Consider the following 115,343-nt stretch of genomic DNA (forward strand, 5'->3'; position numbering starts at 1 on the left):
CGCCCGGCACGTACGGCGGCTCCGGCAGCGGAGGCCCGGGGGTGATCCCCCGCCGCAGCTGCGTCTCCACGAAGTTGATGCCGACATGGGCCGCTCCATGACGGCGGCTCGCCGCGACTCACCGGTCGGGTTCGGCGGCGGGGGTGAGGGTGGCGGTGCGGAGGGTCGTCAGGGTGAGGGCGAGGACCAGGGCGAGGACGGCGCTGACCGTCCCGTAGGCGACGATCGCCGGGCCCGGGGCCAGGTAGCGGCCGAGGGCTCCGGCGCCGAGCGAGCCGATGGCGGTCCCGCCGGTCTCCTGCGCCGCCCACAGGGAGTTGACGCGGCCCAGGTGCGAGTCGGGGGTGTGCGACTGGATGAGGCCGTACCGCAGGATCTCCTCGACGGACGCGGCGAACCCGTACCCGAACAGGATCGCGACGGCGAGCGCCGGATGGCGCGCCAGGCCGGTGCACGCCAGCAGGACGAACCCGGCGACCGACGCCGCGAGCAGCGCGAGGCCGGGCGCCCGGACGGAGCCCGCCCAGCCGCTGGTGACGGAGGCGAGGACCGCGCCGCACGCGGGCGCGGCGTACAGCAGCCCGACCGTGGACGGGCCGCCGCCGAGGCCGTGCTCGGCGAACGCCGGCATGAGCACCGGGATGCCGCCCGCGACCATGAACAGCAGGCCGAGCAGCATCAGCGACCCGACGACGCGGTGGGAGGCGACGAACCGCAGCCCGCCGCCGATCGACCTCAGCGGGTGGCCCTCGGCGTCGTCCTGCCCGTCCGCCCCGCCCGCCCCGTCCGGCCCGCCGGCGCGGGCGGGTTCGAGCGGCGGCAGCGACGTCAGCAGGCCGAGGGTGCCGAGGGTGCCGGCCGCGGCCGCCGCGTAGTTCCAGCCGACGCCGAACGCCGACACGACGAGGCCGCCGAGCGCGGGCGACAGCATCGACCCGAGCCGGACCGTCAGCGCGTTCAGCGCGCCCGCCGCGACGAGCCTGTCCGGGCCGGCGAGCGCGGGCGTCGCGGCGAGCAGCGCGGTGATCGCGACGCCGGTGGCGAGCCCGTCCCACGCGGCCAGGACGTACAGCGCGGCGGACGACGGGGACGGCAGGAACGCGTTCAGGGCGAGCAGCGCGAACGCGATCCCGGAGGCGGTGCGGGCGCGCAGCATCAGCCGCCGCCGGTCCCGCCGGTCGGCGAGCACGCCGCCCCACAGGAACCCGGCCAGCAGCGCGAGGCCCTCGGCGGCCGACACGGCGCCGACCTGCACGGTGGAGCCGGTCAGGTCGTAGACCTGCACGGGGACGGAGACGGCCAGCATGCCGATCCCGAAGACCGAGACGGTGCGGGCGATGAACACGTTGCGGAACGGCCGGCTGTCGCGCAGCGGGCCGACGTCCAGGGCGAGGCGCCGGGGCATCGTCGGGGGTTCTCCTCGGAAGGGGGAGTGAGTAAGGTAAGCCTATCCTTAGTTGATCGTGAGAGAAGGGCCCTCCCGGTGCAGCGCACGCTGATGAACGGAAAGATCCACCGAGCGACCGTGACCCAGGCCGACCTGCACTACGTGGGATCGCTGACGATCGACGCCGAGCTGATGGAGGCCGCCGGCATCGCCGAGGGGGAGCAGGTCCACCTCGTCGACATCGACAACGGCTCCCGCCTGGTCACCTACGCCATCACCGGCGAGGCGGGCAGCGGGGTCGTCGGCGTGAACGGCGCGGCGGCCCGCCTCGTCCAGCCCGGCGACCTCGTCATCGTCATCACCTACGCCGCCCTCGACGACGCCGAGGTGGCCGCCCATAAGCCGCGCGTCGTGCACGTCGACGCCGCGAACCGGATCGTGGCGCTCGGCTCCGACCCCGCCGCGCCCGTCCCCGGCGCTCCCGCCCAGCTCGCCGGGCGCTGAGCCATGCCGGACACCGCTCCGGCCGTCATGGACGGCTTCACCCCCTGGCCCGCCCACCTCGAACGGCGCTACAAGGCGGAGGGCTACTGGAAGGACCGCGTCCTCGGCGACGTCCTGCGCGGCGACCCGGACCGGACCGCGCTCGTCGCCGGCGGGGACCGCCTCACCTACGCCGTCCTCGACCGCCGCGCCAAGCGGACCGCCGCCGGATTCCTGCGGCTGGGCGTCCGCCGCGGCGACCGCGTCATCGTCCAGCTGCCCAACACCACCGGCTTCGTCGTGGCGTTCCTGGCGCTCGTGCGGATCGGCGCGGCACCCGTCCTCGCGCTGCCCGCGCACCGCGAGAGCGAGATCCGGTACCTGTGCGAGCTGGCCGAGTCCCGCGCCTACGTGTGCGGCGAGACGGACGGCGGCTTCGACTACCGCGCGATGGCCCGGACGCTGCCCGTCGAGCACGTCGTCGTGGACGGCGACGCCCAGGAGTTCACCGCCCTCGCCGACCTGGACGCCGAGCCCGCGGAGTACCCGCGCCCCGATCCCGCCGACGTCGGCGTCCTGCTGCTGTCGGGCGGCACGACGGGGCTGCCGAAGCTGATCCCCCGGACGCACCGCGACTACGTCTACAACCTGGAGGCCAGCGCCGAGCTGTGCGGCTTCACCCGCGACACGGTCTACCTCGTGGTGCTGCCCGCCGCGCACAACTTCGCGCTCGCGTGCCCCGGGCTGCTCGGCGCGTTCGCGACCGGCGGGACGGTGGTGCTGGCCCCGTCCGGGGCGCCGGACGACGCGTTCCCGCTCATCGAGCGCGAGCGGGTCACCGCCTGCGCGGCCGTCCCGCCGATCGCGCTGCTGTGGCTGGACGCGGCCGCCTGGTCCGAGGACGACCTGTCGTCCCTGGAGCTCCTGCAGGTCGGCGGCGCGAAGCTGGCCGCCGAGCGCGCGGCGGAGGTTCCGGGCGTGCTCGGCTGCCGCGTCCAGCAGGTGTTCGGGATGGCGGAGGGGCTGCTGAACTTCACCCGCCTCGACGACCCGCCCGACCTGGTGGAGCGGACGCAGGGCCGCCCGCTGTCCCCGGCCGACGAGATCCGGATCGTGGACGGCGACGGCGGGACGGTCGCGCCCGGCGAGGTCGGCGAGCTGCTCACCCGCGGCCCGTACACGCTGCGCGGCTACTACCGGGCGCCCGCCCACAACGCCCGCGCGTTCACGCCCGACGGCTACTACCGCACCGGCGACCTCGTCCGCGAGCTGCCGTCCGGGCACCTGGTCGTGGAGGGCCGCGAGAAGGACCAGATCAACCGGGGCGGCGACAAGGTGTCCGCCGAGGAGCTGGAGGACCACCTCCTCGCCCACCCGGCGGTCCACGACGCGGCCGTCGTCGGCGTCCCCGACCCGATGATGGGGGAGCGGACCTGCGCGTTCCTTGTCCTGCGCGACGCGGCGAAGGCCGCGCCGCCGACGCTGCGCGACGTCAAGGACTTCCTCCGCGACCGCGGCCTGGCCGCCTACAAGTGGCCCGACCGCCTGGAGACCGCCGACGCCTTCCCCCGCACCCCGGTCGGGAAGGTCAGCAAGAAGGCGCTGGCCGCCCGCCTGCGTGAGGGAACCGCGCGTTAGCGAAGAGGCGCGCCGTCCTCGCGGAGACCTCCGCGCGGGCGGCGCGCCGCATGCGGGGCCGGTCAGGCGAGAGGGACGACGTACGGGGAGATGCTCGACAGCTTCTCGCAGGTCTCCTCGTACTCGCGGTCGGGCGTCGAGCCGTTGACGATGCCGGCGCCGGCGCGCAGCCACGCCCGCCCGTCCTGGCTGTAGAGCGCGCGCAGGACGAGCGCCGAGTCGAGCGCGCCGGTGTGCGACACGGCGACGACCGCGCCCGCGTACAGGCCGCGGCGCTCCTCCAGCCCGCCGATCGCCTCGATCGCGTCGGCCTTCGGGATGCCGGAGGCCGTCACGCCGGGGAACAGCGCGTCCAGCGCGTCCCAGCAGGTGCGGCCGGGCGCGAGGACGCCGCCGACGCTGGAGCCGAGGTGCTGGACGCTGCCGCGCTCCTTCACCGTCATGAACCCGGTGACGTGGACGGAGTCCGGATCGCACACCCGGTACAGCTCCTCCTGCGACGTCCGGACCGACACGGCGTGCTCGAAGATCTCCTTCGGGTCGGTCTCCAGCTCCCGGCGGGTCCGCGCGTCGGCGTCGCCGCCGAACCCGAACGCGCGGGTGCCGGCGAGCGGCTGCGTCATGACGCGCCCGTCCTCGTCCACGCTCGCGAGGACCTCGGGGCTGAACCCAGTGGCCTGGAACCCGCCGAGGTCGAGCAGGAACGACCGCGCGGGGGTGTTCGCGGCCCGGCCGCGCGCGTAGGTGGCGGCGACGTCGACCGGGTACGGGACGTCCAGCCGCCGGGACACGATGACCTTCTGGTACCGGCCCGCGGCGATGTCGCCGACGGCGCGGGCGACGCGCGCGCGGTAGGCGTCGCCGCCCTGCCGCACGTCCACCGGCGACGGCTCCGCGGTGCGGGCCGGGACGTCCGCCGCCAGCAGGTCCGCGACGCGTTCGACCTCGCGGGGGTCGGTGCCGGCCACGCGGGCCTCGCCGTCCTCGACGGTGACCTCGACGCGCGGGACGACGAGATGCGCGAGGCGCCCGGACGGGCTCGCCGAGGCGAACTCGAAGGCGATCCACCCGTAGGCGTTCCAGGCCGGGAGCGGCGCGGCGGCGAACGCCTCGCGCAGCGCGGCGGCGGGCCGGCCGCCATAGGGCGCCGTCACCGGCTCCCGGTCGGGCCAGCGGGCGTGCACGGCGCCGGCGTCGAGGACGACCTCGCCGAGGACGCCGCCGGCGAACGTCCACCGGCCGGGCCGCTCGTAGACGACGTGGTCGGTGAAGAGGCCGGATCCGGCCAGCCGGGTCATCAGGTCGAGCGGTGCGCGGGCGGCCTCGACCACCCGTTCCGTGGGCTTCTCGTCAGTGCGCAGACCGGGGGACAAGGCAGTGGGCTCCCTTTGGGTGACGAAGTCCGACTGTGTCGTGATTCGAGTCGAACTTAGGTAAGGCTAACCTTGTGCGATTTTCATAGGCAAGGCTAACCTAACTTCCGCTGATCAAGCCGACGACGAAAGAGCTGAGGCGTGCAGGAGCGGACGACGACGACGGCGCAAGGCGCTCGACTGCGGCGCGAACTGATGCGGCGGATGATGGCGGAGGCCGGGCTCCCGGGGGACGGGCGCGGACCCGGCGCCGGACGCCCCGCCCCGCGCGCGGCCGGCGGCCCCGCCCCCCTGTCCTACGCGCAGCAGAGCATGTGGCTGCACCACCGCGCTTTCCCGGCGAGCCCCGCCTACAACGTGTGCCTGCTCGTGCGGATGTCCGGGCCGCTCGACACCGCCGCGCTCCGCGAGGCGCTGCGCGGCCTCATCCGGCGCCACGCCGTCCTGCGCACCGTGTACGCCGACGGGCCCGGCGAGACCGCCGTCCAGATCGTCACCGGCGACGACGCGCTCGACCTCGCCCCGCTCGACCGCGCCGACCCCGACGCGCGCGCCGCGGAACTCGCGGCGACGCCGTTCGACCTGCGCGCGGAACGGCCCGTCCGGCTGGAACTGCTGCGCACCGGCCCGGACGAGCACGCGCTGGTCCTGGTCGTCCACCACATCGCCTGGGACGGCATGACCTGGGGCTCGATCTCGCGCGACCTGTCGGCCCTGTACCGCGCGGCCGTGACCGGCGAGCCGGACGGCCTCCCCGCGCTGGACGTGCAGTACGCCGACTTCGCCGACTGGGAGCAGAAGCGGCCCCTCGCCGAGGACGACCTGGCGTACTGGCGCGCCCGGCTCGACCCGCCGCCCGCGCCGCTCGACCTGCCCGCCGACCGGCCGCGCACCGCCGCCGCGTCCGAGCGCGGCGGCCGGCGCGCCCGCCGCTTCGGCGACGACGTCACCGAGGGCCTCGCCCGGCTCGCCAAGGAGGAGAACGTCACCCCGTACACGGTGATGCTCGCCGCCTACTCCGCCCTGCTGCACCGCTACACCGGCTCCGCCGACGTGGCGGTCGGGTCGTCGGTGATGAACCGCGAGCACGCCGAGGTCGAGCGGCTCGCCGGCAACTTCGGCAACACCCTCGTCATGCGGACGGACCTGTCCGGCGCGCCGACGTTCCGCGAGGCGCTGCGCCGCACCGGGCGGACGGTGACCGACGCCTTCGCGCACCAGTCCCTGCCCTACGACGCGCTCGTCCGCGAGCTGCGGCCCGCGCGCGGCCGCGGCCGCTCCCCGTTCTTCGACACCATGCTGCTGTTCCTCGCCCAGGAGATCGGCGAGCTGGAGCTGCCGGGCCTCACCACGTCCTGGACGCACGTCCACAACGGCATGACGCACTTCGACCTGTCGCTGGAGGCGTTCGTCCGGCCGCGGGGCATGACGGTCGAGGCCACCTTCCGCCGCGAGCTGTTCGACGACGCGCGCATCGACGCCCTCCTCCGCCACTTGGAGACGCTGCTGCGCGACGCGATCGCCGACCCGGACCGCCCGGTCCGCGCGCTCGCGCTCATGGACGCCGAAGAGGCGGCCCGGCTGGAGGCGCCCAACGCCACCGACCGGGACGTCGCGGCGACCGGCGTCGCCGCGCTGTTCGCCGAGCAGGCGGCCCGGACGCCCGCCGCGCCCGCCGTCCAGACCGAGTCCGGGGACGTCCTCACCTACGCCGAGCTGGACCGGCGGTCGTCGGCGCTGGCCCGCGCGCTGCGCGCCCGCGGCGCCGGGCCGGACGCCGTCGTCGCGCTCGCGCTGCCGCGCACCGCGGACCTCGTGACGGCGGTCCTCGCCGTGCTGAAGTCGGGCGCCGCCTACCTGCCGCTCGACCCGGACCATCCGCGCGACCGCGTCGCCTACATGCTGGAGGACGCGGGCGCGCTCTGCGCCGTCGCGGCACCGGAGACGGCCGGCCTGCTCCCGGACGGCGCGGACGTCCTCATCGTTGAAAGCGCCCTCCTCGACGGCGCCCCTGACGCGGACGGTCCCGCCCCGGTCACCGCCGAGCCGGACCCCGACGACCTCGCCTACGTCATCTACACCTCCGGCTCGACGGGCCGCCCCAAGGGCGTCGCCGTCCCGCACCGCGCCCTGGCGAACCTCGTCGCGCGGATGCGGGCCGAGCACCCGCTCGGCCCCGGCGACCGGTGGGCCGCGGTGACGACGATCGCGTTCGACATCGCGACGCTGGAGGTCTGCCTCCCGCTGCTCGCCGGTGCGACGGTCGTCCTCGCGTCGCGGGAGACCGTCCGGGACCCGGCGGCACTGGCCCGCCTCCTCCGCCGCGACGTCACGCACCTGCAGGCCACCCCGTCGCTGCTCGGCTCCCTCGACCCGGCCGCGCTCGACGGGCTCCGGATCATCACCGGCGGCGAGGCGCTCCCCGCCGCGCTCGCGCGGGAGCTGACCGCGCGCGCCCGCGCCGCCGCCAACATGTACGGGCCGACCGAGACGGCCGTCTACGCGACGGCCGCCGACCTGCCGGAACCCGGCATCGGCCGCTCGCTGTGGAACACCCGGGCCCGCATCCTCGACGCGTCGCTGCGACCCGTCCCGGCGGGCGTTCCCGGGGAGCTGTACCTGTCGGGAGCTCAGCTCGCCCGCGGCTACGTCGGCCGCCCCGACCTGACGGCGGAGCGGTTCGTCGCCGACCCGTACGGCCCGCCCGGCACCCGCATGTACCGGACCGGCGACCTCGCCCGGTGGACGCGGGACGGCTCCGTCGAGTACCTCGGCCGCACCGACGACCAGGTGAAGATCCGCGGCTTCCGGATCGAGCCCGGCGAGGTGCAGGCCGTGCTCGCGGCGCTGCCCGGCGTCGCCCGCGCGGCCGTCGTCGTCCGCGAGGACCGGCCGGGCGACCCCCGCCTCGCCGGCTACTACGTCGCCGGCCCCGGCGCGCCCGCCGAGGACGGCCTGCGCGCCGCGCTCGCCGCCGAGCTGCCCGCCTACATGGTCCCGGGCGCGCTCGTCCGCCTCGACGCGCTGCCGATGACCGTCAACGGCAAGCTCGACCGCCGCGCGCTCCCCGCGCCCGGCGCGCTCGCGGACGGTCGGGAGCCGCGCGACGCCCGCGAGGCCGCGCTGTGCGCGCTGTTCGCCGAGCTGCTCGGGTACGAGCGGGTCGGCGTCGACGACGACTTCTTCGCGCTCGGCGGCCACTCGCTGCTCGCCGCGAAGCTCGCCGCCCGCGTCCGCACCGTCCTGGACGCGGAGTTCTCCATCGCCGACGTGTTCGAGGCGCCGACCGTCGCCGCCCTCGCCCCGCGCCTGGTGGCGCGGCACGGCGCCCGCGTCCGGGACGTGGAGCGGCCGCGGCCCGTCCCGGCGTCCGCGGCGCAGCGCGGCATGTGGCTGGAGGAGCGGCTGCGCGGACCGTCGGCGTCCTACGCCCTGCCGTTCGGCCTCCGGCTCACCGGCGCCCTCGACCCGGCCGCGCTGCGCGCCGCGTTCGCCGACGTCGTCGCCCGGCACGAGGCGCTGCGGACGCTGCTGGTCGAGGGCGACGACGGCCTGCCCGTCCAGCGGATCCTGGACCCCGGCACGCCGGTGGACCTCACCGTCGCGGACGCCCGCGCCGAGAGCCCGGAGCGCCGCGCGGCCACCGAGCGCGACGCGGCGTCGCACGTCTTCGACATCGGCGCCGACCTGCCCGTCCGCGGCACTCTCGTCCGCACCGGCGACGAGGAGTGGTCGCTGACCCTGCTGCTGCACCACGCGGCGGCCGACGAGTGGTCGTTCACGCCGCTGCTCGCGGACCTCGCCCGCGCCTACGAGGCCCGCCGCGCCGGGGAGGCGCCCGGCTGGGAACCGCTGCCCGTCCAGTACGCCGACTACGCCGCGTGGGAGCGCGAGACCTCCGCCGACCTCTCCGAAGGGCTCGACCACTGGGAGCGGACGCTCTCCGGGCTCCCGCAGGAGACCGTGCTGCCGTTCGACCGGCCGCGCCCGGCCGAGCCGAGCCACCGCGGCGGCCTCGTCCCGTTCCGGCTCCCGGCCGCCGGGGCGCGGCGGCTCGCCCGCGCGACCGGCACCAGCGTGTTCATGGTCCTGCACGCCGCCGTCGCCGCGCTGCTCCAGCGGTCCGGCGCGGGCGACGACATCGCGCTCGGCACGCCCATCGCCGCGCGCGCCGACGAGGACCTCGCCGGGCTGGTCGGCGTGTTCGTCAACCCGCTCGTGCTGCGCACCGACCTGTCCGGCGACCCCGCGTTCACCGAGCTGCTGGAGCGGGTCCGCGCCGCCGACCTCGCCGCGTTCTCGCACGCGGACGTCCCGTTCGAGCGCGTGGTCGAGCGCCTCGCGCCGGAGCGGTCGCTGGCGCGCAACCCGCTGTTCCAGGTGATGATCGTGCACCAGCGGCTGGACGACGTCCGGCTCGCGCTGCCGGGCGTGCGCGCCGAGCCGTTCCTGCCCGCGACCGGCGGCGTCAAGTTCGACCTCGACCTGTACTTCGCCGAAGGCCCCGCCCGCACGGGCGGGGACACGGGCGGGGCGGACGAGATCGAGGGGTTCGCCGCCTACGCCGAGGACCTCTTCGACGCCGCCACGGTCGAGGGCCTCCTGGACGACCTCGCCCGCCTCCTCGACCAGGTCACCGAGGATCCCGGCTGCCGCCTGTCCGCCCTCGGCGCGCCCGTCGCGCACCCGGACACGGCCCGCGACCTGCCGGTCCGGACGGTCGCGGAACTGGTCGAGGCGCAGGCCGCGCGGACCCCGGACGCCACCGCCCTGGTGTTCGGCGGCACCGCGACCACCTACGCCGAACTGGACCGCCGCGCCGAGGCCCTCGCCGACCGGCTCGCGGCGGCCGGCGCGGGACCCGAACGCGTCGTCGGCATCGCCCTGCCGCGCTCCGACGCGTTCGCGGTCGCGCTGCTGGCCGTCCTCAAGACCGGCGCGGCCTGCCTGCCGATCGACCTGGCCTACCCGCGGGCGAGGATCGACGCGATGCTGGACGCCGCCCGCCCGCTGCTCGTCCTCGGGCGCGACGAGCCGCCCCTCGACGCGCCGCCCCGGGAACGCCCCGACGTCCGGCCCGGCCACCTCGCCTACGTCGTCTTCACGTCGGGCTCGACCGGCGCGCCCAAGGCCGTCGCGGGCACGCAGGAGGCCCTCGCCAACCGGCTCGCGTGGGGCGCCGGCCTCACCGCCCCCGGCGTCCGCGTCGCCAAGAGCTCTCCCGCGTTCATCGACGGGACCACCGAGCTGCTCGGCGGCCTCGTCGCGGGCGACACGGTCGTGATCGCCGACGACGCCACCGCGGCCGACGCCGTCGCGCTCGGCGACTTCATCGAACGGCACGGCGTGCGGACGGTCACGCTGGTCCCGAGCCTGCTCGCCGCGCTGGTGGAGCGCGGCCTGCCGCCGTCCGTCACGACCTGGATCAGCAGCGGCGAGGCGCTGCCCGCCGCCCTCGCGGCGCGGGTCCCCGCCCGGCTCGTCGACCTCTACGGCTGCTCCGAGGCCGCCGGGGACAGCCTGATCGCGGAGGGCGGAGGACTCGCCCCGATCGCCAACACCCGCGCGTACGTCCTGGACGCCGCGCTCCGCGAGGTGCCCGCCGGCGAGCTGTACCTCGCGGGCGACGGCCTCGCGCGCGGCTACCTCGGCGACCCGGCCCGCACCGCCGAGCGGTTCGTCGCGAACCCGTTCGGCCCGCCCGGCTCCCGCCTCTACCGCACCGGCGACCGGGTCCGGCGCCGCCGCGACGGCGGCCTGGACTTCCTCGGCCGCGCCGACGACCAGATCTCGCTGCGCGGGTTCCGGATCGAGCCGGGCGAGGTCGAGGCGGCCCTGACCGCGCAGGACGGCGTCCGCCGCGCCGCCGTCGCCGTGCACGGGACGCGCCTGGTCGGCTACGTCACCGGCGACGCCGAGGCCGGCGCCGTGCTCGACGGGCTCCGCTCGCGCCTGCCCGCCCACCTCGTCCCGGCCGAGGTGGTGGTGCTGGACGAGCTGCCGGCCACCCCGAACGGCAAGACCGACCGGCGGGCGCTGCCCGAGCCGGGACGGCCCGCCGCCGGGCGCGCCCCCGCGACGGAGGCCGAGCGCGTCCTCGCGGGCCTCGCCGCCGCCGTCCTCGGCCGCGACGCGGTCGGCGCGGACGACGACTTCTTCCGCTCCGGCGGCGACAGCATCGGCGCGGCCCTGCTCGTCGCGCGCGCCCGCCGCGCCGGGCTGTCGTTCACCGTCCGCGACGTGTTCCGGCTCCGGACGGTCGAGGCGCTCGCGCGGGCCGCCGGCACTCCGGCGCCCGTGGCCGCCGCCCAGGACGAGAACGCCGGCGAGCTGCCGCTGTCGCCGCTCCAGGAGGGCCTGCTCTTCCACCTGATGATTGCGGGCGAGGGCCGCGACATCTACGTGCAGCAGGCCGTGGTGTCGCTGTCCGGCCCCGTCGACCCGGCACGGATGGCGGACGCGGCGCACGCCGTCCTGGAGAAGTTCCCCAACCTGCGGGCCGGGTTCCGTACCGAAGGCGACCGCGCCGTCCAGTTCGTGCCGGACGCATGGGAGACGCCCTGGACGCACGCCGAAGTCTCGGGTGAGGACGGCCTCGACGCGTTCGTCGACGCGCAGCGCGCCGAGCCGTTCGACCCGGCCGCGCCGCCGCTGATCCGGTTCGCGCTCGCGAGCCTCGGCGGGCACGACCACCGGCTCGTCCTGACGTCCGAGCTGATCCTGCTGGACGGCTGGTCCGGCGGCCTGCTCGTCACCTCGCTGCTGAACGCCTACACCGACGCCGCCGCCGAGGCCGCCCGGCCGGTCCCGCCGTTCCGCGCCTACCTGGACTGGATCGGCCGGCAGGACCGCGACGCCGCCGTGCACGCCTGGCGCCGCGCCCTCGACGGCTTCGACGAGCCGGCGCTCGTCCGTCCCGGCCTGGCCGGCCGCCCCGCCGACCCCGCCGCGGCGGGCGAGGTGCACCGGGCGCTGCCCGCCGGGCTCGCCGACCGGCTCCACGCGGTCGCGCGCGACCACGGCGTCACCCCCGGCACCCTCTTCGAGACGGCGTGGGGCCTGACGCTGATGGCGATGACCGGCCGCGACGACGTCGTGTTCGGCGCCTCCGTCTCCGGCCGCCACCCGGACGTGGACGGCGTGGAGTCCATGGTCGGCCTGCTGTTCAACACCGTCCCGATCCGCGTGCAGGCCGGCCCCTCCGACCCGGTGGCCGGGGTGCTCGGACGGGTCCAGGCGGCGCAGTCGGAGCTGTTCGACCACTCCTACGTCGCGCTCGCCGACGTGCAGCGCGCCACCGGCCTCGGGACGCTGTTCGACACCCTGTTCGTCTTCCAGAACTTCCCCGGCATGCCCACGGGCCGCGGGTTCGGGCCGGACGGGGCCCTGCGCGTCACCGGGCGCGAGGTCCGCGACGCCACCCACTACCCGCTGACCGTGGTCGTCGACCCGGGCGCCGCCCTCCGCGTCATGTACCGGGGCGACGCGTTCACCGAGTCGGAGGCCGAGCGCGTCACCGACCGGTACGTGCGGGTCCTCGCGCAGATCGCCGACGCGCCCGGAGCGCCGTGCCACCGGCTCGACCCGCTGCTTCCCGAGGAACGCGAACGCCTGCGGCGCGACCGGGACGAGGCGTGGCACCCCGTCCCCGAGCAGACCGTCGCCGAGCTCCTCGCCGAACGCGCCGCGGAGCGTCCCGGCGACACCGCGCTCGTCTCGCTGCCGGACGTCCGCCTCACCTACGGGGAGCTGAACGCCGAGGTCAACCGTCTCGCGCGGCTGCTCCTGGCGAACGGGGCCGGCCCGGAGCGCGTCGTCGCGCTGGCCCTGCCGCGCTCCGCCGAGATGGTCGTCGCGCTGTTCGCCGTGCTGCGCACCGGCGCCGCGTACCTGCCGCTCGAACTCGACCTCCCGGCGGACCGGCTCGACTACATGATCGCGGACGCGTCCCCGGCGGTGCTCGTCTCGCACCGCGACATCGCCGGCGGCCTCGCGTTCACCGGGACCGCCCTCGCCCTGGACGACCCCGGCACCGCGCGGGCGCTCGCCGCACTGCCCGGTACCGGCGTCGAACCCGGCGAGCTGCGCGGCTTCGCGCCCGGCACCCCCGGACGCCTCGACCACCCCGCCTACGTGATCTACACGTCGGGCTCGACGGGCCGCCCGAAGGGCGTCGTCACCCCGTACCGGGGCCTGACGAACATGCAGTTGAACCACCGCGCGAACATCTTCGACCCGGTGGTGCGGGCGGCGGGGCGGCGGCTGCGGATCGCGCACACGGTGTCGTTCTCCTTCGACATGTCGTGGGAGGAACTGCTGTGGCTCATCGAGGGCCACGAGGTCCACGTCTGCGACGAGGACCTGCGGCGCGACGCCGAGGCGCTCACCGCCTACCTGCGCGAGCACCGCGTCGACGTCATCAACGTGACCCCCACCTACGCCCAGCAGCTGCTGGACGAGGGGCTCCTCGACGGCGGGCACCGGCCGCCGCTCGTCCTGCTCGGCGGCGAGGCCGTCCCCGCGTCCGTCTGGGACCGGCTCGCCGAGGCGGACGGCGTCCTCGGCTACAACCTGTACGGCCCCACCGAGTACACGATCAACACGCTCGGCGGCGGCACCGGGGACAGCGCCACCCCCACGGTCGGCAAGCCGATCTGGAACACCCGCGCCCACGTCCTCGACGCGTGGCTGCGGCCCGTCCCGCCCGGCGCTCCCGGCGAGCTGTACATCGCGGGCGCCGGGCTGGCCCGCGGCTACCTCGGCCGCCCCGACCTGACCGCCGAGCGCTTCGTCGCCGACCCGTTCACCGGCGGCCGCATGTACCGGACGGGCGACCTCGTCCGCGTCCGCGAGGACGGGAACATCGACTTCCTCGGCCGCACCGACGACCAGGTGAAGATCCGCGGGTACCGCGTCGAGCTCGGCGAGATCGAGGCCGCGCTCGCCGCCGAGCCCGGTGTCGGGCAGGCCGCCGTCGTCGCCGCGGACTCCGGCGTCCCCGGCGTCCGGCGCATCATCGGGTACGTCGTCCCGGACGGGACCCGTGACGGCGCCGCCGACGAGCAGCTCGCCGAGTGGCGGCAGATCTACGACGCCGAGTACATCGAGGTCGGCACGGTCGTGCACCACGAGGCGTTCGCCGGCTGGGACAGCAGCTACGACGGCGTGCCGATCCCGCTCGCCGAGATGCGCGAATGGCGGGACACGACCGTCGACCGGATCCGCGCGCTGCGGCCCCGCCGGGTCCTGGAGATCGGCGTCGGAGCCGGCCTGCTGCTCACCCGGCTGGCCCCGGAATGCGAGGAGTACTGGGGGACGGACTTCTCCGAGCCCGTCATCGCCAAGCTGCGCGCCGACCTCGGCCCGGACTCGCCCGTCCGGCTGAGCCACCGCCCCGCCCACGACACCGGGGGCCTTCCCGAAGCGCACTTCGACACGATCGTGATCAACTCGGTCGTCCAGTACTTCCCCGGCGCCGGCTACCTCGAAGACGTCGTCGCCAAGGCGATGCGGCTGCTCGCCCCCGGCGGACGGCTCTTCGTCGGCGACGTCCGCGACCTGCGGACGATCCACGCCTTCCACGCCGCGATCCGGCTCGGACGCGGCGACACCGACCTCCGCGCCGTCGAGCGCGCCGTGCGGATGGAGAAGGAACTCCTCCTCGACCCGGCCTTCTTCACCGCCCTGGACGGCCCCGCGCGCGTGGACGTCCTCACCAAGCGGGGCGTCCACCACAACGAGCTGACCCGCCACCGCTACGACGCCGTCCTCTGGAAGCCCGGACCGGACGTCCCGCCGGTTCCCGAGACGCCCGCCGTGGACTGGGCCGCGCTGGACGGGCTCGACGGGCCTCCCGCCGTCCGCGCGCTGCTCGCGCTGCGCGACGGCGTGCCCGCCGACGCGGCGCGCACCGCCGCCGCCGAGTCCGCGTGGACCGGGGGACCGCTGCGCGTTACGGGCATCCCCGACGCAAGGCTGTCCGGCGAGATCGCGGCGCTGGAGGCACTGCGGGCCGGCGCGTCCCCGGACGAGGCGCGCGAGGCACTCGCCGCCGCGCCGGCGGGGATCGAACCGGAGGCACTGCGCGCGCTGTGCCCGGACGCGGTCCTGACGCCGTCCACGCGGGCCGGGTGCTACGACGCCGTCTTCGGCGGGGGAGCGGCGCACCTCCCGGCCGAGCCCGGCCGTCCGCCGTCGGCGTACGCGAACGATCCGGTGGCGGCCCGCGACCACGGCGTGCTGGGCGCCCGCGTCCGGGAGAGCCTGAAGCGGAGGCTGCCCGGCTACATGGTGCCGAGCGCCGTCGTGACGCTGGACGCGCTCCCGCTCACGGTGAACGGGAAGCTCGACCGCCGCGCCCTGCCCGACCCGGGCCGGGACGGTGCGCGCCGCGCCGGGGGCCGCCCGCCGCGCACGCCCGTCGAGCGGGTGCTGTGCACGCTGTTCGCCGAGGTGCTCGACGCGCCGGGCGCGGGAATCGACGACGACTTCTTCGACCTGGGCGGGCACTCGCTGCTCGCGACCCGGCTCGTCGGCCGTGCGCGCGCGGCGCTAGGAGCGCGGCTCGGTATCCGCGACCTGTTCGAGGCACCGACCGTGGCGGAGCTCGCCGAGCGGCTGCGCGGCGACGGCGACGAGGCGCCGCGCCCCGCCCTGGCGCCGCGGCAGCGCCCCGAGCGGGTCCCGCTGTCGCCGGCGCAGCGCCGCCTGTGGCTCCTCGACCAGCTGCTCCGCGAGGACGACGGGCCGCGCGACGCCTACCACCTGCCGCTCGCCGTCCGGCTCCGCGGCGACCTGGACCTGGCCGCCCTCGAAGCGGCGATCGGCGACGTCTCCGCGCGGCACGAGGCGCTGCGGACGGTCTTCCCCGAGCACGACGGCACGCCCTACCAGCGGATCCTCGACCCGGACGACGCCCGTCCCGTCCTGGAGGTCGCGGCGTGCGCGCCCGAGGAGGTCATCGCCCGGCCGTTCGACCTGGCGCGCGACGTCCCGCTGCGCGTCGCGGTGTTCCCGGAGGGGGAGCGGGAGCACCTGCTGCTCGCGGTCTTCCACCACATCGCCTTCGACGAGTGGTCGTTCGGGCCGTTCGCGCGGGACGTCGCCGAGGCGTACGCGGCGCGGCTGGAGGGGAGGCCGCCCGGCTGGGAGGCGCTGCCCGTCCAGTACGCCGACCACACGCTCTGGCAGGCCGAGCTGCTCGGCGACCCGCTCGATCCGGGCGGCGTCCACGCGCGGCAGCTCGCCCACTGGGTGCGGGCCCTCGCGGGCGCGTCGGAGGAGATCGCGCTGCCGGCCGACCGGCCGAGGCCCGGCACGGCGGGGCAGCGCGGCGGGACCCTCACCGCGGACCTGCCGCCCGGCCTGGCGGGGCGGCTGCGGGGCGTCGCGCGGGACGCGGGCGCCAGCGTGTTCATGGTGTGCCAGGCGGCCGTCGCGGCGCTGCTGCACCGGATGGGCGCGGGCGACGACGTCCCGCTCGGGAGCCCGGTCGCGGGCCGCACCGAGGAGGCCGCCGCGGACCTGGTCGGCTTCTTCGTCAACACGCTCGTGCTGCGCGCCGACGTGTCCGGCGAGCCGACGTTCGCCGAGCTGCTCGGCCGCGTCCGCGAGGCCGCGCTCGCCGGCCTCGCGAACCAGGACCTGCCGTTCGAGGCCGTCGTGGAGGCGCTGCGCCCGAGGCGCGTGCCGGGACGGAACCCGCTGTTCCAGGTGATGGTCGGCTACGAGAACCAGGACCCCGGCGAGGTGCGCTTCCCGGGCCTGGAGCAGCGGGAGGCGTCCTTCGGGCCGTCCGCCGCGAAGTTCGACCTGGACTTCGTCTTCCGGGAGCGCGGCGGCGACATCCGGCTGATCGTCGACTACTCCGCCGACCTGTTCGCCCGCGGCACGGTCGAGACGATGGCCGCGGGGCTGGTCGCGCTGCTGGAGACCGTCGCGGACGACCCCGGCACGCCCGTCGGTGCGCTGCCCGCCGTGCTCACCGCCCGCGCCGTCACGAAGGCGGACGCCTTGCCCGTACCCGCCGAGGTGCGGCGCGGTGACGATCGGGAGGCGGTTCTCTGCCGCATCTTCGCGGAGGAGCTCGGCGTGCCCGAGGTGGGACCCGACGACGACTTCTTCGACCTCGGCGGCCACTCGCTGCTGGCGATGCGGCTGGTGCGGCGGATCCGCCGCGAGCCCGGCTGCGCGGGCGCGCGGATCGCGGCGCTGATGGCGGCGCCGACCGTGGCGGGCCTGCTGGCCCGGCTGGACGGGGCCGGAGAGAGGGGTGAGGCGGGTCATACCCCGCAGAGCATTGATTAGTTAGGTAAGGCTAACCTAAGATCACTCCCCGACACCCCCGGATCACCTGGAAGGACACCGGCCCTCATGCGCACACTGACGCGGCGTCTGGCCGCCACCGGCGCGCTCGTCCTCGGTCTCGCCCTGACCGCGGCGTGCGGCGGCGACGACGAGCCCGCCACGGCCTCCTCCGGCGGCGCGGCCGGATCGTTCCCGGTCACGATCACCGGCAGGCTCGGCAGTGCCACCGTCAAGTCCGCGCCGAAGCGGATCGTCGCGCTCGGCGAGGTCGACCAGGACGCGCTCCTCGCCCTCGGCGTGCGGCCGGTCGGGATGGTCGAGCTCACCGGGATCCAGAAGGACGGCCTCGCCCCCTGGAGCGCGCCGAAGGTCACCGGCGAGAAGCCGGCGCTGCTCACGGCCGGCGACTCCGGCTTCGACCTGGAGAAGGTCGCCGCGCTGCGGCCCGACCTGATCCTCGCGGCCGGCGACTTCACCATCGACAAGGAGTACGGCAAGCTCTCCAAGCTCGCGCCGACCGTCGCCTACCAGACCGGGCCCGCCGAGGACTCCTGGCAGCAGATCACCCGGCAGGTCGCCAAGGCCGTCGGCCGCTCCGCCGACGGCGAGAAGGTCGTCGTCGCCGCCGAGGCGAAGATCGCTTCGGTGAAGACCTCCCACCCCGGGCTCCAAGGCAAGGGCTTCGCGCTGACCAGCGTGTTCCCCAACGGCAACATCGGCGTGATGAAGTCGAAGGACGACACCAGCGTCAAGCTGTTCGAGCAGTTCGGGATGGTGCTGCCCGACAAGCTGAGCAAGCTGCCCGGCGACGGGTTCGCCGCCGAGCTGAGCATGGAGAAGCTGCCCGACCTCGACACCGACGTCCTGCTGAGCTACTACAACGACGACCCGGCCACGCAGAAGAAGTTCGAGGGGAACAAGCTCTTCTCCGGCCTGCCCGTCGTCGAGCGCGGCTCCTACGTGCGCCTCGACCTCAAGGCGTTCTGGCCGCTGCGCACCCCGACGGTGCTGTCCGTCCCCTACGTCGTCGACCAGGTCGTCCCCCGGATCGCCAAGGCGGCGGCCGCGGCGAAGGCGGCCTAATGCCGGCGGCCCTGACCGCGGCGGAGACGCAGCCGCCCGTCCGCGACGTCATCGGCATCGGGTTCGGCCCGTCCAACCTCGCGCTCGCCGTCGCGCTGGAGGAGGCGCACCCGTCGGCGGACGCCGTGTTCTTCGAGAAGCAGCCAACGTTCGGCTGGCACCGCGGAATGCTCATCGACGGCGCGACGATGCAGGTCCACTTCCTCAAGGACCTGGTGACGCCGCGGAACCCGGCCAGCCCCTACTCGTTCCTGTCCTACCTGCACGCCAAGGGCCGCCTCGTCGACTTCGTCAACCACAAGACGATGTTCCCGACGCGGGTGGAGTTCCACGACTACCTCGAATGGACCGCCGCCGCGTTCGCCGGGCGCGTCCGGTACGGCGCGGAGGTCGTCGCGCTGCGCCCGCACGACGCCGGGACGCTCGAGGTCGTCGTCCGCCGCGACGACGAGCTGGAGACCCACCTCGCCCGCAACGTGGTGATCGGCGCCGGCCTCGACCCCGTGCTGCCCGCCGGGGTCCGGCCGGGGGAGCGGATCTGGCACACCGAGGACCTGCTGACCCGGCTGGACGAGCGCCCCGGCTGGCGGCCGCGCCGGCTCGTGGTCGTCGGCGCCGGGCAGAGCGCCGCCGAGGCCGTCGAGTACCTGCACCGCACCCACCCGCAGGCCGAGGTCTGCGCGGTCTTCGCCCGCTACGGGTACTCGCCCGCCGACGACAGCGCGTTCGCCAACCGCATCTTCGACCCCGCCGCCGTGGACCACTACTACGCGGCGCCGGACGAGGTGAAGGAGATGCTGTTCGGCTACTCCCGCAACACCAACTACTCCGTCGTGGACCTCGACCTCATCGACGAGCTGTACCGGCGCGCCTACGCCGAGAAGGTCGCCGGCACCGAGCGGCTGCGGATCCTCAACGTCTCCCGCGTCCTCGGCGTCCGCGAGGACGCGGGAGACGTGCGGGTGCGGGTCGCGTTCCTGCCCACCGGTGAGACGACGGACCTGGACGCCGACGCCGTCGTCTACGCCACCGGCTACCGCGAGCGCGACCCGTTCGACCTGCTCGGCGAGGCCGGGGCCGGGTGCCGGACCCGCCCGGACGGCCGCCCGGTCGTGGAGCGCGACTACCGCATCGCCACCGAGCCGGGCCGCGAGTGGGGCGTGTACCTGCAGGGGGCCACCGAGCACAGCCACGGCATCGCCTCGTCGCTGCTGTCGATGACGGCGGTGCGCACCGGAGAGATCGTCCAGTCCATCGCGCGGCGCTCCGCGCGCCTCACGAGCGTTCCGCAGGAGGCGTGATGACCAACCCGTTCGACGACCCGGACGGCACCTTCCTCGTCCTGGTCAACGCCGAGGGGCAGCACTCGCTCTGGCCGGAGTTCGCCGACGTCCCGTCCGGCTGGACGGCGGCGTTCGGGCCGGGCTCCCGGCCCGACTGCCTGGCCTACGTCACCGAGAACTGGACGGACCTGCGTCCGCGGAGCCTCACCGCGTGACGCGACGACCCGAGGGCGGGCCCGGGGGTGGGCCCGCCCTCGACCCGCCGGCGGCCGGCGGCCGGGCCCGCGCTCAGGCCGCCGGCTTCGGCAGCGACGGGCGGGCCGCGAAGAACTCGCCGATCAGCTTGCTGGCGTAGTCGGGCCATTCGTGGCCGCCCTGCTGCTTGGTGCAGAGCGCGACCTCGACGGGCCCCGGTCCGGTGCCGACGCAGCCCTCAGGGCCGTCCCGCACGGGCCATGAGAGGGCGGGCAGTTTGTCCACCCATCTCCAGAATTCCATCAGTAACCGCACGCCGATGAACGGGAAATGCACGTCGGCGTCCATGTTCCCGCCCCCGTCGTAGGGGACGGACGGATCCCACGTTCCATGGAAGGCCAGCACCGACACCGGCCGCTTCGGGGTGCAGCCGATGGCGAGCGCGCCCGACACCACGGCGATCCCGGCGACCCTGTCGGCCCGCTCGCACGCGTACCGGTAGGCCATCCCGCCGCCGTTGGAGAACCCGGTCATGAACACCCGGCGGGGGTCGGCGACGCCCTGCTTCACCAGGGTGTCGATGAGCTTGTCGAGGAAGCCGACGTCGTCGACGCCCGCCCAGCGGGCGAACCAGCAGCAGGCGCCCGCGTTCCAGGTGCCGAGCAGCCCGTCGGGGTAGGCGACGGCGTAGCCGTCCTGGTCGGCGATCTTGTCGAGGCCGCTCTGGTTCTCCACGTACGCGGCGTCGTTCAGCCCGCCGTGCAGCGCGACGATGAGCGGCAGCCGCGCGCCGGGCTTCGCGCCCGGCGGGAGGTGCAGCAGGTAGGGGCGGTTCCAGTCGCCCATGGCGACGGAGTGCTCGGTGGTTCCGGGAGCGTCCTGGGCCGCTCCGGCGGGCAGGGGGTGGGCGATGAACGCGGCGAGCAGCGCCGCCACGATCATCGCCGCCCGCACGGCGATCTTCATGGGGTGATCCAACCCCGTCGCCGAGCCGCCCGGCTACGCATCCGGGCGCACAAAAGATCGCGATCTTTTGTGCCCCCGGAGACAGGGACCACGCAGTGCTACGAACCGGATCCGGAACCGGCCTCCGCCGCCTCCGTGACCTCCGCGTCCGCGCCGCCCGCGGCCGCCTCCGCGTCCACTCCGGCCTGGTTGCGCTCCGCGCGCGCGAGGTCGCGGTGCCCGATGGCGAGGACGCCGATCCCGAGCGCGATCGCGGCGGCGCCGACGGCGAACGGGACGTGGATGTTGGCGTGCTCGGCCATCTTGCCCGCCGCGAAGGGCGCGAGGCCGCCGCCGATGAACCGGACGAACCCGTACGCGGCGGACGCGACCGGCCGCTCCACGGGCGCCACCATCATCACGGCCTGCGTCGTCACCGTGTTGTTCACGCCGATGAACACGCCCGCGACGATCACCGCGACGATCAGCGTGGCCTGCGAGTTCACGAAGACCGCGATGACGAGGACGTCGACGGCGAACAGCGCGAGGTTGAAGTACAGGGTGCGGGCGAGGCCGAGCCGCCGCTGCAGCCACGGCGCGCCGAACACCGCGAACACCGCGACCAGCAGGCCCCAGCCGGTGAACACCAGGCCGAGCTTCAGCGCGCTCAGGTGCATCGGGAACGGCGCGTAGCCGAGGACGGTGAAGAAGCCCCAGTTGTAGCAGAGCGCGGTCAGGCTCATCACCAGCAGGCCGCGGTGCCGCAGCGCCTTGATCGGGTCCGCGATCGAGGTCCTGCGCGCCGGCTTCGGCTGCGGCCGCACCAGCGTGATCGTCGCGAGCAGCGCGATCGCCATCAGCACGGCGACGCCGTAGAACGGGCCGCGCCAGCTGACCTCGCCGAGCAGCCCGCCGAGCAGCGGCCCGACGGCGATGCCGAGGCCGAGCGCGGACTCGTAGGCGATGATCGCGCCGCCGAGCCCGCCGCTGGCGGAGGCGACGATGACGGCCAGGGACGTCGCGATGAACAGCGCGTTCCCGAGGCCCCAGCCGGCCCGGAAGCCGATGATCCCCGAGATGCTGCCGGACGTCCCGGCGAGCGCGCTGAACACCACGATCAGGACCAGCCCGGCGATGAGGGTGCGCTTGGCGCCGATCCGGCTGGACACGAAGCCGGTCACCAGCATCGCGACCGCGGTGACCACGAGGTAGCTGGTGAACAGCAGGGTGACCTGGCTGGGCGAGGCGTGCAGGTCCGCGGAGATCGCGGGCAGGATCGGGTCGACCAGGCCGATGCCCATGAACGACACCACGCACGCGAACGCCACGGCCCACACGGCCTTCGGCTGCTTGAAGGGGCTCTGCGCGCCCGCGGACGGCTGACTCATTCGCACTCTCCGGAAGCAGGTGTGTCGGGACCGCCGAGGGCGGCGCCGGTCAGCCGGTCCAGGGCCGGCAGCGCGGCGGCGATCGCCTCCCGGTCGGACGAGGGCAGGCCGGCCAGCAGCTCGGCGAGCCGCTTGGCCTGCCCGGCGCGGCGGCGCGCCAGGTCGGCGCGCCCTGCGTCGGTCAGGTGCACCGCGACGACCCGGCGGTCGCCGGCGAGCGCGCGGCGCTCGGCGAGCCCCTCCCGTTCGAGCCGGGACACCAGCTGCGTCATCGCCGGCTGCGTGACCCCCTCCAGCGCGGCCAGCTCCGTCACCCGGCACGGGCCGCGGCGTTCGAGGGTGGCCAGCGTCGACACGGTGGTCATCGACAGGTCGCGGGGCAGCGACAGCGAGCGCATCAGCGAGTACAGGCGGCCGAGGCCGGCCGCCAGTTCCAGCTCGTCGAGAGGGGACCGCTCGTCCATGTCCCGATATATATCACTTGCTTCTATAAGATGCCTATAGGTTCGCCTGGCTAGGTTTTCTGTGGGCCCCGGAAAGCGGCGATCCACCGGCCGGGACGTCCTGGCCGGTGGATCGGCTCATGCGGTGGGTGTCGGTGCGGTGCGGAGCGCGGTCAGGAGAGCGCGGCCATCTCCTTGTCGATCGCCCTCTGGTGCGCCTCGGCGTCCTCGCGCGCCTTCCGCGGGCTCCAGCGCCCGCTCATGACGAAGATGAACGGGATGAACACGACCTGGCCGCCCAGCGCCACGTACCACCAGGTCTGCCACTGCTTCGGCCCGTCCTTGGCCGCCTTCTGCACGTCCGCGCCGTGCTCCTTGAGGATCTTCAGCTGCGGCTGCGCCTTGGCGACCGTCTGCAGGCCGGCGACGCCGACCTCCTGCGCGGCCCGCGCCTGCAGCTCCGGCGGCGCCTGCCCGGCCGGGTACTTCGCGAGCTCGGCGAAGATCTGCGGGTGCGCGGTCGTGATGGCGAGGGCCTGCTGCGCCTGCGCGGACGCGGCCTTCACCTCGGCGCCGTGCTCCACGATCGGCGTCACCGAGTTGACCACGATCGGCACGAACAGCGCCGAGCAGGCCACGACGATCCGCAGGATCCAGCCCCACACGGCCAGCCCGGTCGCGGTCGCCGCCGGGTTGTGCTTCTCCACGGTCTCGGTGAAGCCCGCCATCCACGGGGCGTACGCGAGCCCTCCGAAGATCCCGATCCCGACGAACAGCCAGGCGAAGTCGTAGTAGCCGGTCTTCGGCTCGGTCGCCCATGCCGCGAAGACCGCCGTGCAGACCACCGAGCCGATGCCGCCGGCGAGCATCAGCGGCTTGCGGACCCGGAGCCGGTCGGAGATCAGGCCGGCGACGACCAGCGCGATCGCGTTGGCCGCCCAGTACCAGTTGCCGAGCGCGTTGGTGCGCTGCTCGCTGTAGCCGAACGTCGCGGAGAAGTAGACGACGAAGTTGCCGACCGCCGCGTAGTACAGCAGCAGGTACACGCTGATCGCGAACGCGGAGCCGACGACGTCCAGCCGCAGCATCTGCCGCCAGCTGCCCTTGAGCTGGGCCTCCGGGTCCAGGCCGCGGGCGCGCGCCTCGATCAGGGCGCGGTCGCGCATGGTGACCATGACCTGGTCGCGCAGCGCCGGGGACAGTTCGCGCAGTCCGAACAGCGCGATGACGAACACCGCGAGCGCCGCGACGCCCGAGTAGGTCAGCTCGTCCTGCCAGCTGGAGCTGTCGAGGGTGTGGCTGGTCACGACGGTGACCACGAGGCTGCCGATGACCGGGCCCATCGTCCAGTAGCCCATGGCGGTGGCGCGGCCGAGCTGCGGGGAGAAGTCGCGGATCAGCGCCGGGGTGGCGACCAGCACGATGCCCTCGATGAGGCTGAGCACCGCGAACAGCGCCAGGTACACGCCCTTGTTGGGGGAGTGCGGCAGCACGAGCACGATCACGCCCGCGACCAGCAGGCCGTACACGACCAGGTTCGCGCGGCCCCACCGGTCGGCGAGCCCGGCGAACAGCGACGCGAACGCGCCGATCGCGTTGCCGATCACCGACAGCATGATGAAGTAGGTGAACGTCATGCGGTAGTGCTCCATGATGGAGGTCGCCACCGCGTACTGGATGTAGAGCAGGTAGTACAGGACGATCGTGGTGATCACCACGATGCCCAGGTAGAGGTAGCGGCGTCCCGTCTCCGGGTAGTGCGGCAGGTCCCGCCGCCAGAGCCGTGCCGCGAGGCCGGGCGGTGCGGCCGCGCCGCCGGGCGCGACGCCGTCGTTGGTGGACGATGAAACGGACATGTCAGGGACTCCTCCGGGCGCTGGTCTCCCCCGAGAACCGGTCCTAGAAAGGGCGCGGGGCGGCGTCGGCGAACGCGGCGGCGCGCTCGCGTCCGGCCGCCCGCACCGTGCCGGGCGGCCCGTACCGGGTGCCGCCGGCGATGGCGAGTGCCGCGTCGTCGCCGCCGTCGTGCGGGACGGCGGCGCGGACGGGGCCGAAGACCTCCTCCTGCTCGGTGCTCGTTCGGGCCTCGGCGGCCTGCGCCTCCGGTCGCGTGCGGAGGCGGGCCGGCGGCGCGGCGGGCCGGTCGCGCCCGCCGCGGGCGGGCCGGACGTCCTCGTCCGGCGCGGTGCCGATGCGGCCGCGCGCCCGGTCGCGGGTCTGCCGGGGGTCGGTCGTCGTCATCGGTCGGTCCTTCGGCCAGGGGTGGCGAAGCTCACACCGCTCCGCGTCGTGCCGCAAAAGTAATGCCGCCGACCGAGAATGGCAATGGGAAATCGGCTATTGCATACCAACTGGTCGGTATGGTGTCATCGGCGCACCGATGCCTGCCTGGTGGGGGCGCGGCCCGGGGCCCTCCGGCCCTGGACGGCGAGGGTTCCCATCTCGTTATCGTGCGCCATACCGACCGGACGGTACAAGGGCTCGGATCGGCGAGGAGGGGTGCATTGCGGGTATTCGAAGACGGCGACCTCCCGGGCCTGCCGCTGGACCGGTTCCGGCGCCACGTCGACAGGGTCCTCCCTGGCGCCCTGTGGCCGGCGGACGCCGGGCCGCTGCGCGCCCGCGTGGTCGCCGGCGGCCGCTCGAACCTGACCTACGAGGTGACCGACGGGGCCCGCTCCTGGATCGTCCGGCGCCCGCCGCTCGGCCACGTCCTCGCGACGGCGCACGACATGTCCCGCGAGCACCGGGTCATGACCGCCCTGGCCGGCACGGCCGTCCCCGTCCCCCGTACCTACCTGCTCTGCGAGGACCCGGACGTGCTCGGCGCGCCGTTCTACGTGATGGAGATGGTCGAGGGGACCCCGTACCGCGGCGCGGACGAGCTCGTCCCACTCGGCCCCGAGCGGGTCGCGGCGATCGCAGGACGGATGGTCGACACCCTCGTCGACCTGCACCGCGTCGACCCCGCCGAGGTGGGGCTGGCCGACTTCGGACGGCCGCGGGGCTTCCTCGAACGCCAGGTGCGCCGCTGGAAGAAGCAGCTCGACGCGTCGCGCAGCCGGGACCTCGACGGCGCCGCCGAGCTGCACGCGCTGCTGGAGGCGAACGTCCCGCCCGAGTCCGCCCCGGCGATCGTGCACGGCGACTACCGGCTCGACAACCTGCTCGTCGGCGCGGACGACCGGGTGGCGGCCGTCCTGGACTGGGAGATGGCGACGCTCGGCGACCCGCTCACCGACCTCGCGCTCCTGCTCGTCTACATGAGGCGGACGGCGCCGGTCCCGGGACGGGCCGAGGCGACGCGCGCGCCCGGCTTCCCGTCGCCCGACGAGGTGGTGGCCCGGTACGCCGAGCGCAGCGGCCGCGACCTGTCGGCGATCGGGTTCTACGTCGGGCTGGCCTGCTTCAAGCTCGCGGTGATCTCCGAGGGCATCCACTACCGCTACCTGAGGGGCCAGACCGTGGGGGAGGGGTTCGACGCCATCGGCGCCGCCGTCGAGCCGCTGCTCCGCTCCGGCATCGCCGCGCTCAAGGGCGCCTGACCCCTCTCCGAGACCGGCGGCCCGGCCTCTCGCGTTGCATACCAACCGGTCGGTATGTTGTCATCATGGCGTCCACGGAGCGGGCGCGCGCCCGGCGGAGGAGGTAACGCGATGAGGACGTTCCACGGCATCGACGAGTACGAGAAGGCCGTCGGCACCCATCTCGGCCACAGCGACTGGCACACGGTCACGCAGGAGCAGGTGAACGGGTTCGCCGACGCGACCGGCGACCACCAGTGGATCCACGTGGACCCCGAGCGGGCCGCGGCCGGCCCCTTCGGCGGCACGATCGCGCACGGCTACCTCACCCTGTCGCTGATCCCCATGCTGATGTCGGAGATCTCGCGCGTCGAGGGCCTGGCGATGGGCGTCAACTACGGCTCGGACAAGGTCCGCTTCCCCGCGCCCGTCCCCGTCGGGTCGCGGCTGCGCGCCGGCGCCGAGCTGCTCTCGCTGGAGCGCACCCCGCAGGGCGCGCGGGCCAAGGTCCGCGTGACCGTGGAGCGCGAGGGCGGCGACAAGCCGGTCTGCGTCGCCGAGGTCCTGTCCGTGCTGGTCGGCTGACTCCCCGTCCATCCCGTCCGTCATCCCGGAGACCGTCATGATCCCCAGCACCATGCAGGACTTCCCCCTCTCGGTCGCCGCGATCCTGCGGCACGGCCGGCGCGTCTACGGGCGCAGCGAGTGCGTCACGTGGACCGGCGGCGGCGAGCCGCGGCGCGCCACCTTCGCGCAGGTCGCCGACAACGCCGAGCGCCTCGCCGCCGCGCTGCAGCGGCTCGGCGTCCGCCAGGGCGGCCGAGTGGCGACCTTCTGCTGGAACAACCAGGAGCACCTGGAGGCGTACTTCGCCGTGCCCGCCATGGGCGCCGTGCTGCACACCCTCAACATCCGGCTGTTCCCCGAGCAGCTCGCGCACATCATCAACCACGCCGACGACCAGGTGATCATTGTCGACGACGGCCTCGTGCCGCTGCTCGCCCGGGTGGTGGACGAGCTGCCCGCCGTCGAGGCGTTCGTCATCGTCGGCGACGGCGACGGCGCGCCGCTCGAGGCCAACCGCAACGGCGCCCCCGTCCTGCGGTACCGCGAGCTGCTCGCCGCCGAGGAGCCCGGCTACGAGTGGCCCGAGGTGGACGAGCGGTCCGCCGCGTCCATGTGCTACACCAGCGGCACCACCGGCGACCCGAAGGGCGTCGTCTACTCGCACCGCTCGACGTTCCTGCACGCGATGGCCGTGCAGTCGGCGTCGCTGGTCGGCATCACCGAGGCCGACCGGGTGCTGACGATCGTCCCGATGTTCCACGTCAACGCCTGGGGCCTGCCGTACGGGGCGTTCCTGTCCGGCGCGACGCTGCACATGCCCGGTCCGTTCATGCAGCCGCAGCACCTCACCGAGTTCGTCGCCCGGGAGCGCAGCACGCTCGCCTCCGCCGTCCCCACCATCTGGAACGGCATCCTCTCCTACGGCGAGCAGCACGAGCTGGACCTGTCGTCGCTGCGCGCCGGGACGTCCGGCGGCGCCGCCGCGCCCCGCTCGCTGCTGGAGGCGTTCGAGGAGCGGTACGGGCTGCGCATCATCCAGGGCTGGGGCATGACCGAGACCAGCCCGCTCGGCGGCATGGCCTTCCCACCGCCCGAGGTGGAACCCGGCACGCCCGAGGAGATGGACTGGCGGCTGAAGTCCGGCCGCGTCGCCGCGGGCGTCGAGATGCGGATCGTCGACGACGCCGGCCGCGAGCTGCCGTGGGACGGGGAGTCCGTCGGCGAGATCGAGGTCCGCGGCCCGTGGATCACCGGCTCCTACCACCGCGCCCCGGCGCCGGAGAAGTTCGACGACGGCTGGCTGCGCACCGGCGACATCGGCACGATCGACGACCGCGGCTTCTACCAGATCACCGACCGCGCCAAGGACGTCATCAAGTCGGGCGGCGAGTGGATCTCCTCGGTCGAGCTGGAGAACCTCCTGATGGGGCACCCGGCGGTCGCGGAGGCCGCCGTGATCGGCATCCCCGACCCGCGCTGGGACGAGCGGCCGCTCGCCTGCGTCGTGCTCCGCCCGGACGCCGCCGCGACCGCCGCCGAGCTGGCCGACCACCTCGCCGCCCGGGTGGCCCGCTGGCAGGTCCCCGAGTACTGGACGTTCATGGACGAGATCCCCAAGACGACCGTCGGCAAGTTCGACAAGAAGCCCCTCCGCGCCCGCCACAGGAGCGCCGACCTGAAGATCGAGCACATCGAGCGCTGACGGACCCTGGCCCCGGCTGCACGAACGAACGGAAGACCGGGCCTCGGCCGCCACCACGGGCAGGCGCGTGGAGCGAGCGCCGGCGAGCGCAGCGGGCCTGCCCGACGGTTGACAGGCTGTTTCGCGCGGAGCGCCAGCGGAGCGGGAAACAGCCTGTCAACCGTGACGGGGTTCCAGGGGGGCGCCCCCCTGGGAGAAAACAGAAGACCCCTAGTGCTCCTTCAGCCCGTTCAGGAACAGGTCGACGTAGTGCTCGGCGATGGTGCGGGTCTTGAGGCGGCCTCCCGGGTGGTACCAGGTGCCGATCTGGTGGACGGTGCCGAAGAAGAAGAGGACGGCGATGTCGGCGGGCATGCTCGTGCGGAAGGACCCCTCGCGCTGGCCCTCCTCGACCAGGTCGCGGAACCGCTCCTGGTAGCGGCGCCGTTCCGCGCGGACGGCCTCGCGGCGGTCGCGGGGGAGCAGGTGGGTGGAGCGGAAGAAGACGGTGAAGTCGTCCAGGTAGAGGAACGAGGTCTCCAGGACGTCGAGGGCGGCGGCGCGCAGCCGCTCCTCGGCGCTGCCGGGGCCGTCGGCGATCTGCTCCAGCCGGCGCATCTGCAGGCCGAGGAGCCGGTGGTAGATCTCGTAGAGGAGATCGTCCTTGGAGCCGAAATAGTGGTACATGGCGCCTTTGGTGACGCCGGCGGCGTTGACGATCTCCTGGACCGAGGTGCCCTCGAAGCCCCTCTCGGCGAACAGCCGGGTGGCGACGGCGAGCAGCCGGTCGGGAAGGGGTACGTCGTCGGAGAGCCGCCCCACCGAGGCCTGTGTCACGACTCTCCACCTCCGTCCGCGGCCGCCCCCGCGCCGCCGCCCCTGATCAGCCGTCAGCCTACCGGGCGGGAACCCGGTCCAAGAACGGCCGTCGTCGAGGCGGGTGAAACCGGCTGTCGACGGCGCCGCCCCCCGATTCTATCTTCAAAAGAATCCGACCAGTCGGTATGTACAAATGGCCTCGGGGAGAAGTCGAGCGGGTTCCGACCGGCGGGACGGCGGCGGGCCCTCACCAGTCGTCGATCTCCGGATGCTCGTCCCGGATCCGCTTCTCCAGGAACCCGAGGTCGGAGCGGCGCCAGCCGATGACGCGCAGCAGGGAGATCTCGTCCTCGTCCTGCACGTCGATCCGCGCCCCGGCGTCCAGCAGGGCGCGGACGAGCGCGGGCGGGCCCTCCTCGAACACCACCACGTGCAGCGGCGTCCGCCCGCAGCCGTCGCGGGCCTCCAGGTCGAGGACGGGCAGCAGCCGGGGCAGCAGCGGCTCCCAGTCCAGCATCGGCAGCGCGTGCAGCAGGGTCCGGCCCCGCGCGTCCCGGACGCGCGGGTCGACCCCGGCGTCCAGGAGGGCGAGCACGCCGGGGGTGTCGCCGTGCTGGACCCGCGCGAGCAGCTCGCGCCGCTGGGCGTCCAGCGCCTTCGGCAGGCGGCCGCCCGCCCGCCACCCCCGGTCGGCGGCCTCGCAGCCGCCGACCGCGCCGCCCAGCGCGAGCAGCGCCTGCTCGCGCCGCCGCTCGCCTTCGCCGTGCGGCATCCGCAGGGCGCCGTCGCGGAAGGCGACCTCGTGCCACTCGCCGCGGCACCGGATGCGGACCGGGCCGGGGCGGTCCGGTCCGGGCGGGCCGCCGGGACCGGTGAACGCGCGGGCCGGCGCGAGCGCGGCGCGGACGAGCGGGTGCAGCTCCTCGGCCGGGACGACGCCGTGCCGCAGCGCCTCGACGTCCGGCGCCATCCGCCACGCCGCGTCCGGGAGCACCGGCGTCCCCCCGCCGAGGTCGTCCCGGGGCGCCAGCTCCACGCCGAGCCCGCCGCCCGCGCGGCGCAGGACGACCCCCACGTGCTGGTTCGCGGGGATCCAGTACGCGTCGCCGTGCCCGTGCTCCGACAGCCGCCGGACCTCGTCCGCGAGCCGCGCGGGGGCCAGCGGCAGCCGCGCGAGGACGCCGGCGGTCTCGACGACCCCGCCGCCGAGGTACTCCTCCAGCTCGACGCCCGTCTCGTCGACGGCGATCCCCGCCGCGGCGAAGGCGCCCAGCACGTCGCCGGCCTCGTGCAGCAGGACCGCCCGCTCGGCGCGCGCGACCGGGTCGTCCCCGCCCGGGGCGGCGGACGCGAGCAGGCCGGGCGGCCGGGGCGTCCCGTCCGGCTCCAGGAACGGCGCGCGGGTGCCGTCGCCGCCGCAGCGCTCCCGCAGCTCATCGGTGCGGCGGACGTCCCACAGGTGGCGTGCGGTGTCCCACTGGTGCTGCAGGTTGTGCCACACCGACAGGTAGGGCAGGTCGGTGTTCAGGTACGTCCAGCCGGTGTCGGTCGAGATCGAGCCGAACCGGAGGGTGAGCCGCTGCGGCCCGTGGACGAGCTGCCGCGGCGTCGTGACGTGCAGGGTGCGGCGGGGATCGTCCGGGTCGGCGGACAGCACGAGGGCCTGGTCGGGGACCAGCGTCGTCCGTCCCCGGCCGACGCGCGGCGCGTGCCAGCGCAGCAGGTCGGGCGCGAGGTGCCGGAGGTCGTCCTCCAGCGCGTCGGCGACCTCGCGGCCGTGCTCGCGCGCGACGTCCGCGAGGTCGAAGTCCACGTCCACGTTCGCCGCCGCGCACGCCCCGCGCCAGTCGCCCGCGAGCCGCCGCTCGGCGGCCCGCTCGATCATCCAGCGGGGGACCGCGTAGCGGCGGATCCGCCGCAGGCGCGACGCCTCGTCCGGCCGGAGCGCGCGCGGGGCGGTCCGCGTGTCGATCACCGTCACCGCGTCCCCCGTTCCCGCGCGCCGTGCCCCGCGGCCCCGGCACGGCGCACCGGGGGGCGGGGGGTGGCAAGGCCGGTCGGATTCGAACCGACGTCCTCCAGCCCGCTGTAAGGCGCGACGACCTCTGCGCTACGGCCTTGCCGCAGCGCAGCCTAGCGGCCCGGGCGGCCGCGCGCCGCCCGTTCGCGATCTTCGCCGGCCGCGCGCCCCGGCCGGGCCGCCCGTGGAATCATGATCGTGTCCGGGAGGGCGCGGGACGGGAGGACCCATGTGCTACGAGCCGGTCGCCGATCCGGGCGAGGTCGCCTTCGCCGCGCCGCGGCCCGACCCCGCCCGCGAGACGCCCGACCGGGTGCCGCTCGAACCGGTCGACGCCGTCACGCTCACGACGCTCATCGACAACCAGAGCGACCTGCTGCTCGCCGACCAGGGGCCGGTGCGGCGCACCGGGATGCGGCAGGCCGCCGCGGGCCGGCGCCTGCCCGCCGGGGTGCTGGACACGGGGGAGTCCTACGACGTCCCGCTCGCCGAGCACGGGTTCTCGATGCTGGTCACCGTGGTGCGGAACGGTCGCGAGCACCGCTTGCTGTTCGACGCGGGCATGACCCCGGACGGCCTCGTCGGCAACATGCGGCGGCTCGGCGTCGACCCCGCCTCGGTCGAGACGGTCGTGCTCAGCCACGGCCACGCCGACCACGTCACCGGCCTGGACGGGCTGATCCGCGCGGTCGGCGCCGCGAACACCCCGCTCGTCGTCCATCCCGGCGTATGGACGGGCCGCCGGATGAACGTGCCCGGCGCCGAGCCGCTGCGGCTGGCCGCGCCGAGCCGCCGCGCCCTCGCCGGCGCCGGCTTCGAGATCGTCGAGCGGGCGCAGCCGTCGCTGCTGTTCGGCGGGTCCGTCCTGATCACCGGTGAGATCGACCGCGTCACGCCGTTCGAGCGCGGCATGCCCGCCTACCACGAGGCGCTCACGGACGGCGCCTGGGCGCCCGACCCGCTCGTCCGGGACGACCAGGCGCTCGTGCTGAACGTCCGCGGGCACGGCCTGGTCGTCCTCACCGGCTGCGGGCACGCGGGGATCGTCAACATCGTCCGGCACGCCCGCCGCCTCACCGGGGAGCCGCGGGTGGCGGCCGTCGTCGGCGGGTTCCACCTGAGCGGCCCCGCGTTCGAGCCGATCATCGAGCCGACCGTCGGCGCGCTCGCCGGCCTGGACCCGGCGGTGGTCGTCCCGGCGCACTGCACCGGCTGGCGCGCCGCCCAGGCGCTCGCCGCGCGCCTCCCGGAGGCGTTCGTCCCGAACGCGGTCGGCTCCCGGCTCGAACTTCGCGCCGCCTAGGGATGGATCCCTCCCGGCGGGGAAGGATCCCGGCGCACGGGCCGTCCGGACGAACAGGAGCGGGGGATGGGCATCGTCTCGCCCGGATTCCACGGCAGGCGGCGGCAGGGGGACGTGAAGCTGCCGCCCGGCCAGTACCTCACCGACGACTTCCCGGTCCTGTCGGCCGGGCCGACGCCCCGCGTCGACACGGACGAGTGGGAGTTCGTCGTCACCACCGAGACGGGCGAGCGGCGCCGCTGGACGTGGGAGGAGTTCCTGGCGCTCCCGTCGGAGAACCCGACGGTCGACATCCACTGCGTGACCAAGTGGTCCAAGCTCGGCACGTCCTGGACGGGCGTGTCCCTGGACGTCCTCCTCGACGACGTGGAGACGACCGCCGACTACGCGCTCGCCCGCTCCTACGGCGGCTACACCACCAACCTGCCCCTCCAGGACCTGCTGGACGGGCAGGCATGGCTGGCCTACCGCTTCGACGACGAGGACCTGCATCCCGAGCACGGCGGCCCGGTGCGGCTGCTGGTGCCGCACTTGTACTTCTGGAAGTCGGCCAAGTGGGTCCGCGGCCTCGACCTGCTCACCCAGGACGAGCCCGGTTTCTGGGAGACGGCCGGCTACCACGACTACGGGGACCCATGGCTGGAACAGCGGTACCAGGGGGACTGAGCCGGCTCCGGTGGCGGGTGGCGCGGCTCGCGGAGACCCGCGACGAGACGCCCACCGCGCGGACGCTCGTGCTGGACGTCCCCGGATGGCCCGGGCACCTCGCGGGCCAGCACGTCGACGTCCGGCTCACCGCGGCCGACGGGTACAGCACGCAGCGCAGCTACTCGCTCGCGGCGCCGGCGGACGGCGACCGCGTCGAGCTGACCGTGCAGAACGTCCCGGACGGCGAGGTGTCGCCGTACCTGACCGAGGTCTTCTCGGTCGGCGACCCGGTCGAGATCCGCGGGCCGGTGGGCGGCTGGTTCGTGTGGCGCCCGGACGACCCGGCGCCCGTCGCGCTCGTCGCGGGCGGGGCGGGCGTGGCGCCGCTGATGGCGATGGTGCGGGCCCGGCGGGCGGAGGGCTCGCACGTCCCGTTCCGGCTGGTGTACTCCGCGCGGACGCCGGACGAGCGGTGGTACGCCGCCGAGCTGCGGCGCCCCGACCCGGGCGTGGAGGTCTTCCCGCTGTACACGCGCGCCGCGCCGGACGGCTGGCCGCGGCCGCCGGGCCGGCTGGCGAAGGGCGACCTCGCCGCATGGGCGTGGCCGCCGGAGTTCGACCCGGCCTGCTTCGTGTGCGGGCCGACGGGGTTCGTGGAGGCGGCGGCCGATCTGCTGGTCGCGCTGGGGCACGACCCGCGCAGGATCAGGACCGAGCGTTTCGGGCCGAGCGGAGGCTGACATGGGAGCGGACGGAACGGAGGCGGGCGCGGACGCCGTCGTCTACGAGGACGCCGGCGCGTACCAGGACGGCAACGCGCTCGCCGGGCCGCTGAGCGAGGTGTTCGGCGTGGACGTCACGAGGGCGGCGGTGCGGTGCACCGCGTGCGGGCTGGCGGGCCCGCTGCCCGGCCTGCGCGTCTACTCGCACGCCCCGGGCGCCGTCGCCCGGTGTCCGGGATGCGAGCACGTCGTCCTGCGCCTCGTCATCGGGAACGGGACGGCCTGGCTCGACCTGCGCGGCACCGTCGGCCTCCGCATGCCGCTCGCCTGACGCCCCGCTCACCCGGCGGCCTGCTCACCCGGCGGCCTGCTCACCCGGCGGCCTGCTCGCCTGACGGCCTGCTCGCCTGACGGTCCGCCGCGCGGCCGGGCCAGGGCTTGCGGGCGACGCCGGCGAACTCGTCGACGTCCTCGCCGTGCGCGCCCGCGGGGTGCGGGCGCCAGCGGTTGCACGGGACCACGCCGGGCTCCAGCAGGTCGAGGCCGTCGAAGAAGCGGACGATCTCCGCGCCGCTGCGCAGCGTCATCGGCGGCTTGACGCGCTCGTTGCGCAGCCGCACGACCTCCTCCGTCGCCGCGCCGTGCACCTCGCTGGTGCTGTGCGCGATGACGAGGTGGCCGCCCGGGGGCAGGGCGTCCTTCAGCGTCCGGACGATCGAGTACGCAGCCGGCGTGTCGTCGATGTAGATCAGGACGCCGAGCAGCAGGACCGCGAACGGACGGGAGAGGTCCAGCGTCCGCGCCGCCTCGGCCAGGATCCGCTCCGGGTCGTGCAGGTCGGCGTCGATGTAGGCGGTGGCGCCCTCGGGCGTGCTGGTCAGCAGCGCGCGGGCGTGGGCCAGCACCAGCGGGTCGTTGTCGACGTACACGATCCGCGACTCGGGGGCGAGCTCCTGCGCGATCTGGTGGGTGTTGCCGGCGGTGGGCAGGCCGGTGCCGATGTCGAGGAACTGCCGGACGCCCTCCTCGGCCACCAGGTACCGGACGGCCCGGCCGAGGAACTCCCGGTCGGCCCTGGCCAGCCGGACGATGCTCGGGTACAGCTCGGCCATCTGGTCGCCGACGCGGCGGTCGGCGGCGTAGTTGTCCTTGCCGCCGAGCCAGTGGTTCCAGATCCGCGGGGCCGCCGGCACGTGCGGATCGACCCCCTCCGGCGCCGTCTCCTCCGGGGTCGGGGTGTCGGTCACGGCTGCGGCCCTTCCGGTCGGCGGGCGCGTCCCGCCCGGGGGCTCCCAACGTAGATCATCGGCTTGCGCCCGGCCATCGACTTCACCGAAACGCACTGGTCGAAGCGGTTTTGTGGGGCTCCGCCGTGGAAAAGGCGGCGATCGGCCACCCCGGGCGTGGTCGTCGCGATCGATCGTGGGGAGGATGATCGGAGGGGGTGGTGCGATGGGCGAGGCGGGAGGAGCGGCGTGACCCGGTGCGAGGCGGCCCCGCCCGGCGCGCGCGGGCAGGGGCGCGGGCGCGCGGCGTCGGGCGCGCGCGAGATCGCCGCGGGGCTGGTCGTGCTGGCGGTGTACCTGGCGTTCACGCACGCGTTCGCGGGGGACCGGGCCGTCAGCGACGCCCACGGCCGGTCGCTGCTGGAGCTGGAGCGCTGGGCGCACCTGGACGCCGGGCACGGGCTCAACGGCGTGCTGGTCCGGCACGGGTGGCTCGGCGCGCTGGCCGCGTGGGAGTACGCGACGACGTACGTGCTCGCCACCTTCGGGTTCCTCGGCTACCTGTGGTGGCGGCGGAGCCCGGCCTACCCGTGGGCCCGCAACACGCTGATCTGGATCACCCTGATCGCGATCTGCTGCTTCGCGGTGTGGCCCTCGACCCCGCCGCGGCTGCTGCCCGGCGAGGGGTACACCGACATCATCGCGCTGCACCATCCGCCCGCCACCTGGGGGACCGGCGCGGTCTCGGCCGGCGCCAACCCGTACGCGGCGATGCCCAGCCTGCACATCGGCTGGGTGGCGTGGATCGGCGCCACCGCCGTCCGCGCCCGCTGCGGCGCCGTCGTCGCCTGGCTGTGCGCCCTGCACCTGGTGGTCACCGGCCTGGTGATCGTCGCGACCGCCGCGCACTACGTGGTGGACATCCCGGGCGGCCTGCTGCTGATCCCGGCCGCGGCGGGCGCCGAGGCGCTGCGCGCGAGGCTCGTGCGGCGGCGGGGCGCGTCCGGCGCGTCGCCCCCGTCCGGCGAGAGCGCGGAGGCGCCGCAGGTCGTCGGGGGCGTCGCGGAGTTCAGCGGGCCCGGCCCGACGGCCGTGCGTGTGCGCGCGCTGCTGGCCGAGCGGCTCCCGGACCTGCCGCGCCTCACCCGCCGGCTCCGGCGGCCCGGCCCGGCGGGACGGGCGCGCTGGGAGGACGCCGGCGAGATCGACCTGGCCTGGCACGTCCGGGAGTCCGCGCTGCCCGCGCCGGGCGACCGCCGCGCCCGGGACGCCCTGGTCGCGCGGCTGGTCGCGGAACCGTTCGGCGCCGACCGCCCGCCGTGGCGGCTCCACCTGGTCCGCGGCGGCGGGACGGCACCGGACGCCGTGGTCGTCCTGCTCCACCGCGCCCTCGTGGACGGCGGCGGCCCCTTCGACGTGCTGCGCGGCATCCTCGACCCGGCCGGGGACGCCCCCGCGCCCGGCCGGGCCGCGGTGCTGCCGGCGCCCGCGCCGCCCGCCCTCGCGGAACCCCCCGCGATCACCGGTCCGGCCGTCCCCCGGCACGGTTTCGGGACCGCCACGCTGCCGCTGGCCCGGGTCCGCGAGGTCGCCCGCGCCGCCGGCGTCCGGGTCACCGGCCTGCTGGCCGCTCTGACCGGCGACGCCGCAGCCGAGGCCGTTGCGGAGGCCGCCGCGGAGAAGAGCACAGCGCCGCCGGGCGCGTGGACTCTGCGCGTCGCCGTCCCGCCGGAGCCGTCCGGGACGGCCCCGGGACCCGCCGCCGCGCTCGACGGCCCCCGCGGGGCTCGCCGGCTGGACGTCCCCGTCGACGGCCGCCCCTTACGGGAACGGCTCGCGGACATGCGCCGGACGGCCGGGGAGCGGCCCGGTCCGCCCGCCGGCCCGGCCCCGTTCGCCGGCGCCGTCCTCGCGAACCTGCGAGGCCCCTCCGGCCCGCTGGCGCTGGCCGGAGCGCCGCTCGGCGCCCTCCACCCGATCCTGACGCCCGCCGGCGGCGTCCCGATAGCGGTCGGCGCGCTGAGCCGGGGCGGGGCGCTGCACGTCTCCGTGACCGCCGACACGCGGGCGCTGCCCGGCGCGGACCGGTTCGCCGGCGGCCTGCTGCGGGCGTTCGAGAAGCTCGCGGCCGAGTTGGGCGTCGACGCCGATCCCGGCCGCAGCGGCGCGCAGACCGGAACGCCTTGATGGCGTGGTCGGCCGCGTTCAGCGTGCTGGCGGCGCTGCTGTTCGCGGGGGCCGCCGCGCTGCAGTACCGGGCGGCGCGCCGCGCCGTGGGCGAGGGCAAGGGCCGCGTCCCCGCCGTCCAGCTGATCGGCGCGCTGCTGCGCGACCCGGTGTGGCTGGCGGGCTGGGCCTCGAACCTCGGCGGGTTCATGAGCCAGGCCGCCGCCCTGCACCTGGGCTCCACCGCGCTCGTCCAGCCGCTGCTGGTCACCCAGTTGGTGTTCACCATCCTGCTCGGCGCCGCCGTGCTCGGCCGCCGCCCGGCCCGCGGCGACCTGGTCGGCGGGATCGCCGTCACGGCGGGCCTGGCGGTGCTGTTCACCGTGCCCGGCGCGATCCCCTCGCAGGGCGAGCCGTCCCGGCCCCGGCTGATCCTCGCCGGGCTGGTCGCCGTCCCGTTCGTGCTGGCGCTGTCGCGCGCCGCGAACATCCGCCGCGGGACGGTCCGGGCCGTGCTGCTCGGGATCTGCTCCGGGCTGATGTTCGCGGCGACCGCCGTGCTCATCAAGCTCACCACCGCCGACCTGGTCGAGCGCGGCGTCGCCGCCACGGCGCTCGACTGGCCCGGGTACGCGCTCGCCGGGTCCACGCTGCTCGGCCTCGTGCTGGAGCAGAAGGCGTTCGCCGCCGGATCGCTGCCCGCCGCGATGACCGCGATGACGATGACCAACCCCGTCGCGTCCTACGTGCTGGCCGTCTTCGCCTTCCACACGCAGCCGCCGCGGTCGCTGTCGGCGTTCGCCGCGGTCGCGCTGAGCGCGGTCCTGCTCACCGCCGGGGTGACCGTCCTGTCGCACTCCCAGTCCGCGCCGGGCCGCGCCGACGAACCCGCCGCGCCCTGACTCGGACGGTTCCCGCCCTCCTCCGCCCGCGAAATGCGATCTTCGTAGAACCTTCCGGACCTTTCGGAGGTCCAAGCGGGTGTCGGTCCCCTCCCGGAAGGACTCCTGTGATCTCCAGACGCGCGCTGCTGATCGGCGGCCTCGGCGGGCTCGGCGCCTTCGCGGCGGCCGGCGGGACCGGTTACGCCCTGGTCGAGAACGACGTCCTGCCCGGCAGGGTCCGCCTCGCCGAGGCGCTCGGCAGGTGCGGGAACGTGCCCGCGCCGCCCGCCGCGTCCACCGCCGTCCGGCGGATCGCCTGGCGCTCGGCGCGCCGCCGCACCGACGTCACCGCGACCGTCGTCCTGCCCGCCGCGACCACGTCCCTGCGCGGCCTCCCGGTCGCCGTGGCCCTGCACGGCAGCGGCGGCGACGGCGCGTCCGCCGTCCGGTCCCTCGCGCTGGACCGCTACCTCCCGGACGCGGTCGCGCGCGGCGGCGTCCCCCCGTTCGCGATCGTCGCCGTCGACGGCGGGCCCGACACCTACTGGCACGCCCGCGCGGACGGCGACGACCCCCTCGGCATGATCGTCGACGAGCTGCTGCCGCGGCTGCGCGGGCAGGGCGCCCGCACCGGCCGGATCGGGGCCATCGGCTGGTCGATGGGCGGCTACGGCGCGCTCGTGCTGGCGCGCAGGCTGGGCGCCCCTCGGACGGCCGCCGTGGTCGCCTCGTCCCCGGCCCTGTTCGCCTCCTACGAGGACGCGCGCCGCACCAACGCGCGGTCCTTCGACGGCGCCGCCGACTTCGCCCGCAACGACGTCTTCCCCGCCCTGGACGCGCTGAAGGGCGTCCCGATCCGCGTCGACTGCGGCACGAGCGACCCGTTCGCGCCGATGGTCCGCAAGCTGCGCGGGCGGATCCATCCGGAGGGGTCCATGGGCGGCGGATGCCACGACGGCGGCTTCTGGCGTCCCCGCCTCCCGGCGCAGCTCGCGTTCCTCGGCCACCACCTCGCCGGAACCTAGCCGCCCGCCGGGCGCTGAGCGGTCGGCGGTCGGGATCGGGAGGACGGGCGGGAGGGGTCAGGCGGGCTCCTCCGCGCGCCCGGACCGCACCAGCCAGCTCAGCATCAGCATCACGTCGAGCCGGCCGTCGAGGTCGGTGAACCGGCCGCCGGTCAGCTCCGCGATGCGCCGCAGCCGGTACCGGACGGTCTGCTCGTGGATGTGCAGCCGCTCCGCCGCGACCACGGCGTTGTCGCCGGACTGCAGGTAGGTCAGCAGCGTCTCGGCGAGCGGCTGCCGGCGCGCCGGCGCCAGGTCGAGCAGCGGGCCGAGCACGGCCCCGGCGGTCGCGCCGACCAGCTCCTCCGCCGCCAGCGTGGCCAGCGAGGCGATGTGCTCGGCGCACCGGACCGGCTCCCCGCCGGGGAGCAGGCCCCGCTCGACGAGCGTCAGCGCGTGCCGCGCCCACCGCAGCGACACCGCGCCCTGCGTGAGCGGCACCGTCGGCCCGATCGCGGCGGTGCCGAGCCGGCGCAGCGCCGGCCACAGCCGGTCCTGCCCCGGCCCCTCCGGGTCGGGGACGACCAGGAACGGGACGGGCGCGTCCCACGCGGCCAGCACCGCCGGCGGCAGGATCCGCGCGCCCGCGGGAGCCCCGGCGGGCAGCGCGACCAGCCCGACGCTGCGCGGCGGGTCCCAGCGCGCCGCGACCGCCAGCTCGGTGATCGCCTCGTGCCCGGGCGACGGCTCGGCGACCAGCGCGTCCCGCAGCCGCTCGCGGCGCTGCTCCCGCTCGGTCGCCAGCTGCCCCTGCTCGCGGGCGTAGCCCTGCGCCGCCGCGTCGGCGACGCGCGCCACCAGCATGAACAGCGAGTCGGTCAGCCGGCCCAGCGTCTCCCGCGACCAGCCGAGCCGGTAGGCGTCCTTGATGAAGCGGCGGCAGGCGATCTGGCTGCTCACCCGCATCGCGTTCTGCAGCGGCTCCAGCCCGCGCCCCTGCCGGGCCTCCTGCTCGCCGAGGCGCATGTACAGCTCGGTCAGGTGCCGCGCGTCGGCGTCCGGGTGGTCGACGGAGTCGACGAAGAACGCGACCGTCTCGCTGACCGTCCGCTCGACCCGCAGGGCGTACGCGCCGCCGCCGTCGCCGGCGTACTCGGGCACCTGGTCGCGGATCTCCCGCTCCATCTCCTCGACGGCGGCCTGCAGGTGCTGGCGCAGCAGGTCGGGCAGCTCGGCGGGCATCGACCCTTGTGCCATCCGGTGTCCGTTCGGCAGGGGACTGACCATGGAGCCTCCCTCCGGAGGGGGGACCGGCCTCACCCTAGGCAAGAAAGTGACCGCTGTCACCATCAGGTGCACTAGGGGTGAAGACGGGTGTCGGGGTGGAGATAGTCGGAATCCTCCTGTAATGCGTATCACGTGCCCCGGTGGCCCCGGCCCTCCCCCCGGCGGCTAGGACACGGCGGGTTCGGGCAGCGGCGCGGGCGGCTCCGCGGGAGGCTCGGGCGCGCGGGGCCTGCGGCGGGTCAGCCGGCGGCCGAGATCCTGCGCCGGGCGCTCGACGTAGCGGTGCGCCAGGCCGGCGGCGACGAGGACGGCGGCCAGCAGCACGCCCTCCCAGGCCAGCCGCACCCCCAGCGGCATGGCGTCGCGCTCCCCGGCGACCCGCCAGACCGTCTGGACGATCACCGGGTGCAGCAGGTAGACCGAGTAGCTGACGAGCCCGAGCCACATCAGCGCCCGGGGCATCCGGCGGTGCCGCAGGGCCAGGCCGCCGAGGAAGGTCAGCCAGGCGGCGGCCACGCCGATCGACCAGTCGACGCCGAGCGACTGGGAGTAGCCGTCCGCGGCCCAGGTCGTGGGCGGGCGCAGGCCCGCCAGCAGGGTCAGGACCGGGACGAGGGCGACCATCGCGGCGGCAGGCCTCGCCGGCATCCGGCCGTCCTGGATGCCGCGCACCGCCGTCCCGGCGAACATCGTGGCGATGATGCACAGGCTCTCGACGCCGCCGATCCGGCTGTCCAGGACGAGCAGCGTCAGCGCGAGCGCCGCGACGATCGCGACGCCCGCGCGGCGCATCGCCGGACGGCCGCTGACCATGGCCGCGATGCCGGCCGCGAGGGCGAACGCCGCGACCATCGGGGTCGCGCCCGGCCAGTGGGTGGCCAGCAGCCCGGACGGCAGCGAGACGCCGAGCATCGCGGCGGCCACGCCGAAGCCGAGCGAGACGCGGGCGCTCGCGCCCTTCACACCCGCGATGAACATCGCCGTGATGAGCAGGTAGAACACCATCTCGTAGGACAGCGTCCAGAAGACGTTGACGACGTTCGGCACGCCGAGCAGGTCCTGCAGCATCGTCAGGTGCGCGATCGCGGAGATCCACGGGCGGTCGCCGAGCCCGTTCGGCAGCCCCCAGGACACGCCGGTCACGCCGAGCGCGAGCATGAGCCCGACGGACACGAACCAGGCCGGGTAGAGCCGGAACAGCCGGCCGACCCAGAACGCGCGGACGCTGCCCCGCCGGACCAGCGAGAACGGCACGACGTAGCCGCTGATCAGGAAGAACAGGAAGACCCCGTACCGCCCGAAGTCGAACCACGGGCTCACGTTCCGGCGGACCTCGGGGAGCAGCACGTCCAGGGAGTGCTCGAACACCACCACTAACGCGGCCAGGCCCCGCAGGGCGTCGAGCCAGCCCATCCGGGACGCCGTGGCCGCCGGCGCGCCGTTCGCCTTCGTTTCCGTGGTGAGAGTGTTCGTCGGCATCCGGGCCACCCTAGGGGCCGCGCCTCCGCGTTCTCCACAGACCCCCTGAACATCACCTGAACGCCGCGTGTCGGGGAACCGGCCCCGGAACCCGCCGTCCGGGGCTAGGAGCGGACGCCGACGCCCGCGTACAGGATCGCCGCTCCGTCCGCCGAGGGCGGGGTCCCGGCGCGCCACCGCCCGGCGGGCACGAGGCCGGGGGGAAGCGGCGTGAACGGCCCGAACAGCCGCTCGATCTCGCGGACGCCGCGGGGCAGCAGCGGGCCGGCGCCCGCCGCCGCGTACCGCCGGGCCGCCTCGGCGACCGCCGCCGGCGCGTGGTCGGCGGTGGCGTGCGAGACGACGAGCGCGCTGCCCGGCGGCGCCGCGGCGCCGAGCGCGGCGAGCGGGACGAGCGGGTCCGGGAGGAGGTGCAGGACGGAGGAGAACACCAGCGCCACCGGCTCGGCCGGGTCGATCAGCCGCCGCACCTGCGGGGCGGCCAGGATCGCGGCCGGGTCGCGCAGGTCGGCGTGGAGCGCGGCGATGTTGCCGCCCTCGACCAGCAGCGCGCGGGCGTGCGCGATCACCAGCGGGTCGGCGTCGACGTAGACGACGCGGGGGCCGGCCGCGTGCCGCGCGGCCATCTGGTGCAGGTTGTCGCCGGCGGGCAGGCCGCAGCCGAGGTCGAGGAACTGCCGGATGCCGCGCTCGGCGCAGGCGCGGACCGCGCGGGCGAGGAACGCCCGGCCGTCGCGGGCGGCGTCCGCCGCCTGCGGCAGGACGTCCAGGACCTGGCGGGCGAGGTCGCGGTCGGCGGCGTAGTTGTCCTTGCCGCCGAGGAGGTGGTCGTGCACGCGGGACGAGGCGGGCCGGTGCAGGGCGAGCGCGGTACCGCCGGACGCCGGGACGGCGGTCGTCCCGGCGGGCCCGGACGACCGGGCGGGTGACGGCCCGGCCGCCGGGGCCTCGGTGCTCACGGCGCGCAGGCTCATGGCCGCGCCGTCCCGGCCTGGAACCCGGACCGGACGGGAGCGGTGCGGCGGCGCGTGCGGGACGGCGGGCGGGACGGCGTCATGGGCGCTTCACCAATCGTGGGGCGGCGTACCCTTCGACGGTAGGCCGCGTGGGCCGGGCCGGCGCGGCCGTGCCCGCCGGTCCGGCCGGAAAACGCCCCCGGCGTGGCCGCATGGGGTCAAGCGCGTTTGGCGGTGATCTCCGTCTCACGGGCGCGGGGGCGACGGGCATCAGGAGCGCGGCGAAACGGCGGACCGTCACCGGCCCGCCACGCACGCCGGGACCGCCCTCGCGGAGCTGGCCGTTTCCGGCCATGACAGCGGCTTAACCGAAGGTGCGCCCGAGTGTCGGGATTCGGTCAGCCGCCGTCCGGATCCCGCCACATCAGCCACACCGGCGGGCAGCCCCGGCCCGGCATGGCGAGCTCCCGCGTCACCCGGAACCCGAACCTCTCGTAGTACGGGACGTTCCCTCTTCTCGTTTGTCAAGGGTTCTTTGGACGCTGCGATACGCGTCCTCGACGGGACCATCCCCGCAGGCGCGGGGCCGCCCGCAGCCCCGCGGGCTACTACTACCTGATCAAGGAACCATCGCCGCAGGCGCGGGGCCGACAGGGGCCGCGTGATGGCCAACGATCGGGCCCGGGAACCATCCCCGCAGGCGCGGCGCCGACGTGGCGCGGGCCGAACATCTGGCGTGGCAGGACGAACCATCCCCGCAGGCGCGGGGCCGACCACACCGCAGTGCGGCTGTGCGGGCCGGCGCCCGAACCATCCCCGCAGGCGCGAGGCCGACAACAAGACCGAGGCGTACCGCCCCGAGGCGAAGGAACCATCCCCGCGGGCGCGGGGCCGACCGGCGCTGTGCCTGACCTCGGGATACGTGCTGGGAACCATCCCCGCAGGCGCTGGGCCGACCAGATCTGCCCGTCCCGCATGACGACGAGGCGGGAACCATCCCCGCAGGCGCGGGGCCGACATCCCTCGCCGCCTCGTCGTCGAGGACAAGACGGACCATCCCCGCGGGCGCGGGGCCGACCGCTCTCACCTGCGCCCGCGCCCACCGGCCGCCGGACCATCCCCGCGGGCGCAGGGCTGACATCGCCTGCATCAGCAGCTTGGCGTCGGCCCGCGAACCTTGCCGCGCACGGGGCCGACGAGTTCCGGACAGGCAGCTGACCGCCGTGACGGAACCATCCCCGCGGGCGCGGGGCCGACGCCTCCCCCGCGCTGGGTGGCGCCCACCCGACCGAACCATCCCCGTAGGTGTGGGGCCGACGTTCGCAGCTGGCTCGCCTGCGTGGAGATCCAGGGACCATCCCCGCGTGCGCGGGGCCGACATCGAACGCTTTACGTTCACGTTGGTTGTGGGGGAACCATCCCCGCGTGCGCGGGGCTGACATCATCGACCGGTTCACCAAGGGCTCCAAGAGCGAACCATCGCCGCGTGCGGGGCCGACAAGACCGCCGGGTGCGCCGTCGCCGTCGGCTGGGAACCATCCCCGCGTGCGCGGGGCCGACTTCCGCGAGATCGAGTCCCGCGCCAAGCAGACCGAACCATCCCCGCGCGTGCCGGGCCGACGGGAGCAGGCGCTTGCGCCGGCTCTTGCACCAGGAACCATCCCCGCGCGTGCGGCCGACTGGGCGTGCACGGCCAGCCAGGCGGCGTACTGCGAACCATCCCCGCGCGTGCGGGGCCGACTCAGGAACACCCCTCCCGGCGGTCTGGAAGACAGAACCATCCCCGCGCGTGCGGGGCCGAGGAGTGGCGGGTGGGGGCGGCGGGCCCCAGTGCCGGAGCTATCCCCGCGCGTGCGGGGCCGACCCGCAGTGCGGACGGGGAACCAGGCTAGGGGCCGCCGCCGACGGCAGCGAGGCCTCGTTCTCGTTCTGGGGTCCATCCCCGCAGGTGCGGGGCCGACCCCCTACAGGGGTGCGGAGCTCGTACGGTACGGGACCCATCGCGCAGGCGCGGGGCCGACGCGGCGGCGGCCGCCGCTGGGGCGATGCAGCGCGGACCATCCTGCCGGCGCGGGGCCGACCACCCTCCGCTTCACCTCCTGGCGCAACATCAAGGAACCATCCCCGCAGGCGCGGGGCCGACGGCGTCTCCAGGTACTCCGGGGAGCCGGTGCCGGGACCATCCCGCAGGCGCGGGGCCGACCTGGCCGCCGGCGAGGTGGACGCGGCCCGCGAGAGACCATCCCCGCAGGCGCGGGGCCGACATGCTTCTCCGCCCCGTCGAGATGTTCTTCCTCGAACCATCCCCGCAGGCGCGGGGCCGACCGCGGGGTCGACGTCGATGGACCCGCCGAACGCGAACCATCCCCGCAGGCGCGGGGCCGACGCGCGAGTCGGGGTAGACGAGGATGCCGATCTGGAACCATCCCCGCAGGCGCGGGGCCGACCTCGCGACCGCGTGGAAGGGCCTCACCGGCGCGGAACCATCCCCGCAGGCGCGGGGCCGACCCGGGCGACGCCGCGTCCGGGCGGCCCACAGCGGACCACCCCCGCAGGCGCGGGGCCGACGAGGGGAACGAGGACGCCACCGTCGTGGCCGGGGGACCATCCCCGCAGGCGCGGGGCCGACTACAGCGTCTACCCGCTCCCCTTCACCGACGACGAACCATCCCCGCAGGCGCGGGGCCGACGCCCTGTACCTCGCCGTCGCCTACTCGACGGGGGAACCATCCCTGCAGGCGCGCGGGGCCGACCAGGGCACCCCACCCCCCACGGAGGAACCCCCAGAACCATCCCCGCAGGCGCGGGGCCGACCCGGGGATGTCGCCGCCGTGCAGCCAGACGATGGAACCATCCCCGCAGGCGCGGGGCCGACGTCTTGGCGGGGAGAGCCACGCCGTAGCTGGTCGAACCATCCCCCAGGCGCGGGGCCGACCCGCCGCCGCCGTAGAACCCCGTCTGGCTGGCGGAACCATCCCCGCAGGCGCGGGGCCGACCACGGGCGGCTCGATCGGGCCGGCGGTCATCACGAACCATCCCCGCAGGCGCGGGGCCGACCCCGGCCAGTCGACGTGCCCGGCGGCCTCGGGGGAACCATCCCCGCAGGCGCGGGGCCGACGCTACGTCACCAGCGACGAGGCGCGTGCGCGTGGAACCATCCCCGCAGGCGCGGGGCCGAGACGGCGCGGGCATACCTGCGGGCCTGCCGGACGGAACCATCCCCGCAGGCGCGGGGCCGACATCGACGCGGGGGAGTACGGCCCCGGGGACCGCGAACCATCCCCGCAGGCGCGGGGCCGACTGCCCCCTGGCTTAAGCCGGGCGGCCCCCTCGAGAACCATCCCCGTAGGCGCGGGGCCGACTGGAACATCGTCGGGGGTCGACCACCAGTCGACGGACCATTCCCGCAGGCGCGGGGCCGACCGGGACAGCTCCATCACGACGGAGATCCTAGGCGGACCATCCCCGCAGGCGCGGGACCGACTGCCACGGCCACAGCGTGTACCCGGTGGACCGCGAACCATCCCCGCAGGCGCGCGGCCGAGATCAGCTTCTTCGTGCGCTCGTCCTCGCGCAGCGAACCATCCCCGCAGACGCGGGGCCGACCTCGGAATGTATGCCGAGACGCTGTGTCAGCAGGGACCATCCCCGCAGGCGCGGGGCCGACGCGATGTGGAAATCCGCCATGACCCGCGTCTGCGGACCATTCCCGCAGACGCGGGGCCGAACGGTCAGATGATGATCCAGGAGGACGTGACGCCGGGACGATCCCCGCAGGCGCGGGGCCGACCAGGGGCATGCCGGGCGGCATGTGGAGACGCCAGGACCATCCCCGCAGGCGCGGGCCGACTGACAACCGCCATACCTGTGGGCACGTCCCTCGGACCATCCCCGCAGGCGCGGGGCCGACGCGTCCTCGTCGGGGGCCGAGCGCCCGCCATCCCCGCGGGCGCGGGGCCGACGAAACGTCGCGCGGGTCGTCGTCGCGGTCGTTCGAACCATGCCCGCAGGCGCGGGGCCGACTTGCGCATCCAGTTGGTGACGCGGAGCTGGTCGGAACCATCCCCGCAGCCGCGGAGCCGACAGACGGCGGGGCGCACGGTACGACGCGCAAAGCGAACCATCCCCGCAGGCGTGGGGCCGACGGACCTAGACGAGGCCACGGGCGTCGTCAAGGCGAACCATCCCCGCAGGTGCGGGGCCGACATGAGGCACCTGGCGCTGCTGTACGGCGACCTCGAACCATCCCCGCAGGCGCGGGGCCGACGGCATGGTGCCCTGGCACCCCGACTCGCCGAGCGAACCATCCCCGGCAGGCGGGGGGCCGACCCGCCGCCGGGCGAAGAACTCGACCTGCGCCGGGAACCATCCCTTCAGGCGCGGGGCCGACTTGCCCTGCGATGCGGCGGTGGTCTGGAGCTGTGAACCATTCCCCGCAGGCGCGGGCCCGACTGGCTTGCGGTCTGGTGGAGCGTCTTGCCTATCGGACCATCCCCGAGGCGCGGGGCCGACTCGACGCTCAGCCTGCGCAGCAGGTCGTCGACGGAACCATCCCCGCAGGCGCGGGGCCGACTGCCAGGAGCCCCCGGTCCACGGAGCCATCGGATGGATCATCCCCGCAGGCGCTTGGCCGACGTGAAAAGGTCCAGCCAGGTGTGGCGCGGGTACGGACCATCCCCGCAGGCGCGGGGCCGACTCCATCGGCCGCGTGAAGTGCTGCCCGTCGCCGGGACCATCCCCGCAGGCGCGGGGCCGACCCGTACCGCCCGGACCGCGCCGTGCAGAGAGAGGGACCATCCCCGCAGGCGCGGGGCCGACCGCCCCGTCGGGGTCGTGGTGTCGATGCCCTGCGGACCATCCCCGCAGGCGCGGGGCCGACCCGTTGCCGCACCTGCCGCACAGCCCGGCGATGGGACCATCCCCGCAGGCGCGGGGCCGACCGGACGACGGTGGACATCTCCGAGAAGATGCTCGGACCATCCCCGCAGGCGCGGGGCCGACAAGTAGGACGAGGCCGGGGTGGTTAGCGAGGAGGGACCATCCCCGCAGGCGCGGGGCCGACTTCACCGCCGCCGAGGCCCGCGCTCGGCGGCGGGGACCATCCCCGCAGGCGCGGGGCCGACGCCTCCGCCACACACGAGAACCCGCAATGCCCAGGACCATCCCCGCAGGCGCGGGGCCGACCTGCTCGAGCTGCAGGACCGGGAGGGTCCCGGCGGACCATCCCCGCAGGCGCGGGGCCGACGGGTGGTGGGCTGCGGCCGTGCCAGGACCGGCAGGACCATCCCCGCAGGCGCGGGGCCGACATGGCGTCTACCGCCTTGCTGTACCACTCCTCAGGACCATCCCCGCAGGCGCGGGGCCGACCTGATCGCCTGCCGTCTGTCGGACGGGCATCTGGGACCATCCCCGCAGGCGCGGGGCCGACTGAGCCGGGGGCCGTCGTGCCAGGGTGACTTGGGGACCATCCCCGCAGGCGCGGGGCCGACGACTGGTGAGCCATAATCGGGTCATACTCGCGCGGACCATCCCCGCAGGCGCGGGGCCGACTCCGTCAGCACCCAGCCGGCGCGCACCTTCGGGGGACCATCCCCGCAGGCGCGGGGCCGACTGTCCGTCACCGACCCGCGCGGGCACCGCTGGAGGACCATCCCCGCAGGCGCGGGGCCGACAGCAGGGACACGACCTCGGTAGCGAACGCGCGGGGACCATCCCCGCAGGCGCGGGGCCGACGCGCCGGAGTCCAACGCGCCGAGGTCTGCCGTGGGACCATCCCCGCAGGCGCGGGGCCGACATGCCGTGCGCGCCGGCGGCCGCGTGGCAGCCGGGACCATCCCCGCAGGCGCGGGGCCGACGGGATCACCAGCTCTGCGGCCGGATCCTGGTAGGGACCATCCCCGCAGGCGCGGGGCCGACCGCGCGGACGTCGGCAGTGCGGCGCACGACATGGGACCATCCCCGCAGGCGCGGGGCCGACTGCCCGGCGTCGCGGGCCTGGCGCATCCGGCGCGGACCATCCCCGCAGGCGCGGGGCCGACGGCTGGAGCGACTCTCACCTAGACCACAGCGACGGACCATCCCCGCAGGCGCGGGGCCGACGGAACGGCTTCAGAGATGTCCGGGCCCTCCTCGGAACCATCCTCGCAGGCGCGGGGCCGACGGTTTCGCGGGCGAGACGTGCGCGGCGGCGGCCGAACCATCCCCGCAGGCGCGGGGCCGACTGCGGGCGGTCACGTGATCTCCATCAGGTCGGCGAACCATCCCCGCAGGTGCGGGCCAACCTGAGCGGACGGGGAGCGCCAGGCATGCCCCCGGGACCATCCCCGCGGGCGCGGTGCCGCCCCGTCTCGATGAACACAACGCCGTCCTCGAAGGGACCATCCCCAGGGGTGGGGCCAACGCCCTCGTCGTCCTGCGTCTGCTGCGCACCGGCGGACCATCTCTGCAGGCGCGGGGCCGACGTCTTCGGGAGCGGGCACACACCCGGCACAACCGAACCATCCCCGCATGCGCGGGGCCAATCCCATAGGGGACGAAGCTCCTATACCTGGGAGCGAACCATCCCCGCCGGCGCGGGGCCGACAGCACGTTCACCGAGCAGCTTTACGCCGTCGCGGAACCATTCCCGCGTGCGCGGGGCCGACGAGCCCTGCACGCTCGGCACCTGGTTGTAGGTGGAACCATCCCCGCGTGCGCGGGGCCGACCTCATCGAGGCCCCCAACGAGGACGAAACCAGCGAACCATCCCCGCGAGTGCGGGGCCGACACCAGCTACGGCGTTGACCTGTCCGTCAAGACCGAACCATCCCCGCGGGTGCGGGGCCGACCGCTTCGGTTCACCGCGGCGAGGGCGCTGTCACGAACTATCCCTGCAGGCGCGGGGCCGACGCGCAGCGTCCGCAGTTCCGCCAGCACGTCCGGGACCATCCTCACAGGCGCGGGGTCGACTCTGGTAGCGGTCGAGGTGCCGCCGTGTGAGAGGAACCATCCCCGCGTGTGCGTGGCGGGCTACCGCATCGCGGGCATGCTCGCGAAGACCTCGGAACCATCCCCGCGTGCGCGGGGCTGTCTTGCCCTGCCCCATCTGCCCGCCGACGACGAAGGAACCATCCCCGCAGGTGTGGGCCAACTCCTAACGGGCCGTTGTCGGTGTCGCGGGCGAGCGAACCATCCCTGCAGGCGCGGGGCCGACGCATGCAAGACGCCGTCCTCGGCGGCGGTGAGCGGACCATCCCCGCAGGCGCGGGGTCGAATTGCTGCCGCCCAGCCCCACCGACTCCTTCGCCGGTCCATCCCCGCAGGCGCGGGGCCGACCAAGACCCGAACACGCAGGCTCTCGCTGACTGGGGACCATCCCCGCAGGCGTGGGCCCGACTTCACCAGGCTCGTCGCCCAGCCGAGCACGGCCGGACCATCCCCGCAGGCGCGGGGCCGACCCCGCGATGCCGACGTGGCCGGGATCCACCCCGGGACCATCCCCGCGGGCGCGGGGCCGACAAGGTGGTCCGGCCGTGCTGGTCCCACCAGCCTGGACCATCCCCGTAGGCGCGGGGCCGACGTATCAGCGGAAAGCGGAGCGCGCCGCGGAACGGGGACCATCCCCGCCAGTGCGAGGCCGACGTCCTCGGGCCGGGCTACCACTACGGCGAGTGGGAACCATCCCGCGGGCGTGGGGCCAGCTTCTTGTGCAAAGCCACGACAGCGGCACGAGACGAACCATTCCCGCAGGCGCGGGACCGACCCCGCACCGTCCACATGATCCGAGCGAAGGGGCCTGGGACGGCTTCGCCACCGAACTCGCACTGGCAGAACCATCCTCGCAGGGGCGGGGCCGACAAGACCTACTCGGTCACCCTCAACCTGGCCGACGAACCATCCCCGCAGGCGCGGGGTCGACGACATGTACGCGCGCGGCGTCCGGGCGACGATGGAACCATCCCCGCATGCGCGGGGCCGACCGTACGAGCCCGCCGCCGGGCACGCCGACATCGAAACCATCCCCGCAGGTGCGGGCCAACCTGAGCGGACGGGGAGCGCCAGGCATGCCCCCGGGACCATCCCCGCGGGCGCGGTGCCGCCCCGTCTCGATGAACACAACGCCGTCCTCGAAGGGACCATCCCCAGGGGTGGGGCCAACGCCCTCGTCGTCCTGCGTCTGCTGCGCACCGGCGGACCATCTCTGCAGGCGCGGGGCCGACGTCTTCGGGAGCGGGCACACACCCGGCACCACCGAACCATCCCCGCATGCGCGGGGCCGACGTGTCGTCCAGGCCGAGCCCGTGCAGATGGTCAGACTCATCCCCGCAGGCGCAGGGCCGACTGGTCGCCGCCCTCGCAGGCGGGCACGAGACAGGAACCATCCCCGCAGGTGCAGGGCCGCCCCCTCCAGGTCCTGGGCCTCCGGTCCCACCAGGAACCATCCCAGCGTGTGCGGGCCGACGGCAAAGCGCTAGAGGACGTCGTGTCAGAAGCCGAACCATCCCCGCGGGCGCGGGGCCGACCCGTAGAACGCCTCCGCGAGCAGCAGCACCAGGGAACCATCCCCGCGGGCGCGGGGCCGACTCGTTCCCGCAGATCGACGACGAGTACAGGGTGGAACCATCCCCGCGGGCGGGGCCGACCATCGGATAGACGGCCCGGGCGGCCCCCCTCTCTCGAGAACCATCCCCGCGGGCGCGGGGCCGACGACGTGCGCTCCGTCCCGGACCTGTCGGCGAGCGAACCATCCCCGCAGGCGGGGGCCGACGGCGACACCGCCGGGGTCGGGCTGCCTGCTGGGGAACTATCCCCGCGGGCGCGGGGCCGACCCGTCTCCGGCCCGCACGCGCGCTCTCAGCGCGGAACCATCCTTGCGGGCGCGGGGCCGACATATTGCCGGGATCCGAAGAACCATCCCCGCGGGCGCGGGGCCGACTTCCCGGAGCCGAGCTTCGGGGCCTTGCCCTTCGAAGCATCCCCGCGGGCGCGGGGCCGACCCGCCCCGGGGGGAAGACGTGGACGCCGGAGGGACCATCCCCGCAGGCGCGGGGCCGACGACCTCAGGCACCTGTACGAGTGGCCGAAGGGGGAACCATCGCGCAGGCGCGGGCCGACGATCGGTACCAATGGGGCGAGCGGGACTCGAACGAACCATCGCCGCAGGCGCGGGGCCGACAGTCGAGGCGGCCGGCGACCAGCCAACCCGCCAGAACTATCCCCGCAGGCGCGGGGTCGACGTGATCTTGGCTGTGGCGGTCTGCTCGTACACCGAACCATCCCCGCAGGCGCGGGGCCGACCCGAGCCACCGGGCCAGAAGCGACCCGTCCTCGGAACCGTCCCCGCAGGCGCGGGGCCGACGCCCGCATTCCAAAAATGCGGCCACACCTCGACGAACCATCCCCGCAGGCGCGGGGCCGGCATGACGCCGGCGAGCTGGTCGCCGCCCAGCAGCGAACCATCCCCAATGCCCGAACCATCCCCGCCGGTCCGGGGCCGACCCGTTGGCATACTCCAGCGCTCCGGTCTCGCGGGAACCATCCCCGCAGACGCGGGGCCGACTGCTGGCTGCCCTTGGAGTAGGCCGCGATGTTCGGACCATCCCCGTAGACGGGGGCCGACCTGGCGCTCTGGCGAATGCCCAGCGGTCGGCTCGAACCGTCCCCGCAGGCGCGGGGCCGACGAACACGGGAAAGAGCTCGTCCAGGGCCTGCGGGGACCACCCACGCGGGCGCGAGGCCGACATCCCGCGGCCGCTCGCCTCCTCGATCATCGCGAACCATCCCCGCGCATGCGGGGCCGACAGGCCACCACGGTCGACCGTGAGCCGGTAGTCCGAACCATCCCGCGGGTGCGGGGCCGACGACGCCTACTTGCGACAGCTGCTCGCCGACATCCAACCATCCCTGCGTGTGCGGGGCTGACTTGCCCTGCCCCGACTGCCCGCCGGCGGCGAAGGGACCATCCCCGCAGGGGCGGGGCCGACGCCTCGAGGCGGGCCGCCCGGCTGACCTGGAGAGGACCATCCCTGCAGGTGCGGGGTCGACGTGCTCTCGCTGGAGCGGAACGCGCGCTCCGCGGGACCATCCCCGCAGGAGCGGGGCCGACCAGCGCGACCAACTTATCGACATGGCGATGAAGGAACCATCCCTGCAGGTGCGGGGCCGCCGCTGAGAGCGCTGACGACGGCGCCGTCGACGAAGAACTATCCCCGCAAGCGCGAGGCCGACCCGGGCGGCATCGTGGCGGTCGCCCCGGCGAAAGAGCCATGCCCACAAGCCCGGGGCCGATTCGCACGGTCACGCCGACCGTTCGAAGCGCGTGAACCATCCCCACAGGCGCGGGGCCTACTCTGGTGGCGGTCGAGGTGCCGCCGTGTGAGAGGAACCATCCCCGCCCGGGCAGGGCCGACTGCGCCTGGCCTTGCTTCCGATTCGCCTCACGCGAACCGTCCTCGCGGGCGCGGGGCCGACGTGGCAAGTATGAGGTTCAGACAACCGGCATGGGGGCCATCCCCGCGCGTGCGAGGCCGACCTGGGGTTCCCGGCGCTGCTACGCGGTGGCGGCGAACCATCCCCGCGCGTGCGGGGCCGACTCCATGCGGGCGGTGCCGCCGTGCTCGATCTTCGAACCATCCCCGCGTGCGCGGGGCCGACCTGCTAGGTCACGCTGTGCCGCGCCACGAGGTCGAACCACGCCCGCAGGCGCGGCGCCGTCGAGCCGGCCGCGGACGCGCCGTCCGGCCGCGCGGACCCATCCCTGCAGGCGCGGGGCCGACGTCGGCAGCGGCGCGAGCTGGTCGACGCGCTCCGAACCATCCCCGCGGGCGCGGGGCCGACGCGTCCGGGCACGTCCTCCTCGACTCCGGCGCGGGACCATCTCCGCGGGGGGCCGACTGATGCTCAGCGAAGTTGACGACGTGGAGGCAGGGACCATCCCCGCGGGCGCGGGCCGACATCGACCCGCTGGAGCCCGGCGACCCCCGCGTCGGACCATCCCCGCAGGCGCGGGGCCGAGAGGATCTGCCGGTCGAGGATGTCACCGAACAGAGAACCATCCCCGCAGGCGCGGGGCCGACTTTCCCGGATTCGCAATTTGTGAGCCGATCGCGGACCAACGATCGCCGCAGGCTCGGGGCCCGACCGGCGAGCCGCTCCGCTGTCGTCGAGCTGTCGCGGGCCATTCCCGCAGGCGCGGGGCCGACCGCCAGGTCGAACGCAAGCCGTCCCTGTCGCCGGGACCATCCCGCAGGCGCGGGGCCGACGCGGCCGCCGTGCGGGCGGCGTCGGCGATCCGGGAACCATCCCCGCGGGCGCGGGGCCGACTGCAGCTCATAGGGCGATCCGCGCCCACGTGACGAACCATCCCCGCAGGCGCGGGGCCGACGAGAAAACAGTGGCCGACCGCGTCACCACCGAAGGAGCATCCCCGCGGGCGCGGGGCCGCCGTCACAGAGGCGAACTTGGCGTCGGTGTAAGCCGAACCATCCCCGCAGGCGCGGGGCCGACTGGGACACCCCCGAGCTCAAGGTCGGCGGCGACGAACCATCCCCGCAGACGCGGGGCCGACGGCGGGCGTCGCGTCGGATTCTGAGTTGGCGGAGGACCATCCCCGCAGGGGGCCGACCGGAGCCACGTGAGTGCGATGTGCTCCTCGGCCGGACCATCCCCGCAAGCGCGGGGCCGACCTTGTCGTCCAGGTCCATGGCGCGGGTGAGGAGGGACCATCCCCGCAGGCGCGGGGCCGACGGCACCTCCCCCATCGGCACCACGCCCATGGGGGGACCATCCCCGCGGGCCGCGGCCGACCAGCTCGTTCCCAACCGCCCCGCGCTCGTCGACGGACCATCCCCGCCCGTGCGGGGTCGACCACCCGTACGGGGTGACCACGCTCCCCGACAAGGAACCATCCCCGCATGTGCGGGGCCGAGCTGCTTCAGCACAGCACGCTGATCGCGGGATCGGAACCATCCCCGCGCGTGCGGGGGCCGACTTGAGGGACTGTGCACGCCGCCGCGAGGACCCGGAGCCATCCCTGCGGGCGCGGGGCCGACGCCAGGAAGTGCGAGGCCGATGTACGACGAGAGAACCATCCCCGCGGGCGGGGTCAAGAGCGAGGTCGCCAGCGACGACACCGACTGGAGGGAATCATCCCCGCGCGTGCGGGGCCGACCGAGAGAACCCTTGCCCGGGGCCCTCACGACGGAACCATCCCTGCGCGTGCGGGGACGACGGCGAGGCGAACCCCGACGACTACCTGGTGTGGGAACCATCCCCGCGTGCGCGGGGCCGACGTCACGCTGCGCGCCAACGGGGAAGTAGACGCGGAACCATCCCCGCGTGTGCGGGGCCGACCAGCACCGTCCCACAAATCCCCACCCACCACCGGGACCATCCCCGCAGGCGCGGAGCCGACACGGTCACGGGGCCGACGTCCTCGTCCATCACCGAACCATCCCCGCAGGCGCGGGGCCGACCAGGAAAGCTCGCACAGGTTGCACTGGCCGTCAGAACCATCCCCGCGCGTGCGGGGCCGACCTGGCCACGCCGCATCACGTGGCGGGACGTCGTGAACCACCCCCGCGCGTGCGGGGCCGACTTCCGGTTGGCGTACCCCTGGTCAAGAGTCGCCGAACCATCCCCGCGGGGGCGGGGCCGACTCCAGCAGGCCAAGGGCACCGTTGGTGACCCACGGACCATCCCCGCAGGTGCGGGGCCGATAATGCGCAGGGCTTCAATGCGCAGGCTGACTGGGGACCATCCCTGCAGGCACGGGGCCCGACCTCCCGCACTACCGTCCGCCGCTTGATCGCGGACCATCCCTGCAGGTGCGGGGCCGGCCGATGGCCGTACGATCTGCCGAAGGCCATGCGTGAACCATCCCCGCAGGCGCGGGGACCGACGTCGCGAACGTATGCCGCAGGACGTGCATGCCGGGACAATTCCCCCAGGCGCGGGGCCGACGAGGAGGAGCTCGGTGGCGGCTTCGGCGGTGAGGACCATCCCCGCAGGTGCGGGGCCGACGAGTACGACCACCTGCCCCGCGACGAGGACGGGGGGCGATCCCCGCAGGTGCGGGGCCGACCGGGTGCAGGCTCTCCAGGCTCTCACCTGGAAGGGACCATCCCCGCAGGCGCGGGGCCGACGAAAGGGCCGGTCTCGGTAAAGGCCATCGGAGAGGGCCATCCCCGCAGGCGCGGGGCCGACCCCGGGGACCGGCTCGAACAGGGCCGTCATCTCGAACCACCCCTGCAGGAGCGGGGCCGACAAGCGGTGTGGTGAATGGAAGTTCCGCTGCTGCGGACCATCCCCGCAGGAGCGGGGCCGACAGTGGATCGAGCAGCGAGACGACATCGTCGCGCGGACCATCCCCGCAGGAGCGGGGCCGACTTGCTGTGCAAGCCGTGTAATGCCGCTCTCGGGGGACCATCCCCGCAGGCGCGGGGCAGACCGCCACGGGGTCGCCGTTGTGGACCGTCTTCTCGGACCATCCTCGCGGGCGCGGGGCCGACCAGGGCGGCGGCGACCATCGTGGGTGCGTTCATGGACCATCCCCGCGGGCGCGGGGCCGACATCGCCTGCATCAGCAGCTTGGCGTCGGCCCGCGAACCATGCCGCGGCACGGGGCCGACCAGTTCCGGTACGGGCAGCTGACCGCCGTGACGGAACCATCTCCGCAGGCGCGGGGTCGACGCCGGGGCCCCTCACGGAGAGGCTCACGACGGCGAACCAGCTCCGCAAGCGCTGAGCCGACAACGGCATCGTTAAGCGCGACTGCCAGGTGCCGGAACCACCCCGCAGGCGCGGGGCTGACGCCTCCATGCGCTCACAAGCAAGCGTGAAGTCCGAACCATCCCCGCAGGCGCGGGGCCCACCCGTACCGGCCGACGTTGAACAGAGCGAAGCGCGGACCATCCCCGCAGGCGCGAGGGCCGACTGCGTCACGAACATCTCGAGCGTGCAGGCCCGGGAACCATCCCCGCGGGCGCGGGGCCGACAAACTCATGTGCCCCCGGATGATCGAGGCCGGAGAACCATCCCCGCGGATGCGGGGGCGACTCCATCGGCTGGTCGACCACCACCACCGTCACCGAATCATCCCCGCCGGTCCGGGGCCGACCCGTTCGCATACTCCAGCGCTCCGGTCTCGCGGGAACCATCCCCGCAGGCGCGGGGCCGACATGCTTCTCCGCCCCGTCGAGATGTTCTTCCTCGAACCATCCCCGCGGGCGCGGGGCCGACTGCTGGGCGCCGATGTGGTTCCTGCACTGGCTCGGACCATCCCCGCAGGCGGGTCCGACGTCAGGTCCGCTGGTGACGGTGAGAGCGGGGCCGGACCATCCCCGCAGGCGCGGGTCCGACGTGAGCGAGCCTCTCAGGCTCCTAGAAGACCCGGGACCATCCCCGCAGGCGCGGAGCCGACAACGAGGTTCGCGGGAGCGTGATCCCGAGGTGCGGACTATCCCCGCAGGCGCGGGGCCGACCAAGGAAGAAGGCACGACCGCGCGTGTATGACAGGACCATCCCCGCAGGAGCGGAGCCGACGCCTGCTTCACGGCGAGGTCCGCGGCTGCCTGCGGACCATCCCCGCAGGCGCGGGGCCGACTGTCACTGGTCATCTCCGATCTCGTCCCGGAGGGGACCATCCCCGCGAGCGCGGGGCCGACGGCGGCCTGGACATCGTCGACTACCGCGACCCAGGACCATCCCCGCGGGCGGGGGGCCGACGCGTTCACCACGGGGTCCGTCAGGTCCTGACCCGGACCATCCCCGCCGGCGCGGGGCCGACTGCACCTGGACCCGCTGATCCCCGGCGGACAGGGGACCATCCCCACGGGCGCGGGGCCGACCACCGGTACAGCTCGTTGCCCTGCCGGACGTAGGGACCATCCCCGAGGGCGCGGGGCCGACAAGCTGACGTCCCAGCCGAGCAGGGTGTCGCGCGGACCATCCCCGCGGGCGCGGGGCCGACCACCAGTTGTGGTTGGTGGCGTAGGTGGAGAGGGGACCATCCCCGCGCGTGCGGGGCCGACTCCACGGATGGTCGCGGGGAACCCGTTGAGCGGAACCATCCCCGCGCGTGCGGGGCTGACGACGAGGAGACCGGAGAGATCCAGGTCCGCCCGGAACCATCCCCGCGGGTGCGGGGCCGACGGCGACCCCGAGGCTCGCCGACGGGGAACTATCCCCGCAGGCGCGGGGCCGATCCATGGTCCGTACTCACGCGCCAAGGAGGTGAGTGAACCATCCCCGCGCGTGCGGGACCGACGACAATGCGGGCCCGGGGACACGAGCGGTCGCCAAGCGGACCATCCCCGCACGCGCGGGGCCGCCCCCGTCTCGATGAACACAACACCCCAGGGGTAGGGCCAACGCCCTCGTCGTCCTGGGCCTGCTGCGCACCGGCGGACCATCTCCGCAGGCGCGGGGGCGCCCCGGCGATGCCCACGTGCCCCGGGTCGATGCCGGGACCATCCCCGCAGCGCGGGGCTGACAGGGTGTGGGCGTTGGTCTCCCAGCACTTGAACGGACCATCCCTGCAGGCGCGAGGCCGACCTAATCTGGGGCGGACGGAGCGTCTCCGAAGGGGAACCATTTCCGCGGTCGCGGGGCCGACCCCTACGGACGCCTCGGCCCCACGTCATCGCGAGAACCGACCCCGCGGGCGCGGGGCCGACGACTGGGCCACCCTCATCAAGGCCCTCTCCCGGGAACTATCCCGGCGGGCGCGGGGCCGACTTGAGCAGGGTCGGACCGAAGATCTGTCCGAGCGAACCATCCCCGCAGGCGCCGGGCCGACGCGTGGCGGCAGAAGTGGGTGAGGGGCCACAAGGAACCATCCCCGTAGGCGCGGGGCCGACTTGACGATTCCGCCCGGGGTTACCCCGATGCTCGAAACATCCCCGCAGGCCCGGGGCCGACGTTGATCGCGCCACCCGGTCCACGACGACGAATCATCCCCGCAGGCGCGGGGCCGACCAGGACGGCCGCACCACCGATCACCCCGAGCTGGAACCATCCCCGCAGGCGGGGCCGACGCATGCGCGGCGGGGCGGTCACCGTGGTCAGGGGAATCACCCCCGCAGGCGCGGGGCCGACCAGGCCTGGACCTCCGCGCTGTGGTACTTGGAGGAACCATCCCCGCCAGGGCGGGGCCGACTACCCAAGGTCATGCACGCTGCCCTGGGCCTTGGAACCATCCCCGCAGGCGCGGGGCCGACACCACCGAGACCCTCGACACCTGACACGGCCGCCGTCCCCCTGCCATGACACCAGTGAACCACCCAGCATGTGTGGGGCCGACGCAAGAACGGCAGCCATGCAAAGTCGATCTTCGAACCATCCCGCTCGCGTGCGGAACCAATCTGGGGGTGTGTCAATCTAACGGCTGATCTTGGTTGTGTTGGTCAGTTGTTGCTCGGGGTCAGGCGGCCCTCGAAGGCGATTTGGAAGGCGTTCAAGGGTGCCTTCCAGCGCATGGTCCACCTCTTGCGGCCCTTCCCTGTCGGGTCCAGGCTCATCAGCGCCATGTAGATGCACTTGAGGGCGGCGGCCTCGTTGGGGAAGTGCCCGCGGGCGCGGACGGCCTTGCGGATGCGGGCGTTGACGCTCTCGATCGCGTTCGTGCTGCAGATGACCTTGCGTATCTCGACGTCGAAAGAGAGGAAGGGCACGAACTCGGCCCAGGCGTCCGACCACAGCTTCACAATTGCCGGATACTTGACGCTCCAGGACTCCTGGAACTCCAAGAACCGCTCCGTCGCCGCATCCTCGCTGGGTGCGGTGTAGACGGGCTTGAGGGCCTTGGCGACCTTGTCCGTCCTGCCGGGCCGCGTAACGGAACGAGTTCCGCAGCAGGTGAACTACGCAGGTCTGGACAATCGTGCGAGGCCAGATGGTCTCCACGGCCTCGGGAAGGCCCTTGAGCCCGTCACAGACCAGCATGAGCACGTCGTCCAGGCCGCGGTTATTCAATTCGGTGAACACGTGCAGCCAGTACTTCGCGCCCTCGCCGCCGTCGCCTGCCCAGATGCCGAGGATGTCGCGGGTCCCCTCCACGGTCACCGCCATCACGACATAGACCGGACGGTTCGCGACATGCCCGTCCCTGATCTTGACGTTGATGGCATCGACGAACAGGACGGGATAGACGCCTTGAGTTCTATCGATGGTTGCGAACGTTCCTGATGGAGGGATGTTCGGTGCCTCGGTGGGCTCCTAACAAGATGCCGCTTTCGGTGAAGAAGCGATACTTCGAGCTGTTGAGGGAGGGGTACAAGGGGGCGGCGGCCGCGCGAGTGATCGGCGTGTCGGCCAGCTGCGGCTCGAACTGGTTCATCGACGCTGGCAGCATGATCGTCGCTGACCCGCCGGTCTCGTCGCGCTTCCTGACCCAGGACGACCGGATCACCATCGCCGACGGGTTGCACGCCCGACGCGGCGTCAAGGAGATAGCCGCATCCATCGGCAAAAGCTTCCAGACCGTCTACCGCGAGATCAAGCGGGGCAGCAAGCCCGACGGCGGCTACGAACCGTTCTGGGCGCACAACCAGGCGTTGCTGCGCCGTCGACGTCCCAAGGCCACCAAGATCGAGGCCAACCAGCCGCTGCGGGCCCTCGTCCGCCGCAAGCTCGAGGACAAATGGTCGCCGCAGCAGGTCGCCCGATTCCTGTCCCGCGTCTACCCTGACAACCCGGCGATGCGGACGTGCCCGGAGAGCATCTACCGCGCCTTGTTCGCCGGCCTGCTCGGCCGCCGGGCCGGCAAACTGCGCACCGGTCGCGTGCGGCGCAGACGGCAACGCCGCGGTGTCCCGAACCCCAGCAAGATCAAGAACATGAAGCTGATCACGCAACGGCCGCTGGAGGTCAACGAGCGCCGTACCGTCGGGCACTGGGAGGGCGACCTGATCATCGGGCGCGGGCAGGGATCGGCCATCGGCACCCTGGTCGAGCGGGTCACCCGCTACACCCGGCTGATCCACCTGCCCAGCGGGTGGAAGGCACCCCAGGTCCGCAACGGGCTGATCCTGCAGACCGCCGACATCCCGACCGAGCTACGTCTCACCCTCACCTGGGACCAGGGCCGGGAGATGACCCTGCACGAGGACATCGCCGCGCTCACCGGCTTCGACATCTACTTCTGCGACCCGCACTCGCCCTGGCAGCGCGGCACCAACGAAAACACCAACGGGCTACTCCGCCAGTACTTCCCCAAGGGCAGCGACCTGTCGCGACACACCGCACAAGACCTCGCCGAAGTCGCCCGCCAGCTCAACCATCGGCCCCGGCTCGTCCTCGGCGACAAGACCCCAACCGAGGCCATGAGAAAATGGCTCACACCAACTCTGACCAGCTAGTTCGCAACCATCGCTGGAAACCGCCCGCGGTCGAGCGGACGGTTCTGCCATTCAGCCATGCCGTCCATGACCTTGTCGTTGATGGTGGAGATGGTCTGCTTGGACACCTCCGCCCCGTAGATCTCGGCCAGATGCGCGGAGATCTCCCCGTGGGTCAGGCCCTTCGCCGACAGCGACAGCACCATCTCATCGACGCCGGTCAGACGGCGTTGCCGCTTCTTGACCAGCTGCGGCTCGAAGGTGCCGGCGGTGTCGCGGGGCACCCTCACCTCGACGGGTCCGACGTCGGTCAGCACGGTCTTGGCCCGGGTACCGTTGCGGCTGTTGCCGTTGTTCTTCCCGGCCGGATCGTGCTTCTCATAGCCGACGTGGTCGGTGATCTCGCCCTCCAGGGCGGACTCCAGCACCCGCTTGGTCAGCCGCTGCAACAGCCCGCCCTCGCCGGTCAGCTGCAGCCCCTCGTTCCGTGCCCGGTCAACCAGCATCGCAACGAGCTGCTCGTCCGACACCGCACTCGACGGCGCCTGAACCTGCTCGGCCTGCTCGTTCTCCACGGCGGTCTCCGTCATCAGACGCATCTCCTTGATCATCAGATCCGCCGTTAATTAGACACTCCCCAATCTGGCGATGCGGTCGTCAGTCGGAAGCGAGTGGGAACTTCAAAGGCTAGAACTTTGGCTTTAGCCATGGGCAGTGGCAGGGCGGGCGAGGGTGAGTAGGCCACAGCCGTAGGCGCGGGCGCGGCCAATGCCGTACGTGAGGGTTGCTCGTAGGGCAGACTCGTCGGCTACTTCTAGCAAGCCGTGGAATGTAACTCGGTGGAGGGCTACGTTCTCTCCGCGTTCCCTGGCGAACCTGATCCGGTGGCGATCCACTAGGCGGAGGTTATGGGCCTGTTCGGTGGGAAGTGGATGTGGATTGGCGGCAGGTAGGATATTGAACCCTTTCTTGGTGGATTGCTCGAGGAGCCACGAGGTCTGCTGTTCGGCCGTGACATGGGGTCGACGGATTCCGCGTTGGCCACGCCGAGCCTCGACGTAGGTGGGATTCGCGGTGAGGCGGAACGCGTACTGTTGCCCGGCTTTCAGTTGCCGAAGGAGCGGCTCGTAGGACTTCGTTGCCCAGGACGGGACGTCGGAGCGGGGCCATCCGGCCTGTTCAACCAGGTGTGTGAGGTCGGGACGGTGAGCGGAGACGATGTAGAGGGAGACCCTGTGGCTGGATTCGGCGTCCAGACGCCATAGAACGCGGTCGTCGGGGGCGAGGATGGGTGGGAAGCCCGCCATTACGGCCGCGTGCATGCGTTGAGGGCTGCCCAGCAGGTGGATCGCGCCGGCTCGGCGGGGGTTGAGGAAGGCACGCGTCAGATACATGGGGCGCTCATCCCAGCAGGTCCATGGGGTCGTGAGGGGTGGTGGGAGGGTGCACGGGTATGGGGTCTCGCCGGTGTTCGGCGTTGCGTTTGCCGAAGCGGCGCTGGAAGGGAGGGGAGGGGAGCGGTATGTCGGTCAAGAAGTCGTCGCCGTGCCGGTTGTCGATGATGATTTCGCAGGTGACGTGGGTTTCGTTGCGGTGGCGGCGCCGTTCGGCTGGGCCTGCCTGCCATTCGAGCTGGGCGAGGGCCGCCGCGACCGTTGGATAGCGGTCGGTGTGGCCGATCAAGATCGGGCGGGAGGGTGGGCAGGAGCGTCGTCCGAGGTAGAGAGGATGGCGGGGCGTCTTCAGCGCCTCGGCCAGTTGCCCGGTGAGCGGGCCTTGTAGGGCGGCTACGAAGACGGCGTCGGCGATGTAGTGGCGGCGGGTGACCTTGGTTGATTCGTGGGGACGGAGGGTGGAGCCTGCGGCGGTCGGCATCCGCTGCAGCGCCGGGTCCGCGCTGCGAGAGGCGGCGGTGACGGTGTGGTAGTCGACGAGAAGTTGTCCCGGTTGGTCGATGCGGACGCCGAAGTCGAGTGCCGCGAGGTCGGACAGGTCGGCCCCGCGGGGGCGGCCAAGAGCAGACGCCAGCAGGCCGACCACTCCTGACTTGGTGGGGGCGGTGCGGGTGCTGCGAGTGTTGTGCCGGCTGGCGATGCCCCAGGACTGCAGGGGGCCTGCCAGCCGTAGAAGCAGCACTTTCATGCTGTGATCCGTTCGGCGAGCTGGGCGCGGACGTTGTCCAGTGCCTTCTTGAGGGGCTGGGCGGGTGGCAGCTCGATCTGCTTCTCGTCGCGGACCCGCTCCCCGAGCCAGGGGGCGTACACCAGGGCGCTGGCGAGGGGGTTGGTGCCGTACATCTGGTCCTGCTGACCGTGGTAGGTGACCAGTTGCGCGACGGAGGCGGGCACGATCCCGCCCTCGGGGGCGCGTACCGGTTCTTCGAAAGCGCCGACGAGGCTGACCGGTTGGTCAGAGCGGATGCTGAGCATGATCAGGTCGGGGCGGGTGTGGGCGGCGAAGGTGTTCTGTTTGCCGGTGGGCATGGCAGTGGCGAAGGTTTCGGTAAATGCCACGGCGAGGTCCAGAGCGCGGTCTGCCTCGCCGTCGAGGTTGGCGATCAGGTCTCGCATGGAGACGGTGGCGAACCGGTACAAGGTGGCGGAGTTGAACTCGATGGTGCCGATCATTCCCGCGCCGGTTTCGTCTTGGCGGCGGGATTCATCGTCGACGGCGGTGAAGTAGTCGAACTGGTCGCCGACGACCTTGTGGGTGGAGATGGCGTGGGCGACCTGGCAGGCGGCATCGACGTTCAACTCGGGCGCATCGGCGATCATCCTGCCGAAGAGCGCGACGGCGCCGGCGTGCCCGGTGATACCGAGTTCGTGGAGGTTGAGACCGGTGATGCGTTCGCGCATCAGGTCGATGTCGTCGGCGACCTCTTCCAAGTTGGCGGCGACCAGCGTGTCGGCGACGCGTTCGACCTGGTCGTGGCCGAGGAAGAGCAGGTATTCGGTGGTCGGCTTGTTCTTGGCGAGTTTCACCTTCTTGAACAGCGCGAGTGTGGCAGCGGCGCCGATGGTGTCGGAAACCGCGCCTAGCGCCGGGCGGCGAGCGGTTACAGCGTCGCCGATGACGCGGGGGAGTTGCCGGGTGCGCAGGCCACCGTCCTTGGCCCGGTCGGGGTCGTTGAGGAAGGCGTCGCGAACGGCGCGTTTCCAGGCCTGGGAGGATACTCGGGCCCGCAGTACACCCCCGTAGGTCGCGGTCTTGGGGCTTCCGGACTCGTCTCTGTTCAGGTTGGAGGGCGGTACGGACTGCAGGACGTGGACGTCGAGGAAGGTCATTGATCAAGCCCCTATCTGTCGGTTGCTGCGGTGTCGTCTTGGTCTTCTTTGATGCTGGGAACCCACCGGTAGTCCAAGCCCCAGCGGCGGCGAATGCGTGCGCGGCGTTCCGGATCGGGCCAGCTCTCCAGGTCGGCGGCGAGCGCGAGGTAGTCCAAGGGGATGGCGTGCTGACGGAGTTGGGGGACTAGAGCACGCAGGTGGCCGACCACTTCTTCGACGCTGTCGGCGGTCGCGGCTGCCAGGAACCGGCGATCCACTCCCTCGGGGGAGGTGCTTTTGAGTGCTTGGTGCAGGCGCCCAGCGGCCCTGCCGACGCTGGTTCCGCGTCGGTTGCCGGAGGCGTGGTGCATCCGTTGGTCTTGTGACTGCTGGTGGAAGGCGTACAGGGCCAGCGTGTAGTGGACAGCGGCCTCCACATGTTCCTGCGCCTGTGGGCCCCAGTGCGGGGGAACCGCCAGGCTCACCGGAGCGATGTACTGGAACATGGCGGGGACGTCCATCGGCTTCTTGCTCAGCCCTCGCCGGCAGGCCGCCAGCCCGGCCCGGTCGAAGTCGACGACATGGTTCCGGTGGACCACGAAGTTCTCCAGAACGGCCGCCAGTTCGTCCTGCCAGCGAGGTCGTGGGGCTGAGGTGGGCGATGTCACGAGTCGGCCTCCTGAGGTGGCTGGGGGAGATCGGTGTTTAGTGCCCTGCGAAAGCGGCTCTCGGCCAATGCCGCGTCGAGCCACTCGGTGCGGTCACGGGCCAGGTTGACCAGACGCCCCCGGATCGCCGTCGGAGGCACTCGCCAAAGCAGTTCGTCGGCGATTTGGTGGGTCCTGAGCCGGACCGTGGACCGCCATTGATAGACGGCCTCCTGGGGCAAGCCGCCGCCGTCGAGAGTGGCGATCCAACGGCGAAATCGTTGATCCAGTGTCGCGTACAGACTCATTCGCGCGTTGTCTCTGCGACCGTTCAGCAACCGGTCGTCCTTGCACCCTGCGGCCTTGGCGAGGTTGGCCGCCAAGGTGCCGAGATGGCGAGCGGCGCACTCGGCATCACGCACCCCGTCTAGCGCCGCTTTCTCCCAGCGAAGGTCGTTCAAGCCCAGGACCGCGACTGGCACCGGGAGGTCATCGACATAGGTCTCCTCGATGGTCGCGTTCTGATTGCCGTAGGTCATGCCGATTGCGCGCAACAGCAGAAGCTTTCCGGCCAGTGGCCCGCTAGCCAGCCTGCGGAGCTGCACCAGCACATCGGGAGGCTTCAGCTCGTCAGGTGCGGTGTCGGTCACCGACTGGTGGGCGAGGATCGCGCCCAGCCCGCGCCACAACTGCCGCCCCGGCTGATGAACGATCGGCATGAACACCGTTCGTCCCAGTTTCTTTTCTTGCGCGATGCTGCGCCGCCACGCAGTGTGTGGCTCCGTCTGGTATAGATCGGCAGTGCGGAGCCGATCGCCCGCGCATAGGACAAGCTGCCGGACCCGCGGCCCGTCGAGAGTGGTTTCGGCGACGAGGCGGATGCGTCGTCCGAGCCAGGTGTACAGCTCCAGCAGCCCAGCAGGGATGTGCTCTCGCCAGCGCGCATCCGCAGGGGGGCGTTCCCAGGACGGCATGTCACCCGAGCCGCTGTTGTCATTACCCAAGATCATCAGGTTGTACATCAGGGTGTGCCAGAGCGTCGTCCCTGTCGGTATGAGTACGCCTAGCTGGCCGAGGGGACCGGTCGGGTTACCGGTCGTCTTGCCCGCCTTGGCCTTGGGGTCGCCGGCTGCGGCCGTTTTGATGGCAGCGGTGTCCCATGCGAGTGCGTGCAGCAGCCAGCGTGCAGCCTCGGCCGGAGTCAGCGATGGCGGCTCCTGGTCGCGGACCGAGGAGAATATGGGTGCGTTGTTGCCGGCGGCCAGAAACGGGATGGCCAACGCGATCGTCTTGGTTTCGTCGTTGCTGCTGCGCAGTCCGGCGACCTGCCCGAAGGGCGTCTGCGGATGGAACAGGTCGAACCGGTGACGGACGTCATTGAGGTAGCGGCTGATCGGGTCTGCGGGCAGATGTCCCTGCTCCCACAGCAGGATCCATTCCTTGGCGGAGCGGGGGCCAGGGTGGGGCCCGTTCCAGGCGGCGCGGTGGATCACCGCCAGCATCAACCGCAGGATCGGCGGGTACTGGGTAGCGGTGTCAAGCGCCAGATCCTGGATCTCGTGGGCGCGAAGGAGAGCTTGCCTCAGCGAAAGGGACGTGGCAGTGCCATCGATCAGCAGGCACGGGAGCCACGGATCGTCCACGAGGTTGAACGTCAACAGTGAAGATGTTCGCGGGGGCGTGCCGGTCGAGATATCAGGCACGGGTGACCTCCAATCCAGTGTCGGGGCTGTAGCTGATCTGGCGGTCGGCCATGCGGAGCGGTTCTCCGGGCGGTAGCAGCAGCACCCGTGCCCGCGCCAGCCAAGGCGTCGTGCGCCAGGCCGCCGGAGTGAAACTCTGGTTCAGGGCCGCGTCGGTCAGTTGCTGCGGAAGCCGGATGGCCTGGTCCAGGATCGTGTCGATCTGCTTGGACGTGGGACGGCGCCGCAGCGGAATGAGCGACCGTTCGCTCGCCGCAGAGACTGGGAAAGCGTGCTCGGGCACTTTGGCGTCCCGTTGGGATTCGGGTACCTGCAGCAGGATGACCTCGATGGCGCGGGCCCCGAGGCGCACGGTGGCCTGAACCTCCGGATCGTCCTCATCCCGGGCATCGCCGATACTGCCGATAGCGGTCAGGGAGTCGCAGTCGGGAGGCGGCAGGATGATCTGGCGTGCCGCGAGTTCCATCGACGCCAAGGTGTCCTGGTGATCCTCGGCGGCACGCTGGAGGTCACGCTGCCAGGAGCTTGGGCCTATCGGCTTGTCTCCATATACCTTCTCGATCAGGGTGGGGATGTCCTTGGGGATGTTCACCAGCTCGTGGCGGCGCAGCGCCGCCGCCGTCCGCCACAGCAGATGCTCGCCATAGACCAGCGCGCTGCCGAACGGCAGCCGCGGTGGCCCATCTGGCACCCACGCGCAGCCCGCCACCAGCAGGCGAGGTTCTCGCAGAGGCTCAGGCCGGTGGTTTCTGCGGTGACGATGCACTCGTCCAAGCCGTTGCAGCAGCAGGTCCACCGGCGCCAGATCGCTGATGCCGACATCGAAGTCGACGTCCAGGGATTGCTCCGCCACCTGCGTAGCCACGACCACACGGGCGCTGGGCTGAGCTTTCCGCTTCGGACCGAACTCGTTGATCAAAAGTTCGTCACGAGCCCGACGATCCGCAACTGTGAACCGGGAGTGGGCCAAGGTGACCGCTCTTGAGCCGAACTTATCTGTCAGCGCCTGCCAGGTTCGTTGCGCTCGCCCGACCGTGTTGCGGATGATCAAGGCGCTGCCGCCAGCGACTAGCAACTCCGTGATCGCGTTGACAACGGGGCCAGGGGCCTCACCCGGTTCATCAAGAAACTTCAACTGTGCAGAGATAACGTCAGCGGATCGTGCTGGCATCACTCGTAGTCTGGACGCGCCGTGACGGACACGGGTGATTTGCGGATAATGCCTCTTCGCTGCTGACTCGACAGCTTCACCTGAATAGGCAGCCAGGAGTTCCCGGCGTGTCCGTTGCGGCAGCGTCGCCGACAACAAGACCACCGGTACTTGCAACGCGCCGAGCCACGACAGTACGCGCCGCAAGATGACCGACATGTAAGCGTCGTACGCATGAACCTCATCGATGATCACCACTTTGCCGATCAATCCGAGCATCCGCAGAGCCACATGCCGCGCTGCCACTCCCGCCAACAGCACCTGGTCGACCGTGCCCACCACCACCGGGGCCAAGAGCCGTTTCTTGCCGCCCGACAACCACTGCGAGGCGCTGATCCCGCCATCGCCCTCATCGACTCCGACGCCGTTCAGAAGCAGCTGCCGATACTCCTCCTGGCGAGCCGCCTTGCCGTGCGCTAGAACAACCGTTGTCTGACCGGCCTGCCCTGCCAGCCACTCGGTCACCCGGCTGAACATCTGGTTTGACGTAGCCTGTGTCGGCAGACCAACGAAGACTCCATGGGCCTTGGACCGAACCGCCAGGACCTCCGCCGCTGCGAGGGCCGCTTCGGTCTTGCCCACTCCCATCGGCGCCTCAATGATCACCAACTCGGGTCCCTCGGCCCGTTGTGCCTCCTGAAGCGCTTTTGCTTGAACCTCGCGGGGCTCGCTGATGTCCGGCCACCGCGCGGCGAAGAATACCGATGGCTCGACCCCAGCCAGGTCCGGATCCGGCCGCCAGACATCCCGCAACCCGATCACATCGTTCGTCCGTGCCGCCGTCGCCAAGGAATCCTGCGGGTAGTCGTCCGCGAACGGCGCTCGGTAGCCGTACAGGGCCTCGGTGCTGGCCAACCAGTCCGCCAGGATGACAACCCCAGCGACGCCCATCTGTACTGGTACAGGCGGGTGCACCTGCCTCCACGCCGCCGGCTCGGCACTCAGATGAGCGGAAACCGCCTGGAACAACTCCTGCCGGACCCCGGCCCACCCTGGATGCTCATAAGCCAGCGCCCGTTCGGCGACCTCCCGCCACAGGGGACCAGGAAAGACGCCATGGTGACCAGCAAGTACGAGCGCCGGCCAGTCCGCCTCGTCCCACCCCGCTGTAGCTAGCAACTGCCGCAACGAGTAGGCCGACACCAACGAGTGCGGGGTCCGTGTCCGCTCGGAGAACGGCAACCCGGCTCGACGCCCAAGCCGAGCGTGCCACGCGGACTTGGACTGGAAGTCCGAGGCCTTGCCAAGGTCGTGGAGCGCTGCCAGCCAGCAGACAAGGCGCCCGGCCTCTGCCTCCCCGCCCGGAACCAGATCGCTAAGCTGGGACTTCAGGGGCTGCGGCAAGAACTCCCGCCACAACCACCTGGCCACATTGCCTGTGTCGACAAGGTGGGAGACCAGCGGATGCCACGCCAGGGCCGGGACTGACTTCTTTCTACTGGCTTGCCCGGTCTTACCCCACACGGCAGACGCCGCGTCCGACAACTCCATGAAGACCCCCCTTAGACGGCCGCCTTCGTTGTACAGCCGGCCACCGACAAAATTCGGCCGGGTCTCAGCAGTCACCTTTACTGGTCGGCAAGATCCAAAATCACTGCCTTCGATCCCCGCGGGAGCGGGGCAGGTGTCCACCGAAACGCTCAACAACGGACAATCTCCGCATAAGCGAAGCGTGGCGAAAAAACTGATGATCGACTTGACGTCGGAAGTGAGGTCGGCGCCAACTCCAACTTGTTGAGCGTATCGGCATGCGTCGGTCGATGTCGCCACTCATGCGCAGTCGGTCGTCCGCCTGACGGACGTCATCTAGGTGCGGTAAACACCTCTTGAGTGCTTCGCGCACAGCGATGCAAAGCGAGGGGAGACGTGTGCCTGATCGAGAGTCGCCGAGTAAGATCAACTGGAAGTTATTGATCTCTGAGCGGCCAAAGCTGCTGGGTAGTACCGGATTCTGGCGTGAGTCGATAAGGGCGATCCTGATCGCCCTGGGCACGCGACTGTGCTGGGAGGGGCTCCGCCGCCTCTTTATGTGACGGCTGGCATGCAAACCTCGTCGAAGGCCGACGGAGCCCCCGCTCTCCCGCCTATGGGCGGGAGAGCGCCTCCATCATGGAGGAAGAACCTCCTATCGCTCCACAGAACCCACAGACAAAGGAGCCGCCAAGGCTTCGACCGGACTCGCAAGAAGATCTTCACGCGCGGAGGCGGCGATGACGACGAGGCTCAGGCCGCCGGCCCTGCGGCCGCGGGGATGCTTCTCGACGGCGTGCCGCACGCCTTCCCGGAACTCAGTCGGCCCGCGCCTACGGAGATGGCCCCACGACCTCGGCCTGATGTTCGACCTGTCCGGCGTCGGTCCCGCGCGCCTGCGCGGATGGTCCCACGGCGGCGGCCGCGTACGCACGGGAAGACATGTCGGCTCCGCGTCCGCGGGGATGGTCCTAGCTCACCCACGTAGTTGGGCAAGTTGTAGGTGTCGGCCCCGCGCCCGCTGGGATCGTCCGCCGCAGCTGGTCAGCTGCGCCTCCTCGGGGACGTCTGCTCCGCGCCTGCGGGGATCGTCCGTACCACGTCTGGTTCCCAAACATCACCAAGACGTCAGCCCCACGCACGCGGGGATCGTCCCAGCTTCGGCCACAGCGTGTTGTATCGGATGCGCTCGGCCCCGCGCCCGCGTGGATCGTCCGGCGTTCGCGTCCGGGTACGGCGGCGACGCGTCCTCTGTTCCGCGCCCGCGGGAATCGTTCCCCGTAGGACTCGCTCCTGCGGGACGCCTCCACCTCAGCCCCGCGCCCGCGGGGATCGTCCGACCGTGCTGTCGGTCATCGCTGGCTCGAACGCCTCGGCCCCGCGCCCGCGGGGATCGTCCCTTCGACACCGAGCGGATCGCCCGCCTGCTGCGGTCTGCCTCGCGCCCGCGGGGATCGTCCGAGCGCGGCCCGCGCTCTCGGCGACGACTCCCCGTCTGCCTCGCGCCCGCGGGGATCGTCCGCGTGCACGACGCCCCGAACATCCCCGTGAGCCGTCTGCCCCGCGCCACCGGGGATCGTCCAGAACCGGGAACGCTACGGGCAACTCGCAGGCGGTCTGCCCTGGGCCGGCGGGGATCGTCCCAAGCCCGGGTACGTGATTCAGGCGCCGCACACGTCTGCCCCGCGCCCGCGGGGATCGTCCCACGGTGCGGAAGTGGGCGTCCGGCAACAACGCGTCTGCCCCGCGCCCGCGGGGATCGTCCGAACGAAGAGTTCGCGTCCACTATGGACGGTTGGTCTGCCCGCGCCCGCGGGGATCGTCCCGAGCTCGAGCCGGACGTCCTGCCGGTGCTGGCGTCTGCCCCGCGCCCGCGGGGATCGTCCCATTGACACTTTCGTCAATCACTACGCTCCGACGTCTGCCCCGCGCACGCGGGGATCGTCCCGCCGAGTGGGCGCAGGCGGCGAAGGAGGAGCTGTCAGCCCGCGCACGCGGGATCGCCCCCAGTAGACAGGAACGGTCCCATAAGGTCCCTGGTCAGCCCCGCGCACGCGGGGGTCGTCCTGGGACACTCTCCCACCTGATCGTCGCCCCGGGGTCTGCCCTGCGCCCGCGGGGATCGTCCCGTCTCGCTGATCATCACCTACATGTCCATCAAGTCTGCCCCGCGCCCGCGGGGATCGTCCTCCGAGCTTGCGATAGATCCGCTCGCCCTGCTCGTCTGCCCCGCGCCCGCGGGGATCATCCCTCCATCGGGTCCAGGAACGACATGGAGACGCCGTCTGCCCCACGCCCGCGGGGATCGTCCGGTGCCGCAGACCACGACCTGTTCGGGCCGGATGTCTGCCCCGCGCCAGCGGGGATCGTCCGAAGTCAGACCACTGATCGACGATGGTGATCGAGCCTGGCCCCGCACCCGCGGGGATCGTCCCGACATGGTCTGGCGTACCACCACGACGCCGTCGTCTGCCCCGCGCCCGCGGGGATCGTCCTCGCCACGTCGATCCGTAGCACGCCGCTCAGCGGTCTGCCCCGCGCCCGCGGGGATCGTCCCGTGTGGACCCACTTCGCCATCCGCGTCACCAAGTCTGCCCCGCGCCCGCGGGGATCGTCCCCCCAAGGCCCCCCACGATGGAGCGCGTCTATGAGTCTGCCCCGCGCCCGCGGGGATCGTCCCGCGCTGACCGGCGGTTACGCGGGCCGGGTAGCGTCTGCCCCGCGCCCGCGGGGATCGTCCTACTCCCGATGTTCCACTCGCCCGACGCCTTCGGTCTGCCCCGCGCCCGCGGGGATCGTCCTCGATGTAAACCGGGGGGCGTCACTGAGCGTCGGTCTGCCCCGCGCCCGCGGGGATCGTCCCGGGTTAGACCAGGCGCGAGCCGCCATCACCGCGTCTGCCCCGCACCCGCGGGGATCGTCCGAACGGCAAGTGGAAGACCACGGTCAGCACGACGTCTGCCCCGCGCCCGCGGGGATCGTCCGGCACCCGAAGGGGTGTCCCTCGCCCAGGTCCGGTCTGCCCCGCGCCCGCGGGGATTGTCCAGGGTCCGTTGCCGGGGTGTCGTTGTCGTTGTAGTCAGTCCCGCGCACGCGGGGATCGTCCGCGCGAGGAGACCGGGCGATGACCACCGAGAGGTCAGCCCCGCGCGGGGATAGTCCGTGGGAGGCCACGCGGCGCCTGCAGCGGAGACGTCGGCCCCGCGCCGCAGGGATGGTCCGTCCTATCGGGTGTCGACCGTGCCGCGCTTTCCGTCGGCTCCGCGTTTGCGGGGATGGTCCGCAGTGAGACCGGCGTCAGCTCCGCCGGCGTCACGTCGGCCTCGCGCCTGTGCGAGGAGGACTCGTCGTTGGCGATCGAAGGTACAACGAAGGGCGTCCGGATGCGGGTTGGCTGTCGAGGCGAACCCGGGCGGTGGCGCTCGCACTGCTGGGGAAGCGGTCGTTGTGGTCGCGTCCGACCAAGGTTAGCCGCGTGCGCTCTGCATCTGGTTCTCGTTGCGCACGTGCCTCATTTGACCGGTCAAACCGAAAAACGTGCATGCGTGGCCCGATGCTTGCGGGTCAGCGCTTTGGTCAGGAGTAGATTTTGCGATCGCCACCGATCGGGCGCCGACTGGTACCGGCGATGGGTCGCTGCTGATGTCAACTGGATGCCTCGCAGTCATGGCTGTCGGAAGACTGAGTACTTCTCGCGCCGTTGAGAAGGCGAGACGTCCGCGTTTAGGTCATAGCGGAGATTCCCTCTTCTCGTTTGTCAAGGGTTCTTTGGACGCTGCGATACGCGTCCTCGACGGGACCATCCCCGCAGGCGCGGGGCCGACGGCGGGGCGAGCGTCGCCATGTACCCGGCGGAGGGACCATCCCCGCGCCCGCGGGGATCGTCCGTGATGACCCCAGGCCACGGCACCTCCTGCGGCGTCGGTCCCGCGCCCGTGAGGATCGTCCCGGGCCCACGGGCTATCCGCCCAGCTACAAGACGTCGGCCTCGCGCCCGCAGGGATCGTCCTCCCGTGTCTCCGGATTACGGGCTCCTCGGGCGGTCTGCCTCGCGCCCGGGGGATGCTCCCTGGCTGAACTAGATCCTCAACCAGATCGGCGCGTCGCCCCGCGCCCGCGGGGAGGGTCCGCAGTGGGACGGTGTCACCTCCGCCGGCGTCACGTCGGCCTCGCGTCTGTGCGAGGAGGACTCGTCGTTTGGCGATCGAAGGTTTAACTCTCTGTTACCTGGGCTTTCTCATGATGTCTCGGTCCGACGAGGCGAAGAGATCTTCTATGCGAACCGCATGCAGCTTTCGCGTGTGTCCGTCCCGGGGGATGGATCTGGATGTTGCGGAGGTCCTGGACTACCGGTCGCTGCCGGATGGGATGCCGGTGCTGCTGGACGAGAGGATGCGTCCGATCGAGCCGGTGTGCGGGTGGTTCCGTGCGTCGGCTTATGCGGGCAAAAAGCCAGAGACGATGCGTGCGTATGCCTATACCGTCCGACGGCTGGCGGAGTTCCTGGTCAGACGCGGCATTGATCTGCTGTCGGTGACCGAGGGGATCTGGTCTCCTACCGCCGGGCGCGGACCGAGGTGGCGGACCGCCTGGTCGATGACGTGATCTGGGACCGCGAAGCGGTGGTCATCAACCTGTTCTAAGACCACCTGCTTGACCAGGGGCTGATCCGACGGCGTCCGTTCCGGTTGACCGGTGCGTCTCCGCATTGGCGCAGCGCGCTGCGGTCGGGAGTGCGGCGTGAGATGCAGGCCCACAGCTCGCGTCGCCGTTTCTGTCGAACTGGGGCGCGCAGTCCAGCCACTCGGACGCTGAACACGCACCGGCGTTTGCACGCTGCGGACCTGGTGCGGCGCCAGCGGTGGGCGCCGCGTTCCACCATGACGAGCAGGCGTTGCGCGAGCATCTGGCCAGCCACGGCGGCGGCATGGCGACCTGGCTGCCCCACCGGGAGAACCAGCGGACACCTGATTGGGGCCCCGTTGACGAGGGGCTGCTGGCCAGTGCGTCACGCCAATAAATACCGCTTGCGGCGAAGGCGGGGGACAGGACTAGGAAGAGAGCGGATGGTGTCGCAACTTAAAGGCGGCTGCCTCGCTGGTGATCTTCCTCGCGAGCGGCGCTCTCGGGGGTTCCGGCCAAACTTGCAAAAGGTAGTGTTCCTCGCCGCCTACACTTCGCTCGATGTCAAGACCGCTTGCGTGAAACCTCAAGCGGTAATCTCCGGCGCCTGCGGGCAGATCAGGGAGATTGTGGACCGTGTCTCCTCCGCCAGTGATCCAAACGCGGCCCGATGGCGACTCGTAACTAAGTTCGACGACATCCTCAAATGGAGCGAAATCTGCGCCCGGATCGCGAGGAGACGCAACATAGACCAGGTTGACGTTCCCCACATGAGTGCCAACAGAAAAAATGGCGTAGCCAAGTACTGCTCGGAGAATGCCAGCACTTGCAGAATCGGGAATACTTGGATTGATGGGATCATAAAATTGGTCGCCGAACTCACCCGTCCCGGAGCCTACGTGCAGGGCTATTTCCGTCCGGAAAATCCCGGAACTCGGAACATCGTCATTTGTCATGTGTCGCTCGCATTGATAGTGTGACGGTCCGATCGTCTCGAGCATTCTTGGTCGAGAGCCTATCATGCATCCGCGGCGAGTTAGCAGAAATGAGCGATCGACGCGTCGGCAGGGTCCGTCGACAGCACATGGCCATCGGCGGACCCTGCGATCGTGCTAGACCAGGCCCTTAACTATCCAACATTCTTGAGGAAAAGAGATGGGCCCTGGTCGGTCTTTTGCGCGCAGACTCCGCCTCCGTTAGTGAAGTCTTCGGTCTCGTGCCCGGCCCAGTCGTCGATAGAACTCCCATTTCCGAGTGGTTGCCAGGATGAACAGTTCCACCCGAATTCGTATATTCGCGTCCGATCCGCATAGAACGGCGTGTAGGCGCCTCCAGGTTCGGTCTCCTTCGTCATCGTGTTGTTGAAGAACACGTTATTGTATCCGGATGATCCGGACCATTTGACGGCCTTTCTTCCTGCTGCCCACCAGATCGGGTACCAGTTGGAGTTGTCTGGAGGGCTGTCTCCCTCGTCCCCGCAGTTGCTGAAGCAGTTGGCGGACCGGTGAGCGAAGGGAACGTTGGATCGGTTGTCTTCGATCAGGTTGTTTCGCTCCCAGCCGCCATGAAGGTTGAAGTCTGAATCGATATCGTTCCCGATCGCGACGTTTCCGGATGCAGACCACTGGAAGGTGAAGTGCCGCAGGTTGCGGGTAATGTTTCCGGCATAGATCGAATCCCATACGCGAGATCCGCGGAAGTATCCGTTCCCGCCCTTGCCCTTGTTCCAGGATCCATCGAGGTAGTTATCTGTGATGGTGAGGTTCTTTGCCTCTTCCGTGACGATGGGGTGGGAACCCGTCATGTCGGTGTGGACGTTCTTCACCCAGTCGTTGATCGCCCACTTGAGCACGATGCCGTGCATCGCGCCCGCAGGGTCCATGTTCCCGTAGTTGTGAACGGCGTCGCCTCTGTTGAGCGAGGGCTCGTTCTGGCTGATCGTCAGGTTCTCGATCCCGACACCCAGGATGGGGTCGACTATCGGGCTGGCCTTGGAGGCATAGGGTGCGGTCGTTGTGGCGGCATCTGCGCACGGGCTCGGGTTCTTTGGTGCGGGTATGGGGTCAGAGCCATCGGAGGTCGAGTTCACCGGAACGTCGTATTCCAGGGGCTTGTCGATGGTGATCCATTTGTCGGTGGACGAGTTGCCGACCCCAGTGATCTGGAAGATCTGCTGCCGCATATGCATGTCTTGCAGGTCGAAGTCTGTGGGCAGAGCTTGCATCTGCTGGTAAAAATTCATCGTGTTCGCGGCACGAATGTTAATGTATCCGCCCACCTTGATGTTGGCCATTACCTTGCTTGGCGTCTTGACATCGAGGTAGACCTTGGAATCGCCGGTCCGTGCAGCGAATCCGGTATCACCAGGCTTGTCTCTAAGTTTAGCTCCTGCCTTCCAATGCACGTTTACCGTGCCTTCGAAGATATCTTTTCTTCCTTCAGGTGAGTTGTCGTATGCAGTTTGATAGTCCGGGTGCACGGCGCGTGACTGCACGCGGAACAGGCCGCGTCCCGGCCATAGCCAGCCAGCTGTAGCGATGGTCTTGCCGGTGTCGTCCTTGACGGTCATGCAGTCCTGGTCCCACCGACTCCCATCCGGGGTGACGGTGTCATAGCGCGTGGTCGCGTCCGGGGTGAAGACCATACGTGTTCCACCCGAGCCCGTCCCCTGCCCGCTGATGACCAGATAGTTGACGTCCACCCAGATCTGCTTGGAGACCTCGAGAGTTCCGCCCGGAAGGATGATCTTGCAGAGGTGCGTGTAACTGCCTGATGTGCAGTTGGTCTTCATATAGTCAATGGCCGCCTGGATCCCGGCGCTGTCATCGACGCCGTCGTCTGGCTTGACCCCGAACTGGTTGCTCATCTGCTCGGCGGAAATAGTCGTACCGCCGAAGTCGCTGTCACCCGGCAGATCGCCGCCTTGCAGGTAGCCGGCCTTCGACCAGTCGTAGAGCCCAGTGATGGGTGCTCGACGGTTTCCAGCAGATAGGTTAAGGCCGGTCTGCGGGGCCGGGCTGGAAGGTGGCTTGTCGGGGTAACTGCATGTATTGGTGGTGTTCGGGTGCCACGTGCGGTTGCCGGTGAAGGTTCCCTTGGGGATGGTGACGTAGAACGGATCGTTCCTGAGGATGTGGTATTTGGTGTACCACCAGGACAGCAGGGTGCCCCCTGGCGAATTTTGGTTTTCGTCAATCATTCGACAACTGTAGCCAGGACCATTTGGAGCGGCGGCACCCTCTTGGGTCGATGCGAACGGGAATTCGTCGCAGCTGTCTCCCTGCCCGGCTGGCGGTTTCGGGTTCCCGCATGCCTTGGTGCGATTCGCGTCGGCTTCCCCGGCACCGTCATTTTTCCGCAGAGCATACCCGGTACTGCTGTTGACGCCGGCTCCTGGCGTGAGTCCCGGTACCCCCCGGCCAATCTGAGCGTCGTAGATGTGCTTTGCGAGCTCCCGGTAGGGACCGTCCAGGGTGTAGCCGTAGATCCCGGTCGTCGGGTAATTCGGATCCGGAGTAAAGTCGGGAGTGTACTCCGTATATACGCATCCAGGAGTGATTCTCCCCGATATGGCGTCACAGCGAATTCCGGACGGCGGAGACGGATAATAGGTGCTTGCCGGGTCCGAGCCGCCGGGAGTCTCGAAGAATATGCTGATGTTAGGCGTGGAGAAGTTGAACAGGGCCGGCGGATTGGCTGTTCCTGGCGACACGTCCCAGTCGCCGTAGGCGGTAGTTATCCCATCGACTGGCTGGAGCGGGAAGCCCCGCCCTCCGGTCAATGAGGTCTTTGCTCCTCCGGTAGTCTGCTGAGTAGCAGGAGACCAGTCGCATGCCGAGGCATCTCTTTCGCAGCCCTGTGCCTGGGCTGACACAGTGGCGCCAACTGAGATTGCGCCGAAGCTGTCCGGTATGTCCTTATCGATGTCGACACGGTAGACGTATTCCTGATCTGGGTATCCCCCGGTGGGAAGAGGGCCCGATTCCAGGGCGTATGCGAACTGGAAGACGTTCACCTGGAGCCTTCCTATCAACTTGATAGGAATACCGGATTCATCTAGCTCCCAGGAGTTCATGCTGTAGCCTTTTACGGCACACGTGGCTGTTCTCGTATATTTCCAGACGCTGATGCCACAGTCCGAGGGGGGCGGGTCCGAACTGCTGGCAATGCTTCTCTGTGACGACTGCGCCTTGGCGGCTCGCGTCAGTGCGTCCTTAACTGCCTTCGCGTTCGGTGTAACTTCTTCCATGCACTGGTATCGTTTGATGCCCTTCTTTCTGAGTTCGGGTGCCTTCTTGCGCATGTCGGTGCAGGAGTTGGGCACGCTTCCTGCTCGTACCCGCCCTCCAAGTTGCGTCTTCATCTCCTTGGAGAGAGCGCGTGGGCGCTGACCTGCCGTCGGGGCAGGATTCTTGCTGGGCTGTTGAGGCGAGGAGATCGGTGCCTTCGGGGCCGCGTCAGCAGGCTGGATGTTGATGCAGAGAAGGGCAAATAATGCGATTGGGACACTTTGCAGTATTTTCCTCATTCACTTCCTTTCGCTGAGCTGTTGTGTTGTTCGCGCTTTCCTGTAGCGCCATATTTGTAGTGTGGTCGTTTGCTTTCCTTTCTTTATGTCACCCCCTGAAGGTGTTGGTCTGAAAGAGTTGATGGGATGCGTCTTCAGTCCCAGAGGTGCGCTGTAGTGCACATGGAGTGGCGCAATTGATGGACCCTAGGGGGTTGGGTTCTCTGAGGCTCTCTGCTCGACCTGGAACGGGTCACTGGGTATATGAGAGGTATTTCCGATCTTTGGATCACAGGCAATCTAACCCGGTGTTGCGATCTTGGGAAGATGTGGATGATCGAGGCGTATTGTGATCTGGATCACACAATGGATTGGCTCATTAGAATGACCGATATCGGCCGTTCTCTGGCCTTGGTGAGCCTTCGTGGGTAGAGCTACCGCCGTCAGAGGGCGCCCCTGAGGTCCTTCGAAGGTGCGGCTTCCCTGCATCGAGTGGGCATGCTGTCGAGGCAAGGATCGACGGCACTCGGCATGGGGCTCTGGGATGCGGCAGTCGACTGAGAGCGGCACTGCCGCACTCACATCGCCTGTAGCCGCGCTGCTGGCTCAGCCTCTCGGAGCCCATAGGTTGGACCCATAGGCCGGGGCAGAGTGACTGGCGGCCGTGCGGAAGCTCCGGTGTCCCATGAGACATGTGGATTCTGGAGAACACCCGGTCGTCAGCACGGACTGATTGCGCAGACCAGCCTCGGCCCCGCGCCCGCGGGGATCGTCCGAGTACCAATGGCCTTATATCCGGAGGCCGCGATCGCGAGCACGACCAGCCTGATGGGGGAAGTAACGCCGCAGGGACCGGGGCGCAGCAATGCGGTCACCCGCCTTCCCGATTCGCAGCGCCCTGTGAAGACGGCTGGACTGTTTCAGTTTTGGTCGGCGGACCACTGAATCATGATGGCCGGGGGTGTCGCCTGCGCCCAGATGTCCAGTGCATCCACGCCGAGGACGGTTCGCCGCCATGCGCCAGTGGTCGCTATGACTTCGCGTGATCGACGACCTGCTGGTCCAGGGCCGCCTGCGTCTCCGGCGGGAGTTCAGCGCCGTCGAGTTCGAACACCAGCGGCGGGATGGTCGTGGGCGGATCCGCGGGACGGGTCCCCCAGGCAACCGATGAGCAGCAACGGCACCTCGCACGCTCCACACGTTGTCACCCACACCGTGACCTCATACGCCATGCCTGCGGCATAGCGCGTCCCCCCGGGTGGTCGGTGAGCTCGGCCGTGTCCGCGCGGCCCCAGACTGGTGCATGGGCATATCCCGCAATGCAGCGCCGCAACCGTCCACACCGTCCCTCACCAGATCCCACCCGCAGCCGCAGTCATGCGTGACATCGACGACGTCCCCTGCGACCGGCACCTAGCAGCCAGCGCCACCTTTCATGCCAACGGCGCCACCTACACCACCGACGCCCAGGGCCGCCCGGTCAGCGCCGCCGACAACCTCACCGCCTCGGTCGCCGACCGCGGCCCCTGCCAGAAGGTCGGCCACATGGCCGACGCCCCCGGCTATGACGGCGGCCATCTCATCGCCGCCACCCTGCACGGCGTGGACGAACGCTAGGACCTGGTCCCCAGTGGGCCAGCGTGAACCGCGGCATCTACGAGAAGATGGAGGTCGGCAGCAAACGCTGCCTGAAAGCCCTCGGCGGGCGCATCACCCACTACCGCATCCACCTCACCTACTCCAACCCCACGACCCTGGTCCCCGACCTCTGCAACACCGACGTCACCGTGGACGCCGCCGACCACCCCGAGCAGACCATCCGCCTCACCATCCCCAACCGGGCCCTGGAGCACAGCGAGTACGGCAAACTGCGCGGCGAACTCGAACGGCGCCTGACTGCTGCCGGCTGCACCTAGTCCCCGCGCTGGACGCCCCTGGCGCGGTGATGAGCGGTCGAGTCCGCCCCGGAGTCGAGGCGGTCGAAGGCAAGGCCGAGTACGGCGGGAGAGGGCCCCGCTCGCCGGGAGCGAGCGGGGCCCCAGACGCGGTGGCCGGCGTCCGGTCAGCTCGCGAGGACGGTCTCGAAGCCCTGGTTGCCGTTCCACGAGCCGCTACGCTTCCACGCCGACCACTCGCCCGTGGTGCAGCTTTCGACGTGGACGCGGAGCCAGAGGACGGACGGCCGGAGGTGGTTCCCACGTTTATGCCTACCGATCAACGGGGAGGCCGCGCTGGGCTGGCACTGACCTTTGCAGGCCCTCATAACGTTCCGCTGAGACGATAGGGTCACGACGGGGTTTCCTGCCTCAGCATCTGCGATGGATGGTCGCCACGTCGGGGACCGTATAGGTGGAGCACAACGTGCGGCACCGAGGCTCCTTACCGTCGATCGAGTCAAGAGTCAGCGTTTGTCGCGGTCGCGTGTGATGGCCCAAGTTCCGAAGACGATGATGAAAGCGAAGACCGTCAAACTCCAGCCGAAGGCCAGCAGAAGCCAAATGCGATCGTGTAGTTTGATTGACCCGTTGATGACGAACTGGGGCGAGCCGAAGGCGAAGGCGATGACAGCGGCGAAGACAGTGACTAGTTCCATCGCCCGTACAACGTTCTTGTTGGCGGACTTGCGTAGTTCGGCAAGGGCAGCCTTACTTGCCTCTTGCTGACGCTCGTGCTCAAGCGTCCAAGTTGCCCGCTGGATGCCATCGACGATCAGGCCACGTTCACGGATGTACTGCTCTTGAAGGAGTTTGTGGCTGCCGCGGTTGCCGGTCGCCGGCAGTAACCGTAGCGCAGTGTCAATGCTGTCCAATGCTGCTCGGTGCTCATCAGATAGACGTTGCCCGGTGGCGAGCCTGAAATAGAAGATGTGGTCGCCCGGGTAGAGTTCGACAGCCACTTTGGCGCGGTCGCCCAGCAAAGCTCCCTGTTCCGGAAACGGGACCGCAGCCCAGAGGGCGTTGAGGCAGACATCGACGACATGACGCGTCCGGGCTGGGTGGTTCCATGCGCGGTCGAATAGTTCGATGGCGTGTTCGGTGGTAGCGTTTCGGCTGCCGAAAGCGGCAAATGCTTCCAGAGCGACAAAGATTGGCTCGTCGCGCCGCAGACCTGCTGTCAGCGCCAGTGATGATGATTCCAAGAATATGCGAAGTTCTTCGAACGAGAAATCGGCGCGTAGTTTTCCTGCATGATAAAGTGCGGCGAAGAAGATGACATCTGCGGCGCCTGCGCTCTGCTCGATGAGCTGGGCGGTTGCGTCACTCAACTCGTCGCGAGACTCGAGTGTGTCACGTGTGATGAAGGAATAGCCGAGCGCCCATCTCTCTGCAATCTCCCCTCGGTGTTCGATAGCCGTACGTTGGTGCAGCCATCGAGCGCACTTGGCCGCGGTGGTGACCGTCGGCGCCGCGAGGAACCGGAGGCGCCAGTATCGGTCAGCGCAGATCAGGAACGGATCCCGCCCAAAGTCGGCGGACTCAACGCTGAAGTTCGGTTCGATGCCCTGTTCCAGCAGTTCGCTGGCGACCCGCTCGCAGACGCGATCTAGTTCTCGGGAGTCCGTCGTGGTGAGGCGGCGGAGTTCGGCGTAGATCTCGTCCATGGGCTCCTCCTGTACTTCGGTCCTCAATTCAGATATCACAGGACAACGCCGCGCACGTAGCACTAATGCAATCATGCAGGTCAACGTGTTGACGGCCGCCACAGTCCCTATGCGAGCACGCTTTTCTTAGAGTGAGAGTCGCTTCTAGCCTAGACTCATCCGCATGGAGTTGGCTGATCCAGGTCGATGGTCCGGCCGAAGAGGTACTTGAGGCGTTATAGCCCAGCGTGCGCAGGGCCGACCGAGAGATCAAGGAGCCAGGGAGGAGGGGGCAGTAGGCGCTGGCGCCGGTTATGTCGCCGTGCTGTATCTGGTGGCCTCTGGGGGGAGCGGCATTGATCAGACGTCGTGGATGGAGCCTGGAGGTTGCGTTAGCCGAGCCGGGCCGCGTTCTGCGGGAACCGTCCGTTGTCGTGGGGCGGCTGGTGGTGGCTCAGGGTTTTCTGGCGACGCCGCCGTAGGCGTCGACGGTGTCTGGGGGCATGGGGGAGAGGTCTGGGCGCCAGTGTGGTACGGGCACGACGCCGGGGTCGATGAGGTCCAGGCCGGTGAAGAAGCCGCGGAGTTGGTTGGGGTTGCGGAGCCGGTAGGGGTCGGCGCCGGTGTCGTCGTAGCCTTGCTGAGCGTCGAGGAATGCCTGGTCGGTGGCGGTGCCGTCGTAGAGGGCCAGGAAGCTGCCGGACGGGAGGGCGTTCACCAGTGTGGTGATGGTGGCGGTGGCGGTGGCGTCGTCGGGGATGTGGCCGATGACGCCCATCAGCATCAGCGCGATCGGCTGGGCGAAGTCCAAGTGCTGGCGGGCGCCGGCGAGGATCTGCTCGGGCTGGCGCAGGTCGGCGTCGAGGTAGTGGGCGGCGCCTTCGGGGGTGCTGGTCAGCAGCGCGCGGGCGTGGACCAGCACCAGCGGGTCGTTGTCGACGTAGACGATCCGTGCGTCGGGGGCGGCGCGCTGGGCGACCTGGTGGGTGTTGTTCTCGGTGGGCAGCCCGGTTCCGATGTCCAGGAACTGGCGGACGCCTTGGTCGGCGGCCAGGTAGGTCACGGCGCGTCCGATGAAGTCGCGGCTGGCGCGGGCCAGGGCGGTGATGCCGGGGAAGGTGCGGGCGTATTCATCGCCGGCCTGCTGGTCGACGGGGAAGTTGTCCTTTCCGCCGAGCCAGTAGTTCCAGATCCGTGCCGAGTGCGGGACGCTGGTATCGATTCCGCCATCGGGGTCATCGTCGGTTTCGGGCCAGAACTGTCGGCTTTCGCTGTCCATCGGTGAACCCCCGGGCCTGTGCGCTGCTTGTCCCTTCTGGCCATGACAGCAGACCTGGCGCGGCATTGCACGGGGCGGGGCGGGTCATGGCTGGAGGCGGTCAAGCATGTTCAGCAGCAGGCTGACGCTGTCGTGCGGTTCCATCGCCTTGAGGGCCAGCTGGTGAAAGCGCAGCGAGAGGTAGTGGATGGTCTCGGCGTCCTCGACGTAGTGGCCGTAGTCGTGGTGCTCGAGATAGACGATGTCGCCCAGCCCTGGCTCGGGGAACCGCATCAGCGTGATCGGCCCGGCCAGCACGACGCGCTCGGCGTCGGCGCTGCGGACCAGTTGCACGGTGACGTACTGGTAGGCGGCCATGGAGATCAGGTGCTTGAGCTGCTCGCGCAGCACCTCCGGCGGGGCCGCGCTGCGGGCCAGGGCCCGCTGGTCGATGATGGCCCAGTAGCGCGGGGCGTCGCGTCGGTGCAGCATCTGCTGCCGGAGCCGACGCAGCGCGATCCGCTGCTCCAGCTCGTCGGCCGACATGCCGGGCAGATCCTGGGCGAGCACGTGCCGGGCGTAGCCGGGCGTCTGCAGCAGGCCCGGGACACGGCGCGGCGCGTAGACCCGGATCAGCGACAGCTCGGGCTCCAAGGTGAGGTACGGCGCGAACCACCTGGGCACCACCGCGTGGTAGTCCTGCCACCACACCTCGGTGTCGTCCAGGCGAGCGCGGGCGAGCAGCCGGCGCGCGGCGTCGCGAGGGTCGTCGCCGCTGGCGGAGCCGCCGCCGTTCAAGGGGCCCAGTCTGGAGGCAATCGGCGCGGGGGAGAGCAGATCGGTGCCACACCCGGACGTTTCGTCGGATCGGCTGGCTTCCGGTCCGGACCACCACGCGTCCGCGTGTGTCCGCGCGGGAGTCCCCGGCGGCCCAGGGCGCGGCGACTCAGGCCCGGAGCGCTCGGGCTGTGAATGCTCGGCGTGCGTGCGGGCGGGTTCAGGATGGGACGGTGGAGCAGCGGCCGGTGGCGGGGCAGCGGCTGCTGCCGGGCTGGCGGCTTCGGGCGGCTCGGATGAGCGGAAGGCACGCTGGAGCTCCTCACGGGAGGTCATGGCCGCGGTGTCGATACCGCGCTGCTCGGCGATGTAGTGGATCACCGCCCACAGGCTCGCCACCAGCTCCCAGCGCAGCCTGCTCTTGTGAAGACCTCTCATGACATCGTTGGCCGTCGTACGCGGCACCGGCTCGACCCGCACGCCATACACCGTCCGCCCCGCCAATTCGGCCGAAATGCTCCCAATGTAGTTATATGTCGGATTATCGGCCTTAATGCGATCGCGGTTCAGCAACGCAACCGTTCTGGAGTACTGCGCCGCACGATCATCCTTCACCATGCCCGCATCCGATCGTTATCAAGCCGCCTGCCCGTCGCCGCCGCCGACCATAGCGGCAGGCCAACAGCGGAAAGCAGGTCACATGACACATAACAGTCGACTCAGTCGGACCTCACTCAACACGCTGCGGCGCAGCGGTTTCAAGCGAATGTCAGATTGGCGCGGATTCCCGGACGCTTCCCGGATACCAAACGGTATATCCGAGTAACGTCCGGGAAGCGGCGTTTAGGTCGCATGGTCCCGCCCGCAGCCGTCAGGGTGATCTCACGTCCGTGCAGCCCAAGACCTGCCTCTTCGAGCATGTGCGGGCGCCTCTCGACCCTCTCGCGAAAGGAACCTCGATGCTCCCGTGCGCCGCATCCCCGCTTCACCGCCTCATCACCAGCTCCGGCCCCGGTCCGGCCGCGGCAGGTTCGAACCAGATCGGCGCAGGTGCCACCTGCCTGGACGACGCGCGAGCTGCACTGTCGCTGATCACGATGTGGTCGATCCAGACCGGCAAGGCTCTGCCCGCGGTACCGATCGAGAAGCTCACCGCCCGCCAACTCGAGGACTTCTGGGCTGATGAGTCCATGCTCGACTGACGCCGTACCCGGCACCTGCCACTGGCCGATCAGCGGCGCGGCTGGCCATCAGCCTGGGCCAGGCGCTTCCCTCCGTTCCTCCGAGCAGCCAAGCGAGCGAAACCATGCACACCACCCTCATCGGCGTCGACATCCCCCAGTTCGGCGATCAGCGGCGCGACGCCGACGCCCAGCGGCTCCTGCGCAAGCACCTGTACGAGCACCTACAGGAGGCCTTCCAGATGTCCCGGCTGCCCTGGGAGGCCTGCCACGTCGAGGACCGCGGCGATGGCGCGCTGATCATCGCCCCGGCCGACACACGCCCCACCGATGCCATGGACCCGCTCGCCCACCACCTCACCGCCCTGCTGCGCCGCTCCAACCGGCTCACCAACGACCTCGGCCGGCTCCGGCTCCGTGTTGCTGTCCACACCGGCGAAGTACAGCAAGACCAGCACGGAGTTCTGGGTCATCCACTAACGCACCTGTTCCGGCTCCTAGAAGCCCCTGCCTTCAAACAGCACCTGCAGCAGGTCGATGACGCCGACGTGGCGATGCTGGTATCCCACGAGCTCTACCGGCACGCCGCCGCAACCGGGCTGATCAACCCCGACGCCTACCGCCCCATCAACGTCCGGCGCAAAGAGACCCGCACCTGCGGATACCTCTGGCTTCCACCGACCTACAGGCGTTGATCCGCGGCCTTCCGGACCGATGAGACGCAACGAATCCTTCCGCTCATCGGATCAGTCACAGAAAGGCGTCCAGCCTGCCGTCCGGGTCCAGTCCGAGTCCTGCAGATTGGCCAGGCGCCTCATGACGAACGCGGCCCGGCGGGCGGCGCCAGCGGCGAAGAGTGACCCCCGAAACACCGCGGATCCCCGACGAAGTTCAGCCATCTTCGCCGGGATCTGGGCGCTACGGTGGCGCATCGATACCGTCGCCCGAGAGATCGCCGAGGGCCTCAGCAGGAAGGTCGCCGCCAGCATCCCCAGGCTCGTCGGTGTGTGGGACCCGCAGCCGCTGCCGGACTCGCCCCGGCCACCTGCGCCGGCGCCTCGCTCACCTGGATCTGCGGCCCTGGAGAGCGGCCAGCGCCGGTACGGCCGGGCACACCGCGAGCACAACCCCGGTCACCGCGGCGGCCACGGTTCCACCAAAGCGTTGGTTCACACACCCCCATCACTGTATGACAGTATTGAATAACACTGAGTAAATAGCATATCGGCTTGGGATCGCAGAGTTCTCAGCCGTTCGACGACCGGCCTAGCCCTCAACGTGTCGCTGGGCCTGTTCGATGCGGGCGCTGGCGGGGGTCGGTGGGGCGGCAAGCCGACACGGGCGGCCCGCTGGCGGCAGGAGTACTAGCTGTAGGGCACGTGCAGCTGCTGCGTGATCTTTGTGGCGATCGTAGCCGGTGGGGGTTCTGGTGGCGGTCGCGGGAGCCGCTGCGGTCTGCCACGTGCGCCCATTGGTGCAGCGTGGTGAGGGTGAGGTCCCATTGTGGCGGGGTCGGTGGCACGGTGACGGTCTGGCCGGGCGGGGTCAGGCGGCGAAGCCGGCGGGTTCGGTGGGCCAGTCGGGTAGTTGGGCCCATCCGGTCTCACGGATGCGCAGGGCCAGCTCGGCGGCCTGGTCGTCGCCGGTGTCGCTGGAGGCTTCGTTGTCGAGCACCGCGTCGACCTGCAGCCACTCGCTGACCAGCAGTATCACCGGGCGCGGTTGCTCCGGGGATGCGTTCATAGCGACGTTCCATATCGGGGTTCCTGCCCGGAGTTCTCCCGTCGCCGCGTCCTTCGGGCGGAGCGACGGCGCACCGATCGGGCGCGGTCGTTGGCTGGCGCCTCGGGCAGCCCGGGGTTAGACCTGGACGTAGAAGGGGTCGTTGTCGATGACGCGGTTCTGTTTGTAGAAGCCGGTGATGAATCCTGCTTGGCGGTTTTGCTGGTCGGCGGGGACGAAGGCCCAGCCGTGGTAGAGGGCGGGCAGGGCGTTGCCGCCTTCCTTGGTGGAGGCGAAGGGGTACTCGTCGCAGGACTTGCCGGCCGGGCGGGGGCCGGTGACGCGGATGCTGCAGGCTTCCTCGCGGTTTTGGTCCTGCTCGGCCGGGTCGGATTCGCGGTGCAGCGCCTGGGCTGGATGGCCGGGCACGCCGTAGCCGCCGCGGGCCTGGATGCCGCGGATGTTGGTGGCGATGTCGGGCAGCTGGGTCATCGTCGTCATGGTCGGGATGTAGGCGGGGTTGACGCAGCCGGCCAGTAGGCGCTCGAACTCGTCGTCGCAGCGGACTCGGAGCTGCAGGACGCCGCGCCCGGGCTGGGTCGTGTCGGCTTCGGGGATGCGCGGGGTGATGGTGACGGTCAGCTGGGGTTCGTGGTGGGAGGTGGTGGTGTCGGTGTAGGAGAAGGTGCCGCTGTAGCCGGCGCCGGCGGCCATCGAGCCCGACAGGGAGCTGTTGGTGGCGCAGGGGTGGTCGCAGTCGGCCTCGAAGTCGGCGCCCGACCCTGCGGGCAGGTTCGAGGACTGGACCTGGATGGTTAGCTTCACGGTGAACGCCGCGGAGTTGGCCTTGGTGGTCAGCTCCAGCGTGGAGCGGTAGTCGGCCTCTCCCTGCGGGGCGCCGTCGACCAGCCACAGCACCCGACCGGTGCGGGTCTCGCAGTCGGTGAACCGCGTCATCGCCGGACACGCCGCGGTGGCCTGCGCATGGCCTCGGGCCGGGGCGGGCGGGTCCCACACGGCCTTGGCTTGGCGGGTGTGCCCACCGAAGCCGGCCGCCCGCTCGGGGCTGGGTGGTGGTGAAGTGCTGCGCAGGCGAGCGGAGGTCACGTCGGCGGCAGCTGGCGCGGCGGGGCGGGACGGGGCCGCTGAGGCTGTGGGAGCAAGCACGCCGAGCGTCAGCGTGACCAGCCCGGGCAGCACGATCGTCCGGCGTGCCCGCTCGAACCTTGCGGGCAGGAAGTGGTGCATCGAACCTCTCCAGGGGGTGATGGAATCGGCGGGATGGGCGCACTGTCGGGCTCGGGGTCAGGTGCAGCCGGCGGCGGTGAGGCGCTGGTCGAGTTCGCGGCGCAGCCGGGTGTACTCGGTGTTGTCCAGGGCCCGGTTGGGGATGGTGAGCCGGATGGTCTGCGCGGTGTGGGCGGCGGTGTCGATGGCGACGTCGGTGAAGTACAGGTCGGGTGCCAGCGCGGTGGCGTCGGGGTAGCTGACGCGGATGCGGTAGTGCGTGATGCGGCCGCCGGGGGCTTGCAGGCACTTCTTGGCGCCGGACTCCATCCGCTCGTAGATGCCGCGGTTCACGCTGGCCCACTGCGGGACCAGGTCGTAGCGCTCGTCGACGCCGTGCAGCGTCGCCGCGATGAGGTGGCCGCCGTCGTAGCCGGCGGTGGGGCCCATGTGCCCGACCGCGCGCTGGCAGGGGCCGCGGTCGGCGACGCCGGCGGTCAGGTCGTCGGCTTCGGCGCGCAGCGGGCGGCCCTGGGCGTCGGTGGTGTAGGTGGCGCCGTTAGCGTGGTAGGTCGCGTTGGCGCCGATGTGTTCGGCGCACGGCACCTGGTCGACGTCCCGCTCCGAGAGGCGCGCCGTGACCGAGGTGGAACGGGTCGGCGCCGGGGCGGCGAAGGCGGCGTGGGCGGGGACGGTGGTCAGGGCGGCTGCGAGCGAGGCCGCGGTGAGCGCGGCGAGGGGCCGGAGACGGGCCACGGGCGGGGGGTTCCTTCCAGGAGCCGGCTGAGGTGGGACGGCCGGGCGGACGTGATCGCAGCCAGAACAACACACACGGCAATCACTTGACACTGTGCGTGGTCGAAAGAGGGGGGTGGCGCGGAAAGGAGGAGGTCGGCTGCCTGGCGGGTATTGCGGCGATCGAGCGAGGCCTCGGGTAGGCGGAACGAGGCCCTGCAGCGAGGCCCTTTGCCGGACAACCTCGCGATCCTTATATGTCCCTTATGATCATTCGGTGCTGCTTGGTCTCTCTCGCCTCTCCGCCGGTGTGGCGATGTTTGCCGTGGTCGTCAGTGCTTGCGGCGCGGTGGAAGGCAAGGAGGATGACCGGGCGGGTAAGGATGCGCCGGACCCGAGGACGGCAGCGGACGGTACTGAACGTCTGAAGCGGGCGTTGTTGCCGATGCCGCCGGCGCAGGCAGACGACCCGCTCCGGTATGGGCCGGTAGCAGGGCCCTATTCCGCGGTTGTCGCGCAACTGACCGACGGGCGAGCGTGGCCGACCGACGGACGTTGCGTCAAGTTGATGTCGGTTCCGGGGCGGATCGAAGAACTTGGTGGTGAGGGCCGTTTGGCGCCTGCTGCCCTGGCCATGTGGACCGACCGAGCGCGAGGCATCCTCGTGCAGGAGACGATCCTTCGGTTGTCCGGTACGGCGACCCGGCGGTTGGTCTCGGCTGAGGTGCCAGGGGCCTGCCGCAGCTATTCCTACAGCCTCGAGGGAAGGCGCTACCGGCGCACCCTGAAGAGCGACCTTGTCCGACAGCGTGGTGACGCCTCGGAGCGGATCCAGCTCATTGAGGACCAGGACGGCAAGGGGACTACCCGTGCTTGCACGCTCATCCACCAGCGAGGCGAATACGCGCTCCTGTTGTCCGTTTCGCAGGCCAGAGCGTCCTTCCTGAGTACCGTCTGCCTCGATGTGATCAAGGAAGCCGGCGCTCGCGCTGCAGCCGCCCTCAGGCAATGAGCTCGTTGTTCACCTCAGCCACTGCGCATGGAGGCCACCGTGGCGAGGGCTTTGGTCCTCGTCAGGCTCTTGCCTACCGGCGCTGGGTGAGTTCGGAAGTCGCGACGTTTGGGAGGGCCGTCAACCCCCAGACGTGCTGGACGTCGCCCACCTCGACCTCCCCGAAGACAGGGGTGAGCGGTCCAGAATGGGTGACCGGTGCCTGCCCGAGGATCTGGGCACCGGTCTGTTTGAACGCATCAATGTGGATCAGGCCATGTCGCAGGACGATTCTGCCGGTGACGTCCTGCACGGTCGGGGGCCTCGACCCGCACCAGTCGACAACACCTGCTCCGAGAAAGGCCCGACTGCCAGGGCCGCTGCGGACCAGTTCCGTCACCTGGACGCAGCCGTACAGTCCGTCGAGCAGCAGCTCAACAGTCCAAAAGTCACCGATTTCGAGGTCGCGAGACGTCTCCGGCGTGAAGGGGAAGTTACGGCTGCTCACGCCGTGATCATGCCACTCCGGTCGCATCGGCATCCCACTCGCGGGCGCGTTCGGTGGCGGCGCCGAGCTGCTCGCGCACGGCTGCGGCGTCCGCGCGTGCCTCGTCCAGCGCGCGGCGCAGCTCGGCCTCGGCGGCCGCCGCGCTCGACCTCCAGCTCGGTGACGGCGGCGTCCGCGCGCGCCCGCTGCCGGTGGGCTTCGGTGGCTGCGGTGTCGCGGGCCTGCTCGACGGCGGTCAGCCGGCGGCGGGTGTCGTCCAGGTCCCGGGCGGCGGTGTCGGCGCGCGCGGTGGTCGCGGCGTGCGCGTCGCGTTCGGCGCCCAGCTCGGCGCACGCGGTCTCGCGGTCGCGTTCGGCGGTTCGCAGCGCCTCGCGCAGGGATCACGAACCCGCGTTGTAGCTGGTCGGGCTAGGGATAAAAGGGCACCAGAGCGTTCGGTGCGGGCGTCGCCCGTAGTCAGACCGATCTGGCGCGCCACTCCGCTGGGACGCGCGTCTGGCGGTCGGCCTCGCCTTTGGCCGGCTGGGAGGGCTCCGGCGGCTACATCACTGCGCGGTTGGCCGTTGTGCGGTGGCGTTGATCAGTGCACAGACGGCTGTGTCGATGTGGGTGGGGGTGCTCCAGCGGCCGAGCGAGCGTCGGATGGCGCCGAGGGTCGGGGCAGGGCGGCCGGTCAGTCGTCGCGGCGAGCCGGCAGCCACAGCGCGAGCACCCCCACGACGGCCAGGGCGGCGGCGGTCAGCGCGAACGCCTGCCCGTACTGGCTGGTCAGCACGGCTCCACCCACCTCGGCGCGAGTGTCGGCGTGGGTGCCGCCGGTGGTGACCGCCACCAGGGCCGCCAGGCCGAGCGCGCCGCCGACCTGTTTGGCGGTGTTCATGAGCCCGGATGCCGCGCCGGCGTCGGCGCGGTCGACGCCTGCGGTGACGGTGCTGGTGAGCGGGGTGTTGAACAGGGCGCCGCCCACCGACAGCAGCACCGCCGGACCGGCCACACCGGTCCAGTAGGTGTCGGCGGCGCCGGCGCGGCTCTGCCAGGCGAATCCGGCGGCGGCGACCCACACCCCCGCCGTGATCAGCACACGGCTGTGAACGCGCCGCATCAGCCACGGCGTGACCCGCAGCCCGACCGCCAAGGTCAGCACGGTGTGCGGCAGGAACCCCAGCCCGGTCGCCAGCGCGCCCAGGTGCAGCACGTTCTGCATGTACAGGGTCAGGAAGTACCACATCGGCACCTGGAACGCCGCCCCGGCCAGCAGCATCACCACATTTCCCAGCCAGATCGCTCGCAGCCGCAGCAGCCCCGGCGGCAGCAGCGGCCGCGCAGCCACGCGCGCCTCGACCACAGCGAAGCCGGCCAGCGCCGCCGCCCCCACCGCCCACGCCGCGGCCGTCACCGCCGCCGCCCGGCCCTCGCCCGGCGCCACCGCGTAGGTCACCGCGGCCAGACCACCGGTGGCCAGCACCGCGCCCGGCACATCCAGCCCGCCCGCTCGGCTGCCTGACCGGCCATTCGCCTGGCCGTGCGCCCGGGTGGGTGCCGCCCCCGCCCGCGTCTCGTGCCCGGTGAGCGGCACCGCCCCGGTCAGCAGCCCGGCCAGCGCCGCGACCCCGATCGGGACGTTCACCAGCAGGATCGACCGCCAGGTCGCGTATTCGGTGAGCGCTCCGCCGACCAGGTTCCCGGCCGCGCCGCCGGCCAGGCTGACCGCCGTCCAGACCGCCAGCGCCCGAGTCCGCGCCGCCCCCTCGGGGAACGTCGCCGTCAGCACCGTCAAGGTGACCGGGGCCAGCACCGCCGCGCCCAGCCCCTGCACCGCCCGCGCGGCGATCAGCACGCCCGCCCCGCCGGCCAGCCCCCCGGCCAGGCTCGCTGCGGTGAACAGCGCCAGGCCCGCGGCGAGCACCCGCCGATGCCCGTACAGGTCCGCCAGCCGCCCGCCCAGCAGCAAGAACCCGCCGAACGTCAGCGCATACGCGGTCGCGACCCACGGCAGACCCCCCGCCGTGAACCCCAAGGCGCGTTGGATCGACGGCAACGCCACGTTCACCACCGACACATCGAGCACCACCATGAACTGCGCCGCGCACACCAGCGCCAGCACCACCTGCGACCTGGCGCCGACCGCCGTCGGCCGCGCCCGCGTCCGGCGCTCACCGGTTCCCGTATCGGCATCCGGACGGCTTGCGCCGTGCCGCGACTCGGCCATGGCCACCTCCAACCCAGCAAAACAATGTGATCACATTGCTTTGATAGGCTTCGACCGTAGGCGACCACGCCGGACCCGGTCAAACCGATCCGGTCACATTGGGAAAGCGGTCATGGCAGACGAGGAGGTTCGATGGCTCAGCGGACGCGCGGGCCCGGAGCGCACCACGACCAGCGCGTCACCCAGATCGCCGACGCAGTCCTGGCCGTCGTCGCCGACGACGGCCTGGCCGCGGTCTCCCAGACCCGCGTCGCCGCCGCCGCAGGGGTGTCGGCCGGGCGTGTGCAGCACTACTTCCCCACCAAACAGCAGCTCCTGGAAGCCGCGTTCGACCGCGCCAACGCGCTTTCGGCCGCCCGCATCGCCGCCAAGACACCCGACGGCGCCGGGCCCCGCGAGCAGCTGACCATCGTGCTCACCGAACTGATCCCCTACGACGCACCCACCCGCACGCACATGCGGGTCCGCCAGTCATTCACCGCACTGGCCCTCACCGACACCGCCATCGCCGCCCGGCTGCACGCCGATTACAGCCGCCTCCACCGCCAACTCGCCGAGCTCCTGGAACGCGACGGCGTCCCCGACCCGGGCCCGGCCGCCATCGCGCTGGTCGCACTCGCCGAAGGCCTGGCCTACTACGTCCTCACCGGCCTGTGCCCGGCCGGCACCGCCCGCGACCGCGTCCTGACCGCGATCGCCCACACCTGCTCCCGCCCTCCGCAGGCCGCCGCGGCAGCACCGCCACCCTGACCAACACCCCGATGGCCCCGCGCGATTGGGCGCCGGTGGAGGCCCTCGCTCAGCTCTGCGGTGAGAACAGCACCCGCGGTTCCAGGTCGAGCCGGGTGGTCGGGGCCTGGTCGGGCGGGGTGAGGTTGAGAGTCCAGTTCCCGAACCAGCGGCTGGTGTGGGTGATGTAGGGCGACACGGTGGCCAGGTCGTCGGTGTCGACGGGGTGGCCCTCGGCGGCCAGGGCGTTGGCGGCGTCGGTGATGTCGCAGGCGTTGGAGTGGATGACGCAGTTGGCGATCAGCTCGTTGAACTTCACCACCTTCTCCTGGTGGTCGGGGTCGTTGTGGCCGATGAGCTTGCCGCCGAACATCAGCCAGTCGGCGAAGCCGTGGAAGGCCTCGGTGCGGTTGGTGATCGCGGTGATCTGCTCGCGCAGCGCGGGCTCGGACAGGCCGGTGGCGTCCCCGGCCCTCGGAATCCCGGGCGTCATCGCAGTTGGAGGAAGACTGCGTAGGCGGCCCCGGCAGGCACCGCCGCGGCGATGCAGAGCAGGCAAAGGCGCAGCGTGGTGGTCCACGTAGTGACCGCTCCGGCGACAAGCGCGATGACAAGCAAGGCTATGGCCACTGCTGCATCAGATTTGGTTCGTGCGGGCTGGTAGGACATCGAACCTCCCTAGCTGGCCATGGGCCTCCGGCTGGTCTTAGGAGGAGCCTGCGGAGTTATCCCGTTCGGATGCATCGATCCGGAAGATGCCTCATGCTGTAGATGAGTTCCGAATGGAACCGAACGACTTGCAGACGGGACCAGGGCATGATGGCAGCCTCGGGCAAGGAACCACAGGTCACTGGTCCAGAACAGATCGAGACTCTGGCTGACTTCTATAGTCTGCTGCGGCTGCTATTTGACCGCAGCGGATGGAGCTACCAGCGCGCCGCCGATCAGTGCGAATTGGCGCCCGCAACGATCCACAGTTGGGTCGGCGGGGAGGTTCCTGTCGGCCTACCTCAACGCGAGCCGTTGATCCGATTCCTCCGAGCCTGTGGCCAGGATGTGCCGCCGTGGCTGGATGCCTATGCCCGGGTCAGACGGTTGGGGAGGGGCGAGCCCACCCCCTCATGTCAGCGGCAGGGAGAACTCGCTCCCACAGTGGAACAGTTGGACGCCCGGGAGCTTGCTTTCCGTGCCTGTGCTGAAGATCTTGTCAGGCGCGCGCTCGAATTCGGCTGGAGCGAAGGCAACCGCGGCGCGAGTGGGCCACCACACGCCTGGATCGACTGGGGCACGCACCCTCCCGCGCTGTGTTGGTCGAACGAGAAGACGGAATCGAGTCTCGCTAACGCGATTCACGGCATCGGGCTCACACCAGGCGAAGCGGACGTCGAGGTACTTCGTCTTCTCCGCCGGGCGCATGGAGGTACCACGGATGATAAGCATGGCTGTGATTGAAGCCCGCGCTCCGGACTCCTGTTAGTACCACCCTGTCCGATGACGAGGCCACCGTCCTGCTCGCCGCGATCGGCGTCGGCCGCTGGCCACCCGAAATCGACTGGAACGAGCTCCGCGCCGACCCGCGCTACCAAGCTGCGGTCGCCGCGCTGAAGGAGGCCGGAGTCCTCTAGGGGGCAGCCGGAATACGCCAGAAAGGGATCACGGAGCCACGTTGTAGCTGGTCGGACCGGGGATATAGCCGAAACAAGGTCCGCAACAGTCTTACGGAACACCTCGACCTGCGGCTCAATCCGCGTTGGGTGGTGTTCCGTTGGGGGATCCCCATACGGAACACCTACTCCAAGATCATTTCGGCTGCGTACGGCCGTCCGCATGGCCTACCGCTAACTCCTGCCAGCATCGCGGGCCAAGAAGCGATCGACGGGTTCCTCACCGGAGTGTCCAAGCCCAACACCGCCTGGTCCTGCGCCACGGCGCTGCGCGCTCTGGCCCGGAGGTTCAGCTCCTATACTCCGGTGAGCTCATTGGAGGGGGGAGTGGCGGCCGACCGGGCCGAACGAGTGGTGGCCGAGCCTGCCCGGCTGGTTCAACGACAACGCTGACAAGTAACAGGTTGAGCCCCTATGAGTTTCGCCGCCTAATACGTGGGGCGGTGTGACGAGACAAGAACCTGGGGCAGGTCACTAGCGACTGCCTGAACGACGGGAGGCGGGCGGACCCCCGCCCCCGCCATGCCGTGCGGCTCAGAGGCCAGGCCCTGTCACCGAGAGGATGAGTAGTCATGACATATACGACTCTGCGCTCTACGCACACCGATCAGGGTGTGCTGAGCGTGGTGATGGACGCGCCGCCGATGAACCTGATCGGCCCCGAGCTCGTCCGCGACCTGGTGGACCTGGTCGGCGAGCTGGGAACGGGCCAGGACATCCGGGTCGTGGCCTCCCGTGGACGGCGCGAAGGCCCCGCTCGACCGTCTCATCGTTCTCTCCGACCGGTGCGACATAGTCGAGCACCGCGCGAGCCGCTTCTTCCCCGAGCGTGCGTGTGATCACCCACGTGGCGAGGTACTGGGATGCCAGGCACCCGCCCGCCGTCGCGATGTTCCCTTCGGCGTGGAAGGGCGCGTCCAGCACCTTGACACCGCTGGCCTCGACGAACGGCCGGCTGGTCCTGTCGGTGCAGGCGGGTGTGCTGTTCAGCAACCCCAGACGGGCCAGCACCAGCGCCCCGGAACACTGTGAACCGATCAGCTGCCGCCCGGGGTCGAGCGGCAGCATGGACAGCAGTCGGTCGTCGGCGACCACGTCACGGGTCTTCACTCCGCTCCCGATGAGCACGACCTCGGCCTCGGTCACGAACTCGATCGGCCGTTGCCCGGTCACCGGGACGCCGTTCATCGACGTGACGACCGGCGTCGGCGTGGTGATGAAGGCTTCCAGCCCGTCGGCCCGGCACCGGTTGATCAGCGCCGAGGCAATGAAGCTGTCCAACTCGTTGAACCCGTCGAAGGTGACCACCGCTACTCGCATGACGACTTCCCTGAATGAGATCAGACGACAGCATCCTGATGTACTCGCCATCATCGCGTGCCTCGACCACGAGGTCGTCCAGCGCCCACCCCTGAGTCGAGGATCATGAAGCGTTCCCTGCTTCGACGACGGCTTCGTCGGGGACTTGGCGGTGGTCATCACGCGCCTCCGGTGGTCACGGCTGCGAAGGCCTCTCACGCGTCAGGTACTGCACCAGGTCGACCCACTCGCCGGGCTTGACCTTGAAGGCCAGCTCCCCGAGCCTCGCCCGGCGAGGCCAGTCCTCGGCCATCACCGCCTTGACCCGGTCCAGGACCGCCCGCACGTGCGTCTCGTCGTAGGGGTGTCCAGGCCAGGTACCGCGCCCGGGTGGCGTCATCGGTCATCGTGGAGCTCCTCGTCTGGATGAGTCGGGTCGAGCCCGGCTGCGGCGGCCGCGGCCGGGGCGAGGGTCCACCGCTCGGTCATGCCGAGTTCCGGGGCGATGTACCCGGCGGTGTCGATGTCGGCGCGGGTCACGGTGACGGGCCGCGCGGACCCGTCGGCGGCGCCGCGGCGCAGCGCCGGGCACACCGCGGCCGCCAGCGCCGCGCACCGGTCGTGCTGCGGTGCGGGAGTCCGCGCGCTCCCGGACGCGTCGACCACCAGCACCGCGTAGAACGGCGCCTGGGTCCCGCAGGTCTGGCAGAGCCACTGCTGCTGCGCGCGGGCCAGGCGGGCGCCCGGGGTGACCCACGGCCCCGCGAGCGCACCGTGGCGGGGGTCGCGGTGCAGCGGGCGGGGCCACCCGGCGGGGCACAGGTCGGTGGCGCCGGCGGCGACGGCCCGGTCCAGCGCCCGCCCGATCGGGACGGGCGCGGCCAGGGCGCTGCACCGCCAGTTCCCGCAGCACAGCTGCCCGGTGGCCGGGGCCAGCAGCCGCGGCTCACCACAGTCCGAGCACGGCAGGTCCGCGCACGGCAAGTCCGGCCTGACCGCGACCGTGCGCGCGTCGGCCGGCGCGTCCGCGGTGGTCGGGTCCAGGGGTGTCATGGCGGGTCCCATCGTCGTCGCGCGCTGGGTGCGCATGCGGGTCACTCGGCTCCGGCGGCGCGTTCGAGGGCCTGCGCGCGGTTCTCGGCGGCGCGGGCGCGTTCGGTGGCGGCGCCGAGCTGCTCGCGCACGTCCGCGGCGTCCGCGCGCGTCCTCCAGCGCGCGGCGCAGCTCGGCCTCGGCGGCTGCGCGGACGCCGCGCTCGACCTCCAGCTCGGTGACGGCGGCATCCGCGCGCGCCCGCTGCCGGTCGGTTTCGGCGCGCGCGGCCGCGGCGTCGGCCGCCGCGGTGTCGCGTGTCTGCTCGGCGGCGGTCAGCCGGCGGCGGGTGTCGTCCAGTTCCCGGGCGGTGGTGTCGGCGCGGGCGGTGGTCGCGGCGTGCGCGTCGCGTTCGGCGGCCAGCTCGGCGCGCGGGGTGTCGCGGTCGTGTTCGGCGGTCTGCAGCGCCTCGCGCAGCCGCGCGTTCTGCTGCTGGGCGTCGGTGAGCTGGCTGGCGACCTCGGCGTAGGCGGCCTTGGCGTCGGCGTAGGCCTCGCGGGTGTGCTGCTGGCGGCGCTCGGCCGCCGCGGCGTTGTCCTCGGCGGTCCGGCGGGCCTGCTCGGCGCGGCCGGTCTCCTTGCGCGCCTCGTCAGCGTCCGCGCGAGCCTCGTCGGCGGTGAGACGCGCGGCCGCTCGAGCTAACACGCGGACATTCTGGGCGTGGGTCTTGGTGAGTCAGTAGGTGTTTGCCCTGGTCAGGGGAAGGCGTGCCCGGCAGGATTCGGACCTGCGACCGTCGGTTTAGAAGACCGATGGACGCAGTGCAGAGCTGCTGGCGGCCAAGTCACCATGCCTCTCGTATGAGGGGCCCTTGGCACCTGATGTCCGGCAGGTCGCGTGAGAGGGCATCCACTTGCCTGGAAGTGGCGACAGCGATGTGCCAAGTTCAGTAGGCGGCACCCTCGGTCTCGCGGGTGCTCGTAGTCGCCGAACTCGACTCGTCGAGGTAGACGCCCTTCCGCGGCGTGCCCTTCACCACGGTTAGCCACGTGCGCTCTGCATCTGGATCTCGTGGGGCACGTTGCCTCATTTGACCGGTCAAATCAAAAAACGTGCATGCGTGGCCCGATGCTTGCGGGGCAGCGCTTTGGTCAGGAGTAGATTTTGCGGTTGCCGCCGATCGGGCGTCAACCGGTGCCGGCGGTGGTCACCGCTGATGTCAACTGGAATGCCTGGCAGTCATGGCTGTCAGGAGACTGTGTACTCCTCGCGCCGTTGAGGAGGCAAGACGTCCGCGTTTACGTCATAGTGAAAGTTCCTACTTCTGTTCTGTCAAGGGTTCTTCGGCTAGCGTTCGCCGCATGACAGCAAGAAGCCGACACCGCGCAGAGGAGTCGACCGCCGATGCGGCGGTGCGGGCAGCGGGTGACGTGAGGCTCCGAGCAGCGATCTACGCGCGAGTGTCGAAGGACATGCGCAACGGCAGGTCTGTGGCTCAGCAGGAGACGGAGGGCCGCGCGCACGTCGCGCGTGAGTCGTGGGACCTGGTGGGTGTCTGGGTCGACAATGACCGGGGAGCCTCCCAATGGTCCAAGGGGAAACGGGAGCACTGGGAAGATCTGAAAGATCAGGTCGCGGCGGGCGAGGTCGATGTCCTTGTGGTGTGGGAGCCGTCGCGGCTGACCCGTGATCGGCTGGTGTGGGCGACGCTCGCTGCGATCTGCGAGCGGGAAGGCGTGAAGATCGCGGCGTCGGGTCGTCTATACGACCTGTCCGACCCGGACGATGCCTTCCAGCTCGACCTGTACTTCGCGCTGGCGACCCGCGAGGTCGGAGTCACTCGCAAGCGAGTCATGCGCGACACCAAGGCCCAGGCCGAGAAGGGGCACCCGCACGGTGGGATCGCCTACGGCTACTACCGGCTGTACGACGAGACGACCGGCAACCTGATCAAGCAGGTGCCCGACTATCGTCGCCGACTGAACGTGTGGGGCGTGAACTTCGTGCTGTGGCTGGCGGTCGTGGGCCACCCCGATCAGTGGTGTACGCCCCTTGGGCGGTGGGCGTTGGGCTACCGGGTCTGGGATGCGGCAGGCACAGCCATGCCCCAGAGGAAGCGCAGGCCGCCATGGTGGGCTCTCGGCCCCCTCTTCACGCCCGACAATCACCGGATCGAGTGGTACACCAGAGCCGACATCGTCACCGATGTGGTGGTGCCCCGTTCCCTCGCCGGCGATCCTGAGTTCGCGATCTGCCGGGAGCTCACCGAACGGGGGATTCTGACCTCTGCGCTGTCGGGTTGGGAGCCGGTAACCCTGCGGTATCTCCTGGCGAATCCGACCTACGCCGGGTACCGGAGATATCGAGGGCAGCTGTACCCGGCCAAGTGGGCCCCGCTGGTCACGCTGGAGGACCACCAGGCGCTGGCAGGCAAGTACGGGCGGGGGACCTGGGAGGGGAAGAAGCCGTCGGCGGTGAGCCGTGAGCACACGGTCAAGTACCTGCTCAGCGGCCTGCTCACGTGCGGAGTGTGCGAAGGTCCATGCAACACCGCGTGGACCGGCACAGGCGAGCGCCGGCGCCGCTACTACACGTGCATCGGCAGAGGCAGACTTCCCGGCCGCAGCCACTGCACCGCGCGTCCCTTGGCGGAGATCGACCTGTACGTCACCGAGCTGGTCATCGAGTGGCTGTCGTCGCCTGAGGCTGCCGAGGTCATGATGGTGGATACACGGTCTGCGGTGGACCTGCGCAACCTCATGGACCGGCAAGAGGACCTGACTACCCGGCTGGATCAGCTGTACGAGAACGCCGGCTTGAACGGGATGTCCGACGAGCTGCTCGCAGCGACCGAACGGAACCTGAAGGCGCAACTCGACTCGATCTCTGACCAGATCAAGGCTGGGCAGCGCTACCCAGTGTTGCGCGACCTGGTGAAGCCTGACCGGGCTGATGTGGAGGCTGCCTGGGATCGGCTCGCCGACAACCTGCCGCGTCGTCGTGAGGTCATCAGGACCCTTTTCACACGACTGGAGCTCCAAAAGGTGGGGCGCGGCCGGCGCTATATACCGATCGAAGACAGCATCAAGGTCACGTGGCGGGAGTTCGACAAGGCGGCCTGATGACGTGGCGAGGCCCCGGCGCGCTCGTGGCGGCCGGGGCCTACTTCTGCGGTCCGTTACATGGGGCGCCGTTAACTCTGTTGAGCTTTGCGTCCGCTGGTTGCGGCAGCGTCATATCCGTCCACGAAGCCGGCCTGGTAGGCCGGCTCGGCGTGCCGTGGTGGGCGCTCGATCGCCTTGAGCAGTAGCACTGTGGCGGTGATGCTGGCCCACGCGAGCATCGGGAGCCGAACTCGCTCAGGCAGGCCCGGGAGCGCGATCCACACGGCCATGGCGGCGGCTCCGGTGCCGAGGATGAGAAGTTTTCGCAACCCTGTCTCCCAAATACGTCCTCCGACATCGCCCTACCCCCGGCTGGTTCATGAAGAGGACGCCTGCCTGCCCGCGATTGGATACCTGCCGGTTCGTACGTGATTCAACCGAAACATTACGGACGCGTAATGCGACATTAAAGTCACGTGACGTAATTAGTGATGGCGCGTCAAGGGCCTGTCAACGATCGGAGCCGCGGATGCCGAGCTGCCGGCGGGCCGCTGATGACTCCGCGATGGGCAGCATGACCTTGGCCATCGCCGCCTGCGGCTCCCGCTGGATCCAATCGTGCAGCGCTTCAAGGGATTCCTCCGGGTGGGCGCGCACCCACTGCAACGCGAGGTTCCGGGAGCTGACGGGTGGCTGTATGCCCCCCAGCTCCTCCGGGCGAAAGAAGCCGATCAACACGGCAAGCTGGGGCGCCGGCGTCTCCATGACGTCGGCCAGCATCCGCAACGTTGCCCAGTCGTCGGGCATCCGGACTCCGCGCCGCCAGAACCCGATCGTGCTGTTGTTGATGCCGATCTCGCCCTGGAGGTCGACGTTGGACATGCCGCGCGCGGTCATCTCCCCCTCCAGCCACTCTCCGAAGCGCCGAGCGGCCTCGACCTTGGCCTCCTCTCGGCGCCGGCGGGCCTCCAGCATGCGATCTCGATCGGACATCTGCTCCACCCTCTGAGGTCTCAGTCCGCGCTGATGCAGACGGTATCGCCTTAGTACAGCGTTGGAACGCCCTGGATGCTAGCGCCGCTGCAGAACGCGGGCGGTTTTCGCTGCTCGAAACGGCACGTCTTACCTACGCGCCACGACTCCCTGTCTGCCTCTGCGCAGAGTGCCGACGGCGAACGTCTCTCTGATCTTGCGCAAAAGCGGAGCGCTGTTCTAGCCTCTGTCCACACGCAGAGAAGAACGGGGGGTGTTAGTGGAATTGACCCCGGAGCAGCGGCGGGATCGGGCACGGCAGGCAGTACAGGTCTCGTGGCAGAAGACCGAGGATCCGGCCGCCCGCACGGAACCCGCCCGAGCCGCGGCCCTCAAGCGGTTCGAGAACCAGGTCGACCCTGACCGGGTTCTGCCCGAGGACGAGCGCCTCCGCCGGGCGAACGAGGCCAAGCGGCAGTTCTACAAGAGGCTGGGCAAGCTTTCCGCCGCCGCCCGGCGGGCTCGCCGTGAGGCCACCAGGGCGGCTCTGTGAGCACCCTCGCCGAACTGCGCGCCTCGGTGCCCGCCGAGAAGCGTGCGGCGATCCGGCAGGCCGCGCACCGCGAGGTCGCCGAGAACGCGCCTGCGCCCACCCCGCAACACATAGCCCGGCTCGCCCCGCTCTTTGCCGGCGAGGCCAGGCACATCATCGCTCGGCACGCCCAGATCGAGCCGGAGCACACAACAGCGGCTTAACGGCGAACGGCCCCCAGACCGCGAATCCGGGGGCCGTCCCAGGCCGTGACCCGCAGACAGGAGACAACGGGTCGTGAAGAAGAGTATGCAGCAGCCGACAGCCAACCCGAAGCGCGCACGATCAAGGAAGCGCCCGCGGGCGGCGGCGGCCCCTCTCAGCGCTACCTACAAGCGCCTGGCCGACCATCGCGAACCGCTCCCCGATGACGTCATCGCGCGGTGCGCCGCCACTGCCTCCTCCCGTGGGACGTGGACCTACTGAGATGCCGCGGATCGAGTATGTGCCCCGCCAGTTCTCCACGGACCGAATGGCGATCATCCGCCGCGCGAACGAGATCTGCGCCGACTACGCCAACCAGGGCTACGACCTCACGTTGAGGCAGCTCTACTACCAGTTCGTCTCCCGCGACTGGATCCCGAACAAGCAGTCCGAGTACAAGCGGCTCGGCGAGATCGTCTCCGACGCCCGCCTGGCTGGCCTGATCGACTGGCATTACATCGTCGACCGCACCCGCAACCTGCGGGGGCTCGCGCACTGGGACGGCCCCAGGCAGATCATCGACGCGGTCGCCGCGCAGTACCTCACCGACCGCTGGGCCGACCAGCCCAACAGGGTCGAAGTGTGGATCGAGAAGGACGCCCTGGTCGGCGTGATCCAGAGGGTCTGCAACCGCAACGACATCCCCTACTTCTCCTGCCGCGGCTACACCAGCCAGTCGGAGCTGTGGAGCGCGGCCCGCCGGCTGTCCCGCTACGCCGACGCCGGACAGGCCACCGTGGTGATTCACCTGGGCGACCACGATCCCAGCGGGATCGACATGTCTCGCGACATCGCCGACCGGCTCGCCCTCTTCGGCGCCGAGGCCACCGAGGTTCGACGGATCGCGCTGAACCGCGACCAGGTGGACCAGTACCGGCCGCCGCCGAACCCGGCGAAGTTGACGGACTCACGCGCCCGCGGCTACATCCGCGAGCACGGCTGGTCGAGTTGGGAGTTGGACGCGCTGGACCCTGCCACGTTGAGCGGCCTGATCGAGGACGAGATCAGTACGTGGCGTGACGACCGGCTATGGAGTGCGGCGACCGAGCGGATGGAGCGGGAGAAGGCAGTCCTGGGGCTGGTGTCGCAGCGGTGGGATGAGGTCCGGGCGTTGGTCGGTGGGGAGTGACCTCGCGGCGGGGGTCACAGCCCCTGTCGCGCCTCCTCCTCGGTGAGGATGCCGGCAGCGACCATCGCCTCCAGGATGGGCCGGCCGTAGCCGTCGGCGAAGGCGCGGACCGACTCGACGCGCGGCTTCGCTCCCTGCGGCCACTTGTTCAGGGAGGACTGGTCGCGGCCGATCTTGCGGGCGATCTCCGACTGATTGTCGGTGCCGGCAGTCCGGACCACGTACTCCCACCATGTCCTGTCGGTCATGCGCCAAGTGTATGGCCATACCCATACCTGCTCGAAGCGGCTCGGGCGGGCGGAGTTATGGGAGCACCCATAAAACCCCTTGTGCTCTATGGGTGCTCCCATTATGGTTATGGCCATACCCATAGACATGCAGGTCAAGGCATGTCCCCACTCTGGAACTGAGGTAGCAACCTTGTCTCAACCCCCCTGGCCGACCTCCCTCCACAGGGAGATCTCCGTCATGGAGCTGGCCCGCCGCAGCCTGGCCGGCCACGTCACCCGGCCCCGCTCGACGGTTATGGCCACCCCCACCGGCAGGCTGCTGCTGCCGCCCCGCCCCCGCAGAGCCGATTGGGACGCCGCCCGCGCGCAGCGGATGACCGCCTCCAGGATCGCCGCCTGCATGGGCTTGGAGAAGGGGGAGTACTCCTCCCCGCTGGCCGTCTGGCACGAGATGCGCGGCACCCGGCCCGACACCAAGCCGGCCCGCGTCCGGGAGGCCGCGCGCTGGGGACAGCGCATGGAGCCCGTGATCGCCGAGGCCTTCGCCGAGGAGTCCCACCACGGCATCCGCCCCAACCCCGGCATGCTGGTCCACGCCGACGCCGACTGGATGGGCGCCAACCTCGACTTCCTGGTGGTGGAAGGCTGCGGCTGCGGAAACCACCAGCCGGGAATGCCCACCGACGCGGGCGACGTAGCGCCGTGCTGCGACCCCGAGACCTGCGAAGCGTGCTGCGAGCACTGCCCGACCTGCCCGAGCCTGGCTCGCGGCCGCCGCCGCCGCTCCAAGCTCCGCCGCCACCAGGTGGCCCCGCCGGAGCCGACCGCGTTCCTGGAATGCAAGCAGAGGTCGGCCTACCAGGATCACGAATGGGGAGACGACGAGGACTCCATCCCCGACTCGGTCGCACTCCAGGTCCACTGGGGCCTGGCCGTGTCCGGGCTGGAAGCCGGCTACGTCGCCGTCCTCCTCGGCGGCAACCACCTGAAGTGGTACCGGATCGAGCGGGACGAGGAGTTCCTCGCCAACCTCGTCGAGTGGGCCAAGGGCTGGTACGACACCCACGTCATCGGCGGTGTCGAGCCCGACGTGGACGGATCCAAAGCCACCACCGAACTCCTCAACCACCTGTGGCGGGTCAAGCCCGGCACCGTGACCCTGCTCGACGCGCAGGAGACCAAGCGGCTCCAGGCCGCTAAGGAAGCCATCAAGGACCGGATCAAGGCCGAGGAGGAGAACCTCCGCGAAGTCGAGAACCGGCTCCGGCGCGCGATGGGTGACGCCGAGATCGGGATGGTCGACGGGCACAAGGCCGTGTCGTGGTGCGCGAACGGAACCTTCAACCGGACCCGGTTCGCCGAGGACCACCCCGACTTGGCCGCCGAGTACGTCACCACCGCCGAAGTGTTCGACCTCGACCGGTTCAAGGAGGAACGGCCGGACCTGTACAGCCAGTACCGGGCCCGCGTGCTGCGCACCCACAAGCCGCCCAAGTCCAAGGCGAAGAAGCCCCGTACCCGCGCCACCCAAGCGAAGACGGGATCTCCGGCATGAGCAGCACCGGCCCCTTCTCTGTCCGCATGTTCACCGCCGCAGGCGGCTACACGCGCTGGGACATCCACGAGGCCGTCCCCGGAAAGCCGGCCAGGCGGAAGGGATCTTCCCCGGTGGAGGCCAACGCGCTCGCCAGGGCCGCCGCCCTGAACGCCGCAGAGGCGCGGTTCCGAGCCGGGCTGGCCCGCTTCCGCAGGGAGACACGAGCATGAGCGCGCTGAAAGACCGAGTCCGCCGCCTGGTCATCCCCGGCCAGGGCCACGACGCCCACGGCGACACCCCCGACCCCCGCAAGGGGGCGGGGGCCGCCCCGACCGTGAACCCGTTCAACCCCACCGGGCAGGCCGGAGACCGGCCGGAAGGGCTGCTCGGGCACGCCGACCAGCACGCCGGCGGCGGCCTGGTGAACCTGGCGACCCGCGACGTCCTGAAGGGATGGATCGACGCGCACGCCCCATTCTGGGCCGACTCCCTCCCGAACTGTGTGACGCCCGGTGCGTTCGCCGCCGCCGCCCTCACCGCCCTCTACAACGACACCCGCCTCCAGCGCTGCCACCCACAGAGCGTGTTGATGGCGCTGGTGCAGTCCGCCTACTTCGGGCTCCTCCCGGACGGCAAGCACGCGGTGATCGTGGCGCGCGGCCAGCACGCCGAGTTCATCCCGATGTACGGGGGCTACCTGGAGCTGATGTACCGGTCTGGGCTCGTGAAGTCCCCGGTGTTCGACCACATCCGGCAAGGCGACACCTGGCGTCTGGACCAGGGCAAACCCGCCCCCGACGACTTCACCCACCAGAAGAACATCATCAGCCCCGGGACGCCGCTGGTGGCGTACTTCTTCGCATGGCTGCCCGGCAACGTCCGGTCCCAGATCCACTTCTGTGACCGAGCCCGCGCCGAGGCCATCCGCGATGAATGGTCCGAGGACTACAAGCGCGCCGAAGCCAACCAGACCTACGACTCGCTGTGGCACACCCGGTTCAACGACATGTGGCTCAAGACCGTGGTGCGCCAGGCAGCCAGGTCCCTGCCGACCTCCCCGGAGATGCGGCAGCTCATGGACTACGAAGACCAGGCAGGCCGCGGCAATCGCGTGCCGCCAAGCGTGGTGAACCTGCCCCGCGGAGCATGGGCCGCCACCAACGCCGATGACCTGGCCGCCGACGCCCACCAGGCCGCCTACCAGGCCGCCAAGGAGGCCGCACAGGACAACGCCCAAGAGGCGGGGGAGCCGTCGTGAAGCGGTCCCCGATGCCCCGCCGCAGCAGCCCGCTCCAGCGCAGCAAGCCGCTGGAGCGGGCCGCCGCCCCGGACAAGCCCACCGAGCCCGGCCCCGACTCGGCCGACCCGGACAACTCCGGGCGGCCGGCGTCCAAGCCGAAGCGTCGGCTTCGGCCCCGTTCCCGGAAGGCCGAAGCCGCCTACCGGGTGCGGCGGCCGATGCTCAAGGCCCTCACGGACATGCACCCCTACTGCGTCCGGCCCGGCTGCAACCGGTTCGCCGCCGACGGCCACGAGCCCCTCACCCGAGCGCGAGGCGGCTCGATCACCGACCCGGACAACGTCGTTCTGCTGTGCCGCCCCTGCCACGACGAACTCGGCACCGAACCGGCCTGGGCGTACGACCTCGGGCTCCTACGTCACTCCTGGGACGCCGGAGTCCGAGGCCGCACGACCACCAACGACAGGACAGGGACATGACCGTCTACGCGTTGATCGACAACGAGCAGAAGCTCCGCATCCGCAGAGGGGAGTGGAGGCCCGAACTCGGCCCTGAGGGAGCCGACCACGTCCCGCTGCACCCCGGCACCGGTATGGCCGGATTCGTCAACGACTGCGGGTTCTCGCTCCCGGACCGGTGCCCCCGAAACCTCATCGGCGCCCTGATGGCGATCCGCCTCGGCGCGGTGTTCCGTCCCCTAACGGGTCCGCTGGTGTTCACCGGCTGGAACCCCGCCGGCTGCGGGTCGGAGGTCCGCGACCTCGGCGACAACCACATCGAGACCCTCACGGAACTGCACCGGGACCTCACCGCGGTCCTCGACGGCACCTACGGTGGCGCCCGATGGTGGGCCGCCTCCGTCCGCGAGCTGGCCGCCGACCTGCGGGCATCCGCCACCCCCACCGCCATAGTCCTGGGGCTCTGATGGCTCAGCAGACGTCCCGCGACCAGCAGATCCGTGATGCGCGGCTCCTTCTCGACTGGTTGGAAAACAACCCGGCGGTGCCGCTGCCGGACCTGAACCTGGCCGCCGTCCTGCACATGACCCCGACGTCGGCGGACGCCGTGATGACCCGCGCGGCGTCGAGCACCGGAATGCGAACCGCGAAGACCCCCGCCGGCGGCAAGGTCTTGCGCCACGCCTTCGGGTCCGCCTCCTACCGGCTGGTCGTCCTGCCGCCGCCGTCGCCCGCCCTCGAACCCGCGCACACCGTGACCCCCTACGAGCCCCGCAGGACCGCACGCATCCGCAAGACCAAGCAGCGGCCCTCCCGCAGCCGCACCGTAGAAAGGCCGAACCCGTGACGATCAGCAGCGACCAGAACAACGCCCAGGCCATCGACGACGTCCTCAGCGAGTACTGGGCCATGCACCTGCGTGCCGAGGACGAGCAGAAGAGAATCCGCGACGAGGCCCTCCCGCTGCAGAGCGACCACCAGAAGCGCACCCACGACCTGGAGGAGCTCCACCGCCGCCGGGAGGCGATCGAGCGGGACATCTCCTCGCAGGAGGCGATGCTCCGCACGGTCGCCGCCAGCCTCGGCGACCTGAACCTCCAGGCGGACAAGGCCCGCCGCAAGGCGGAGATGCACGCGGGGAACGTCGCCAGGATCGTCAAAGAGACCGGCCGCCCCCACCCCAAGGGCCGGTTCGAGGAGGCCAACCGGCAGACCATCGCCGAGCAATTCACCCAGGCGCCCTTCCCTTCCGGACAGGCGCCGGCCAGCCCCCACGCCGCCGCGCCGCCCACCGTGCAGCAGCAGGAGGAGCCGCGGCCGGCAGACGGCAACCAGTCCGGGTCCTTCGCCCGGCTCCGGGGCGCGCTGTCGGCGACCAACGGGGCCAGGCAGTGACGATCGCCGCGCCACGGCCCCGCCACAAGGGACCCCGCACGGCCCGGTGCCTGCACCGCGCCGTGCTGGCCGGTGCCGTCCTCGGTGTCGCTGCTGCGCTCTCGGCGATCGTGGCGCTGGCCCGGCAGCTCGTCAGCCCGATCGAGACGGTCATCATCGCCGCGCTGTGGACCCCGGCGGCTGTGTCCTCGATCGTCTGGGCCTCCCAAGCCGCCACACGAATGCACTTCCGCCGAGTCGCGGCGGGCTGCCGCTGCTATCGCCTCCCGCGCCCGCGGCGCCGCTGACTGTCTGGCCCGCCCTGCTCTCCCTGCTTCGGGGCGGGCCAGACCCCACCAGATCGAAGGACCAGCACGACATGCTCACCGTGAACCTCACCACGCACATGGACGAGTGGCTCCACCTGGATCACCCGGACATGCCGCCGCTGTTCGTGAGCCACCGCAGGCTCGCGCGCCGGCTCGCGTCGGGTCGCCCGCTGCGTCCCGCGGTCAACTGGTGGGCGCTGGACTCCGGCGGGTTCTCCGAGCTCGACCTGTACGGGGGCTGGCGGACGAGCCCGGCCGAGTACGTCGCCGCCGTCCTCCGCTACGACACCGAGATCGGGCAGCTCGGATGGGCAGCATCCCAGGACTGGATGTGCGAGCGGCTGATGCTCGCCAAGACCGGGCTGACCGTCCGCGACCACCAGGCCCGCACCGTCTCCAATTTCGTTGAACTGACCCGGTTGTGGGCGGACGCCTCCGACGAGGAATGCCCGTTCATGCCGACCCTCCAGGGACAGACGCTTGCGGACTACCTCACCTGCTGGGACATGTACGGCGAGGCCGGAGTGGACCTGACATGGCAGGCCGTCGTCGGTCTGGGGTCGGTATGCCGCCGGGAACGCACCGACGAAGTCGGGGAGATTCTGCTCGCCCTCCGCGACCTCGACCCCGAACTGCCCATCCACGCCTTCGGGTTCAAGACCACCGGCGTTCGCAAGTACGCCGACCTCATCGACTCCTGCGACTCGGGCGCCTGGTCCATTGGCGGCCGATACCGGCCCGACCCCGCATGCGCTAAACGCAGCTGCGCGAACTGCCTGCACTACGCCCTCGCCTGGTACGCGCGCGTCACCGAGTCTCTGGCCTACCTCCCTGACCCGATCCAGCGATCCATCTTCCCCGCCAGCACCTTCGACCTGGCGGTCTGACGCCGCGACGAACACAGGAGATTCCTCTTGAACGGCCCCCAACACTTCGCCGACGGCGAGCGCATCCTGGCCGACGCCGAACGCGAAGACGCCCCGGAATGGGTGATCGCACGCTCCCAGTTGGCGGCGGCGCACTTCACCGCCGCGCTCGCCGCCGCTGCCCTGAACGAGAACCTCGCCAAGGCGCTGCTGACGCTGGACGCCGCTGTCGCGTGGCAGAGGTCCCAGGACCCGGCACCCCACACGCCCACCGACGCCACCGCCAAGGCCATCAAGGACCGGGCCGAGCTCCTGGAGCCGCACCGCGGGCACCGCCTGGAGCTGCGCAGCCAGGACCGGACGGTCCTTGCACGCGGCGTCTTGGACGCGGTCACCGCCCAGCACGCGACCGTCGAGAAGCTGGAGGCCGGCCGGGCGCTCGTGCCGCTGGCCGAGATCGCGGGAGTGGTCCGCCTTCAGGCCCGCGCGGACCAGCCGGCCACCGAGCGCACCGCCGACCTCCAGACGCACGACCAGTGAACGACCTCTTTGTGATCACCGGCACTGAACTGGCCGCTTGGAGCGTCCTGGTCGCCGTCATGGCCGCGACGCTGACCATCGTCGGCTGGCTCGCACTCCGCCTCCGCGACAGCGCCTGCCGCCGCTGCACGGCGGCCAGGAACGTGGACATCGAGGACATGCCTGGCCACCCCGAGCGCATCAACGTACTGCCGGACCCCGTCGAGGAACGCACCTTCGGCGTGATCGGTGACCGGCTTCTCCGCGACGCCGGAATCGCTCAGGCCCTCGACGAACTCGGATGGCACGAATGACGATCCCTGTCTTGGACCGGACCCACTACCGGACCGCGAGGCCTCAACCGCGGCCAGGGCCCGACGACCCGCCGACCCCGTGCAGCCTCGTCCCCGAAACCTGGCGCGCCCAAGGCCGAGAAGCCGAAGCGATGGCCGGCTGCCGCGGCTGCTCAATCCTGCGGTCGTGCCACACGTGGGTCCTGGGGCTCACAGAGGCACAGGACGGCGGGGGTGTCGTCGCCGCGATGACCGCCGAGACGCGCGCAGCGATCCGTCGCAGCGACAGTGCCGCAGCCAGACACCGGCGCGGCCGTAGCCGGGAGGGCCACGACCGGTGAGCGAAGTCGTCGACGAGCGCGACGTCCGGTTGAACGCGCATCTCCCCGCCGCAGCAGAGATCATCTGCTTCGTCCGCGACCTGGACCCGCACGGTGTCGCGACGTGGTGCCAACAGCAAGGCATCACCGACCGGACAGCGCAGGAACTGATCGTGCTGCTGGCCGCGATGGTGCCCGACACCCAGCCGATCAACGACCTGCTGGCGTGGACGTGGGCGAAGCCAGCGCCGCGCGGCGGGTGCGTGGTGCCGATGCGGCGCCGCTGCTCATGCTGCGGGTTCGAGCTGTCGCTGGCCGCGTTCTGGCGGGACCGCAGCAAGCCGTTGGAGCGGTCCTACCGGTGCATCGACTGCATGCGCACCTACCGCGAGCAAGGCATCTGCCGCCACCGCGCTCACCGCAGGGCCAGCGGATGACGGCCATCAGAGCGCCGTAGGCCTGAGGACCTCGCGTCCTGATTTCCCGATGACCCCGCTGAGATTCGTTGACGTAGGAGCCTCCATGGCCTGGCTGCGCTATTCCGACACCTTCACGCAGCAGCGTGAATGGGACTCGGTGAGCTATGAGGCGCGCTGGCACTACAAGGCGATGGTTGAGCGCTGCTCCCTCGGGCGCCGTTGGAACGGCCGCCTGACGATCGAGCAGGCCCGCCGCGCATCGGATGTGCCCGATCCGGACCGGTGCATCGCCGAGTTGGAGAAGGCCGGCTTCGTCTCCGTTACGCGTAACAACCCGCGTAACGGAGGCCCTGTGGATAACTCCGCCGCCGCCGCATCCGTTACGCGTAACAGTGACGTCACATCGACCGTCACATGTGACGCCGTAACCGTCACCGTGACGATGATCGACGACCACATCCCGCCGCCGTCCATCCGCGACAACGCCCCGAACTCCAAGCTGCGGATGCAACGGAAAAGAGCCCACGACAAGGGCGAACACCACCTGTGCCTGCCGAAGCGCTGTCCCGACGCACCGCCCGAGAACGGCCCACCTGTTACGCGCGGCGTTACGCGTAACCCCGGGACGGGACTAGATAGATCCTCAAGCAGCCGCGTCGAGAGCAACGAAGACACCAACAGCACCGACGACGAGATCAGTCCGTCCGGTCTGGTGGGGGGTGCGGGGGGAGGCACCCAGCCCGGCGTTACCCGTAACACCTCGCCCGTCAGGCCCGTGTCCACCGGCACGGCCCGGAGAGTCAGCCGTGCCGCCCAGGAGAAGGACGCAGCCCGATGGCTGCGGAGCCGCTACCCCGGAACGACCGACGGCGTGATCGCCCGCACCTTCGCCGTCGCGTCCGAGCGCGCCGCGGCCGCCGGCCAGCCCGTCCGGAACCTGCGCCGCTACCTGGAGTCCTGGGCCGAGGGTGACCTCGCCGACGTCCTTAACGCCGCCATGGACCTCGAGGACGCCGTCCACGGCACCGCCGCCGAAGAAGGCGAGGCCGAGACACACTCCGGGCTGCGTCTCGTCCCTGGTCGCGACCGACGCGCTGCGATCGACGCCTGCCCGCGCTGCGACCACAACGGCATGAACAACGAGGACGAGGACAGGCCTCGCCGCTGCGATCACCGGCCGCCTGGCCACGCCTCTCAACTGCCGATCCTCAACACCGTGCACGAGCGGGACGGCGAAGAGGGGGGCTTGCCCGCGGCCGACGACCGTCGTCAGGCGCGCACCGCGATGGACCGCGTGAACGAGGCCCGCACGTCCCGCAGGAGGCACGGATGACCCCCAAGCCACTGCTCGCCGCCTTCAAGATCGGTGCCTCGATGTCGGGAGCCGGGCTTCGGCTCCTGGGTTGCTGCACCCCACGGACGGCCGTCAGCAACGAACATGGCACCGCGCAGCCAGCCCCCAAGATCCCGGTCGAGTCGGCGGAACTGAGCCGTCGCGACCGCCGCGAGCTCGCCGCCGGCCTCGCCTGTCTCGCCGACCTGACCCGCAAGCACGGGGAGCCCGCGACCGCCGCCCGCATCATGTGGGGGGATCAGTGACCCGCCGTCCGCGCCTAGCCGCGACCGACACCCACATCTGCCTGAAGTGCGGCAGAGGCATCTACGCCAGCCAGGAATGGTTCGTCGGCGACGACTGCGCGAGAAAGCTCGGCCCCCAAAAGGTCGAGGCGCTGCGAATCTACGCTGTACAGGAAGCGGACCCTTTCACTATCCCCGCAGGCCAACGGCCCGCGTCGCTGCAGGCCCGCATCAACAACCACAACGCCCGCGCCGCCGCCGACCCCAGCATCGCCACGCTGTGCCGCCACGACTCCGAGGTCGGCCGGTGCGGTGCCTGCCGCTACGAGGGCAAGGCCGAGAACGCCTCCAAACGGATCCTGCGCGAGATCTGCGCTCAGCCCCGCGAACAGCGCCAGGCCGAACGAACCGCCCTACAGGGTTCCCGCGCTGGTGCCCTTACTCCCGCACGCCGCCCTGTCCGGCGGCCCGCGGCCCGGCGCGAGCACGAGGCTGCTGAACCTGCCTCGGCCGCCGCGACACAGATCGCCTTGATGTGACCCCCGAACCAGCGAAGGAAACCAGTGAGCTACCCGACTCCGCTGCCCTCTGCGCACAGGGCCGCCCACCGAGCACGCGTCGGCGTCCAGCGCTGGGGCATCGGATGAAGCACCCCGCGCCCAGCGACCACGGCGCCCCGCCGCCCCTGCCGCGCTGCATCCGCCCGTGCCGCGCATGTCCCTGGCGAGTAGACACCGCCGGCCGCATCCGCTTCCCGAACATCGCCGAGTACGCGGCCGGAACCATCGGCCGCCCTGGGGAGGAAGCGCCCCTCGGAGCCCTCTTGTTCGGCTGCCACGCGGTCAAGGCGGAGCCGGGCTGGCTGTGCGCTGGATGGCTCGCTGTCGTCGGCCGAGACCACCTCACCGTCCGGTACGCGGTCGCGCTCGGTGCGCTTCCCGCCGCCGTGTTGACACCGGGCCGCGACTGGCCGGCCCTGTTCCCCACCTACTCGGCGATGGAAGCCGCGCACCACCACGCCCTGACCTACACGGAGACCCTCTGATGTCCGACCACCACGACCACGAGTTCGTCCGGCGTATCAAGCTGGCGCTGTTGAGCGGCGCGGGCAACCTCGACACCAAGCGCATGGCCCATGTCACCGGCCTATCCGCGGGCATCGTCAGCGACGCCATGACGCGGCTAGAGATCGAAGACCTCGCGGAGGGGAACTGGCGCGACGGCGTCCGCTACTACCGGCTCACCCCTGCCGGACTGCGGAACGCGCACCAGGCCCTCGGCCTCGAACCCGCGCCGCCCAACGTCACCGCCCTGACCACCCCTCGCGTCATGCCGCGCGACTCCGTGACCCGCCTCATGAGCGAAGCTCTCGGCATCCAGCTCGCCGATCACGCCGCCCCCGGACAGCTGTACCTCGTCGACATCGACGGCACCGTCGCGCTCCGCGACCAGGACCGCGCCGATGTCCGTCACCACTTCGATTGGCACCGTGTGGGCGAGGATCTCCCGAACACGCCGGTCATCTCGGTCGTCCAGGCGATCGACGCGGCGGGGCACCGCATCATCTATGTGACCGGCAGATCCTCGGTGTGTCGCGTCACCACCGGCGCGTGGCTGGCCATGCACGTCGGCGTGCCGGGGGAGGCGTTGCTGATGCGGACCGCCGGTGACATGCGGCCCGACACGATCGTCAAACGGGAGCTTTACGACCAGTTCGTGGCGGAGCCGGTCACGGCCGTCTTGGAGGACCGCGCATCGGTGGTCCAGATGTGGCGCGCCCTCGGCCTGACCGTTCTCCAGTGCGCGGAGGGCGACTTCTGATGACGACCCCCACATCGACCGCATCAGCCGCGGAGCTGACCGAACGGGAACGGGCGGCGCTCACAGCCGTGGCGATCGGCCTGCCGCACGAGGTGGCGGCGCGGCACGTCGGCATGGCCGACCGACCCTTTCGCCGCGTCCTGGCTGGCGCCGCCCGCAAGCTCGGCGCGGCAGAGACGATCCACGCCGTAGCTATCGCCGCCGCCCTCGGCCAGATCAGAGTCGACGACCTCCGCGCGCGCACCTGCCCGATCTACCCGACCCCGCTACCGCGCGACATCCGGGCGTGGGCCGCCGAACACGGCATCCCATGTCCGGCGCGAGGGCCGATCCCCTCCCACATCCGCTCCCAATACGAGGCGGACACCCTCGCCCAACGACGACGCCAACAGCACGACCGGCGCGCAATCCACACCGCCACCCCCTGAGCCTCACAAGCACGCTCGACCACCACAGACACACCACGATGAGGGGGGAACATGGGCAACGGCTATTACACGGATGACGATCGGCGCCCGTGCGCGCGGGGGACCCGCTGCAGCTCGGCGTCGATCGTCCGGGAGGCCGGCCGCACCATGCGCGAGCCAGCGCTCGGCTACCGGACATTCTGCGACGCAGACCGGACCGCACTCCAGCGCGCGATAACCGCGCTGCCTGGCCTGTACGACATCGCCGCCGCGATGCTGGGTGACCAATCCAAGCCCCAACACGGCGCCGACTCGCGCCCCACCGGCCGCCCGGCGCCACCGATCCCGATCAATACCGGCATGGACGAGTTGATGCGCCGCGTCTACGACGTGGTGGCCTCCTGGTACGAACGGGTCGACGCCGTTGGCGGCGGGCGCGGCTACACCACCGCGCAGACCAGGCGGATACATCAGCAGGTCGGCATCCAG

The 115,343-nt window shown here is 71.3% G+C and carries 85 protein-coding genes, 1 tRNA gene, 1 pseudogene and 2 CRISPR repeat arrays (1 of these 89 running past the window's edge); of the genes and pseudogenes, 49 read left to right on the forward strand and 38 right to left on the reverse strand.

Translation table 11 applies throughout. The features are described from left to right. Positions 1-118: 118 nt before the first annotated feature. On the reverse strand, positions 119-1,405 hold the full coding sequence (gene entS, locus ABT299_RS11345; protein ID WP_500250586.1) for an enterobactin transporter EntS: 1,287 nt from the start codon (positions 1,403-1,405) through the stop codon (positions 119-121). Positions 1,406-1,483: 78 nt separating this feature from the next. On the opposite strand from entS, the gene panD reads away from it, so the two are divergent. Both panD and ABT299_RS11355 read left to right on the forward strand, forming a co-directional pair. Next, complete coding sequence (panD, locus tag ABT299_RS11350) at positions 1,484-1,891, forward strand: aspartate 1-decarboxylase (protein ID WP_500250587.1); 408 nt, start codon at positions 1,484-1,486, stop codon at positions 1,889-1,891. A 3-nt stretch (positions 1,892-1,894) separates the two neighbouring features. Beyond that, complete coding sequence (locus tag ABT299_RS11355; protein ID WP_500250588.1) at positions 1,895-3,508, forward strand: (2,3-dihydroxybenzoyl)adenylate synthase; 1,614 nt, start codon at positions 1,895-1,897, stop codon at positions 3,506-3,508. A 62-nt stretch (positions 3,509-3,570) separates the two neighbouring features. On the opposite strand, the gene ABT299_RS11360 is transcribed toward ABT299_RS11355, so the two are convergent. Then, entirely contained in the window at positions 3,571-4,881 is a 1,311-nt protein-coding gene (locus ABT299_RS11360; protein WP_500250589.1) for a salicylate synthase, read from the reverse strand. A 141-nt stretch (positions 4,882-5,022) separates the two neighbouring features. On the opposite strand from ABT299_RS11360, the gene ABT299_RS11365 reads away from it, so the two are divergent. From ABT299_RS11365 to ABT299_RS11380, 4 genes are all read left to right on the forward strand, one after another. After that, a complete protein-coding gene (locus ABT299_RS11365; RefSeq protein ID WP_500250590.1) occupies positions 5,023-17,187 on the forward strand; it encodes an amino acid adenylation domain-containing protein in 12,165 nt (4,054 codons plus the stop codon). Positions 17,188-17,253: 66 nt separating this feature from the next. Then, entirely contained in the window at positions 17,254-18,270 is a 1,017-nt protein-coding gene (locus ABT299_RS11370; protein ID WP_500250591.1) for an iron-siderophore ABC transporter substrate-binding protein, read from the forward strand. Beyond that, complete coding sequence (locus tag ABT299_RS11375) at positions 18,270-19,571, forward strand: lysine N(6)-hydroxylase/L-ornithine N(5)-oxygenase family protein (protein WP_500250592.1); 1,302 nt, start codon at positions 18,270-18,272, stop codon at positions 19,569-19,571. The genes ABT299_RS11370 and ABT299_RS11375 overlap by 1 nt, the downstream gene beginning before the upstream one ends. Next, positions 19,571-19,768 (forward strand): MbtH family protein, encoded by a 198-nt coding sequence (locus ABT299_RS11380; RefSeq protein ID WP_500250593.1) that lies wholly within the window; start codon positions 19,571-19,573, stop codon positions 19,766-19,768. The genes ABT299_RS11375 and ABT299_RS11380 overlap by 1 nt, the downstream gene beginning before the upstream one ends. A gap of 73 nt (positions 19,769-19,841) precedes the next feature. Here the strand turns inward: ABT299_RS11380 and ABT299_RS11385 are convergent, their stop codons facing one another. The 5 genes from ABT299_RS11385 to ABT299_RS11405 all read right to left on the reverse strand — a co-directional run bounded on the left by ABT299_RS11385 (position 19,842) and on the right by ABT299_RS11405 (position 24,765). Continuing rightward, positions 19,842-20,714 (reverse strand): CE1 family esterase, encoded by an 873-nt coding sequence (locus ABT299_RS11385; protein WP_190854205.1) that lies wholly within the window; start codon positions 20,712-20,714, stop codon positions 19,842-19,844. A gap of 98 nt (positions 20,715-20,812) precedes the next feature. Then, positions 20,813-22,081: an MFS transporter gene (locus ABT299_RS11390; RefSeq protein ID WP_190854202.1), complete on the reverse strand. Its 1,269-nt coding sequence runs from the start codon at positions 22,079-22,081 to the stop codon at positions 20,813-20,815. Beyond that, entirely contained in the window at positions 22,078-22,545 is a 468-nt protein-coding gene (locus ABT299_RS11395) for a MarR family winged helix-turn-helix transcriptional regulator (RefSeq protein WP_190854199.1), read from the reverse strand. The genes ABT299_RS11390 and ABT299_RS11395 overlap by 4 nt, the downstream gene beginning before the upstream one ends. A gap of 152 nt (positions 22,546-22,697) precedes the next feature. Further along, entirely contained in the window at positions 22,698-24,380 is a 1,683-nt protein-coding gene (locus tag ABT299_RS11400) for an MFS transporter (RefSeq protein WP_500250594.1), read from the reverse strand. Positions 24,381-24,423: 43 nt separating this feature from the next. Then, positions 24,424-24,765, reverse strand: coding sequence for a hypothetical protein (locus tag ABT299_RS11405; RefSeq protein ID WP_190854195.1), 342 nt, complete (start codon positions 24,763-24,765; stop codon positions 24,424-24,426). 263 nt (positions 24,766-25,028) lie between these two features. Between ABT299_RS11405 and ABT299_RS11410 the strand changes: the two genes are divergently transcribed. From ABT299_RS11410 to ABT299_RS11420, 3 genes are all read left to right on the forward strand, one after another. Next, entirely contained in the window at positions 25,029-26,069 is a 1,041-nt protein-coding gene (locus tag ABT299_RS11410; protein ID WP_500250595.1) for a phosphotransferase family protein, read from the forward strand. Between the two features lie 111 nt (positions 26,070-26,180). Beyond that, a complete protein-coding gene (locus ABT299_RS11415) occupies positions 26,181-26,633 on the forward strand; it encodes a MaoC family dehydratase (RefSeq protein WP_190854189.1) in 453 nt (150 codons plus the stop codon). Between the two features lie 37 nt (positions 26,634-26,670). Beyond that, entirely contained in the window at positions 26,671-28,317 is a 1,647-nt protein-coding gene (locus tag ABT299_RS11420) for a long-chain fatty acid--CoA ligase (RefSeq protein ID WP_500250596.1), read from the forward strand. A 210-nt stretch (positions 28,318-28,527) separates the two neighbouring features. Here the strand turns inward: ABT299_RS11420 and ABT299_RS11425 are convergent, their stop codons facing one another. The 3 genes from ABT299_RS11425 to ABT299_RS11435 form a co-directional block, all read right to left on the reverse strand. Then, entirely contained in the window at positions 28,528-29,133 is a 606-nt protein-coding gene (locus tag ABT299_RS11425) for a TetR/AcrR family transcriptional regulator (RefSeq protein ID WP_387030361.1), read from the reverse strand. Positions 29,134-29,362: 229 nt separating this feature from the next. Then, complete coding sequence (locus tag ABT299_RS11430) at positions 29,363-31,096, reverse strand: hypothetical protein (RefSeq protein ID WP_500250597.1); 1,734 nt, start codon at positions 31,094-31,096, stop codon at positions 29,363-29,365. Positions 31,097-31,160: 64 nt separating this feature from the next. Continuing rightward, positions 31,161-31,235, reverse strand: a tRNA-OTHER gene (locus tag ABT299_RS11435). A gap of 129 nt (positions 31,236-31,364) precedes the next feature. Between ABT299_RS11435 and ABT299_RS11440 the strand changes: the two genes are divergently transcribed. The 4 genes from ABT299_RS11440 (at position 31,365) to ABT299_RS11455 (ending at position 34,139) form a co-directional block, all read left to right on the forward strand. After that, positions 31,365-32,438: an MBL fold metallo-hydrolase gene (locus ABT299_RS11440; RefSeq protein WP_500250598.1), complete on the forward strand. Its 1,074-nt coding sequence runs from the start codon at positions 31,365-31,367 to the stop codon at positions 32,436-32,438. A gap of 66 nt (positions 32,439-32,504) precedes the next feature. Beyond that, complete coding sequence (locus ABT299_RS11445; protein ID WP_433235245.1) at positions 32,505-33,104, forward strand: sulfite oxidase-like oxidoreductase; 600 nt, start codon at positions 32,505-32,507, stop codon at positions 33,102-33,104. Next, a complete protein-coding gene (locus ABT299_RS11450) occupies positions 33,074-33,826 on the forward strand; it encodes a ferredoxin reductase (protein WP_190854181.1) in 753 nt (250 codons plus the stop codon). The genes ABT299_RS11445 and ABT299_RS11450 overlap by 31 nt, the downstream gene beginning before the upstream one ends. Before the next feature lies 1 nt (position 33,827). Further along, a complete protein-coding gene (locus tag ABT299_RS11455; RefSeq protein WP_190854178.1) occupies positions 33,828-34,139 on the forward strand; it encodes a DUF6510 family protein in 312 nt (103 codons plus the stop codon). Positions 34,140-34,179: 40 nt separating this feature from the next. Here ABT299_RS11455 and ABT299_RS11460 read toward each other — a convergent pair whose 3' ends face one another. Continuing rightward, complete coding sequence (locus ABT299_RS11460; RefSeq protein WP_500250599.1) at positions 34,180-35,055, reverse strand: SAM-dependent methyltransferase; 876 nt, start codon at positions 35,053-35,055, stop codon at positions 34,180-34,182. A gap of 228 nt (positions 35,056-35,283) precedes the next feature. On the opposite strand from ABT299_RS11460, the gene ABT299_RS11465 reads away from it, so the two are divergent. From ABT299_RS11465 to ABT299_RS11475, 3 genes are all read left to right on the forward strand, one after another. Continuing rightward, positions 35,284-37,221, forward strand: a complete 1,938-nt coding sequence (locus ABT299_RS11465) for a bifunctional phosphatase PAP2/O-acyltransferase family protein (protein ID WP_500250600.1) — start codon at positions 35,284-35,286, stop codon at positions 37,219-37,221. Beyond that, on the forward strand, positions 37,221-38,102 hold the full coding sequence (locus ABT299_RS11470; RefSeq protein ID WP_500201457.1) for a DMT family transporter: 882 nt from the start codon (positions 37,221-37,223) through the stop codon (positions 38,100-38,102). Before ABT299_RS11465 ends, ABT299_RS11470 begins: the two co-directional genes overlap by 1 nt. Positions 38,103-38,209: 107 nt before the next feature. Continuing rightward, positions 38,210-39,109 (forward strand): alpha/beta hydrolase, encoded by a 900-nt coding sequence (locus ABT299_RS11475; RefSeq protein WP_500250601.1) that lies wholly within the window; start codon positions 38,210-38,212, stop codon positions 39,107-39,109. Positions 39,110-39,166: 57 nt separating this feature from the next. Here ABT299_RS11475 and ABT299_RS11480 read toward each other — a convergent pair whose 3' ends face one another. The 4 genes and pseudogenes from ABT299_RS11480 to ABT299_RS11495 form a co-directional block, all read right to left on the reverse strand. Beyond that, entirely contained in the window at positions 39,167-40,375 is a 1,209-nt protein-coding gene (locus ABT299_RS11480; RefSeq protein ID WP_241755363.1) for a PucR family transcriptional regulator, read from the reverse strand. A 165-nt stretch (positions 40,376-40,540) separates the two neighbouring features. Next, positions 40,541-41,854, reverse strand: a complete 1,314-nt coding sequence (locus ABT299_RS11485) for an acyltransferase family protein (RefSeq protein ID WP_500250602.1) — start codon at positions 41,852-41,854, stop codon at positions 40,541-40,543. Positions 41,855-41,958: 104 nt separating this feature from the next. Continuing rightward, positions 41,959-42,813 carry an SAM-dependent methyltransferase gene (locus ABT299_RS11490; protein ID WP_190854168.1) on the reverse strand — a complete coding sequence of 285 codons (855 nt, stop codon included), beginning with the start codon at positions 42,811-42,813 and terminating at the stop codon, positions 41,959-41,961. 4,542 nt (positions 42,814-47,355) lie between these two features. Then, positions 47,356-49,031: a CRISPR direct-repeat array (repeat unit 28 nt; unit sequence GGACCATCCCCGCAGGCGCGGGGCCGAC). 2,562 nt (positions 49,032-51,593) lie between these two features. Beyond that, positions 51,594-51,845: a CRISPR direct-repeat array (repeat unit 24 nt; unit sequence CATCCCCGCGGGCGCGGGGCCGAC). A 7,347-nt stretch (positions 51,846-59,192) separates the two neighbouring features. Next, positions 59,193-59,937: pseudogene (locus ABT299_RS11495) on the reverse strand (IS256 family transposase); the annotation flags it as partial. A 50-nt stretch (positions 59,938-59,987) separates the two neighbouring features. Between ABT299_RS11495 and ABT299_RS11500 the strand changes: the two are divergent. Then, a complete protein-coding gene (locus ABT299_RS11500; RefSeq protein ID WP_500250710.1) occupies positions 59,988-61,145 on the forward strand; it encodes an IS30 family transposase in 1,158 nt (385 codons plus the stop codon). Here ABT299_RS11500 and ABT299_RS11505 read toward each other — a convergent pair. The 7 genes from ABT299_RS11505 to cas3 all read right to left on the reverse strand — a co-directional run bounded on the left by ABT299_RS11505 (position 61,142) and on the right by cas3 (position 69,441). Continuing rightward, positions 61,142-61,630, reverse strand: a complete 489-nt coding sequence (locus tag ABT299_RS11505) for a transposase (RefSeq protein ID WP_500250711.1) — start codon at positions 61,628-61,630, stop codon at positions 61,142-61,144. The genes ABT299_RS11500 and ABT299_RS11505 overlap by 4 nt on opposite strands. A gap of 195 nt (positions 61,631-61,825) precedes the next feature. Further along, positions 61,826-62,518, reverse strand: a complete 693-nt coding sequence (gene cas6e / locus ABT299_RS11510; protein WP_500250603.1) for a type I-E CRISPR-associated protein Cas6/Cse3/CasE — start codon at positions 62,516-62,518, stop codon at positions 61,826-61,828. Between the two features lie 7 nt (positions 62,519-62,525). Then, complete coding sequence (gene cas5e, locus ABT299_RS11515) at positions 62,526-63,266, reverse strand: type I-E CRISPR-associated protein Cas5/CasD (protein WP_500250604.1); 741 nt, start codon at positions 63,264-63,266, stop codon at positions 62,526-62,528. After that, entirely contained in the window at positions 63,263-64,408 is a 1,146-nt protein-coding gene (cas7e, locus tag ABT299_RS11520) for a type I-E CRISPR-associated protein Cas7/Cse4/CasC (RefSeq protein WP_500250605.1), read from the reverse strand. The genes cas5e and cas7e overlap by 4 nt, the downstream gene beginning before the upstream one ends. 11 nt (positions 64,409-64,419) lie before the next feature. Next, positions 64,420-65,058 (reverse strand): type I-E CRISPR-associated protein Cse2/CasB, encoded by a 639-nt coding sequence (gene casB, locus ABT299_RS11525; protein WP_500250606.1) that lies wholly within the window; start codon positions 65,056-65,058, stop codon positions 64,420-64,422. Next, a complete protein-coding gene (gene casA / locus ABT299_RS11530; protein WP_500250607.1) occupies positions 65,055-66,695 on the reverse strand; it encodes a type I-E CRISPR-associated protein Cse1/CasA in 1,641 nt (546 codons plus the stop codon). Before casA ends, casB begins: the two co-directional genes overlap by 4 nt. Before the next feature lie 37 nt (positions 66,696-66,732). Then, positions 66,733-69,441 (reverse strand): CRISPR-associated helicase Cas3', encoded by a 2,709-nt coding sequence (cas3, locus tag ABT299_RS11535; RefSeq protein ID WP_500250608.1) that lies wholly within the window; start codon positions 69,439-69,441, stop codon positions 66,733-66,735. A gap of 4,296 nt (positions 69,442-73,737) precedes the next feature. On the opposite strand from cas3, the gene ABT299_RS11540 reads away from it, so the two are divergent. After that, entirely contained in the window at positions 73,738-74,025 is a 288-nt protein-coding gene (locus ABT299_RS11540; RefSeq protein ID WP_500250609.1) for a hypothetical protein, read from the forward strand. 461 nt (positions 74,026-74,486) lie between these two features. Beyond that, positions 74,487-75,023, forward strand: a complete 537-nt coding sequence (locus ABT299_RS11545; protein WP_500250610.1) for a hypothetical protein — start codon at positions 74,487-74,489, stop codon at positions 75,021-75,023. 149 nt (positions 75,024-75,172) lie between these two features. Here the strand turns inward: ABT299_RS11545 and ABT299_RS11550 are convergent, their stop codons facing one another. Beyond that, positions 75,173-78,571: a NucA/NucB deoxyribonuclease domain-containing protein gene (locus tag ABT299_RS11550; protein ID WP_500250611.1), complete on the reverse strand. Its 3,399-nt coding sequence runs from the start codon at positions 78,569-78,571 to the stop codon at positions 75,173-75,175. A 1,356-nt stretch (positions 78,572-79,927) separates the two neighbouring features. Between ABT299_RS11550 and ABT299_RS11555 the strand changes: the two genes are divergently transcribed. Continuing rightward, positions 79,928-80,167 carry a DNA/RNA non-specific endonuclease gene (locus ABT299_RS11555; RefSeq protein ID WP_500250612.1) on the forward strand — a complete coding sequence of 80 codons (240 nt, stop codon included), beginning with the start codon at positions 79,928-79,930 and terminating at the stop codon, positions 80,165-80,167. A 23-nt stretch (positions 80,168-80,190) separates the two neighbouring features. Continuing rightward, the gene (locus ABT299_RS11560) at positions 80,191-80,466 is read left to right on the forward strand and encodes a hypothetical protein (protein WP_500250613.1); all 276 of its coding nucleotides are present in this window, start codon (positions 80,191-80,193) and stop codon (positions 80,464-80,466) included. Positions 80,467-80,951: 485 nt separating this feature from the next. Here ABT299_RS11560 and ABT299_RS11565 read toward each other — a convergent pair whose 3' ends face one another. The 3 genes from ABT299_RS11565 to ABT299_RS11575 form a co-directional block, all read right to left on the reverse strand. Next, positions 80,952-82,151, reverse strand: a complete 1,200-nt coding sequence (locus ABT299_RS11565) for a hypothetical protein (RefSeq protein ID WP_500250614.1) — start codon at positions 82,149-82,151, stop codon at positions 80,952-80,954. 433 nt (positions 82,152-82,584) lie between these two features. Continuing rightward, entirely contained in the window at positions 82,585-83,409 is an 825-nt protein-coding gene (locus ABT299_RS11570) for an SAM-dependent methyltransferase (RefSeq protein ID WP_500250615.1), read from the reverse strand. 84 nt (positions 83,410-83,493) lie between these two features. Continuing rightward, a complete protein-coding gene (locus ABT299_RS11575) occupies positions 83,494-84,186 on the reverse strand; it encodes a DUF5753 domain-containing protein (RefSeq protein WP_500250616.1) in 693 nt (230 codons plus the stop codon). An 869-nt stretch (positions 84,187-85,055) separates the two neighbouring features. On the opposite strand from ABT299_RS11575, the gene ABT299_RS11580 reads away from it, so the two are divergent. Together ABT299_RS11580 and ABT299_RS11585 are read left to right on the forward strand one after the other, a co-directional pair. Further along, the gene (locus ABT299_RS11580; protein WP_500250617.1) at positions 85,056-85,367 is read left to right on the forward strand and encodes a hypothetical protein; all 312 of its coding nucleotides are present in this window, start codon (positions 85,056-85,058) and stop codon (positions 85,365-85,367) included. A 104-nt stretch (positions 85,368-85,471) separates the two neighbouring features. Then, positions 85,472-86,041 (forward strand): hypothetical protein, encoded by a 570-nt coding sequence (locus ABT299_RS11585; RefSeq protein WP_500250618.1) that lies wholly within the window; start codon positions 85,472-85,474, stop codon positions 86,039-86,041. An 850-nt stretch (positions 86,042-86,891) separates the two neighbouring features. On the opposite strand, the gene ABT299_RS11590 is transcribed toward ABT299_RS11585, so the two are convergent. The 3 genes from ABT299_RS11590 to ABT299_RS11600 form a co-directional block, all read right to left on the reverse strand. Next, on the reverse strand, positions 86,892-87,089 hold the full coding sequence (locus ABT299_RS11590; protein ID WP_500250619.1) for a hypothetical protein: 198 nt from the start codon (positions 87,087-87,089) through the stop codon (positions 86,892-86,894). Between the two features lie 117 nt (positions 87,090-87,206). After that, a complete protein-coding gene (locus tag ABT299_RS11595; RefSeq protein ID WP_500250620.1) occupies positions 87,207-88,316 on the reverse strand; it encodes a NucA/NucB deoxyribonuclease domain-containing protein in 1,110 nt (369 codons plus the stop codon). A 57-nt stretch (positions 88,317-88,373) separates the two neighbouring features. After that, positions 88,374-89,051 carry a DNA/RNA non-specific endonuclease gene (locus ABT299_RS11600; RefSeq protein ID WP_500250621.1) on the reverse strand — a complete coding sequence of 226 codons (678 nt, stop codon included), beginning with the start codon at positions 89,049-89,051 and terminating at the stop codon, positions 88,374-88,376. Between the two features lie 256 nt (positions 89,052-89,307). Here ABT299_RS11600 and ABT299_RS11605 point away from each other — a divergent pair, with 256 nt between their 5' ends. Then, positions 89,308-90,042 (forward strand): hypothetical protein, encoded by a 735-nt coding sequence (locus tag ABT299_RS11605; protein ID WP_500250622.1) that lies wholly within the window; start codon positions 89,308-89,310, stop codon positions 90,040-90,042. A gap of 73 nt (positions 90,043-90,115) precedes the next feature. Here ABT299_RS11605 and ABT299_RS11610 read toward each other — a convergent pair whose 3' ends face one another. Together ABT299_RS11610 and ABT299_RS11615 are read right to left on the reverse strand one after the other, a co-directional pair. Then, complete coding sequence (locus tag ABT299_RS11610; protein ID WP_500250623.1) at positions 90,116-90,529, reverse strand: hypothetical protein; 414 nt, start codon at positions 90,527-90,529, stop codon at positions 90,116-90,118. Between the two features lie 673 nt (positions 90,530-91,202). Beyond that, positions 91,203-92,738: an MFS transporter gene (locus tag ABT299_RS11615; protein WP_500250624.1), complete on the reverse strand. Its 1,536-nt coding sequence runs from the start codon at positions 92,736-92,738 to the stop codon at positions 91,203-91,205. A gap of 132 nt (positions 92,739-92,870) precedes the next feature. Between ABT299_RS11615 and ABT299_RS11620 the strand changes: the two genes are divergently transcribed. Further along, positions 92,871-93,488: a TetR/AcrR family transcriptional regulator gene (locus tag ABT299_RS11620; RefSeq protein ID WP_500250625.1), complete on the forward strand. Its 618-nt coding sequence runs from the start codon at positions 92,871-92,873 to the stop codon at positions 93,486-93,488. Between the two features lie 49 nt (positions 93,489-93,537). On the opposite strand, the gene ABT299_RS11625 is transcribed toward ABT299_RS11620, so the two are convergent. Together ABT299_RS11625 and ABT299_RS11630 are read right to left on the reverse strand one after the other, a co-directional pair. After that, positions 93,538-93,960, reverse strand: coding sequence for a Tn3 family transposase (locus ABT299_RS11625; protein WP_500250626.1), 423 nt, complete (start codon positions 93,958-93,960; stop codon positions 93,538-93,540). Then, on the reverse strand, positions 93,957-94,136 hold the full coding sequence (locus ABT299_RS11630) for a hypothetical protein (protein ID WP_500250627.1): 180 nt from the start codon (positions 94,134-94,136) through the stop codon (positions 93,957-93,959). Before ABT299_RS11630 ends, ABT299_RS11625 begins: the two co-directional genes overlap by 4 nt. 779 nt (positions 94,137-94,915) lie before the next feature. On the opposite strand from ABT299_RS11630, the gene ABT299_RS11635 reads away from it, so the two are divergent. Then, on the forward strand, positions 94,916-95,092 hold the full coding sequence (locus tag ABT299_RS11635; protein WP_500250628.1) for a hypothetical protein: 177 nt from the start codon (positions 94,916-94,918) through the stop codon (positions 95,090-95,092). A gap of 633 nt (positions 95,093-95,725) precedes the next feature. Here the strand turns inward: ABT299_RS11635 and ABT299_RS11640 are convergent. From ABT299_RS11640 to ABT299_RS11650, 3 genes are all read right to left on the reverse strand, one after another. Beyond that, a complete protein-coding gene (locus tag ABT299_RS11640) occupies positions 95,726-96,451 on the reverse strand; it encodes a DJ-1/PfpI family protein (protein ID WP_500250629.1) in 726 nt (241 codons plus the stop codon). A gap of 175 nt (positions 96,452-96,626) precedes the next feature. Further along, on the reverse strand, positions 96,627-96,830 hold the full coding sequence (locus ABT299_RS11645) for a hypothetical protein (protein ID WP_500250630.1): 204 nt from the start codon (positions 96,828-96,830) through the stop codon (positions 96,627-96,629). After that, positions 96,827-98,167: a hypothetical protein gene (locus tag ABT299_RS11650; RefSeq protein WP_500250631.1), complete on the reverse strand. Its 1,341-nt coding sequence runs from the start codon at positions 98,165-98,167 to the stop codon at positions 96,827-96,829. The genes ABT299_RS11645 and ABT299_RS11650 overlap by 4 nt, the downstream gene beginning before the upstream one ends. Before the next feature lie 656 nt (positions 98,168-98,823). On the opposite strand from ABT299_RS11650, the gene ABT299_RS11655 reads away from it, so the two are divergent. Beyond that, positions 98,824-100,584 (forward strand): recombinase family protein, encoded by a 1,761-nt coding sequence (locus tag ABT299_RS11655; protein ID WP_500250632.1) that lies wholly within the window; start codon positions 98,824-98,826, stop codon positions 100,582-100,584. 492 nt (positions 100,585-101,076) lie between these two features. Here the strand turns inward: ABT299_RS11655 and ABT299_RS11660 are convergent, their stop codons facing one another. Continuing rightward, a complete protein-coding gene (locus ABT299_RS11660) occupies positions 101,077-101,559 on the reverse strand; it encodes a helix-turn-helix domain-containing protein (RefSeq protein ID WP_500250633.1) in 483 nt (160 codons plus the stop codon). 259 nt (positions 101,560-101,818) lie between these two features. Between ABT299_RS11660 and ABT299_RS11665 the strand changes: the two genes are divergently transcribed. The 3 genes from ABT299_RS11665 to ABT299_RS11675 all read left to right on the forward strand — a co-directional run bounded on the left by ABT299_RS11665 (position 101,819) and on the right by ABT299_RS11675 (position 103,463). Further along, positions 101,819-102,091: a hypothetical protein gene (locus tag ABT299_RS11665; RefSeq protein ID WP_208244482.1), complete on the forward strand. Its 273-nt coding sequence runs from the start codon at positions 101,819-101,821 to the stop codon at positions 102,089-102,091. Further along, positions 102,088-102,294, forward strand: coding sequence for a hypothetical protein (locus ABT299_RS11670; RefSeq protein ID WP_208244483.1), 207 nt, complete (start codon positions 102,088-102,090; stop codon positions 102,292-102,294). The genes ABT299_RS11665 and ABT299_RS11670 overlap by 4 nt, the downstream gene beginning before the upstream one ends. A gap of 263 nt (positions 102,295-102,557) precedes the next feature. Further along, complete coding sequence (locus ABT299_RS11675) at positions 102,558-103,463, forward strand: hypothetical protein (protein ID WP_500250634.1); 906 nt, start codon at positions 102,558-102,560, stop codon at positions 103,461-103,463. A gap of 14 nt (positions 103,464-103,477) precedes the next feature. Here the strand turns inward: ABT299_RS11675 and ABT299_RS11680 are convergent, their stop codons facing one another. Beyond that, on the reverse strand, positions 103,478-103,711 hold the full coding sequence (locus ABT299_RS11680; protein WP_208244485.1) for a helix-turn-helix domain-containing protein: 234 nt from the start codon (positions 103,709-103,711) through the stop codon (positions 103,478-103,480). Between the two features lie 220 nt (positions 103,712-103,931). Between ABT299_RS11680 and ABT299_RS11685 the strand changes: the two genes are divergently transcribed. The 19 genes from ABT299_RS11685 to ABT299_RS11775 all read left to right on the forward strand — a co-directional run. Next, positions 103,932-105,248, forward strand: coding sequence for a YqaJ viral recombinase family nuclease (locus ABT299_RS11685; protein WP_500250635.1), 1,317 nt, complete (start codon positions 103,932-103,934; stop codon positions 105,246-105,248). Beyond that, complete coding sequence (locus ABT299_RS11690; RefSeq protein ID WP_500250636.1) at positions 105,245-105,460, forward strand: hypothetical protein; 216 nt, start codon at positions 105,245-105,247, stop codon at positions 105,458-105,460. Before ABT299_RS11685 ends, ABT299_RS11690 begins: the two co-directional genes overlap by 4 nt. Further along, positions 105,457-106,488 (forward strand): RecT family recombinase, encoded by a 1,032-nt coding sequence (locus ABT299_RS11695; RefSeq protein ID WP_500250637.1) that lies wholly within the window; start codon positions 105,457-105,459, stop codon positions 106,486-106,488. The genes ABT299_RS11690 and ABT299_RS11695 overlap by 4 nt, the downstream gene beginning before the upstream one ends. After that, positions 106,485-106,949 (forward strand): hypothetical protein, encoded by a 465-nt coding sequence (locus ABT299_RS11700; protein ID WP_500250638.1) that lies wholly within the window; start codon positions 106,485-106,487, stop codon positions 106,947-106,949. Before ABT299_RS11695 ends, ABT299_RS11700 begins: the two co-directional genes overlap by 4 nt. Further along, positions 106,946-107,395, forward strand: coding sequence for a hypothetical protein (locus tag ABT299_RS11705; RefSeq protein WP_500250639.1), 450 nt, complete (start codon positions 106,946-106,948; stop codon positions 107,393-107,395). The genes ABT299_RS11700 and ABT299_RS11705 overlap by 4 nt, the downstream gene beginning before the upstream one ends. After that, on the forward strand, positions 107,395-107,775 hold the full coding sequence (locus ABT299_RS11710) for a hypothetical protein (protein ID WP_500250640.1): 381 nt from the start codon (positions 107,395-107,397) through the stop codon (positions 107,773-107,775). The genes ABT299_RS11705 and ABT299_RS11710 overlap by 1 nt, the downstream gene beginning before the upstream one ends. Further along, positions 107,772-108,323: a hypothetical protein gene (locus tag ABT299_RS11715; RefSeq protein ID WP_500250641.1), complete on the forward strand. Its 552-nt coding sequence runs from the start codon at positions 107,772-107,774 to the stop codon at positions 108,321-108,323. The genes ABT299_RS11710 and ABT299_RS11715 overlap by 4 nt, the downstream gene beginning before the upstream one ends. Beyond that, positions 108,320-108,610 carry a hypothetical protein gene (locus ABT299_RS11720; RefSeq protein WP_500250642.1) on the forward strand — a complete coding sequence of 97 codons (291 nt, stop codon included), beginning with the start codon at positions 108,320-108,322 and terminating at the stop codon, positions 108,608-108,610. The genes ABT299_RS11715 and ABT299_RS11720 overlap by 4 nt, the downstream gene beginning before the upstream one ends. Positions 108,611-108,681: 71 nt before the next feature. Beyond that, positions 108,682-109,518, forward strand: a complete 837-nt coding sequence (locus ABT299_RS11725; protein WP_500250643.1) for a deazapurine DNA modification protein DpdA family protein — start codon at positions 108,682-108,684, stop codon at positions 109,516-109,518. Between the two features lie 27 nt (positions 109,519-109,545). Then, positions 109,546-110,037: a hypothetical protein gene (locus tag ABT299_RS11730; RefSeq protein WP_500250644.1), complete on the forward strand. Its 492-nt coding sequence runs from the start codon at positions 109,546-109,548 to the stop codon at positions 110,035-110,037. Then, positions 110,034-110,330 (forward strand): hypothetical protein, encoded by a 297-nt coding sequence (locus ABT299_RS11735; RefSeq protein WP_500250645.1) that lies wholly within the window; start codon positions 110,034-110,036, stop codon positions 110,328-110,330. The genes ABT299_RS11730 and ABT299_RS11735 overlap by 4 nt, the downstream gene beginning before the upstream one ends. Positions 110,331-110,646: 316 nt before the next feature. Then, on the forward strand, positions 110,647-111,066 hold the full coding sequence (locus ABT299_RS11740; protein ID WP_500250646.1) for a hypothetical protein: 420 nt from the start codon (positions 110,647-110,649) through the stop codon (positions 111,064-111,066). Between the two features lie 85 nt (positions 111,067-111,151). Next, entirely contained in the window at positions 111,152-112,381 is a 1,230-nt protein-coding gene (locus tag ABT299_RS11745; RefSeq protein WP_500250647.1) for a hypothetical protein, read from the forward strand. Next, on the forward strand, positions 112,378-112,647 hold the full coding sequence (locus ABT299_RS11750) for a hypothetical protein (protein WP_500250648.1): 270 nt from the start codon (positions 112,378-112,380) through the stop codon (positions 112,645-112,647). Before ABT299_RS11745 ends, ABT299_RS11750 begins: the two co-directional genes overlap by 4 nt. Continuing rightward, complete coding sequence (locus tag ABT299_RS11755; RefSeq protein ID WP_500250649.1) at positions 112,644-113,165, forward strand: hypothetical protein; 522 nt, start codon at positions 112,644-112,646, stop codon at positions 113,163-113,165. Before ABT299_RS11750 ends, ABT299_RS11755 begins: the two co-directional genes overlap by 4 nt. A gap of 104 nt (positions 113,166-113,269) precedes the next feature. Further along, on the forward strand, positions 113,270-113,671 hold the full coding sequence (locus ABT299_RS11760; RefSeq protein ID WP_500250650.1) for a DUF6283 family protein: 402 nt from the start codon (positions 113,270-113,272) through the stop codon (positions 113,669-113,671). Further along, positions 113,671-114,447 (forward strand): phosphatase domain-containing protein, encoded by a 777-nt coding sequence (locus ABT299_RS11765; RefSeq protein ID WP_500250651.1) that lies wholly within the window; start codon positions 113,671-113,673, stop codon positions 114,445-114,447. The genes ABT299_RS11760 and ABT299_RS11765 overlap by 1 nt, the downstream gene beginning before the upstream one ends. Continuing rightward, positions 114,447-114,875, forward strand: coding sequence for an Lsr2 family DNA-binding protein (locus tag ABT299_RS11770; protein WP_500250652.1), 429 nt, complete (start codon positions 114,447-114,449; stop codon positions 114,873-114,875). Before ABT299_RS11765 ends, ABT299_RS11770 begins: the two co-directional genes overlap by 1 nt. A 51-nt stretch (positions 114,876-114,926) precedes the next feature. Continuing rightward, positions 114,927-115,343, forward strand: partial view of a hypothetical protein gene (locus ABT299_RS11775; protein WP_500250653.1) — the 5' portion only. The gene runs 468 nt beyond the window's last position; the window shows 417 of its 885 coding nt (coding positions 1-417); it begins with the start codon at positions 114,927-114,929; the stop codon falls past the right edge of the window.

The sequence above is a fragment of the Spirillospora sp. NPDC000708 genome, assembly GCF_040299565.1.
Classification (GTDB): Bacteria; Actinomycetota; Actinomycetes; order Streptosporangiales; family Streptosporangiaceae; genus Spirillospora.

What these genes read in the sequence shown, in the direction of transcription:
- entS (WP_500250586.1), bottom strand. Translation starts at nt 1,405, where the DNA reads ATGCCCCGGCGCCTCGCCCTGGACGTCGGCCCGCTGCGCGACAGCCGG.
- ABT299_RS11355 (WP_500250588.1), top strand. Translation starts at nt 1,895, where the DNA reads ATGCCGGACACCGCTCCGGCCGTCATGGACGGCTTCACCCCCTGGCCC.
- ABT299_RS11370 (WP_500250591.1), top strand. Translation starts at nt 17,254, where the DNA reads ATGCGCACACTGACGCGGCGTCTGGCCGCCACCGGCGCGCTCGTCCTC.
- ABT299_RS11375 (WP_500250592.1), top strand. Translation starts at nt 18,270, where the DNA reads ATGCCGGCGGCCCTGACCGCGGCGGAGACGCAGCCGCCCGTCCGCGAC.
- ABT299_RS11380 (WP_500250593.1), top strand. Translation starts at nt 19,571, where the DNA reads ATGACCAACCCGTTCGACGACCCGGACGGCACCTTCCTCGTCCTGGTC.
- ABT299_RS11385 (WP_190854205.1), bottom strand. Translation starts at nt 20,714, where the DNA reads ATGAAGATCGCCGTGCGGGCGGCGATGATCGTGGCGGCGCTGCTCGCC.
- ABT299_RS11390 (WP_190854202.1), bottom strand. Translation starts at nt 22,081, where the DNA reads ATGAGTCAGCCGTCCGCGGGCGCGCAGAGCCCCTTCAAGCAGCCGAAG.
- ABT299_RS11395 (WP_190854199.1), bottom strand. Translation starts at nt 22,545, where the DNA reads ATGGACGAGCGGTCCCCTCTCGACGAGCTGGAACTGGCGGCCGGCCTC.
- ABT299_RS11400 (WP_500250594.1), bottom strand. Translation starts at nt 24,380, where the DNA reads ATGTCCGTTTCATCGTCCACCAACGACGGCGTCGCGCCCGGCGGCGCG.
- ABT299_RS11405 (WP_190854195.1), bottom strand. Translation starts at nt 24,765, where the DNA reads ATGACGACGACCGACCCCCGGCAGACCCGCGACCGGGCGCGCGGCCGC.
- ABT299_RS11415 (WP_190854189.1), top strand. Translation starts at nt 26,181, where the DNA reads ATGAGGACGTTCCACGGCATCGACGAGTACGAGAAGGCCGTCGGCACC.
- ABT299_RS11420 (WP_500250596.1), top strand. Translation starts at nt 26,671, where the DNA reads ATGATCCCCAGCACCATGCAGGACTTCCCCCTCTCGGTCGCCGCGATC.
- ABT299_RS11440 (WP_500250598.1), top strand. Translation starts at nt 31,365, where the DNA reads ATGTGCTACGAGCCGGTCGCCGATCCGGGCGAGGTCGCCTTCGCCGCG.
- ABT299_RS11445 (WP_433235245.1), top strand. Translation starts at nt 32,505, where the DNA reads ATGGGCATCGTCTCGCCCGGATTCCACGGCAGGCGGCGGCAGGGGGAC.
- ABT299_RS11450 (WP_190854181.1), top strand. Translation starts at nt 33,074, where the DNA reads ATGGCTGGAACAGCGGTACCAGGGGGACTGAGCCGGCTCCGGTGGCGG.
- ABT299_RS11455 (WP_190854178.1), top strand. Translation starts at nt 33,828, where the DNA reads ATGGGAGCGGACGGAACGGAGGCGGGCGCGGACGCCGTCGTCTACGAG.
- ABT299_RS11470 (WP_500201457.1), top strand. Translation starts at nt 37,221, where the DNA reads ATGGCGTGGTCGGCCGCGTTCAGCGTGCTGGCGGCGCTGCTGTTCGCG.
- ABT299_RS11480 (WP_241755363.1), bottom strand. Translation starts at nt 40,375, where the DNA reads ATGGTCAGTCCCCTGCCGAACGGACACCGGATGGCACAAGGGTCGATG.
- ABT299_RS11485 (WP_500250602.1), bottom strand. Translation starts at nt 41,854, where the DNA reads ATGCCGACGAACACTCTCACCACGGAAACGAAGGCGAACGGCGCGCCG.
- ABT299_RS11505 (WP_500250711.1), bottom strand. Translation starts at nt 61,630, where the DNA reads ATGCTGGTTGACCGGGCACGGAACGAGGGGCTGCAGCTGACCGGCGAG.
- cas6e (WP_500250603.1), bottom strand. Translation starts at nt 62,518, where the DNA reads ATGTATCTGACGCGTGCCTTCCTCAACCCCCGCCGAGCCGGCGCGATC.
- cas5e (WP_500250604.1), bottom strand. Translation starts at nt 63,266, where the DNA reads ATGAAAGTGCTGCTTCTACGGCTGGCAGGCCCCCTGCAGTCCTGGGGC.
- cas7e (WP_500250605.1), bottom strand. Translation starts at nt 64,408, where the DNA reads ATGACCTTCCTCGACGTCCACGTCCTGCAGTCCGTACCGCCCTCCAAC.
- cas3 (WP_500250608.1), bottom strand. Translation starts at nt 69,441, where the DNA reads ATGGAGTTGTCGGACGCGGCGTCTGCCGTGTGGGGTAAGACCGGGCAA.
- ABT299_RS11540 (WP_500250609.1), top strand. Translation starts at nt 73,738, where the DNA reads ATGGATCTGGATGTTGCGGAGGTCCTGGACTACCGGTCGCTGCCGGAT.
- ABT299_RS11545 (WP_500250610.1), top strand. Translation starts at nt 74,487, where the DNA reads ATGGTGTCGCAACTTAAAGGCGGCTGCCTCGCTGGTGATCTTCCTCGC.
- ABT299_RS11550 (WP_500250611.1), bottom strand. Translation starts at nt 78,571, where the DNA reads ATGAGGAAAATACTGCAAAGTGTCCCAATCGCATTATTTGCCCTTCTC.
- ABT299_RS11555 (WP_500250612.1), top strand. Translation starts at nt 79,928, where the DNA reads ATGCGTGACATCGACGACGTCCCCTGCGACCGGCACCTAGCAGCCAGC.
- ABT299_RS11565 (WP_500250614.1), bottom strand. Translation starts at nt 82,151, where the DNA reads ATGGACGAGATCTACGCCGAACTCCGCCGCCTCACCACGACGGACTCC.
- ABT299_RS11570 (WP_500250615.1), bottom strand. Translation starts at nt 83,409, where the DNA reads ATGGACAGCGAAAGCCGACAGTTCTGGCCCGAAACCGACGATGACCCC.
- ABT299_RS11585 (WP_500250618.1), top strand. Translation starts at nt 85,472, where the DNA reads ATGCACACCACCCTCATCGGCGTCGACATCCCCCAGTTCGGCGATCAG.
- ABT299_RS11590 (WP_500250619.1), bottom strand. Translation starts at nt 87,089, where the DNA reads ATGAACGCATCCCCGGAGCAACCGCGCCCGGTGATACTGCTGGTCAGC.
- ABT299_RS11595 (WP_500250620.1), bottom strand. Translation starts at nt 88,316, where the DNA reads ATGCACCACTTCCTGCCCGCAAGGTTCGAGCGGGCACGCCGGACGATC.
- ABT299_RS11615 (WP_500250624.1), bottom strand. Translation starts at nt 92,738, where the DNA reads ATGGCCGAGTCGCGGCACGGCGCAAGCCGTCCGGATGCCGATACGGGA.
- ABT299_RS11620 (WP_500250625.1), top strand. Translation starts at nt 92,871, where the DNA reads ATGGCTCAGCGGACGCGCGGGCCCGGAGCGCACCACGACCAGCGCGTC.
- ABT299_RS11625 (WP_500250626.1), bottom strand. Translation starts at nt 93,960, where the DNA reads ATGACGCCCGGGATTCCGAGGGCCGGGGACGCCACCGGCCTGTCCGAG.
- ABT299_RS11630 (WP_500250627.1), bottom strand. Translation starts at nt 94,136, where the DNA reads ATGTCCTACCAGCCCGCACGAACCAAATCTGATGCAGCAGTGGCCATA.
- ABT299_RS11640 (WP_500250629.1), bottom strand. Translation starts at nt 96,451, where the DNA reads ATGCGAGTAGCGGTGGTCACCTTCGACGGGTTCAACGAGTTGGACAGC.
- ABT299_RS11645 (WP_500250630.1), bottom strand. Translation starts at nt 96,830, where the DNA reads ATGACGCCACCCGGGCGCGGTACCTGGCCTGGACACCCCTACGACGAG.
- ABT299_RS11655 (WP_500250632.1), top strand. Translation starts at nt 98,824, where the DNA reads ATGACAGCAAGAAGCCGACACCGCGCAGAGGAGTCGACCGCCGATGCG.
- ABT299_RS11660 (WP_500250633.1), bottom strand. Translation starts at nt 101,559, where the DNA reads ATGTCCGATCGAGATCGCATGCTGGAGGCCCGCCGGCGCCGAGAGGAG.
- ABT299_RS11675 (WP_500250634.1), top strand. Translation starts at nt 102,558, where the DNA reads ATGCCGCGGATCGAGTATGTGCCCCGCCAGTTCTCCACGGACCGAATG.
- ABT299_RS11680 (WP_208244485.1), bottom strand. Translation starts at nt 103,711, where the DNA reads ATGACCGACAGGACATGGTGGGAGTACGTGGTCCGGACTGCCGGCACC.
- ABT299_RS11685 (WP_500250635.1), top strand. Translation starts at nt 103,932, where the DNA reads ATGGAGCTGGCCCGCCGCAGCCTGGCCGGCCACGTCACCCGGCCCCGC.
- ABT299_RS11690 (WP_500250636.1), top strand. Translation starts at nt 105,245, where the DNA reads ATGAGCAGCACCGGCCCCTTCTCTGTCCGCATGTTCACCGCCGCAGGC.
- ABT299_RS11695 (WP_500250637.1), top strand. Translation starts at nt 105,457, where the DNA reads ATGAGCGCGCTGAAAGACCGAGTCCGCCGCCTGGTCATCCCCGGCCAG.
- ABT299_RS11705 (WP_500250639.1), top strand. Translation starts at nt 106,946, where the DNA reads ATGACCGTCTACGCGTTGATCGACAACGAGCAGAAGCTCCGCATCCGC.
- ABT299_RS11710 (WP_500250640.1), top strand. Translation starts at nt 107,395, where the DNA reads ATGGCTCAGCAGACGTCCCGCGACCAGCAGATCCGTGATGCGCGGCTC.
- ABT299_RS11725 (WP_500250643.1), top strand. Translation starts at nt 108,682, where the DNA reads ATGCTCACCGTGAACCTCACCACGCACATGGACGAGTGGCTCCACCTG.
- ABT299_RS11745 (WP_500250647.1), top strand. Translation starts at nt 111,152, where the DNA reads ATGGCCTGGCTGCGCTATTCCGACACCTTCACGCAGCAGCGTGAATGG.
- ABT299_RS11750 (WP_500250648.1), top strand. Translation starts at nt 112,378, where the DNA reads ATGACCCCCAAGCCACTGCTCGCCGCCTTCAAGATCGGTGCCTCGATG.
- ABT299_RS11760 (WP_500250650.1), top strand. Translation starts at nt 113,270, where the DNA reads ATGAAGCACCCCGCGCCCAGCGACCACGGCGCCCCGCCGCCCCTGCCG.
- ABT299_RS11765 (WP_500250651.1), top strand. Translation starts at nt 113,671, where the DNA reads ATGTCCGACCACCACGACCACGAGTTCGTCCGGCGTATCAAGCTGGCG.
- ABT299_RS11770 (WP_500250652.1), top strand. Translation starts at nt 114,447, where the DNA reads ATGACGACCCCCACATCGACCGCATCAGCCGCGGAGCTGACCGAACGG.